The organism is Rhizobium sp. CB3090 (assembly GCF_029714285.1).
Classification (GTDB): Bacteria; Pseudomonadota; Alphaproteobacteria; order Rhizobiales; family Rhizobiaceae; genus Rhizobium.
In genome coordinates this window covers 230,687-346,029 of sequence record NZ_CP121663.1, presented here as the reverse complement: position 1 = coordinate 346,029, position 115,343 = coordinate 230,687, and the positions used below count along the sequence as shown (strand labels likewise).

Annotated in this window: 94 protein-coding genes, 13 pseudogenes and 2 riboswitches (2 of these 109 running past the window's edge); of the genes and pseudogenes, 46 read left to right on the top strand and 61 right to left on the bottom strand. The window is 58.9% G+C overall.

Going from position 1 to position 115,343, the window contains the following annotated elements; translation table 11 throughout:
• From bioB to QA646_RS20305, 6 genes are all read left to right on the top strand, one after another.
• On the top strand, positions 1 to 611 hold the 3' portion of the coding sequence (gene bioB, locus QA646_RS20330) for a biotin synthase BioB (protein ID WP_283060511.1). 370 nt of this gene lie to the left of the window's left edge; 611 of the gene's 981 nt are visible here — the last part of the coding sequence; its start codon lies off the left edge, out of view; it ends in the stop codon at positions 609 to 611.
• Between the two features lie 2 nt (positions 612 to 613).
• Positions 614 to 1,747 carry an 8-amino-7-oxononanoate synthase gene (locus tag QA646_RS20325; protein WP_283060062.1) on the top strand — a complete coding sequence of 378 codons (1,134 nt, stop codon included), beginning with the start codon at positions 614 to 616 and terminating at the stop codon, positions 1,745 to 1,747.
• A complete protein-coding gene (bioD, locus tag QA646_RS20320) occupies positions 1,744 to 2,379 on the top strand; it encodes a dethiobiotin synthase (protein WP_283060060.1) in 636 nt (211 codons plus the stop codon). The genes QA646_RS20325 and bioD overlap by 4 nt, the downstream gene beginning before the upstream one ends.
• A complete protein-coding gene (locus QA646_RS20315; protein WP_283060058.1) occupies positions 2,376 to 3,647 on the top strand; it encodes an adenosylmethionine--8-amino-7-oxononanoate transaminase in 1,272 nt (423 codons plus the stop codon). The genes bioD and QA646_RS20315 overlap by 4 nt, the downstream gene beginning before the upstream one ends.
• A complete protein-coding gene (locus QA646_RS20310) occupies positions 3,644 to 4,630 on the top strand; it encodes a beta-ketoacyl-ACP synthase III (RefSeq protein WP_283060057.1) in 987 nt (328 codons plus the stop codon). Before QA646_RS20315 ends, QA646_RS20310 begins: the two co-directional genes overlap by 4 nt.
• Positions 4,631 to 4,740: 110 nt before the next feature.
• Positions 4,741 to 5,373: a GntR family transcriptional regulator gene (locus tag QA646_RS20305; protein ID WP_283060056.1), complete on the top strand. Its 633-nt coding sequence runs from the start codon at positions 4,741 to 4,743 to the stop codon at positions 5,371 to 5,373.
• A gap of 10 nt (positions 5,374 to 5,383) precedes the next feature.
• Here the strand turns inward: QA646_RS20305 and QA646_RS20300 are convergent, their stop codons facing one another.
• From QA646_RS20300 to thiC, 5 genes are read right to left on the bottom strand one after another with little or no spacing between them, the layout of a single operon-like run.
• Positions 5,384 to 5,989: a thiamine phosphate synthase gene (locus QA646_RS20300; protein WP_283060055.1), complete on the bottom strand. Its 606-nt coding sequence runs from the start codon at positions 5,987 to 5,989 to the stop codon at positions 5,384 to 5,386.
• Positions 5,986 to 6,759, bottom strand: a complete 774-nt coding sequence (locus tag QA646_RS20295) for a thiazole synthase (RefSeq protein WP_283060054.1) — start codon at positions 6,757 to 6,759, stop codon at positions 5,986 to 5,988. The genes QA646_RS20300 and QA646_RS20295 overlap by 4 nt, the downstream gene beginning before the upstream one ends.
• Before the next feature lie 3 nt (positions 6,760 to 6,762).
• On the bottom strand, positions 6,763 to 6,960 hold the full coding sequence (gene thiS / locus QA646_RS20290) for a sulfur carrier protein ThiS (protein WP_283060052.1): 198 nt from the start codon (positions 6,958 to 6,960) through the stop codon (positions 6,763 to 6,765).
• Positions 6,951 to 7,931: a glycine oxidase ThiO gene (thiO, locus tag QA646_RS20285; protein WP_283060051.1), complete on the bottom strand. Its 981-nt coding sequence runs from the start codon at positions 7,929 to 7,931 to the stop codon at positions 6,951 to 6,953. Before thiO ends, thiS begins: the two co-directional genes overlap by 10 nt.
• Before the next feature lies 1 nt (position 7,932).
• Positions 7,933 to 9,759 (bottom strand): phosphomethylpyrimidine synthase ThiC, encoded by a 1,827-nt coding sequence (gene thiC, locus QA646_RS20280; RefSeq protein ID WP_283060050.1) that lies wholly within the window; start codon positions 9,757 to 9,759, stop codon positions 7,933 to 7,935.
• Between the two features lie 90 nt (positions 9,760 to 9,849).
• Positions 9,850 to 9,982: riboswitch (TPP riboswitch) on the bottom strand.
• 339 nt (positions 9,983 to 10,321) lie between these two features.
• Between thiC and QA646_RS20275 the strand changes: the two genes are divergently transcribed.
• Positions 10,322 to 11,296, top strand: coding sequence for a UDP-glucuronic acid decarboxylase family protein (locus QA646_RS20275; RefSeq protein WP_283060049.1), 975 nt, complete (start codon positions 10,322 to 10,324; stop codon positions 11,294 to 11,296).
• Positions 11,293 to 12,267 (top strand): UDP-glucose 4-epimerase GalE, encoded by a 975-nt coding sequence (galE, locus tag QA646_RS20270; RefSeq protein ID WP_283060047.1) that lies wholly within the window; start codon positions 11,293 to 11,295, stop codon positions 12,265 to 12,267. Before QA646_RS20275 ends, galE begins: the two co-directional genes overlap by 4 nt.
• Before the next feature lie 3 nt (positions 12,268 to 12,270).
• On the opposite strand, the gene QA646_RS20265 is transcribed toward galE, so the two are convergent.
• From QA646_RS20265 to QA646_RS20240, 6 genes are read right to left on the bottom strand one after another with little or no spacing between them, the layout of a single operon-like run.
• Positions 12,271 to 13,485 (bottom strand): glycosyltransferase family 4 protein, encoded by a 1,215-nt coding sequence (locus QA646_RS20265; protein ID WP_283060046.1) that lies wholly within the window; start codon positions 13,483 to 13,485, stop codon positions 12,271 to 12,273.
• A gap of 11 nt (positions 13,486 to 13,496) precedes the next feature.
• Complete coding sequence (locus QA646_RS20260; RefSeq protein ID WP_349254269.1) at positions 13,497 to 14,240, bottom strand: class I SAM-dependent methyltransferase; 744 nt, start codon at positions 14,238 to 14,240, stop codon at positions 13,497 to 13,499.
• Positions 14,237 to 15,544: a glycosyltransferase gene (locus QA646_RS20255; protein ID WP_283060045.1), complete on the bottom strand. Its 1,308-nt coding sequence runs from the start codon at positions 15,542 to 15,544 to the stop codon at positions 14,237 to 14,239. The genes QA646_RS20260 and QA646_RS20255 overlap by 4 nt, the downstream gene beginning before the upstream one ends.
• The gene (locus QA646_RS20250; protein ID WP_283060044.1) at positions 15,541 to 16,764 is read right to left on the bottom strand and encodes a glycosyltransferase; all 1,224 of its coding nucleotides are present in this window, start codon (positions 16,762 to 16,764) and stop codon (positions 15,541 to 15,543) included. Before QA646_RS20250 ends, QA646_RS20255 begins: the two co-directional genes overlap by 4 nt.
• The gene (locus tag QA646_RS20245) at positions 16,745 to 18,568 is read right to left on the bottom strand and encodes an ABC transporter ATP-binding protein (protein ID WP_283060043.1); all 1,824 of its coding nucleotides are present in this window, start codon (positions 18,566 to 18,568) and stop codon (positions 16,745 to 16,747) included. Before QA646_RS20245 ends, QA646_RS20250 begins: the two co-directional genes overlap by 20 nt.
• A complete protein-coding gene (locus QA646_RS20240) occupies positions 18,565 to 19,569 on the bottom strand; it encodes a glycosyltransferase family A protein (RefSeq protein WP_283060041.1) in 1,005 nt (334 codons plus the stop codon). Before QA646_RS20240 ends, QA646_RS20245 begins: the two co-directional genes overlap by 4 nt.
• Positions 19,570 to 20,056: 487 nt before the next feature.
• Here QA646_RS20240 and QA646_RS20235 point away from each other — a divergent pair, with 487 nt between their 5' ends.
• Together QA646_RS20235 and QA646_RS20230 are read left to right on the top strand one after the other, a co-directional pair.
• The gene (locus QA646_RS20235; protein WP_283060039.1) at positions 20,057 to 23,026 is read left to right on the top strand and encodes an NAD(P)-dependent oxidoreductase; all 2,970 of its coding nucleotides are present in this window, start codon (positions 20,057 to 20,059) and stop codon (positions 23,024 to 23,026) included.
• Between the two features lie 789 nt (positions 23,027 to 23,815).
• Positions 23,816 to 25,195: an MFS transporter gene (locus QA646_RS20230; protein WP_283060038.1), complete on the top strand. Its 1,380-nt coding sequence runs from the start codon at positions 23,816 to 23,818 to the stop codon at positions 25,193 to 25,195.
• A gap of 261 nt (positions 25,196 to 25,456) precedes the next feature.
• Here the strand turns inward: QA646_RS20230 and QA646_RS20225 are convergent, their stop codons facing one another.
• From QA646_RS20225 to QA646_RS20200, 6 genes are all read right to left on the bottom strand, one after another.
• Positions 25,457 to 26,377 (bottom strand): DMT family transporter, encoded by a 921-nt coding sequence (locus tag QA646_RS20225; protein ID WP_283060037.1) that lies wholly within the window; start codon positions 26,375 to 26,377, stop codon positions 25,457 to 25,459.
• A gap of 191 nt (positions 26,378 to 26,568) precedes the next feature.
• Positions 26,569 to 27,123, bottom strand: a complete 555-nt coding sequence (soxG, locus tag QA646_RS20220; RefSeq protein ID WP_283060036.1) for a sarcosine oxidase subunit gamma family protein — start codon at positions 27,121 to 27,123, stop codon at positions 26,569 to 26,571.
• Positions 27,124 to 27,136: 13 nt separating this feature from the next.
• Positions 27,137 to 30,127, bottom strand: a complete 2,991-nt coding sequence (locus tag QA646_RS20215) for a sarcosine oxidase subunit alpha (RefSeq protein ID WP_283060034.1) — start codon at positions 30,125 to 30,127, stop codon at positions 27,137 to 27,139.
• Positions 30,124 to 30,444 carry a sarcosine oxidase subunit delta gene (locus QA646_RS20210; protein ID WP_283060033.1) on the bottom strand — a complete coding sequence of 107 codons (321 nt, stop codon included), beginning with the start codon at positions 30,442 to 30,444 and terminating at the stop codon, positions 30,124 to 30,126. The genes QA646_RS20215 and QA646_RS20210 overlap by 4 nt, the downstream gene beginning before the upstream one ends.
• A 12-nt stretch (positions 30,445 to 30,456) precedes the next feature.
• Positions 30,457 to 31,710 carry a sarcosine oxidase subunit beta family protein gene (locus tag QA646_RS20205; RefSeq protein WP_283060031.1) on the bottom strand — a complete coding sequence of 418 codons (1,254 nt, stop codon included), beginning with the start codon at positions 31,708 to 31,710 and terminating at the stop codon, positions 30,457 to 30,459.
• 173 nt (positions 31,711 to 31,883) lie between these two features.
• The gene (locus QA646_RS20200) at positions 31,884 to 32,948 is read right to left on the bottom strand and encodes a GlxA family transcriptional regulator (RefSeq protein WP_283060509.1); all 1,065 of its coding nucleotides are present in this window, start codon (positions 32,946 to 32,948) and stop codon (positions 31,884 to 31,886) included.
• Between the two features lie 279 nt (positions 32,949 to 33,227).
• Between QA646_RS20200 and purU the strand changes: the two genes are divergently transcribed.
• The 7 genes from purU to QA646_RS20165 all read left to right on the top strand — a co-directional run bounded on the left by purU (position 33,228) and on the right by QA646_RS20165 (position 43,637).
• Positions 33,228 to 34,112 carry a formyltetrahydrofolate deformylase gene (purU, locus tag QA646_RS20195; RefSeq protein ID WP_283059086.1) on the top strand — a complete coding sequence of 295 codons (885 nt, stop codon included), beginning with the start codon at positions 33,228 to 33,230 and terminating at the stop codon, positions 34,110 to 34,112.
• Between the two features lie 294 nt (positions 34,113 to 34,406).
• On the top strand, positions 34,407 to 36,968 hold the full coding sequence (locus QA646_RS20190) for an FAD-dependent oxidoreductase (protein WP_283060030.1): 2,562 nt from the start codon (positions 34,407 to 34,409) through the stop codon (positions 36,966 to 36,968).
• A gap of 665 nt (positions 36,969 to 37,633) precedes the next feature.
• A complete protein-coding gene (locus QA646_RS20185; protein WP_283060028.1) occupies positions 37,634 to 38,635 on the top strand; it encodes an ABC transporter substrate-binding protein in 1,002 nt (333 codons plus the stop codon).
• Between the two features lie 99 nt (positions 38,636 to 38,734).
• Positions 38,735 to 39,622 carry a proline/glycine betaine ABC transporter permease gene (locus QA646_RS20180; protein WP_283060027.1) on the top strand — a complete coding sequence of 296 codons (888 nt, stop codon included), beginning with the start codon at positions 38,735 to 38,737 and terminating at the stop codon, positions 39,620 to 39,622.
• Entirely contained in the window at positions 39,615 to 40,652 is a 1,038-nt protein-coding gene (locus QA646_RS20175; RefSeq protein ID WP_283060025.1) for a glycine betaine/L-proline ABC transporter ATP-binding protein, read from the top strand. The genes QA646_RS20180 and QA646_RS20175 overlap by 8 nt, the downstream gene beginning before the upstream one ends.
• Before the next feature lie 352 nt (positions 40,653 to 41,004).
• Positions 41,005 to 41,202: riboswitch (cobalamin riboswitch) on the top strand.
• A 91-nt stretch (positions 41,203 to 41,293) separates the two neighbouring features.
• Entirely contained in the window at positions 41,294 to 42,538 is a 1,245-nt protein-coding gene (locus QA646_RS20170) for an aromatic ring-hydroxylating dioxygenase subunit alpha (protein ID WP_283060024.1), read from the top strand.
• A 1-nt stretch (position 42,539) separates the two neighbouring features.
• Positions 42,540 to 43,637 (top strand): hybrid-cluster NAD(P)-dependent oxidoreductase, encoded by a 1,098-nt coding sequence (locus tag QA646_RS20165; RefSeq protein WP_283060023.1) that lies wholly within the window; start codon positions 42,540 to 42,542, stop codon positions 43,635 to 43,637.
• A gap of 216 nt (positions 43,638 to 43,853) precedes the next feature.
• On the opposite strand, the gene QA646_RS20160 is transcribed toward QA646_RS20165, so the two are convergent.
• The 6 genes from QA646_RS20160 to QA646_RS20135 all read right to left on the bottom strand — a co-directional run bounded on the left by QA646_RS20160 (position 43,854) and on the right by QA646_RS20135 (position 48,559).
• The gene (locus tag QA646_RS20160; protein WP_283060022.1) at positions 43,854 to 44,528 is read right to left on the bottom strand and encodes a 4-carboxy-4-hydroxy-2-oxoadipate aldolase/oxaloacetate decarboxylase; all 675 of its coding nucleotides are present in this window, start codon (positions 44,526 to 44,528) and stop codon (positions 43,854 to 43,856) included.
• Positions 44,529 to 44,586: 58 nt separating this feature from the next.
• On the bottom strand, positions 44,587 to 45,423 hold the full coding sequence (locus QA646_RS20155) for an ABC transporter substrate-binding protein (RefSeq protein ID WP_283060020.1): 837 nt from the start codon (positions 45,421 to 45,423) through the stop codon (positions 44,587 to 44,589).
• 133 nt (positions 45,424 to 45,556) lie between these two features.
• Complete coding sequence (locus QA646_RS20150; protein WP_283060019.1) at positions 45,557 to 46,324, bottom strand: amino acid ABC transporter ATP-binding protein; 768 nt, start codon at positions 46,322 to 46,324, stop codon at positions 45,557 to 45,559.
• Complete coding sequence (locus tag QA646_RS20145) at positions 46,321 to 47,079, bottom strand: amino acid ABC transporter permease (RefSeq protein ID WP_283060018.1); 759 nt, start codon at positions 47,077 to 47,079, stop codon at positions 46,321 to 46,323. Before QA646_RS20145 ends, QA646_RS20150 begins: the two co-directional genes overlap by 4 nt.
• Positions 47,076 to 47,783 (bottom strand): amino acid ABC transporter permease, encoded by a 708-nt coding sequence (locus QA646_RS20140; protein ID WP_283060017.1) that lies wholly within the window; start codon positions 47,781 to 47,783, stop codon positions 47,076 to 47,078. The genes QA646_RS20145 and QA646_RS20140 overlap by 4 nt, the downstream gene beginning before the upstream one ends.
• Entirely contained in the window at positions 47,780 to 48,559 is a 780-nt protein-coding gene (locus QA646_RS20135) for an SDR family oxidoreductase (protein WP_283060016.1), read from the bottom strand. Before QA646_RS20135 ends, QA646_RS20140 begins: the two co-directional genes overlap by 4 nt.
• A gap of 241 nt (positions 48,560 to 48,800) precedes the next feature.
• Between QA646_RS20135 and nac the strand changes: the two genes are divergently transcribed.
• The gene (gene nac, locus QA646_RS20130; RefSeq protein ID WP_283060015.1) at positions 48,801 to 49,706 is read left to right on the top strand and encodes a nitrogen assimilation transcriptional regulator NAC; all 906 of its coding nucleotides are present in this window, start codon (positions 48,801 to 48,803) and stop codon (positions 49,704 to 49,706) included.
• 54 nt (positions 49,707 to 49,760) lie between these two features.
• Here nac and QA646_RS20125 read toward each other — a convergent pair whose 3' ends face one another.
• The 12 genes from QA646_RS20125 to QA646_RS20070 form a co-directional block, all read right to left on the bottom strand.
• Positions 49,761 to 50,966 (bottom strand): pyridoxal phosphate-dependent aminotransferase, encoded by a 1,206-nt coding sequence (locus QA646_RS20125; RefSeq protein WP_283060014.1) that lies wholly within the window; start codon positions 50,964 to 50,966, stop codon positions 49,761 to 49,763.
• Between the two features lie 47 nt (positions 50,967 to 51,013).
• Positions 51,014 to 51,781, bottom strand: a complete 768-nt coding sequence (locus QA646_RS20120) for a 5-oxoprolinase subunit PxpA (protein WP_283060013.1) — start codon at positions 51,779 to 51,781, stop codon at positions 51,014 to 51,016.
• Positions 51,782 to 51,812: 31 nt separating this feature from the next.
• A complete protein-coding gene (locus tag QA646_RS20115; protein WP_283060012.1) occupies positions 51,813 to 52,808 on the bottom strand; it encodes a biotin-dependent carboxyltransferase family protein in 996 nt (331 codons plus the stop codon).
• The gene (gene pxpB / locus QA646_RS20110; RefSeq protein ID WP_283060011.1) at positions 52,805 to 53,512 is read right to left on the bottom strand and encodes a 5-oxoprolinase subunit PxpB; all 708 of its coding nucleotides are present in this window, start codon (positions 53,510 to 53,512) and stop codon (positions 52,805 to 52,807) included. Before pxpB ends, QA646_RS20115 begins: the two co-directional genes overlap by 4 nt.
• Positions 53,509 to 53,937: an acetyl-CoA carboxylase gene (locus tag QA646_RS20105; protein ID WP_283060010.1), complete on the bottom strand. Its 429-nt coding sequence runs from the start codon at positions 53,935 to 53,937 to the stop codon at positions 53,509 to 53,511. The genes pxpB and QA646_RS20105 overlap by 4 nt, the downstream gene beginning before the upstream one ends.
• On the bottom strand, positions 53,934 to 55,325 hold the full coding sequence (locus QA646_RS20100; RefSeq protein ID WP_283060009.1) for an acetyl-CoA carboxylase biotin carboxylase subunit: 1,392 nt from the start codon (positions 55,323 to 55,325) through the stop codon (positions 53,934 to 53,936). Before QA646_RS20100 ends, QA646_RS20105 begins: the two co-directional genes overlap by 4 nt.
• Entirely contained in the window at positions 55,325 to 55,765 is a 441-nt protein-coding gene (locus QA646_RS20095; RefSeq protein WP_283060008.1) for an acetyl-CoA carboxylase biotin carboxyl carrier protein subunit, read from the bottom strand. The genes QA646_RS20100 and QA646_RS20095 overlap by 1 nt, the downstream gene beginning before the upstream one ends.
• 235 nt (positions 55,766 to 56,000) lie before the next feature.
• Positions 56,001 to 56,639, bottom strand: a complete 639-nt coding sequence (otnC, locus tag QA646_RS20090; RefSeq protein WP_283060007.1) for a 3-oxo-tetronate 4-phosphate decarboxylase — start codon at positions 56,637 to 56,639, stop codon at positions 56,001 to 56,003.
• A complete protein-coding gene (gene otnK, locus QA646_RS20085) occupies positions 56,636 to 57,898 on the bottom strand; it encodes a 3-oxo-tetronate kinase (RefSeq protein WP_283060006.1) in 1,263 nt (420 codons plus the stop codon). Before otnK ends, otnC begins: the two co-directional genes overlap by 4 nt.
• Positions 57,899 to 57,901: 3 nt before the next feature.
• On the bottom strand, positions 57,902 to 58,678 hold the full coding sequence (gene otnI / locus QA646_RS20080) for a 2-oxo-tetronate isomerase (RefSeq protein ID WP_283060005.1): 777 nt from the start codon (positions 58,676 to 58,678) through the stop codon (positions 57,902 to 57,904).
• 3 nt (positions 58,679 to 58,681) lie between these two features.
• A complete protein-coding gene (gene ltnD, locus QA646_RS20075) occupies positions 58,682 to 59,611 on the bottom strand; it encodes an L-threonate dehydrogenase (RefSeq protein ID WP_283060004.1) in 930 nt (309 codons plus the stop codon).
• A gap of 62 nt (positions 59,612 to 59,673) precedes the next feature.
• Positions 59,674 to 60,990 carry an MFS transporter gene (locus tag QA646_RS20070; protein ID WP_283060508.1) on the bottom strand — a complete coding sequence of 439 codons (1,317 nt, stop codon included), beginning with the start codon at positions 60,988 to 60,990 and terminating at the stop codon, positions 59,674 to 59,676.
• 268 nt (positions 60,991 to 61,258) lie between these two features.
• Here QA646_RS20070 and QA646_RS20065 point away from each other — a divergent pair, with 268 nt between their 5' ends.
• Together QA646_RS20065 and QA646_RS20060 are read left to right on the top strand one after the other, a co-directional pair.
• Positions 61,259 to 62,254, top strand: a complete 996-nt coding sequence (locus tag QA646_RS20065) for a LacI family DNA-binding transcriptional regulator (protein ID WP_283060003.1) — start codon at positions 61,259 to 61,261, stop codon at positions 62,252 to 62,254.
• Positions 62,255 to 62,507: 253 nt separating this feature from the next.
• Positions 62,508 to 64,427 (top strand): HAMP domain-containing methyl-accepting chemotaxis protein, encoded by a 1,920-nt coding sequence (locus QA646_RS20060; RefSeq protein ID WP_283060002.1) that lies wholly within the window; start codon positions 62,508 to 62,510, stop codon positions 64,425 to 64,427.
• A gap of 255 nt (positions 64,428 to 64,682) precedes the next feature.
• Here QA646_RS20060 and QA646_RS20055 read toward each other — a convergent pair whose 3' ends face one another.
• From QA646_RS20055 to QA646_RS20040, 4 genes are all read right to left on the bottom strand, one after another.
• Entirely contained in the window at positions 64,683 to 64,955 is a 273-nt protein-coding gene (locus QA646_RS20055; RefSeq protein WP_283060001.1) for a hypothetical protein, read from the bottom strand.
• Positions 64,956 to 65,246: 291 nt separating this feature from the next.
• Positions 65,247 to 65,465: a hypothetical protein gene (locus QA646_RS20050; RefSeq protein ID WP_283060000.1), complete on the bottom strand. Its 219-nt coding sequence runs from the start codon at positions 65,463 to 65,465 to the stop codon at positions 65,247 to 65,249.
• 204 nt (positions 65,466 to 65,669) lie between these two features.
• A complete protein-coding gene (locus QA646_RS20045) occupies positions 65,670 to 67,346 on the bottom strand; it encodes a globin-coupled sensor protein (protein ID WP_283059999.1) in 1,677 nt (558 codons plus the stop codon).
• Between the two features lie 332 nt (positions 67,347 to 67,678).
• Complete coding sequence (locus QA646_RS20040; RefSeq protein ID WP_283059998.1) at positions 67,679 to 68,401, bottom strand: LuxR C-terminal-related transcriptional regulator; 723 nt, start codon at positions 68,399 to 68,401, stop codon at positions 67,679 to 67,681.
• Between the two features lie 374 nt (positions 68,402 to 68,775).
• Here QA646_RS20040 and QA646_RS20035 point away from each other — a divergent pair, with 374 nt between their 5' ends.
• Positions 68,776 to 69,804 (top strand): AraC family transcriptional regulator, encoded by a 1,029-nt coding sequence (locus QA646_RS20035; protein ID WP_283059997.1) that lies wholly within the window; start codon positions 68,776 to 68,778, stop codon positions 69,802 to 69,804.
• Positions 69,805 to 70,016: 212 nt separating this feature from the next.
• Here the strand turns inward: QA646_RS20035 and QA646_RS20030 are convergent, their stop codons facing one another.
• From QA646_RS20030 to QA646_RS20020, 3 genes are all read right to left on the bottom strand, one after another.
• The gene (locus QA646_RS20030; protein ID WP_283059996.1) at positions 70,017 to 71,255 is read right to left on the bottom strand and encodes an ABC transporter substrate-binding protein; all 1,239 of its coding nucleotides are present in this window, start codon (positions 71,253 to 71,255) and stop codon (positions 70,017 to 70,019) included.
• 70 nt (positions 71,256 to 71,325) lie between these two features.
• Positions 71,326 to 73,401, bottom strand: a complete 2,076-nt coding sequence (locus QA646_RS20025; RefSeq protein ID WP_283060507.1) for an EAL domain-containing protein — start codon at positions 73,399 to 73,401, stop codon at positions 71,326 to 71,328.
• A gap of 404 nt (positions 73,402 to 73,805) precedes the next feature.
• Positions 73,806 to 74,093, bottom strand: coding sequence for an oligopeptide/dipeptide ABC transporter ATP-binding protein (locus QA646_RS20020; protein WP_349254268.1), 288 nt, complete (start codon positions 74,091 to 74,093; stop codon positions 73,806 to 73,808).
• 99 nt (positions 74,094 to 74,192) lie between these two features.
• Between QA646_RS20020 and QA646_RS30600 the strand changes: the two are divergent.
• The 7 genes and pseudogenes from QA646_RS30600 to QA646_RS19985 form a co-directional block, all read left to right on the top strand.
• Positions 74,193 to 74,726: pseudogene (locus tag QA646_RS30600) on the top strand (GGDEF domain-containing protein); the annotation flags it as partial.
• Between the two features lie 541 nt (positions 74,727 to 75,267).
• Entirely contained in the window at positions 75,268 to 75,471 is a 204-nt protein-coding gene (locus QA646_RS20010) for a hypothetical protein (RefSeq protein WP_283059994.1), read from the top strand.
• 129 nt (positions 75,472 to 75,600) lie between these two features.
• Positions 75,601 to 77,556, top strand: coding sequence for a methyl-accepting chemotaxis protein (locus tag QA646_RS20005; RefSeq protein ID WP_283059993.1), 1,956 nt, complete (start codon positions 75,601 to 75,603; stop codon positions 77,554 to 77,556).
• Positions 77,556 to 78,029, top strand: coding sequence for a chemotaxis protein CheW (locus tag QA646_RS20000; protein ID WP_283059991.1), 474 nt, complete (start codon positions 77,556 to 77,558; stop codon positions 78,027 to 78,029). Before QA646_RS20005 ends, QA646_RS20000 begins: the two co-directional genes overlap by 1 nt.
• A 698-nt stretch (positions 78,030 to 78,727) precedes the next feature.
• On the top strand, positions 78,728 to 79,519 hold the full coding sequence (locus QA646_RS19995; protein ID WP_283059989.1) for a helix-turn-helix domain-containing protein: 792 nt from the start codon (positions 78,728 to 78,730) through the stop codon (positions 79,517 to 79,519).
• 428 nt (positions 79,520 to 79,947) lie between these two features.
• Positions 79,948 to 81,978, top strand: a complete 2,031-nt coding sequence (locus QA646_RS19990; protein ID WP_283059988.1) for a methyl-accepting chemotaxis protein — start codon at positions 79,948 to 79,950, stop codon at positions 81,976 to 81,978.
• A gap of 247 nt (positions 81,979 to 82,225) precedes the next feature.
• Entirely contained in the window at positions 82,226 to 83,386 is a 1,161-nt protein-coding gene (locus tag QA646_RS19985) for a M20 aminoacylase family protein (RefSeq protein WP_283059986.1), read from the top strand.
• 56 nt (positions 83,387 to 83,442) lie between these two features.
• On the opposite strand, the gene QA646_RS19980 is transcribed toward QA646_RS19985, so the two are convergent.
• Both QA646_RS19980 and QA646_RS19975 read right to left on the bottom strand, forming a co-directional pair.
• Positions 83,443 to 84,957: a malonyl-CoA synthase gene (locus QA646_RS19980; protein ID WP_283059985.1), complete on the bottom strand. Its 1,515-nt coding sequence runs from the start codon at positions 84,955 to 84,957 to the stop codon at positions 83,443 to 83,445.
• A 142-nt stretch (positions 84,958 to 85,099) separates the two neighbouring features.
• Entirely contained in the window at positions 85,100 to 85,606 is a 507-nt protein-coding gene (locus tag QA646_RS19975; protein WP_283059983.1) for an Lrp/AsnC family transcriptional regulator, read from the bottom strand.
• Between the two features lie 163 nt (positions 85,607 to 85,769).
• Here QA646_RS19975 and QA646_RS19970 point away from each other — a divergent pair, with 163 nt between their 5' ends.
• Both QA646_RS19970 and QA646_RS19965 read left to right on the top strand, forming a co-directional pair.
• Positions 85,770 to 86,981 carry a diaminopropionate ammonia-lyase gene (locus QA646_RS19970; protein ID WP_283059982.1) on the top strand — a complete coding sequence of 404 codons (1,212 nt, stop codon included), beginning with the start codon at positions 85,770 to 85,772 and terminating at the stop codon, positions 86,979 to 86,981.
• Positions 86,978 to 87,899, top strand: a pseudogene (locus QA646_RS19965) (hydantoinase/carbamoylase family amidase). Before QA646_RS19970 ends, QA646_RS19965 begins: the two are co-directional and overlap by 4 nt.
• Before the next feature lie 50 nt (positions 87,900 to 87,949).
• On the opposite strand, the gene QA646_RS19960 reads toward QA646_RS19965, so the two are convergent.
• Positions 87,950 to 89,010 (bottom strand): IS630 family transposase gene (locus QA646_RS19960; RefSeq protein WP_283055739.1). Its coding sequence is split into 2 segments (ribosomal slippage): positions 87,950 to 88,518 and positions 88,518 to 89,010, totalling 1,062 coding nucleotides; the frame shifts between segments, so codons are not numbered across the junction.
• 214 nt (positions 89,011 to 89,224) lie between these two features.
• On the opposite strand from QA646_RS19960, the pseudogene QA646_RS19955 reads away from it, so the two are divergent.
• The 4 genes and pseudogenes from QA646_RS19955 to QA646_RS19940 form a co-directional block, all read left to right on the top strand.
• Positions 89,225 to 89,533, top strand: a pseudogene (locus tag QA646_RS19955) (extracellular solute-binding protein); the annotation flags it as partial.
• Positions 89,532 to 89,996, top strand: a pseudogene (locus QA646_RS19950) (ABC transporter permease subunit); the annotation flags it as partial. The pseudogenes QA646_RS19955 and QA646_RS19950, both read left to right, overlap by 2 nt.
• Positions 89,996 to 90,882 (top strand): annotated as a pseudogene (locus QA646_RS19945) (ATP-binding cassette domain-containing protein). The pseudogenes QA646_RS19950 and QA646_RS19945, both read left to right, overlap by 1 nt.
• 248 nt (positions 90,883 to 91,130) lie before the next feature.
• Complete coding sequence (locus QA646_RS19940; protein WP_283059980.1) at positions 91,131 to 91,523, top strand: HIT domain-containing protein; 393 nt, start codon at positions 91,131 to 91,133, stop codon at positions 91,521 to 91,523.
• Positions 91,524 to 91,622: 99 nt separating this feature from the next.
• On the opposite strand, the gene QA646_RS19935 is transcribed toward QA646_RS19940, so the two are convergent.
• The 3 genes from QA646_RS19935 to QA646_RS19925 form a co-directional block, all read right to left on the bottom strand.
• Entirely contained in the window at positions 91,623 to 95,267 is a 3,645-nt protein-coding gene (locus tag QA646_RS19935; RefSeq protein WP_283059979.1) for a hydantoinase B/oxoprolinase family protein, read from the bottom strand.
• Between the two features lie 92 nt (positions 95,268 to 95,359).
• On the bottom strand, positions 95,360 to 96,634 hold the full coding sequence (locus tag QA646_RS19930; RefSeq protein WP_283059978.1) for an MFS transporter: 1,275 nt from the start codon (positions 96,632 to 96,634) through the stop codon (positions 95,360 to 95,362).
• 77 nt (positions 96,635 to 96,711) lie between these two features.
• A complete protein-coding gene (locus tag QA646_RS19925) occupies positions 96,712 to 97,521 on the bottom strand; it encodes a putative hydro-lyase (protein ID WP_283059977.1) in 810 nt (269 codons plus the stop codon).
• Between the two features lie 107 nt (positions 97,522 to 97,628).
• Between QA646_RS19925 and QA646_RS19920 the strand changes: the two genes are divergently transcribed.
• Positions 97,629 to 98,513, top strand: a complete 885-nt coding sequence (locus QA646_RS19920) for a LysR family transcriptional regulator (RefSeq protein ID WP_283059976.1) — start codon at positions 97,629 to 97,631, stop codon at positions 98,511 to 98,513.
• Between the two features lie 198 nt (positions 98,514 to 98,711).
• On the opposite strand, the gene QA646_RS19915 is transcribed toward QA646_RS19920, so the two are convergent.
• Both QA646_RS19915 and QA646_RS19910 read right to left on the bottom strand, forming a co-directional pair.
• Positions 98,712 to 99,185: a hypothetical protein gene (locus QA646_RS19915; RefSeq protein WP_283059975.1), complete on the bottom strand. Its 474-nt coding sequence runs from the start codon at positions 99,183 to 99,185 to the stop codon at positions 98,712 to 98,714.
• Positions 99,110 to 100,267 (bottom strand): winged helix-turn-helix domain-containing protein, encoded by a 1,158-nt coding sequence (locus QA646_RS19910; RefSeq protein ID WP_283059974.1) that lies wholly within the window; start codon positions 100,265 to 100,267, stop codon positions 99,110 to 99,112. The genes QA646_RS19915 and QA646_RS19910 overlap by 76 nt, the downstream gene beginning before the upstream one ends.
• Before the next feature lie 108 nt (positions 100,268 to 100,375).
• Between QA646_RS19910 and QA646_RS19905 the strand changes: the two genes are divergently transcribed.
• Positions 100,376 to 100,837 (top strand): cupin domain-containing protein, encoded by a 462-nt coding sequence (locus QA646_RS19905; protein WP_283059973.1) that lies wholly within the window; start codon positions 100,376 to 100,378, stop codon positions 100,835 to 100,837.
• 177 nt (positions 100,838 to 101,014) lie between these two features.
• Here QA646_RS19905 and QA646_RS19900 read toward each other — a convergent pair whose 3' ends face one another.
• Entirely contained in the window at positions 101,015 to 101,512 is a 498-nt protein-coding gene (locus QA646_RS19900) for a trypsin-like serine protease (RefSeq protein ID WP_283059972.1), read from the bottom strand.
• Between the two features lie 41 nt (positions 101,513 to 101,553).
• Here QA646_RS19900 and QA646_RS19895 point away from each other — a divergent pair.
• Positions 101,554 to 101,763 (top strand): annotated as a pseudogene (locus QA646_RS19895) (DNA-3-methyladenine glycosylase I); the annotation flags it as partial.
• Here QA646_RS19895 and QA646_RS19890 read toward each other — a convergent pair.
• A complete protein-coding gene (locus tag QA646_RS19890; protein WP_283059971.1) occupies positions 101,764 to 102,300 on the bottom strand; it encodes a peroxiredoxin-like family protein in 537 nt (178 codons plus the stop codon).
• Between the two features lie 60 nt (positions 102,301 to 102,360).
• Here QA646_RS19890 and QA646_RS19885 point away from each other — a divergent pair, with 60 nt between their 5' ends.
• The 4 genes and pseudogenes from QA646_RS19885 to QA646_RS19870 all read left to right on the top strand — a co-directional run.
• Positions 102,361 to 103,146 carry an AraC family transcriptional regulator gene (locus tag QA646_RS19885; protein WP_283059970.1) on the top strand — a complete coding sequence of 262 codons (786 nt, stop codon included), beginning with the start codon at positions 102,361 to 102,363 and terminating at the stop codon, positions 103,144 to 103,146.
• A gap of 83 nt (positions 103,147 to 103,229) precedes the next feature.
• A protein-coding gene (locus QA646_RS19880; protein WP_283055990.1) for an IS5 family transposase occupies positions 103,230 to 103,993 on the top strand; the annotation gives its coding sequence in 2 pieces (ribosomal slippage) (positions 103,230 to 103,560 and positions 103,560 to 103,993; 765 coding nt in all).
• Between the two features lie 85 nt (positions 103,994 to 104,078).
• On the top strand, positions 104,079 to 105,266 hold the full coding sequence (locus QA646_RS19875; protein WP_283059969.1) for an IS701 family transposase: 1,188 nt from the start codon (positions 104,079 to 104,081) through the stop codon (positions 105,264 to 105,266).
• A gap of 267 nt (positions 105,267 to 105,533) precedes the next feature.
• Positions 105,534 to 105,881: pseudogene (locus tag QA646_RS19870) on the top strand (helix-turn-helix domain-containing protein); the annotation flags it as partial.
• A 223-nt stretch (positions 105,882 to 106,104) separates the two neighbouring features.
• Here QA646_RS19870 and QA646_RS19865 read toward each other — a convergent pair.
• The gene (locus QA646_RS19865; protein WP_283059968.1) at positions 106,105 to 107,130 is read right to left on the bottom strand and encodes an IS110 family transposase; all 1,026 of its coding nucleotides are present in this window, start codon (positions 107,128 to 107,130) and stop codon (positions 106,105 to 106,107) included.
• Positions 107,131 to 107,199: 69 nt separating this feature from the next.
• Between QA646_RS19865 and QA646_RS19860 the strand changes: the two are divergent.
• A pseudogene (locus QA646_RS19860) lies at positions 107,200 to 107,364 on the top strand (IS630 family transposase); the annotation flags it as partial.
• Here the strand turns inward: QA646_RS19860 and QA646_RS19855 are convergent.
• The 8 genes and pseudogenes from QA646_RS19855 to tnpB form a co-directional block, all read right to left on the bottom strand.
• On the bottom strand, positions 107,337 to 107,600 hold the full coding sequence (locus QA646_RS19855) for a hypothetical protein (RefSeq protein WP_283059967.1): 264 nt from the start codon (positions 107,598 to 107,600) through the stop codon (positions 107,337 to 107,339). The pseudogene QA646_RS19860 and the gene QA646_RS19855 sit on opposite strands and share 28 nt — an antisense overlap.
• A 14-nt stretch (positions 107,601 to 107,614) precedes the next feature.
• Entirely contained in the window at positions 107,615 to 107,992 is a 378-nt protein-coding gene (locus QA646_RS19850; protein ID WP_283059965.1) for a hypothetical protein, read from the bottom strand.
• 156 nt (positions 107,993 to 108,148) lie between these two features.
• On the bottom strand, positions 108,149 to 108,547 hold the full coding sequence (locus QA646_RS19845) for a hypothetical protein (RefSeq protein ID WP_283059964.1): 399 nt from the start codon (positions 108,545 to 108,547) through the stop codon (positions 108,149 to 108,151).
• Between the two features lie 126 nt (positions 108,548 to 108,673).
• Positions 108,674 to 109,768, bottom strand: coding sequence for a GSU2403 family nucleotidyltransferase fold protein (locus tag QA646_RS19840; protein WP_283059963.1), 1,095 nt, complete (start codon positions 109,766 to 109,768; stop codon positions 108,674 to 108,676).
• Positions 109,755 to 109,946 carry a hypothetical protein gene (locus QA646_RS19835; RefSeq protein ID WP_283059962.1) on the bottom strand — a complete coding sequence of 64 codons (192 nt, stop codon included), beginning with the start codon at positions 109,944 to 109,946 and terminating at the stop codon, positions 109,755 to 109,757. The genes QA646_RS19840 and QA646_RS19835 overlap by 14 nt, the downstream gene beginning before the upstream one ends.
• A 483-nt stretch (positions 109,947 to 110,429) precedes the next feature.
• Positions 110,430 to 110,725: pseudogene (locus QA646_RS19830) on the bottom strand (hypothetical protein).
• Positions 110,725 to 112,348, bottom strand: a pseudogene (locus QA646_RS19825) (IS66 family transposase). The pseudogenes QA646_RS19830 and QA646_RS19825 overlap by 1 nt, the downstream one beginning before the upstream one ends.
• A gap of 63 nt (positions 112,349 to 112,411) precedes the next feature.
• A pseudogene (gene tnpB, locus QA646_RS19820) lies at positions 112,412 to 112,555 on the bottom strand (IS66 family insertion sequence element accessory protein TnpB); the annotation flags it as partial.
• Here tnpB and QA646_RS19815 point away from each other — a divergent pair.
• The 4 genes and pseudogenes from QA646_RS19815 to QA646_RS19800 all read left to right on the top strand — a co-directional run.
• On the top strand, positions 112,528 to 112,860 hold the full coding sequence (locus QA646_RS19815) for a DUF5372 family protein (protein WP_283059961.1): 333 nt from the start codon (positions 112,528 to 112,530) through the stop codon (positions 112,858 to 112,860). The pseudogene tnpB and the gene QA646_RS19815 sit on opposite strands and share 28 nt — an antisense overlap.
• Positions 112,861 to 113,056: 196 nt before the next feature.
• Positions 113,057 to 113,497 (top strand): helix-turn-helix domain-containing protein, encoded by a 441-nt coding sequence (locus QA646_RS19810; RefSeq protein ID WP_283059960.1) that lies wholly within the window; start codon positions 113,057 to 113,059, stop codon positions 113,495 to 113,497.
• A 309-nt stretch (positions 113,498 to 113,806) separates the two neighbouring features.
• Positions 113,807 to 114,588, top strand: a pseudogene (locus QA646_RS19805) (recombinase family protein); the annotation flags it as partial.
• Positions 114,589 to 114,671: 83 nt separating this feature from the next.
• Positions 114,672 to 115,343: pseudogene (locus QA646_RS19800) on the top strand (IS3 family transposase) (it continues 516 nt past the right edge of the window).

Below are 115,343 nucleotides of genomic sequence, written 5' to 3'. Positions count from 1 at the left end.
TCGAGGGCGTGAAGGCGCTCGGCATGGAAACCTGCATGACGCTCGGCATGCTGACGAAGTCTCAAGCGGGCGATCTCGCGGAAGCGGGCCTCGACTATTACAACCACAACATCGACACGTCCGAGCGCTTCTATTCCGAAATCATCACCACCCGAAGCTTCGCAGACCGGCTCGATACGCTGGAAACCGTGCGCATGGCCGGGATCAAGGTATGTGCCGGCGGGATCCTGGGCATGGGCGAGACGGTCGACGACCGGATCTCGATGTTGCTGACGCTCGCGAACCTGCCCGTGCCGCCGGAAAGCGTGCCGATCAACCAACTTATTCCCATTCCGGGTTCCAAGCTGGCGGACGCGGCACCCGTCGATCCAATCGATTTCGTCCGCACGATCGCACTGGCGCGCATCCTGATGCCGACCTCGCATCTGCGCCTTTCGGCCGGACGCACCGAGATGAGCGATGAGATGCAGGCGCTCTGTTTCTTCGCGGGCGCCAACTCCATCTTCGTCGGCGACACGTTGCTGACGGCAGACAATCCGGGCGAGGATCACGATACAACGCTCTTCCGCCGCCTCGGCCTTTCTCCCATGCCACTGGAGCAGACGGAGTAACAATGCTTTCGGATTATGCCGCCACGCTTGAAGGCTTACGACGCAAGGCGCGGCTGCGCAGCCTTGCGCCGCAGCGTGGTGTGGATTTTACCTCCAACGATTTTCTCGCGTTAGCCGGCGCCCCGCGCCTCAAGGCGTCGATCATGGCAGCGATGGAGAGGGGCGTTCCGGCGGGGGCAGGCGGCTCGCGCCTGCTACGCGGCAACCATCCTGAACATGAGGCGCTGGAGGCGGAAGCGGCCGAATTTTTCGGCGTGGAACGCGTGCTCTATTTCGGCAGCGGCTATGCCGCCAATTCCGCGCTTTTCTCGACCCTGCCGCGGCGCGAAGATCTGATCGTCCACGACGCGCTCATCCATGCCAGCGCCCATGAGGGCATTGCAGCCAGCAAGGCGGCGGCCGTCAGCGTCGAGCACAACGATGCGAACGCTTTCGATGAGGCGATCCGAAACTGGCGCAGCAACGGCGGCAGGGGCAGATCCTGGATTGCCGTCGAGAGCCTCTATTCCATGGACGGCGACAGAGCGCCGCTATCCGCCCTCGCCGACATTGCCGACCGGCATGAGGGTTTTCTGGTGATCGATGAGGCCCATGCCACTGGCGTTTTCGGCCCGGGCGGCAGAGGGCTGGCCGCGGGGTTGGAGGGCCGGGACAATGTGCTTGCCCTTCATACCTGCGGCAAGGCGCTGGGCGTTTCCGGAGCCTTGCTCGCAGTCCCCCGCGTGCTCGCCGACTATCTCGTCAATCGTGCCCGCGCTTTCATCTATTCCACCGCGCCCTCGCCTCTCATGGCGGCGGGCGTGCGCGAGGCCTTGCGCATGGTGGGTGACGAGCCTGAACGTCGCGAGGCCCTGGAACGCTTGGTCGCCTTTGTCGGTGACGGATTGAAAAGCCGATTCGACATAGAGCCGAGCGGGTCGCAGATCCAGCCCGTCGTCATCGGCGACAACGCGCGTGCGGTCCGAATTGCGGAAACTCTTCAGGCTCAAGGTTTCGATATCCGTGCGATCCGTCCGCCGACCGTGCCGGAGGGCACCGCGCGCCTGCGGCTGTCGATCACGCTCAACGTCGATTCGGAGCAGATTGCGCACATGCTGGATTGCCTCGCCGCCGCCACGGAGGAACACAGGAGATGATCCGTTTCGTGGTCACCGGCACGGATACCGGTATCGGCAAGACCGTATTTGCAGCGGCACTGGCGGGTGCGCTCAACGCCCGATATTGGAAACCCGTGCAATCCGGACTGGAAGACGAGACGGACAGCGAAGCCGTCGCCCGACTGAGCGGGCTGCCCGCCGACCATATTCTGCCCGAAGCCTATCGCCTTTCCGCCCCGCTCTCACCGCATCTTTCGGCACGTCTCGACGGCGTGGAAATCGACCCCGCCCGGCTTGAGCCGCCAGCCTGCGCCGGTCCGCTGGTTATCGAGGGGGCTGGCGGCATGCTGGTCCCGCTCACGAAAAACACGGTCTTTGCCGACGTCTTCGCCCGGTGGCGCATTCCCCTCATTCTCTGCGCCCGAACATCGCTCGGCACGATCAATCACACACTGCTGTCCATCGAGGCGCTGCGCAGCCGTGATATTCCCCTCCGCGGCGTGGCCTTCATCGGCGCGGAAAATACCGACACCCAGGCGACCATTGCGTCTATCGGACAAGCGAGGGTATTGGGGCGGCTGCCTGTGCTGGAAAGCGTGACAAGGGAAAACCTAAGTCGCGCCTTCCGCGAGAATTTCGACATGGCTTCCCTGATTGAGGCACGCGCGTGACACCCTCCCCCATCTGGCACCCCTTCACGCAGCACGCCCTCGAACCGCCGATGAAGCGCATCGTCGCGACCGAGGGCGCATATCTGTTCGATGAGGATGGCAATCGCATCCTCGACGCAATCTCGTCATGGTGGGTGATCACCCATGGCCATCGCCATGCCGGCATCATGGCGGCGATCCGGGAGGCGACGGAGGCCTACGACCAGATCATCTTCGCCGAATTTACCCATGAACCGGCAGAAGTCCTTGCCGAACGTCTGCTCGCCTTCGCGCCCTCTGGACTGAAACACGTCTTCTATTCGGACAGCGGATCGACGGCGGTCGAGGTGGCGATCAAGATGGCGCTCGGCACCTTCCACAATCGCGGCATCGCGCGTGACCGCATCGTCGTGATGGAACACGGCTATCATGGCGACACGATCGGCACCATGTCCGCGGGAGAGCGTGGCGTGTTCAATGCGGCTTTCGAACCGCTGCTCTTCGGCGTCGACCGCCTTCCCTTCCCCGAACCCGGTCGGGAACAGGAAACGCTCGATGCGTTCGAAGCTATCTGCCACTCGCGAAAGGTCGCCGCCATTCTGATTGAACCGCTGGTGCTCGGCGCGGGCGGCATGAAGTTCTACGACAGCGCGGTGCTTTCCGCTCTCAAGGAAATCGCCGGCCGATATGGCTGCCTGTTCATCGCCGATGAGGTGATGACCGGCTGGGGTCGCACCGGCACACGCTTTGCCTGCGAACAGGCAGGGGTGACGCCTGATATCCTCTGCACCTCGAAGGGTCTGACCGGGGGCGCCTTGCCGCTGGCGGCAACCCTTTGCACGGCAGAGATTTTCGAGGCCCATCTGTCTTCCGACCGGCGCAAGACCTTTTTCCATTCGAGTTCCTATACCGCCAACGCAATCGCCTGCGCGGCAGCCGTCGCCAATCTGCAAATCTGGCAAGACGAACCGGTTGAGGCTCGGATTGCCGAGCTTGCCGCACAGCACAGCCGGCATCTCCAACGCTTCCAGAACGACACCAGGTTTGTAAACGCCAGGCAATCAGGGACGATCGCCGCCCTCGATCTTGCGGTGCCCTCCAGCGGCTACCTCGCCGAAGCAGGCCCACGCATGCGCAAGCTGTTTCGCGAACGCGGGCTGCTTGTGCGCCCGCTCGGAAACGTCATCTACCTGATGCCGCCCTATTGCACGACCGCCGGGGATATCGTCGCCGCCTATGATGCGATCGACGAAGTCGCCTCGATCGTTCTGGAGGAGAGTGCATCTTGACACCCCTCTCCTCCCGCCTTGCCGGCTTCGGTCATGCCGTTCCATCCCGCATCGTCCACAATGCGGAAATCGAAAGCCAGCTCGGCCTCGAGGAGGGCTGGATCGAAAGGCGAACCGGCATCCGATCCCGCCACTGGGCAAGCGAGGGCGACACATTGAGCGGCCTTGCGGCCGAGGCCGGAAAAATGGCGCTTGAGGATGCCGGGATTGCGCCGGGCGAGATCGCTATGACCCTGCTTGCCACCTCGACGCCGGATCATCTCTTGCCGCCCTCAGCACCGCTTCTGGCGCACAAGCTCGGCCTGCGAAATTCCGGAGCCATCGATCTGGCCGGTGCCTGCTCCGGCTTCCTCTATGCACTGACGCTGGCGGATGGCTTCGTGCGTGCACATGGCCGGGCGGTGCTCGTCGTGGCTGCCAATATTCTCAGCCGCCGCATCAACCCGGCGGAACGCGCCAGCGCCGTTCTGTTTGCCGACGGCGCCGGCGCGGTCGTGCTTGCTCAGTGTCGCGATGGTCAAAGTGGTCTCAAGGCAGCCGTGATGGCTTCGGATGGAAGCGGCTACGATCTGATTACCATTCCATCCGGCGGCAGCAACAAGCCTTTTTCTCCGGAGACTGCAGCAGACCAAGTGCTGATGACGATGCGCGATGGGCGCGAGGTCTTCTCGCGTGCCGTCGATCTGATGACACGCACCTCACGCCAGGCGATGGATGAAGCAGTCGTAACGGTCTCCGCTATCGACCGTTTCATTCCGCATCAGGCCAACCTCCGCCTTTGCGACGCCGTCCGGCACAATCTCGAATTGGAAGAAAGCAAGCTTGTCAGCACGATTGCGGAATTCGGCAACTCTTCGGCTGCGACCATTCCGCTGTCCCTTTCCGTCGAAAATCGCCGCAAACCGTTCAAATCCGGGGAGCATCTGCTCATGACTGCAGCCGGTGCGGGCCTCGCGGGTGGGGCGGTCATCCTTGCGGTCTAAACTGGCCCGGTGGAACAGCTACTCTAGGAAGAATATGGAGAATCAACAAAGGGACAGGTAAGCATAGGACATTGAGTCGATGCGCCCCTTCTTAAACCGATGATAATTCAATGAGCGTTGCAAAAGATGATCCTATCGCTGTGCGGATAAGCCGGACACTCGCGGATCGTATTATTTCAGGCGTGATCGAAGCCGGCGCCAAGCTCAGGCAGGACCATATCGCCGAGGAATTCGGCGCCAGCCATGTGCCCGTGCGCGAGGCCTTCCGTCGCCTGGAATCCCAAGGGTTGGTGGTCAGTCAACCGCGCAAGGGCGTTCGCGTGGTCGGCTTTAGCGTCGAAGAGGTGCGCGAAGTGGCTGAGATGCGCGCCGCCCTTGAAGTATTGGCGCTGCGCAACGCCGCACCTCATATGACCAAGGCTATCCTGGACCAGGCCGAAGAGGCGATCCATGCCGGCGACCGCGCGGTTGACGTGCAGGCCTGGGAAGAGGCGAACGGAAGGTTCCACCGTCTCATTCTATCTCCCTGCAACATGCCGCGCCTGCTGAAGACAATCGATGACCTGCACGCCGTCAGCGCACGTTTCCTGTTTTCCGGCTGGCGGGCGGAGTGGGAAGCGCCAACGGACCGCGATCATCGTGCCATTCTGAACGCTTTGCGCGCCGGGAATGTCGACGTTGCCACGGCGGTCCTTTCGCGCCACGTGCAATGGATGGGCCAGAAACCGGGAAGCAGATCGTAGTTTCAACCTTTCAATGAAATGAGCGGGTTGCAGCAATCCATGCCAGGGTCCGTTGTTCCGGATCGGAATTGCGCGTGATGTCGGTCACGACGGCGGCACTATCGGCCTCATTTTCGAACACGCCGGCAATGCGCTCCACCGTCAGCCCGCCAATGGCGACAAGCGGCAGCGGGCCGATGCGGCTCTTCCAGTCGCGCAGACGATCCAGGCCTTGCGGCGCCCAGGGCATCGCCTTGAGAATGGTGGGATAGATCGGACCGAGCGCGATATAGTCCGGGCGCGCCGCAAGCGCGGTTGCCAGCTCCGCCTCGTCATGTGTGGAAAGCCCCAGCTTCAGGCCCGCCTCACGGATGGCGGCAAGATCGGCCGTCGCCAAGTCCTCCTGGCCGAGATGGATGAAATCACAGCCTTCCTCTATGGCAAGCTGCCAATAGTCATTGACGATCAACTGGCAGTCATGCGCCCCACAGACTGCTTTTGCCCGCCGGATGTCTGCGCGTATGTCCGATAGCGCGCGCTCCTTAATGCGCAGTTGCACGAGTTTGACACCAAGCGGAACCAGCCTTTCGATCCAGGCGGCGCTATCGACGATCAGATAGAAAGGATCGAGCTTCACGCGAATACCGCCTTTCCAATCACGGGTGTCGACGGAACTGCCATGTCGCGCGACTCCAGCATGCCGGCGCCGAATGCCTGTCGGCCGGCCGCAATTGCTCCGGCGAAGGCCTCCGCCATTGCGGCGGGGTCTCCCGCGCCGGCAACCGCAGTGTTGAGAAGAACCGCATCGAAACCCAGCTCCATCACGGTCGCTGCGTGCGACGGCCGGCCGATGCCTGCGTCGACGATCAGCGGCACATCCGGAAAATGCGCACGCATGGATCGAAGGGCCGAAAGATTGAGCGGCCCCGCCGCGGTGCCGATCGGGGCGCACCAGGGCATCAGCACCCTGCATCCCGCCTCCAGCAGGCGCTCCGCCACCACCAGGTCGTCGGTCGTATAGGGAAAGACCTCAAAGCCTTCATTGGCGAGAATGCGGGCCGCTTCCACAAGAGCGAAGACATCCGGCTGCAGCGTATCGTGATTGCCGATCACCTCCAGCTTGATCCAATTGGTCTGAAATACCTCGCGCGCCATCTTGGCCGTCAGCACGGCCTCGGATACGCCGTGGCAGCCGGCGGTGTTGGGAAGAACGCGGACGCCGAGCGCCCGGATCATATCGAAGAATGCGCCGCCATTGCGCCCGCCGGCCGTTTCACGTCGTAGCGAGACGGTGACGATTTCCGTCTTTGATCGCTCGACAGCCTCCGCCAGGATGGCCGGCGAAGGATAACGCGCCGTGCCGAGCAAAAGGCGCGATCCAACCTGGGTTCCATAGAGATCAAGCATGGATCAGCCTCCTTGCATGGGTGTCAGGATCTCGATCCTGTCGTTGTCGTTCAAGAGATGGTCGTCGCGATCTTCGCAATGAACGAGTTCGCCGTTAACGGCGGTTGCCAGCCACGCACCTTCATAGTCGAGTGCGGCCAGCAACTGCGAAAGCGTGGTTGCGGATGTTGTCTCGGGTTCGCCGTTTATGATCAGGCGCATCGGGAGCTCCTTTGCTTCGTCTCTCCGGAAAAGACCATATCTGCGGCTTCGGCCGCCATCGCTGGCGCCAACAAAAAACCGTGGCGATAAAGGCCGTTGAGGATGGTGACATTGCCCTCCCGCATCACGCGCGGAAGATTGTCTGGAAAGGCAGGACGGATGCCGGTTCCGGTTTCGACGATGGCGGCGTCGGCAAAAGCAGGGTGCAGCGCATAGGCAGCGTTCAGCAACTCCATCAGCGAACGGGCGGTGATCGGCCCTTGGAAGTCCGTTTCGATCATCGTCGCGCCGACCATGAACAGGCCTCCACCACGCGGCACGATATAGACGGGAAAACGCGGATGCAGCAGACGGACAGGACGCGCAAGCGTGACCTCCTCCGTCCGCAGATAAAGCATTTCGCCCCGCACGCCGCGCAATTCCCCGCTCTGACCGATACGGAACGCGCCCGTGCAATCGACGACTTCGGTGAATTCGCCGTCATCCGCAATTTCATCGGCGAAGGTGATACCCTTTGCCACGAGATCGTCTTTCAACGACTGCAATACCTCGCGGGGATCAAGGTGCGCTTCCTGCGGAAAAAACAGACCTTGCCGGAAACGACCGGCAAGGGAGGGTTCGAGAGTGGCGATTTCGCTTTCCTCCAACCAGCGATAGCCGGTCGTGCGATTGGAAAATCGCTTCAGCTCGTTTTGATCGCGGTTCGGCGTGACGACCAGCGTTCCATTGCGAACGACCTTGCCAGGCAGAATCGCCTCCCATCGGTCGGCTGAATCACGGCCCCGCACGAGAACGGCTTCATCAGCACTTTCGCATTCGCACCAGGGCGCCAGCATGCCGCCGGCGAGCCAGGAGGCGGCTTGGCGGAAATTTTGGCTGGGATCTACGATCGTAACCTCAGCACCGCGCCGAAGCAGTTCATGGGCGGCCGTGCGGCCGGCGACGCCGGCCCCTTTGACGAGAACGCGCATTTCACTCTGCCGGATGTGCGGTGGCATCGACCGGCATGTAGAGGTCGCCGCCTTCCCGATATTTCGCCGCCATCGCTTCCAGCCCTTCCTTCTGCGCCTCGGCGCGGATGTCGTGCGAAATGCGCATGGAGCAGAATTTCGGGCCGCACATCGAGCAGAAATGCGCAACCTTGTGGGCCTCCTTCGGCAAGGTTTCGTCGTGGAAGCTGCGGGCGGTATCGGGATCAAGCGACAAGTTGAACTGATCCTCCCAGCGGAATTCGAAGCGGGCACGCGACAGTGCATCGTCGCGGACTTGGGCGGCCGGATGCCCCTTGGCAAGATCGGCCGCATGGGCGGCGATCTTGTAGGTGATGACGCCGGTCTTAACGTCGTTGCGGTCGGGCAGGCCCAGATGTTCCTTCGGGGTGACGTAGCAGAGCATGGCCGTGCCGAACCAGCCGATCATTGCCGCGCCGATGCCCGAGGTGATGTGATCGTAGCCCGGCGCGATATCGGTCGTCAGCGGCCCGAGCGTGTAGAAAGGCGCCTCGCCGCACACGGCAAGCTGCTTGTCCATGTTCTCCTTGATCTTGTGCATCGGAACATGGCCGGGGCCTTCGATCATCACCTGGCAATCTTTAGCCCAGGCGATCTTCGTCAGTTCGCCCAATGTCTCAAGCTCGGCGAATTGCGCGGCATCGTTGGCATCGGCGATCGAGCCAGGACGCAGGCCGTCGCCGAGTGAGAAGGAGACGTCATAGGCACGGCAAATGTCGCAAATTTCCTCGAAATGCTCGTAGAGGAAGTTTTCCTTGTGATGATGCAGACACCACTTGGCCATGATCGAGCCGCCGCGCGAGACGATACCGGTGACGCGATTGACGGTCAGCGGAATGTAATGCAGCCGCACGCCAGCGTGAATGGTGAAATAGTCGACACCCTGTTCGGCCTGCTCGATCAGCGTGTCGCGATAGACTTCCCAGGTGAGATTTTCGGCGATGCCCTCGACCTTTTCCAGCGCCTGATAGAGCGGCACCGTGCCGATCGGCAGCGGCGAATTGCGGATGATCCATTCGCGGATGTTGTGGATGTTGCGGCCGGTCGAGAGATCCATCACGGTATCAGCACCCCAGCGGGCGGCCCAGACCATCTTTTCGACTTCCTCGGCCATCGAGGAGGTGACGGCGGAATTGCCGATATTGGCGTTGATCTTCACCAGGAAGTTCCGGCCGATGATCATCGGCTCGCTTTCCGGGTGATTGATGTTGGCCGGGATGATCGCGCGGCCGGCGGCGACCTCCTGGCGGACGAATTCCGGGGTCACATGATCCGGAATATGGGCGCCGAAGCTCTCGCCATCACGAACCAGGGCTTCAGCCTTTGCCTTGCGGCCGAGATTTTCGCGGATGGCGATGAATTCCATTTCCGGCGTGATGGTACCGGCGCGTGCATAGGCGAGCTGGGTCACGGCCTTGCCATTCTTGGCCCGTAGCGGCTGGCGCTTGGCCGGGAACTCCGGCGTCAACCGCTCGCCGGTGACGAAGCCATTATCTTCGGGACGCACATGCCGGCCCTCATAGGCCTCGACGTCGCCGCGGGCGAGCACCCAGTCGCGACGGAGCTGCGACAGGCCCTGCTCGATGCGGATATCGGCACCTTCGACGGTATAGGGTCCGGAGGAATCGTAGACGACAACGGGCGGCTCGCCCGCCGTCGGATGGACGCTGATCTCGCGCATCGGTACGCGGATATCGGTGTGTATGTCTCCGGGGATATAGATTTTTTGCGATGCCGGCAGCGGGCCGGTGGTGACGGTCGGGGTGAGGTTCTTTGCGGCAATATTCATGGTTTGAGGCTCCAAGTTGCAGTTGGAGACCCAGTCAATCAGCCGGAATGATGGAAAGACGCCGGCATAGAATCCACGCGGAATCCGAAGCCTCGAGCGCTTGCACCGTCCCTACGCCAGTATGAACTGGATCAGGTTCAACGGGTCACTGCGCCCACAATCGGCAAAGCCGCATTGCCTAGCAGTATCTCAGCCCCTTGCCGGGACCCCCCTGGTGAATGTCGCAAAGACTATGTCCGGGCCTCAGCCCATGTCAACCCTGGAACCACGACTGCGGCGGACCGGGTCGCACAGACTCGCCCGCATCAGACTAAAGTCCTACTCATGACAAGACTTACGTCCGAGGGGACAATCTTTGGTCCGAATGGCATGGATTTGTACCGACCGCTGCTCCAGTTCCCTCGGGCGAAGAAAGCGGCGGGATGTCCGATCGCTTTTGCGAAGAATGCGGAGAAGGTCGATGAACATGAATGGCGTCCCCGGAAACAGCATCCTCGCCCTGGCGCTTGTCGCGGTTTTCGACGGTAGCAGCATCACCGTGTTGGCTGCGGGATAGTCGACCATGCAACAAACAAAGCGAATCCTAGTTACGGGCGGTGCAGGTTTCCTCGGCTCATTCCTGTGCGAACGACTTTTGGAAGAGAAACAAGAGGTTATTTGCGTAGATAATTTCTTTACGGGACGTAAGAGCAACGTCTCCCACCTGCTGGACAACAGGTCTTTCGAAATCGTCCGTCACGACATCACCTTTCCCCTCTATGTAGAGGTCGACGAGATCTACAATCTCGCTTGTCCGGCAAGTCCGGTTCACTACCAGTATGATCCGGTGCAGACGACCAAGACCAGCGTCCATGGTGCGATCAACATGCTGGGCCTCGCCAAGCGGGTCGGCGCAAAAATCCTCCAGGCCTCCACGTCCGAAGTCTATGGCGATCCCGAGATCCATCCTCAACAGGAGGACTATTGGGGAAAAGTGAACCCGATAGGACCGCGATCCTGCTACGACGAGGGCAAGCGCTGCGCCGAGACCCTGTTCTTCGATTACTGGCGCCAGCACCGGCTCCAGATCAAGGTGGCGCGCATCTTCAACACCTACGGTCCAAGAATGAGCCCCGATGACGGCCGTGTCGTTTCCAACTTCATCGTGCAGGCGCTGCAGAACAAGCCGATAACGGTTTATGGCAACGGCCAGCAGACGCGGTCGTTCTGTTATGTCGACGACCTCATTGACGGCCTGGTTCGTCTGATGGGGACAAAGGAAGATGTCACCGGCCCGATTAATCTAGGCAATCCGGTCGAGTTTACGATGTTGGAGCTTGCCACGCTCGTCATAGAACTGACCGGGAGCCGATCGAAGATAAAATATATGCCCTTGCCTGCCGATGATCCCAGACAGCGACGGCCGGACATCGGCCTCGCCACGAGCGAACTCGGCTGGAAACCGAAGGTCCAGTTGCGGAACGGGCTTGCCAGAACGATCGCCTATTTCGACGACTTGCTTTCGTCGGACCGCTCGCATTCGATCGCTGCCGAATGACGACCGTCCTCGTCACAGGTGGGGCCGGTTATATCGGTTCCCATTGCTGCAAGGCTTTCGCCGAGGCGGGATGGTCGGTTGTCACCTATGACAATCTCTCGCGCGGCTGGCGCGACGCCGTGAAATGGGGGCCGCTCGTCGAGGGTGACATTGCCGACGCCGAGACGCTCGCGGCAGCGTTGCGCAAGTACCGCCCCGATGTCGTGGCCCATTTCGCCGCCTACGCCTATATCGGCGAATCCGTCGAATTTCCGGAACTCTACTACCGGAACAACACTTTCGGGACGCTGGTGCTCATCGAGGAAATGCTGAAAGCCGGGATCGACCGCCTGATCTTTTCAAGTACCTGTGCTTCCTATGGCATCCCAGTGCGCACTCCGATCGATGAGACTCATCCACAGTGGCCGGTCAATCCCTATGGTTGGTCGAAGTTCATGGTCGAACGGATGGTGGAAGATTTCTCGCGCGCTCGTGGCCTCAATGTGGTGATGCTGCGCTATTTCAATGCCGCCGGCTGCGACCCTGACGGCGAGATCGGCGAGCGGCACGAGCCAGAGACGCATGTCGTTCCACTCGCCATAGAAGCGGCGATCAAACCGGGTCGGGTCTTTACCATCAACGGCACCGATTTCGACACGCGAGACGGCACCGCCGTCCGCGATTACATCCATGTCACCGATCTGGCGCATGCCCATGTCCTTGGCGGTGAAAAGCTATTGCGGGATCGAGGCGTGCATGTCTACAACCTCGGCACAGGCAACGGAACGACGGTTAAGGAACTGATCGACGCCGTCGGCCGCGTTTCCGGACAGAGTGTTCCCGTTGCCTATGGTCCCCGCAGAGCCGGCGATCCGCCGGCGCTCGTCGCCTCGGCTGCTAAGGCCGAGCGGGAGCTTGGATGGGTGCCCGGGCATTCCGACATCGATGCGATCATCGACACGGCACTTGCTTGGTATCGCAGCCGGATGTGACCCCTACCGACGTGTCGCTGTCAGAAAATCATCGAGAGCGGCGCCGACCGCTTCGATCGAGAATTTTTCCGTTACTCGCTTTCTGCCGGCCGCGCCGAGCCGTGCCCGAAGGACTCTATCGTCTTTCAATCGCGCCAGGGCCTGCGCAATTTCCTCCGGCCGCTCTTGCCCTACCATCAGGCCGCCGGAGGCCTCTCCATTGGCCAGGATATCCGGCAAACCCTGCGCATCCGTGGCTACAACAGGAAGGCGACAGGCCATGGCTTCCAATGGCGCGACAGGCATGCCTTCGACGCGGGAGGCCGTGACATAGGCATCCGCAGCCGAAAGCCAGCGCCGGATCAACGGCCGGTCCGTCGTGTAGCCGGAAAGCCACCGCAAATTCGACAAGCCGCTTTCACGCACGAGCTTTGCGAAGGCCTCGCCGTCCTGGCCCGAGCCAATAATTACCAATTGACTGGATGAATCGTCCGCGAAGTGCGTCCAAGCCTTCAAGAGAACATCGAGGCCCTTGCGTCGGATATCGATGCGCCCGTGATTGAGCACGATGAAGCAATCCCGCGTCAGGCCAAGGCTGTTGCGCGCCTCTATACGATCCATCGCCTGCCATTCCCCGGTATCCAGCGGATTCGGGATGTCAGCGATGTCGAGCGCAATGCGCGGATAGGCTTTGGTGAGGCGCTCGCGTTCCGCCGAGGAAGCGACGATCAGGCCACGGCAAGCGCGCAGAGAAAGCTGTCTCGCCACGGCCTCGGCCCAGGACAATGTACGATCCCCGCCTTGGAAGGTGGCATAGAGGGGAACGTTGATACGGCGCGCCAGCCACGCAAGCGCATCGAAGCGAATATACTCATACTCCTGGGCAAGCAGCAGATCGCATCGGGAGCGCACGAGAATTTGTTGGAAGGCTGAAAGCGGCGTACTGATCCAGCGCCGCAGGCTGTAGGCGGCAGGAGAATTACCTTGCCGGGGGCGCCTTGCCGGGGCGACCCAGATCGGTGTGCCTGTGCCGGAATGCTCGTAGCGCTCAATTCTGGTTACCCGCTCGGATGCGCAGACGATGATCGGCTTGTGGCCTATCGAGCTCAAGGCGGCGGAATAGCCGAACAGCCAACCTCCCGTCATCCGTTCGACGAAATCCCGAAGCTCAAGCCCGATCGGGTCGAGAAATTCCTCGATCACGTCGCCCCATGGAAAGAGGGCTATGACCCGTGGCATACGCTCGCCGATCATTTGCGCCAAGCGAAAGCCGTCTCGGTGCCGCGCGTGGATGGCCGGTGCATGAGATAACCAACCAACGTTACGGGCGCCGCCAGCGCATAGAGTATCTTGCGGCGGCGACGTCCGATGCGTGAGAACGAGACGTCATGAAAGAACGCCGTGACAGGATTGATGAATGTAGCACGTCGTTCCGGCCGCCTGTTGAAAAGGTCGGCCAGTTGCGGGTCGCGGTATCCCCGCCGGACATGTCCCCATTCGCGCATCAACTCGCTCTCATGCGGGCAAAGGGGTTTCATCACGTTAAAATAGGGATAATGCCAATTCATCTCAGGGGTAGAGATGAGGATATAACCGCCGGGCCGCACCACGCGTAACGCCTCCTGCGCGGCGCGGCGATCATCCTCGATGTGCTCCAGCACGTCGAACATGGTGACGACGTCAAAACTGTCATCGTCGAGCGGCAACGAACAGGCGTCTCCGCAAACAAAGATCGATCTCGCCCAGGAAGGCTGATGCTCACCCAGCTCCGGGTCGATATCGAGCGTGATGATCTCCGCTTCCGGATAGAGGATGCTGGCAAGGCCGCTGCGGCCGCCGCCGATTTCCAATACCCTGCCAGAGCCGCCGATCTCGGCCGGAGCGACGCGGTGGATGGCGCGCATCTTTTCGCGATAGAACAGACCGTCTGTCAACCCGTGCGGATAGGGGTTCCTGGATAGAAACTGACCAAGGCGTGCCTTTTTAGTCATCATGTTGTTTCCTCGTCGGCAGTCGCGACGGAGCGCATCGAGGTTCGCCGCGTTCTCCAGCCGACGCGCATGAGAAACTGCAGCCCGGCCAACCAGCCCTGCATTTCGGAGGCCAAAATTCCGAGCCTGCCCGGCGGCCCCTCGAAAAGTGACCTGACGAAAGTCTTCACGAAATAGAGCGGCAGTTGCTTGCCGATGCGCACGATATTTCCGCGATCGCCGAAATTGTCGTATTGCGCCACAAGCGCCGCCACATGGCCCTTCATATAGGCCCTCATCTGCCGCTTGAGCCCAGGCCAGTCGCTTCGGTGATGGTGGAAAACAACGGCACGTGGTTCGTAGAGGCAGACACCACCGGTCGCCAGCAGCCGGTACCAAAGTTCCGAGTCTTCAGAGCATCCCGCCGCCCCTGCCCCGAGGCGCTCGTCGAACATACCAACCCGTTCGAATACGGATCTCTCAAACGCCATGTTGGCACCGGCGCCGATCTTCCAGACATGCGCCCCGCTTGGTCGTGTCTCCTCAAAGAAGCGCCCGCCAAATGTGAGCGGCACGAAGGTGGAGCCAAACCCGCCCATGGTGAACTGAAAACAGCGCTGCGCGGCCGTATCGAGGCGCGCCGGCAGCACAAGGCCTGTGAGCGCCTCGACATTCCGATCGGCAAACGCATGCGCGATCTCTGCTGTCCAGCCTGGATGAGCTTCGACATCATCATCGGTGAAGGCAATAATATTCAGCCGGCTTGCACGAATTCCGGCGTTTCTGGCGCGGCTCAAGCCAGCACGCGGCTCATGGACATAGCGGACGCTGGGGAATTGGCCGCACACATCCTTCGCGTTCCCTTCCCGGGAATTGTCGACGACGATGACCTCTCCCGGAGCACTGCGTTGCGCTGCAATGCTGCCAAGACATTCGGCCAGCGCCGGACCTCGATCGCGGGTGCAGATCACCACGGAGATATCATCCGCCGGAGCCGAAGACGGCATTGCGAACTCATCGAGAGTTTCGACCAGATTTTCCGCTTTAAGCGCGGCATCGAGCAAGAGTGCCGGCTTCGGCCATCCTTCATAGGTGGCTCGCAATGGTGCGCCTAGCCCGGTGCCGCGCGCTTCCAATTGCGCCGCAGCATATTCGGCGGTGAGTTGGCGCAACTGCGAGGTACCGTAGGGCAGTTCGTCTTGCAGAGATGCCCGCGCTCCAAGCGGCAGGTCTTTCCACCAGAAGATCGACAATGCGGGCCTGCCATGGCCGCCGGCATCGCCTGAAGCAAGATCGACATGCCTTACGTCAAAACTGTCCGCGGTCATGGATTACGCTCCCGGATTGCCTGGATGCGAGCGCGCGAGCGATCATATTCGCCGGCAAGGCCGTAGATTCCGCCCCAGAGCTCCGCCACGCCGAAACGCAGGTCGTGGCCGCGAAACCGCCTTGCGGCGCGCGCAAGCGCCTTCAACTGGTCGAAGAACCACCACCGGACCATGGCGCGATGCCGCGCGCGCATTTCATCGTCGGTGCGATAACTTTTGACCAGAAAGGCCATCATGCCGAGACCCCAGGTCCAGTACTGGCGTCTGAGCTGCGGAATGGTTTCGCGATGCTCGTGGTAGACGGCATATTCCGGCTCGTAAATCATGGAACGGCCGGACCGCAGCACGCGGTAGAAAATATCGAGATCGCCGCCACCAGGCAGCGGCGCCCCGGTATCGAGCGCTTCATCGAAGCCGCCAAGCTCGATGAGCAGTGCACGGTCAAAGGCCATGTTGCAGCCGGCACCGAGAACACCGGACCCCACGGGATGGAGCGGATTGTCAAAGCGAGCTTGGTGGAACTCCCTTCGAGCAAAGCCTCGGCCGAAACCTCCTCGCCGCTCGAAAAAGATCTGCGCCTCGGTGTCGAGGCGATACGGCAGCACCAAGCCTGTAAAGCCACCGACGCCGGGATTGTCCCGGCACGCCTTAGCTAGGCCTGCAAGCCAATTGCGATCCACCACGACGTCATCATCTAGATAGGCGATGATATCGCCTTTGGCCGCCTGAAGAGCGGCGTTTCGGGCGAAATCCAGCCCCGCCTTCGGTTCGAAAACATAGCCAATGTCCCTGAACGTGGCGACGGCATCGCGCGTGGTCGTATCTACCGAGGCATTATCGATCACGATGATTTCGACGAACTGGAAGGCGGCTTCCGCCCGGACCCGATCAAGCGAGGCCAACAGGCGGGAAAGGCGCTGCGCCCGGTCCTTGGTGCAGATCGCAATGCTGAGGCTTGGCAGCGCCACAGCCCCCATCGATTGCCGTGTCCTCAGCTCCTCTTCCAGCTTCACGACGAGGATGCGCTCGGCAAAGCGTTCGTCAGCAAGCGCTTTCAGCCTTTCGATCGTCAGCACCGATCCGGCTGGTAGTTCGATCATTTCAAATGCAATCAGCCGGCCCCGCCACCGGGCAATCAAGCCGACGCCGTTCTGTTCGGGCGAAAGTTCGATCGGCGCCAAGGGCTCCGACAACTCGATGTCAGTAAGTTTGTAGCTCATCGCCTAACTCCCGCCCATTGCGGCGACCCTGCTGAAATTCGTGAAGCCTGGAAAAGTGCCCGTGCCGTTTGAAAAGCTCATCCGGCGAACCGGCCTCGACCACCCGTCCCTTTGTCATCACGATGATCTGGTCAGCCGCCTGAACGGTCGACAGCCGGTGAGCGATCACCACGACGGTGCGGTTATGCGAATACTCATCGAGCGCAAGCTGAAACGCCTGTTCGGTTTCGGCGTCGAGCGCGTTGGTGGCCTCGTCCAGGAGCAGAATATCGGGATTGCGAAGTATTGTTCGGGCCAGTGCCACGCGCTGCTTTTGTCCGCCCGACAGACGCATGCCCTGGTCGCCTATCCGTGTCTCGTAGCCGTCCGGAAGCAGTTGTATGAAGTCATCCGCCTTGGCGATTTCGGCGGCTTTGCGTATCTCCGCCTCGCCGGCCCCCAGGTCGCCATAGGCGATGTTGGCCGAAATCGTGTCGTTGAAAAGATGAACCTCCTGCGACATCAATGACAGACGCTTGCGCCAACTCCGAAGATCGAATTCGGGAAGGAGGACGCCATCTGCGAGAATCGCGCCGGACGTGGGGTCCATAAAGCGAAAAAGCAGAGCCATCACCGTCGATTTGCCTGCCCCCGACTCCCCCACGATCGCCGTGGTCTTGCCTGCAGGAATGCTGAAGGAGACCTCTTCCACGGCCAGCGGCTGGCCGGGTGCATAGCGGAACGAGACATTCCGGAATTCGACGGCATTCTCGAACTGAGGCGCCGGCAGATGTCCCTCTGAGAGAAAAGGTCTCTCCGTCGTTTGCAGAAAATCGTCAACATCGTCGATGCTGCCGGCAAGCCCGTCCAGTGCGATTTTCGACTGCAGGAGCTCCCGGGTGGGACCTTGAAGGCGGTACAGTAATGACAGGAAGGCGGCCAATGCAGCGATGCCTAAGCCGACCGACTGAGCGACGAGAACGAGTGCGCCGATCAGGATTGTGATCGAGATTTCCGAGACAGGCCCGGGCGTCGCCCATAACATATCGAGCTTCAGCAGGCGCCGCCGAACATTGTCCGAGGTTTTCAGGAAGCGATTGCGCTCATAGTCTTCCTGGGCGAAAGCGCGGATCAATTGCAGCGCATTGATGCTTTCCCACATCCTCAGACCGAACTGTTTGTTCTCTTCGACAACGGCCTTGCCGGTCTCGTCTGCCTGGCGCGTGGCCAGACGAATGGCCATGGCACCAAGCAGCAGGAACATCATCGAGAAAAAAGTCAGCCGGACGGAAATCAGCAGCATAAGCAGAATGAAGACGACGAACGTGCAGAAGCAGATCATCAATCGGTAGGCGAGGCTCAGTGCCTGACTGACCTTCCAAGTGTTATTGGCAATTGTCGTGATAATGTCCGATCGCTTATTTTCCACTCTGTAATCGATGCACGAGCTTATCGTCTGGTCGAAGACCCTCGCTCTTAGCCGATGCGCAACCAGACCGTCGACATATCGGGTCACCCAGGTGTTGATGAGATGGACCGCATTCTTCAGAAGGATGCTGATGCACAACACCCCGACCAGGAAGGCGGTCAAATGCTGTTGAGGAATGGGCGCCAGAAGGCGGTCGAAAATTCGCTGCCATTCTCCCCCCTGCGCCATTGAAGCGCCAAGGCTCTGAATGAGTGGAATGAAGAGAAAAAGCCCGGCACCTTCGAGGACCGCCGCGGCGAGCCCAAGCCCCACGATGGTCGGTCCAGCCCACGCGGGTGCCCCTGCCAAACGGAAGAGCCGTCGCAATCGCCTGAAGAGGGAGACGCCCGCCGTCACTGGACCGTCTCCGTGTAAAGAGGTCGGAATTCGGCGTTGTTGCTTCGCAACCGCTTCAAGCGAGCCTTGATCCAATTGGGAACCAGCCTCGCCCGGCAATAGACGTCGAGCATGTTCGGCAGGTTCGAAATCGCCAGACGCGGCTCCAAGGCCAAATATCGCCTCAGCAAATCACAGCCATCGAAGAACCGCCCACTGACAAAGGCGCGGATGACGAGCCAATGAATCATGTCGACCAAATGAGCGTCGAGGTCCATGCCGTACTCAGGATATTTTTTGCGATACTCGGCAAGGACGATTTCACACGAACGAAGCATCTGCTTGACGTCGCTCGACATGTTCGTGTTGGTAATGCGATAGCCGACAAGGTGTTGCGGTACGACGCGAAATTCGTAGCTCTCCGCAATTCTGAGACAAATCAGAAGATCCTCGCAGCCCTGGGCTTTCCGTGCCTTTAGTGAGGGGTCGAATTTTCCGGCTTTTTCGAACGCGGTACGACGCATCAGCATAGAGCTGCCATTGCCGACGAAATTATTTCGGCACATATGCTGAAGCACATGTCCTTCGGCGCTCGGCCGGTTATGAAGCGAGAATACGCGGCTATTCTCGTCGATAAGGGCGTACCAGCAATAGGCCAATCCTGCTGACTGGCCGCCCTCCTCAAGGGCTTGCCATTGAAGAGCGATCTTTGAGGGTGCCCATAAATCGTCAGCATCGACAAACGCCAGAAACTCTGCATCGGTCGCAGCCGCACCATTGTTGCGTGCTACGGCGACGCCACTGTTGGTCTGCCGAAGAATCCGAATCCGCCGGTCTTGTTTCGTATAAGCGGCCACGATTGACGTCGAACGATCCGACGAACCATCGTCTACAACGATGACGTCCAACGCCTGATGCGTCTGCTGGCAGATACTTTCCAATGTCGCACCGATCGTTCGCTCGGCGTTGAACATCGGCACCACTACCGCAACTGTGGCACTCCGCTCACTTCTCACAATCATTGCCGCCCTTAGCGGCGAAGTCGTCCAATACAGTGACGACGCCGGAAAACATGGCAAGAGCCGAGGCGAGGATGCCGCTTTCGAGGACGTCGTTCACGTTTATCGACCTTCTCCGCATGCTTCGTAAAAGCGATCGGACGTCCCGCCGCTTTCTTCGCCGGAGGGAACTGGAGCAGCGGCGGTACAATTCCATGCCATTCGGACCAAAGATTGTCCCTTCAGACGTAAGTCCTAATGGGAATGGGACTTTAGCCTGATGGCCAAGGAAAACCATGCTCCCATCGGCTTTAACTGACATCACGACGCGACGAAGACGGAACGAATTGGCGAGACGCCCCCGTTTTTCAGGCTCCACGCCGTATGCGATGTCGCATTTTGGTCCGAATAGGTTCGAATCTGCACGACGCGTTTTCATGATTTCTCCAACACTAGGCGCGGAACGGTCCAGCGCAGACGGCGCTGCCGAATTGGGAGTAGAGGGTTTTACATGATCTCCGACGCAGAATTGCATGCCAATCGGCTTGATGCGCTTGAACTGACAAAGAATGGTGCACCTTCGATACCCTCGAACCCCTTCTTTGGCGTTGGGCCGATAACGGATGCTACGACCGATGAGGTCGACAGTCGGTTGCGGCGCTTTGAATTTGATCGTTGGATCGAAAATACCTACCGAAAGTTGGACGACACCGGAAAAGACATCGGCCCGTTCACGACGGCGGAGCTGGCGCGAAGCATGCATCGCGGCTATCCAGCAGATAAGATCCTGCTGGATATGATGCGGGCCATTCACCGCTACTTTGAGTTTCCCAAGTCCAACCGGATCGCCGTCGGGCTCGGTGGCGGCCATAGCGGCTATACCGTATGCGTCCAGCACTTGTTGAATGCCAACGACGCGAGCCAGCGGGTCTATGTCGACACGCCGCGACCGGAGAGCGGCGGCGCGGGAGCTTCTGGCTTTTTCCGGCAGTCCTGGGCGACTCAGCTTATCGAAATGCACCGCTTTGCCGAAAAGGGCGATGAGAGCCGTATCCATTTCGCGGAAAAAGAAGGCGCAATCCCGTCTGCAAAGCACCTTGCCGAGCTCGGCGTCTCCATCTTCGTCGGCGTAGGCCACGAAACTACCGGCGCGAACTCCTACACCAACGAAGAAATCAACGAACTTTTGGCGTGGCTGGATGGCGATCCCGAAAACCGGCACGCGGTCTTCGATGCCACATCGATGCTTGGCGCAATGCCCTGGTCGCCCGAGACAGTGCGCGCCGTGATGGCGAAGTGCTGCCTGTTCATGCCGTTCCAGAAAGCGATCGGCGGCATCTCCGGCTACTTCATCGCGTCCTTCACGCCGGCTGCTCTGGCGCTGATCGAACGCAACCAGAGCAATCCCTCCTGGGCCATACCGCGTCAGTTGAAAATCGCCCCGCCGCTCGATCCGAAGCAGCCGCTTTCCAGCAAGCGCTCGGTCGATGCCGGCCCGTTCTACGACGCTCAGGAAGACAAGATGCTCGGCGGGGTCATCAACACCTACAGCACTTTGGCATTTGCCGAGACGACCTTCGGTCTGCTGCAGACCGAACGGCGCGTGGGCTCTGTGATCGAGCTCAACAAGCGCTCGGCAGCCAATCGCCTAGTCGTCAACGAGTGGGTGGAAAAGAACCCGTTGTTCAGCCTGGTTGTCAGCGAAGAGGAACGTCGGGGTGCTGCCGTCACGCTCCTGAAGGTCAACGATGGCGCCATCTCGTCGTCCGACCTGCATGCCCGCATCATCGCTCGCTCGAAGCAGATATTGGGCTATGAGGGTATCACCCATCCGAACGGCACTCACGAGACCGGGCTTGACGCGGCGCGATATGTCAACGCCTTCCCTGGAACGCCCGGCGATTACCGGGCATGGATTGGCGGCATTCGCGAACCGTCCGACATCACGGCACTGCTCGAAAATCTAAAATACGCCTATCTCCGGGCCAAGATCGTTGTCCTGGAGGAAGAGCTTGAGCGAAGAGGTCGCCAGGTCGAATATTCCGAAGCGGGAAGCGACTCTGCAGAGAGCGTACGTTCGGGCACTTTCAATGTATTGATCGCAGATGCCATCGGCCTGCGCTTCGGCGCTGAGGGACGCCTCGACCATAGCGAACTCGCCGCCTATATCGTCAAAAAGGGTGGCGTTTTCCATGAAACGTCGATCCAAACCGCAGACGTGGCGAATGACGGCAAGATCCACTTCTTCTATCAGCCCCACCTCAGCAAGGCCGATGAAATCCTGGCCCAAACCGATCGGGGCCAATACGATGCCGTAATCGCCGCTGCGACGTTCATCCCGTCCGACGCCAAGTTCCGTCTTGGCGGTGTGCGCATCGGCACTGGAACCGGCAATATGGGCGCAGCCTCCTGGGGCGGTCCTAACGGCGAAGGCGGCGAGGCGCCGCTCATGAATACACCGGGGATCAATAGCCGGGCGACGGCGCAGATGGCGATCAAGGCATTGCTCAAAGTAACGCCCGATCTTCCGGTCGACGAACTGCATGAGCGTGTCACCAAGGGCGATTTCGACACCGGCAAGAACCTGGCGGAATACCCGACGGAAAAGCTCGAAGGCAAAAGGGTCGCCATTCTCGGCTACGGCAACATCGGACGCGAACTCGCGCGGATCGCCAAGGCGTTTCATATGAGCGTGGTCATTTATGCCCGCCCGAACCATCGCGACAATATTCTGGCTGAAGGCTACGAATATGCAGAAAGCCCGGTCGCCGCAGCCAGCGGAGCCGACGTTCTGTCCGTGCATCTGGGCCTCGGTCGGCAGGATCCGGTCACGAGGGCATTTTCGAACACGGGATTGGTCGATCGAAACGTCTTGTTCGCGCTCAATGACAGGGCCGTTCTGATCAACTACGACCGCGGCGAGCTCGTTGACGTCAATGCGCTTGACGAAGCCTTGGCTTCGGGCAAGGTCCGGCATGCGGCGATCGACGCGGATATCTTCAAAAGCGAAGACGGTCCGACGGGTCCGATGAAACCCTATCTTTCCCTCTTGCCGAAACATGCCGATAAGCTGGAACTCTTGCCGCATGCCGCTGCCGACACCGACCACCCGACGCGCGTCGCCGGCGCCAAGCAAGCCGTGGATCAGATCATCGATGCCATTCGGGACCGGGCGATCACAAATCTCAAGGGCGATCTTCCCGAGGGCTATGTATCGAAGGGAGCGAGAACTGCGCCGGGCATTGGCTATGTAACGCGGGCGGACATCGTCCAAGTCGCCAATGACGTGAATCTATTGACCGACTTGCGCCTGGCAAGCGAGAAGATCGCGTCGATCGTAGGTGCGCTGAACGCGGTCTCCGACGATGCTCACCGGGCGCGCATCATTGATCGCTATCGGTCGCTGCTCGCCGAGAGCGCATTGAAGCAATACAATCTGCTCAAGGAGGCCGGACTGCTTGCTCCGGCAGCCAAAGCCTAGCGATCTCTATTGCTACCGGCCGGGCGCATTAGCCGCCCGGCCGGTAGCAGAGTGTCTGGTTACAGGCCTGAAACGACATCCGCCGTTTCGGCGAGTACGAACTCCACAATCACAAGCGGCCCACTGCCCCTTTGTGCCGCCGAGCACCGGCCCACACCTGAACTGACCGCCCACCGGGTAGGCCGGACCTACCCACCTCTTCCAGCCGCCACCCATCCAGGCCATCCACTGGCCGCACATCAGGCATTCTTTTCTGCCTAAACGAGTGTTGTGCACACATCCCCAGAACGGCAATTTAAGCGCGAGGAACAGTCCGACCGCGGACGCGCTGCATGCATCGGAGGAATCATGCAAGGCTACAACCATCCCTTCATACTCGGCCGCACTCACATTTTCGAGCAGCGAAACTGCCGATGGAAGATATCCGGTACTACCCAGAACTGAAATCTCTGCCGCTCTCCACCGTGAAAAAGCTATTCACGAACCAGGGCAGCCACGCCTCGGCCCGGCATTGATACGACCGGCGTCTGGCGGCCGTATGCTGAGGAGCTGCCCTGTCGTTGGGGCTACGGCCCGACGCCGAAATCACGGTCCACGGCGCCATTCCGACGATCATCTGCGCGTCTCTCGACTGACGACAAGTCCGATCCTGATTTCGAACATCGGATCGACAACGAGCAGAGCGTAACCGCTCGGCCAAGCAGGCGGGAAGAGCAATCTGCTGACTGCCATGAAGCACGATCTGAGCGCTCCCACCCATCCATTCCCAGAGAAAATAGGAGGAACGTTATGTCAATATTGGACAAACCGGCAGCGATTTCGATCGACACCGCCGAGGAGGAAACATCAGCGGCGTTCAAACGACGCTTTATGCTGAGGATGATCATCGTCCTTACCGGCGGCATGTTCTTGGACGGCTATATCCTCGGAATCGTCGGCCCGGTGTCCGGCAAAATGACCGCTGATCTCGCCATTTCGCCATTCTGGGAAGGCCTGATCGCCGCGGGCGCATTGTTCGGCATCCTGATCGGCTCTCCGCTGGGAGGCTGGGCGGGCGACAAATACGGCCGCAAACCGCTATTCATGATGGACATGGCGCTGTTCCTGTTGTCCTCGATCATGCAGCTCTTCGTCGGCACCGTGCAATTTTTCGTGGACTCGCCGATGCAGCTATTCATAGTGCGCCTGCTGATGGGCATCGCGATCGGCGCCGAGTATTCCGTCGGCTGGCCATTGATGTCGGAATTCTCGCCTGCCCGGCTGCGCGGAAGGCTCATGGGCCTCACCCTGATAGCCTGGTATGCCGGGTTCATGATCGCCTTCATCGTGGGTTATTTGCTGAACGAGAATACGGACCTCGGCTGGCGACTGATCCTCGGCACAAGCACGCTGATCTCGGTAGCCTTGTTCCTCGGCCGGCTCGGCATGCCGGAATCGCCACGCTGGCTTTGGAACCAGGGGCGTACCGAACAGGCCCGCGCGATCGCCAACCGATATCTCGAAAGCTCCGCCGACACGGCCGATATGGAGCATGAAGGTAGTCACCAGAAAGGCAGCTTCGGGATGCTGTTTTCCGGCCGATATTGGCGGGCCACGCTTTTCGTATCGGGATTCTGGTTCTGCGCTGTCACGCCGTACTTCGCGATCGCCACATTCGCCGACAGCGTGCTGCAGAAATACGGCCTGGGCGGCGGGCTGGCCGGTGGGGTTGGCCTCTCCGCTGTGGCCTTGGCCGGAAGCGTGACCACGGTTCTGCTGATCGAAAAATTCGGCCGTCGCACGCTGACCGCACCACCACAATGGATTGCCGCTGTCCTGCTTACGGTTCTCGGCCTATGGGCAGGCGCGCCAGCGATGGTCGTGCTAACCCTGTTCCTCACATTCTCCTTCTTCAATGCGGGGTACGGCACGCTGACCAGCATCTACCCGGGCGAGGTCTTCCCGACTGAAATCCGCGGAATCGGCACGGGCTTTGCCGCCGCCGTCAGCCGCGTCGGGGCCGGGCTCGGCACCTTCCTGCTGCCGTGGTCCATGTCCAATCTCGGCACCTCGGCAACAATGCTGATTGCTGCCGGCATCGCCGGCGTCGGAGCCGCCCTGTCGCAATGGCTGGCACCCGAGACGAAGGGCAAGAGCCTCAGCGAGACCGCCGCCGGCTTCTCGCACTAAAGTTTCGCGATCCTGTCGCAAACATCAAAGTCCGACAAGACGCGTCGAACAAGAGTTAGGGCGAAGTGCGTCTGAACGCACTTCGCCCTAATGCATGTCGAGCAAAAGTGTGCAGCGGTTTTGCGAAAACGACATGCACAAACAAGGAGCGAAAGCGTCGGAGCGAATCTGAAAGATCGCGACGAGCTTTAGTCTCGCAATTGCTCAATCTTTTAGACCGTGTTCCAAACAGTGGCAGCCATCGCCGAGGCCCTCCCGTAGCTACGACTTGGTCGCCGCGGGATTGAGCTGTCCGGCTTTCTTTGCGGTGCGTTGCCGGCCGATCTGCAACATCGCGATGCTGGCGAGTACCAGGATGATTGCCGCGATTTCCAAGATGCCGATTTTCTCGCCGGAGAACCAGCCGATCAGGAGTGCGACATTGGGCGTGATGTAGGTCGCACCCGAAGCAGCGACCGCACCCAGTTCTCGCAAAAGATAATAATAGATCAAGAACGCCATTCCGGTTCCCAGAACACCGAGCCCAATCGCGACGCCGGCGGTGGCATGCCAATCGTGCAGGATGTTTGCCATCCCTGTTCGATCGACAAGCGCCAGGAGAACCAACAGGGCAAGCCCGGTCTGCCAGGTCGCAAGCGCCAGCGGCGGCAGGTTGAAGGGCGACAAGAAGCGACGGACGTAGACATAGGAGAGACCGAGGATCGTGGTGGCCGCCAACATCCAGAAAACGCCATGGATGTCGATGGTTCTGTCCGATCCTTCCCAAGGGCGCGCAATCAGGATGATGCCAGCAAAGCCTATGAGCACCCCCGCGATCATCAAGGCATTGGGTTTCTCCGCACGGAGAAACAGAACGGTTGCGACTGTCGTGAAGAGTGAGATCGAACCGCCTAACACACCCGCAATGCCGGATGGAAGCAGTGCCGTGCCCTCCGCGATGGCGAAGTAATAGAAGGCGGTCGCCAGAATCGCCATAACGAGAAAATGCGGCAGATGGCGAACTTGGTCCCGTGTGATCGCGCTTTTTCGCCAAGCTGCGATGGCCAATGGCATAAACCCGAAGAACACCCGCAGGAGCGTGATTTGCGCCGGAGTGATCAGCTCCGCCGCCCATTTCATGTAGATGAAGTTCGATCCCCAGAAGAGACCGAGCAACCCGAATACCAGATACGTCAGCCGCATGAACCAAGCCCTCACAAAGAGAAGCACAATCTGCAAGGGTCACGTTCAACTTTTTCAGAGCAGCGCTGAACCCTCTCGGCAAAATGATGTTTACCGCAATTCCTGCAGAATACGGCGAACCGCAGTCGACAACAGTTTCAGAAATGCTCGGCTCCGGAAAGAGTCGAACATCGCGAGTATGCGTGCAAGGATCAGGCGAGTTCGGCGGCAAGTTCCTTGCAGCCCGTTTCCAGAAGATGGCCGAGATGCGGCGCGAAGCTGTTCCAGATATCCATGCGGAAGCGGTCTATCGCGTCGCGCCAAAGCACCACCGTTGCCCCGTCGAAGACCGTCCTGCGGCTTTCGCCGACGGGGATGGTCTCGATGTCGCGCGGGCAACCAAGGGTCAGAAGCTCCGCAGCCGCCGGTCCTTCGATCAGCAGCGTCACCTCACGGCCGGAAATATCGACCAGGCTGTGCGGATGGTCCTCATAGATTGAAGCGCATGCGGCGATCAGCTTAGCCACTTGTGCCGGGGAGGACAGGATCGTCCATTCGTCAGGACCGAGCCGAACGACCTCTGTTTCGGCATTCCTGGCGCGCCGGCCTATGATGTCGGGCAAGGGCAAACCAAGGGCCGCGCTCAGGGCTCTGAAATCACCGCGGGCGCGCAGTGATAGGCGCCCCTGTTCAGGCAGGATACTGACCCGCGCCGCTCTTGTCTCGACCAGAATGCCGGGGGTGAGGGAAGAAATCTTTACGCTCATCTTCGGCTCCGGATCAGATCTTCAGGCGGATGTTTTCGGGATCGACGAAGACGGTCCCGGTGATTTTCGCGGCGATGGTGCGCTCGGGCATCGGGATATGGACGGTCTCGCCCATTCGATCATGCCCGCCTTCGACCAGCGCCAGCGCAATCGGCCGGCCCGCCGCGTCCGAATGATAGGACGACGTCACATGCCCTACCATCGTCATCGGAATGGGTTGTTTTGCATCGAAAACGATCTGCGCGCCCTCCTCGAGCTTGGAACGGTCCTCCGTCAGCAGCCCCACAAGCTGCTTGCGGCCCTTGGCCACCAGATCGGGCCGGGCGAGACCGCGCTTGCCGACGAAGTCGGGCTTGTTGCTGCCCACCGCCCATGCCATGCCCGCATCATAAGGGGTGACCGTGCCGTCGGTATCCTGACCGACGATGATGTAGCCCTTCTCGGCTCGCAGCACGTGCATGGTCTCCGTCCCATAAGGCGTGATGCCGTATTGCTGACCCGCATCCCACAGGATCTTCCAGAGCTTATGGCCGAGGGGAGCGGGCACGTTCACCTCGAACCCGACCTCGCCGGTGAAGCTGACCCTGAATAGGCGTGCGGGAATGCATGCGACCGTGCATTCCGCACAGGACATATGCGGGAAAGCGGCATCGGTGAGGTCCAGGCCCTCGACCAGCGGGGCAAGCAGCTTCACCGCATTCGGACCGTTGAGGGCGATGGTGGACCATTGCTCGGTGGTGGAGGTCAGCCAGACATTCAGGTCGGGCCATTCGGTCTGAAGGAAATCTTCCATCATGTTCAGGACACGCGCCGCGCCGCCGGTGGTGGTGGTGACATGGAAGCGGTCCTTGGTGATGCGCCCGATGACGCCGTCATCGCGGATGTAGCCGTCGTCGCCGAGAAGCAAACCGTAGCGGCAGCGTCCCGGCGCAAGCTTGGTCCAGGGATTGGTATACATGCAGTTCATGAACTCGACCGCATCCGGGCCGACCACTTCGATCTTGCCGAGAGTGGAAGCGTCGAAGATGCCCACACTTGCACGCACCGCGCGGCACTCGCGGCTGACGGCGGCATCCATATCCTCGCCCTGCTTGGGGAAATACCGGGCGCGGCGCCATTGTCCGACCGGTTCGTAGACCGCCCCATGCGCCTCGGCCCAGGCGTCGATCTGAGTCTTGCGGGTGATCTCGAAATGACCGCCGCGGTGATAGCCTGCAAACGCCCCGAAGGTCGTTGGCGTATAAGGCGGCCGAAACGTTGTCAGACCGACCTCGGGCTGGCGTTTGCCAAGCGCGTCGGCGGCGATGTTCAGGCCGTTGATGTTGGACATTTTGCCCTGATCGGTCGCCATGCCGTTGGTGGTGTAGCGCTTCACGTGCTCGATCGAGCGCATTCCCTCGCGCACCGCCAGGCGCAGGTCCTTGGCCGTCACGTCATTTTGATAGTCGACAAAGGCCTTTGCCTTACCGGGATAGCGATCGGTCGGCAGTTCCGTGTGCGACACGCCGCTCCCCGTGCGATCGGCGGCCACCGTATAGCTGACGGGAGCGCCCGTTTTGGCAAGCGCGGTAGCGACCTCGCGGCCACGCTCGGCGCCGTCCTTCAGTGCCGCCTCGATGCCCCAGAGCCCTCGCCCTGCTCCTGCGATCACGCAGTCTTCGCGTGTCATCGCCGGCAGGAAGGTGGTGCGGTCATCGTCCCACGCGATCTTGCCCTGGGTATGTGAAAAGAGATGCAGCGACGGCGTCCAACCACCCGACATCAGCAGGGCATCGCATTTGATAGCCTGTCCCGCGCCGACGGAACCGCCGCGAACCGGATTCACCCGGACCGAGCTTACGCGCAGTCGCCCCGACGTCGCAGTCACCGTATGGGACAGCTTGACCGGAATACCCAGGGCACGCGCCTGGTTCACCAGATCCTGCCGCACATCGGCGCGGGTATCTACGATCGCTTGAATGCGCGCGCCGGCATCGTGAAGATCGAAAGCGGCATGCCAGGCGCTGTCATGGCTGGTTACGACGACAGGCGCATTGCCGACCTTGACACCGTAACGGTTCAGATAGGTCTGCGCCGCTCCCGCCAGCATCACACCCGGACGGTCGTTGCCGTGAAAGACCAGCGGCTTTTCCAGCGCGCCCTGCGCCAGCACGACCTGTCGTGCCCGCACCCGCCATAGACGCTCGCGCGGCGTATCCTTGGGCAAAACCTCCAGATGATCGGTCAGGCGTTCGCACAGTCCGATCATGTTCTGGTGGTAGTAGCCAATGGCCGTGGTGCGGGTCATGATCCTGACACCCAGCCCCTTCAGCGCCTTCAACTCCGCGGCCAGCCAGTCCCATGCCGGGCGGCCATTGATCTGCACCTGAGGCTCGGACAGCAGCGTGCCTCCCGCCTCGGCATTTTCGTCCACGATGACGACCTTCAGCCCATCGACCGCAGCCGCACGCGCCGCCGCTAAGCCGGCGGCTCCCGCACCAACAATCAGCACGTCGCAATGCATGTTGCGCGAGGCGTAAGTGTCAGGGTCATTCTCGGTCGGAGATACGCCAAGACCGGCTGCCGCCCGAATGAAGGGCTCATAAACCTTGTTCCAGAAGCTCTTCGGCCACATGAACGTCTTGTAGTAGAAGCCGGCCGAAAACAGCATATAGGCCGCATCATTGACCGCACCCACGTCGAATTTCAGGCTGGGGTATCTGTTCTGTGACGTGGTTTCGAGCCCGTTCCAGATCTCATGCACTGTCGCCCGAGTGTTCGGCTCGAACCGGCCAGGCCCGCGGCGCGTGCCGATCAGCGCATTGGGCTCTTCGGATCCCGCTGCCACGGGACCGCGCGGACGGTGGTATTTGAACGACCGCCCCATCAGATGGACGCCATTCGCCAGGAGAGCGGAGGCGACCGTGTCGCCCTTCAAGCCGCGATAGGTCTTGCCGTCAAAGGTGAAGGTGACGGGACGCCCGGGATCGACGCGGCCACGGCCGAAAACACGATATTGGTTCATTTCAGCACCTCAAGATCGGTTTGCACCCCGGGCAGCGGAGCAAGTTCAGGGCGAGGCTTGCCCGCCGGATAGGTTGTCAGGAAGCGGTCGCTGACCGTGTCGCGCACGGCGTTGAAGAACCGGCCACAGCCATGCAGGTGCCGCCAGCGTTCGTAGTGCGGCCCTTTCACGTTGGTTCGAATGAAGAGATACTCCTGCCACTGCGCGTCGGTCTGGGAGGAAGGATCAAGCGGGCGCGCAATGTGCGCTTCGCCGGCATAGGTGAATTCCGCCTCGGGCAAGGTTTCATTGCAATAGGGGCAACGGATCAAAAGCATCGGTAAAGTCCCTCAGTGCGCCACAGCCGCAGCGGCGGCCTCGTCGATCAAGCGGCCGGTACGGAAACGATCAAGCGTGAATGGTGCGTTGATTGGGTGAGGCTCGTTCTTGGCGATGGTCCAGGCGAAAGTGTGCGCCGCGCCCGGCGTCGCTTTGAACCCGCCGGTGCCCCAGCCGCAATTGACATACAGACCTTCGACCGGCGTCTTGCCGAGGATGGCGGAGCGATCGGGGGTCACATCGACGATGCCGCCCCATTTGCGCAGCATCCGCATGCGGTTGAAGATCGGAAAGATTTCGACGATCGCGGCGATCGTATGCTCGATCAGCGGCAGTCCGCCGCGCTGCGAGTAGGACGTGTACTGGTCCGTACCGGAGCCGATGACAAGCTCGCCCTTGTCGGACTGGCTGATATAGGCGTGAACGGCATTCGACATCACCACGCAAGGGAAAATCGGCTTGACCGGTTCGGAAACCAATGCCTGAAGCGGGAAGCTTTCAAGCGGCAACTGCACCCCGGCGGTGTCCATGACGACCGAAGTATGACCAGCCGCCGAAACGGCGACTTTCTTCGCCTTGATGAACCCCTTGACGGTCTCCACGCCTGCGACGGAACCGTCTGCTTTGCGGCGGATAGCGATAACAGGGCAGTTCTGTATGATATCGACACCGCGCGCCGCCGCGCCGCGCGCGTAGCCCCAAGCCACGGCATCGTGACGCGCCGTACCTGCGCGCTCCTGCAAGGCTCCACCCATTATCGGATAGCGCGCATTGGGCGAGAGGCTCAGCGGCGGGCAGAACTCCTTGCATTCTTCCGGGCTGAGCCAGCGATTGTCGACGCCGTTGAGGCGGTTCGCATGGATATGACGCTTGAAGCTTTGCACGTCATGCACCGTATGCGCCAGCATCAAGCAGCCTCGGCGCGAATACATGACGTTGTAGTTGAGTTCCTGGCTCAGTCCTTCCCAGAGGTCGACGGCGTGATCGAAGAGGCGAGCACTTTCGTCGTAGAGATAGTTGGAGCGAATGATGGTCGTGTTGCGGCCGGTATTGCCGCCACCGAGCCAGCCCTTGTCGATCACGGCGACATTGGTAATGCCATGCTGCTTTGCCAGATAATATGCCGCCCCGAGACCATGGCCGCCCGCACCGACGATGACCACATCATATTCGGCCTTCGGTTGGCTGTCGGGCCATTGCTCGGTCCAATGTTTGTGCCCGGTCAGGGCATTCTTGAGGAGAGAAAATGCGCTAAAACGCGTCATGTCGTTAGCCGCCACTTCAAGAGAAATACTGGGCGGCAGTATACTTACATCAGCAAATGCTTCCGGAACTTTCGCGCCAGTTGACTTGAATGAATGCGCCATGCGTACCGATACTTGGCCACCACAAGGTCATTCCGGAGCGCATCTACGGGCGTTGTCGCAGAGGACTTCATTTACGCATATGCGGGTCCGCGCGGCTCATCCGGCAGATCTTCGTGCACCCCCTGCGATCTGCGGATATCAAGCGGCGCGCAATTGAAATGACGACGAAACATGCGGCTGAGATGGGACGAGTCACAGAAGCCGCATTCGACGGCAATGGATGCCACCGATTTCTGCGTGGTTTCGATCAGACGGCGAGCCAACGAAAGCCGCACGCCGAGAAAAACAGTCTGGGGAGAGTTGCCAAGCGCAGCTCGAAAATGCCTCTCCAGTTGTCGCTTGCTGTTTCCCATGCGGCGCGCGATATCGCCGATCGAGAGAGGCGTGTCGATATTCTGCTGCATGATGAGCAACGCGCGTTTCACCATCGGATCTTGCGTCTTCAGATCGATTGGAATCCCCGGCTGCGGTTTTTCCGGATGGAGAGCATCATCTATGATCATGATGTGCAGGCTCTTGCTCGCCTGTGCCCGTCCAACATGTTTTTCGACGAGATGCGCGGCAAGATGAGCGGAGCTTACGCCGCCTGAACATGTGAGGCGATTTCTATCGATGACGAAAATCTGGTCGGAGACCGGCGTTAGACCGTCGAACTGCTCAAGAAAATCCGTGTGGTGGAACCAGCTCACGCAGCATTTATGTCCGTCCATCAAACCGGCACGGTGGAGAATGAATGCCCCGGTACATATGCCGACCAGCGGCACGCCGGCAGCGGCCGCCTTCTGCAAATACTGAATATAGTTTGCGCTGATATTGGGTATCTCGTCGATCAGTCCCCCGATAACGACAATGTAGTCGAATTTGGTCGGATCCCCCAATCTTTCATTTGGCTGCACGGAAACGCCGCAACTCGACTGGACTGCACTCATCGTATCCGAGAGAATTGCCCATTCGCACATTATGGGTCGGCTCCGGTCACCTTCATCGGCGGCGAGCCTCAGCACGTCAACGAAATTGGCGAAGGCGCATAATGTGAATCGCTTGGCGAGGATGAATCCCACAGAAAGGCGTGGTCCATCACCTCTCTTCCTCAAAGCTCTTGAGGCGGCCGCTTGGGGTCGAGGCTCCTGCACCATTTTCAAAGTTGCCCCCGCCTTTTTCTTTCCTTTGGAAGTGTCGTAGTGATAGTCCAAATTTGACGCAAATGTACTGTGCAGCCACGACATTTGTCACAATACTTCCGCCAATTTCGCAGAAAGCGCATACCGACAGAAAGCGGGAAGAAGCGACAGGCTGACTTTTATGTGGCGCGTTCTTGACAGCAGCGCACCGCTGATGCCCAAGGGAGGCAGCGACAAGGTTATGCGTAAGACACTGACATCAACATTCGGCATCAACGGATTGGACCTCTTCCGATGAAACAATATGTTCTACGGGTATCCTGCAAATCGACGCGTGGGATTGTTGCGGCGATAGCGAATTATCTGGCCGACCAAGGCTGCACGCTGCTCGACTCCAGTCAGTTCGACGATCTCGATACCGGCAAGTTCTTCATGCGCGTCTCCTTCATCTCCGAGGAAGGCGTCAACCAGCAGAAGCTGGTCGAAGGCTTCAAGCCGGTCGCCGAAAAATTCGAGATGGATGCCGAGATCTATGACGCGCAGAAGCGCATGAAGGTGCTGTTGATGGTGTCGCGCTTCGGCCATTGCCTCAACGACCTGCTCTATCGCTGGAAGATCGGCGCGCTGCCGATCGACATCGTCGGCGTCGTCTCCAACCATTTCGATTACCAGAAGGTGGTGGTCAACCACGACATCCCCTTCCACCACATCAAGGTGACGAAGGACAACAAGCCGCAGGCCGAAGCCCAGTTGATGGAGCTGGTCGAGCAGACCGGCACGGAGCTCATCGTGCTTGCCCGCTACATGCAGGTGCTGTCGGATGCGCTGTGCAAGAAGATGTCGGGCAAGATCATCAACATCCACCATTCCTTCCTGCCGAGCTTCAAGGGCGCCAATCCCTACAAGCAGGCCTATGAGCGCGGCGTCAAGCTGATCGGCGCGACGGCCCATTACGTCACCGGCGATCTCGACGAAGGTCCGATCATCGAGCAGGACACGGCGCGCATCACGCATGCGCAGTCGGCGGAAGACTATGTGTCGATCGGCCGCGATGTCGAAAGCCAGGTGCTGGCGCGGGCCATCCATGCGCATATCCACTACCGCACCTTCCTCAACGGCAACCGCACCATCGTCTTCCCGGCAAGCCCGGGAAGCTATGCCTCGGAACGCATGGGGTGAGAGACATAAAATCGACGGGAAATCTCATGCTGAAGCTCGGAATGTGCAGAAAATCGATGGCATCCCTGCAATGACAGTGACATTTAGCCTGCAGTGAGCCGTGCTGCAGTACCCGTGAGAAACGGCCGTGCCCGAGAGGTGTATGTAAAGGCGAGACCGGGATCACGCGTAAGCTTCGGATGGCCCGCTTTGAACATCTGCTGTCGGGTTCTGTCACATGGTCAGTCGAAAACATTGCTAGACCCGGCATCATAGAGTGAATTTCAACCTCAATAGAAACGAAGAGGGGTAAAAATGTCAGCGTTTCCCGAAAGAGCGAGGGTAGTCATCGTCGGCCTCGGAGGTATCGTTGGTGCATCAATCGCGCATCATCTGATCGAACGCGGTTGGGACAACATCGTTGGCATCGATAAGTCGGGCATCCCTACTGACATCGGGTCCACGGCGCATGCCTCGGATTTTTGCTACACCACAAGCCATGACTATCTCTCGGTCTGGACGACCCAGTACTCGATCGATTTCTTCGAAAAGATGGGCCACTATGCCCGCATCGGCGGTCTCGAAGTCGCTCGTACCGGCGACGATACCTGGATGGAAGAAATCAAGCGCAAGGTGACGTCCGCCAAATCCTTTGGCACCCGCGCCCATCTCGTGACGCCCTCCGAGATCAAGAAGATGTTCCCGCTGATCGAGGAAGATCAGGTCATGGGCGGCATGTTCGATCCGGATGCCGGGCTCGTCGTTCCGCGCTCGCAGACCGTTGCAGGCAAGTTGGTCGATGCCGCGGAGAAATCCGGCAAGCTTCAAGTATTTGGCAACACACCGGCCAAGTCGCTGATCGTCGAAGGCGGCCGCATCAAGGGCGTCGTCACACATCGCGGCACCATCATGGCTGACCATGTCGTCGTCTGCGCCGGCCTGTGGGGCCGCCTGATCGCCGAAATGGTCGGCGAAGATCTGCCCGTCATGCCGGTCGACCACCCCCTCACCTTCTTCGGCCCCTACAACGAATTCGAAGGCACGGGCAAGGAAATCGGCTATCCACTGCTGCGCGATCAGGGCAACTCCGCCTATATGCGCGACACCGGCGACCCGAAGACCACGGAAGGCGGTCAGATCGAATGGGGTTACTACGAGAAGGACAATCCGCGCATGTGCCATCCGCGCGAATTGCTCGAAAAACACGAGGCGCGCCTCTCGCCCTCGCAGCGCGATCTGGACATGGAGCAGATTCTCGAACCGCTCGAGCGCGCCATGGAGCTGACGCCAATTCTCGGCGAGCTCGGCTATAACGAGGGCCACTCGTTCAACGGTCTCCTGCAGGTATCCGCCGCCGGCGGCCCGTCGTGTGGCGAGAGCCAGAAGGTGCGCGGCCTCTGGTACTGTGTCGCCATCTGGGTCAAGGACGGTCCCGGTTACGGCAAGTTGATTGCCGACTGGATGACCGATGGTCGCACCGAGATCGACCACGCCAGCATCGACTATTCGCGCTTCTACCCGCACCAGCTCGAAGAGAAATTTATCGAAGGCCGCTGCTACGAAGCCGCGCAGAAGATCTATTTCCCGGCGGTCCACACGCGCGAACCTTATGCCTCGGGCCGCAACGTCAAGCGCTCGCCTTTCTACGAGCGCGAAAAGGAGCTTGGCGGCTATTTCATGGAGCTGGGCGGTTGGGAGCGTGCTCACGGCTACGCCGCCAACGAACATCTGCTGGAGAAGTATGGCGACCGGGTTCCGGTTCGCGAAAACGAATGGGACAATCGCCACTTCTGGCGCGTCTCCAATGCCGAGCATCTGGCGATGAGCGAGGACTGCGGCATCGTCAATCTCAGCCATTTCTACATGTTCGACGTCGAAGGGCCTGACCATGTCGAACTTATGGAATGGGTCTGCGCCGCAAAGATCGGCGGCGACGCCAATATCGGCAAGGGCATCTATACCCACTTCCTCGACGACGAGGGCATGGTGCGCGCCGACTTGACGGTCATTCGCATGGCCGATCGTTGCCGCGTGATCGACGGAGCCGACGCTGGTCCGCGCGATTTCCACTACATAAAACGTATTGCCGAGGATAAGGGCTTCGACGTCACCGTCACGGACGTCTCCGAGAAGTTCGTCACCATCGGCATCTGGGGTCCGAACGCCCGCGCCACGCTGAAGAAGGTCGTTGCCGATCCGGCGGGGCTCGACCCCGAGAACTTCGCCTTTGCAGCGATCAAGCCTATCGAGATCGCGGGCAAGCGGGTCACTGCCTTCCGCATCTCTTATGTCGGCGAGCAGGGCTGGGAACTGCACATGGCATACGAGGATGGCCTTGCCGTCTGGGATGCGCTCCGTGCAACGGGTGTCATGGCCTTCGGCGTCGAAACATATGCAAACTCGCGCCGCATGGAAAAAAGCCTGCGCCTGCAGAACGCAGATCTTCTGACCCAGTACAACCTGCTCGAATGCGACCTCGCCCGCCCGAAGGTCAAGGAAGCCGACTTCCGCGGCAAGGCGAAACATCTGGAGTACAAGGCGCGCGACCATCAGCCGGCCGTGCTCTGCACCCTCGTCATGACCGACAATGTCGACAGCAAGGGTATCGCCCGCTATCCGCTCGGCAACCTCCCGGTCATGGACCCGGAGACCGGCGAGGTGCTGGTGGACGAACTCGGCCGCCGCTCCTACACGACCTCGATCGCTTTTGGCCCAACCATCGGTAAGAATATTGCGCTCGCCTATCTGCCGTGGAGCTATTGCCAGGAAGGTCGCAAGCTGAACATCGAATATTTCGCCGAGACCTATCCGGTCGAGGTGGTCGGTGTTGGTTACAAGCCGATCTATGATCCTGAAAGCCTGAAGCCGAAAAGCTAAGCGCTTGATCTGAAACAGTGCATAAGTACCGTCACTTTGACGGCATTCATCGAAGCAATTGCTTGGCGCAGCCACATCTCGGCAGCGCCAAGCGATGCTGGTGTCTCCGAATAATTCTTGTTGCTTGTTTTGCTGTCACTGTCTCGAAATAACCACCCGATCGTCGCAAACATCCTATTTGTTTCAAACACAGAGTATATATGACTGGCATGAGCGGTGATCCACATTCGTCGACGTGCGAAAGGTCAGTTACCCTTTCAATGATGGCCAGCATAGAGTGCCCAGCTTTCGAGCAACCTGATGCCCTTTGCGGGCTGGTTGAGCATTTGTCCCTAACAGCAGCATCAATCCAGCAGGTCTTGGCACGCGACAACGAGGGTGACCCGACTTCCAATATAATTCAGTCCGGCGAACACCAGTATAGTCTCGAGGCTTGCTGCCGTTCACCGGCGCATCAGGAGCTTTAGAGCAATTCCAGGAAAAGTGCGAAGCGGTTTTCCGTCCGGAATTGCGTAAAAACAAGGAGATAGAGCGGGAAAGCGATTCCGTGAAACGCTGGACCGCTCTAGACTAGCGCAGGAGGAGGAGCTCCTGCTAGCCGTTGAAGCGGGTTTACGCGGCGCAACCCGCTCGTCCAAGACATGCCGCAAAATGAGGGAGCGATAATGAAAAAACTACTTGCGTCCACATGCCTGATGTTTGGCCTGCTCGGCGGAGCTTCGATTGCAAGCGCCGCAGAATGCGGGAGCGTCACCATCGCCAGCATGAACTGGCAAAGCGCGGAGGTTCTCTCGAACCTCGACAAGATCATTCTAAATGAAGGATATGGCTGCAGCGCCGAGATCACCGTCGGCGACACGGTCCCGACGATCACCTCCATGGCTGAAAAGGGCCAGCCGGATATCGCGCCGGAAGCCTGGATCGATCTTCTTCCCGAAGTCGTCAAGAAGGGCACGGAAGAAGGCAAGCTGGTTGTCGCCGGCACGTCCCTCCCCGACGGCGGTGTACAGGGATGGTGGATCCCGAAATATGTCGCCGACGCTCATCCGGACATCAAGACAATCCCGGACATGCTGAAGCATCCCGAACTCTTCCCCGATCCGGAAGACGCCAAGAAGGGTGCCATTTTCAACGGCCCGCAGGGCTGGGGCGGCACGATCGTCACCTCGCAATATTATAAGGCCTTCAATGCGGAAAAGGCTGGCTTCACGCTGGTCGACACCGGTTCTGCGGCGGGCCTCGACGGCTCGATCGCCAAGGCCTATGAGCGCAAGGAAGGCTGGGTGGGCTACTATTGGGCACCGACCGCTCTTCTCGGCAAATATGCGATGGTGAAGCTCGATGCGGGCGTGCCTGCCGATGCGGCCGAATGGAAGCGCTGCAACACCGTGGCTGACTGCCCCGACCCGAAGCCGAATGCATGGCCGGTCGATCACGTCGTAACTCTGGTTGCGAAGTCCTTCTCCGAAAAGGCCGGCCCGGATGTGCTCGACTACCTCAAGAAGCGCTCCTGGAGCAATGACACCGTCAACAAGCTGATGGCCTGGATGACCGACAATCAGGCAACGGGCGAAGACGGTGCCAAGCACTTCCTGAAGGAAAACAAGGACGTCTGGACGAAGTGGGTTTCGCCGGAAGCGGCAAAGAAAATCGAAGCTTCGTTGTAATCGCAAAATCATGCGGTGCGCAAAAAGCGCACCGCTTCCTAGCTGCCGATAAAATCAAAAAGACTTGCCACGGCTTCTTTTTTAAAAAAGGGGAACCGAATGGAATGGTTTTACCAATTTCCACACATGAACGATGAAACACTCGCCAGCCTGAAGAAGGGTATCGACGAAGCGTTTCGAACATTCACCCGCGGCTATGGCGACGCGATCGAAAGCTTTTTCTCTCCGCTGCAGCACTTTCTGATCGCGGCCGATCGTTTCATGACGCAAACGCCGTGGCCGATCATCACCCTGATCATTCTTGCGGTCGCCTGGGCAGCAAGCCGAAGCATGAAAATCGTCGTCGGCTGTCTCGTGACGCTCCTGCTGATCGGCTATTTCGACATGTGGGACGACACCATGCGGACGGTCTCCATGATCTTCGTGTGCACCCTGCTGTCGATCGCCATCGGCATTCCGATGGGCATCATCATGTCCCGCTCCGATCGCATACAGAAGGTGGTCAACCCCATCCTCGACGTCATGCAGACGATGCCGAGTTTCGTCTATCTCATCCCCGTGGTCATGTTGCTCGGGATCGGCAAAGTGCCGGGCCTCATCGCCGTGGTCATCTATGCCATTCCGCCGATGATCAGACTTACTGACCTTGGCATTCGCCTTGTCGACAAGGACGTTCTCGAGGCCGCCGATGCTTTTGGATCGTCCAACTGGCAGAAGCTTTTCAAGGTGCAATTGCCGCTCGCCCTCCCCACCATCATGGCCGGTATCAACCAGACGATCATGATGGCTTTGGCGATGGTCGTCATTGCCTCGATGATCGGCGTTCAGGGACTCGGTCAGCCGGTTCTGAAGGCCATTGCCAACCAGTATTTCACGCTCGGTATTTTCAATGGCCTCGCGATCGTCGGCATTGCCATCATCTTCGACCGTGTGAGCCAGGCCTATGGCAAGAGAATCCAGAAACACCGGGAGACCGTCCATGGCTGATCATCATTTCGGCGGCATCAAGGTCCGCCATCTCTACAAGATCTTTGGACCCAATCCCAAAGCCCATATCGAGGCCGTTCAGAACGGCCTGACCAAAGCGGATCTCAATGAGAAGCATGGCCACGTTCTGGGGCTGAAGGACATCAACCTCGAAATTCCTTCGGGATGCATCCAGGTCATCATGGGGCTTTCCGGCTCGGGCAAGTCCACCTTGATCCGGCATATCAATCGCCTCATCGACCCAACGGCCGGTGAAATGCTGGTGGACGGCGTCGACATCGTGAAGATGAATGCGGATAAGCTTCGGCAATTCCGCAGGCATCAGACAGCAATGGTGTTCCAGAAGTTCGCGCTCCTTCCTCATCGCAATGTGCTCGACAACACCGTTTACGGCCTCGAAGTGCAGGGCATGGACCGGGCGAAGAGCGTTGTCATTGCCATGAATTGGCTGGAGCGCGTCGGCCTCAAGGGATTTGAGAAAAAATATCCCAACCAGCTTTCGGGCGGCATGCAGCAGCGCGTCGGCCTCGCCCGAGCGCTTGCCAACGACGCCCCCGTTCTTCTGATGGACGAGGCCTATTCGGCTCTCGATCCGCTGATCCGCATGGACATGCAGACGGTTCTTCTGGATCTGCAGAAGGAGATCAAGAAAACCATCGTCTTCATCACCCATGACCTCGACGAGGCGCTTCGTCTCGGCGATCAGATCGCGATCCTGCGCGACGGCGAAGTCATCCAGCAGGGTACCAGCCAGGATATCGTCCTGCGGCCGGCCGACGAATACGTCGCCAATTTCGTAAAAGAGGTCAACAGAGGGCGCGTCGTTCAGGTCGAGGCTATCATGATGCCACTACCATCGGCAGCCCCGACTGGCAGGCCAACGATCGCAGCAGGCACCACAGTTGAAGAAGCGGTGCGCTTGTTATGCTCTTCCCCTGACGGAGAGGTTCATGTCGTCGCACCAACGGGTCAACCGCTTGGAGTCGTGAATTTTCGCCAGCTGGCGACGGCCATGGTCAATTCGCACTAACGACCAAGTCTGGGCGCAGGCGGATTGTAGTTTCGCCTGTAGCCACCTGGTTAGCCATATTGGCTTGAACCCTTAAATAAGGCGGATAGGTGAGCAAGCGCACCATCTGCGAAACGTCGTTGGCCGAGACGCGACCAAATTCCGACTGTTTGAATATCGGAAAAATAACCGGCCCTTTCCGAAGAGATCCAGCTTGCCAACCATTCTGAAAGTAGCATCAGCGTCTTTCGTGCAGCCGACGAGTTGCGCTTAAAAACCGCACCAAGCGGGCGCTCTTTTTAAATCTATGCGCCATATTCAATCTGCGACACAAATGTCGCGATGCACGCTTGGGCGCGTTAAGCGATGCGTTATGTTCAAGCCGTTCTCGGGTGCGGCATCGAACGGTGATGCGGATAATTGGAAAGCCGGCGACCTTCGCCGCCGCCCTCGTAACGGTAGCAGAGCGAATATCGACAAAGTTCCACTGGCTGTTTGCCTCGGAAGGCCTGTCGAAGTCCGAACGGACAGTTCTGAAGCCCGGAAGCCAGTTCGAGACGAAAAATGAAACGACTGATTGCGATGGGCGATCAGGCGGGGGTACCGCTTTGCGGTATCGATGCCGACGATGCCATCCAACAGTCCCTTTGGGGATCAAGAGAATGGATACTGCCAGCGACGTGCTCCGCAAGCTCAAGAACCGGCGCCAAGGTTACAGCCTCGAGCAGGCTTTTTACACCGATCCCGACTATTACAAGCTCGACTTGGAGACCATCTGGTATCGCGACTGGCTGTTCATCGGTCACGACTGCGAAATCCCCAAGGCCGGCAATTATTTCACGGCGCAGGTCGGCGACTATTCCGTCGTTGTCACCCGCGACCGGAATGGAACAATCCACGCGCTGCACAATTCCTGTCGCCATCGCGGCTCGCGCGTCTGTGCGCAAGACAGGGGCTCGTCGGCGAAACTTGTTTGTCCCTATCACCAGTGGACCTATGAGCTGGATGGCAGCCTGCTGTTCGCCCGCCATATGGCCGAGGATTTCGACAAGAGCCAACATGGCCTGAAGCCGATCCATTGCCAGACCGTCGGCGGATACATCTTCATCTGCCTTGCCGACCAGGCACCGGATTTCGCGCCCTTCCGAGATACCGTCGAGCCCTACCTTGCACGACATCGTCTCGGCGAAACGAAGGTCGCTTTCGAAAGCACGATCATCGAGAAAGGCAATTGGAAGCTCGTCTGGGAAAACAATCGCGAGTGCTATCACTGCGCCGCCAATCACCCGGAACTTTGCCGCACTTATCCGGAGGCGCCAAGTGCTACCGGCGTGCAGGGTGCCAAGGATGATCCGGTCATCGCCGAGCACTGGGCTAAGTGCGAGGCAGCGGGACTTCCGAGCGAATTCCGCATCTCGCCGACCGGCCAATTCCGTGCCGCACGCATGCCGCTCATCCAAAACGCCGAGAGCTATACCATGTCAGGTGCCCGTGCAGTGCAGCGTCCGCTCGCCAACGACATGCTGGAAAGCGGTATCGGCACGCTCCTGCTCTTCCACTATCCTACCACCTGGAACCACGTGCTCGCAGACCACGCGGTCACCTTCCGCGTTTTGCCGCTCGGGCCGGAACGGACGCAGGTCACGACCAAATGGCTCGTCAACAAGGATGCGGTCGAAGGCGTCGACTACCGCCTTGATGAGCTTACGCATGTCTGGACCGAGACGAACGATCAGGACCGTCGGATTGTTGAAGAAAATGCCTTCGGCATCCGCTCGCCCGCTTACGAACCCGGCCCCTACTCGCCGGAAGACGAAAATGGCGTCATGCAGTTCGTTGAATGGTATTCCAACTTCATGATCGATCGACTCGACGGCGTGAAGAAGCCTCTGTTGCAGGTGGCATGATATGACGACCGTCAGCACATTTCGCCACTTCGACGAACTGCAGCCGTGGAATGACCGCCACGACCTGTTGGAGTGCATCGCCGCCACGGAGGAGACGGCGGACGTAATGACCTTCACGTTCCGCTCCGACCGAGACAATTGGTTCCGATATTTGCCGGGCCAATTTGTGACCCTGGAGTTACCCGTTTCCGAGAACGAGCCGGTATTCCGCACCTATACGCTGTCGTCGACGCCCTCACGACCCTTTTCCGTCTCCGTGACGGTGAAGGCCCAGGCGACGAGCATCGGTACGCGCTGGATGTTCGACAATCTGAGGCCAGGTATGAAGCTGAAGGCCTTCGGGCCGCTCGGCGACTTCTCATTCGTGCGCCATCCCGGCGAAAAATATCTCTTCATCTCCGGCGGCTCCGGCATCACACCGATGATGTCGATGATCCGCTGGATGGCAGACTGCACGCCGCAGGCGGACGTTGCCTTCATCTCCTGCGCCCGCACACCGGACGACCTGCTCTTCAAGACGGAACTTGAATGTCTCGCGGCGCAGATGCCGAAGCTTTCGCTCGGCTTCATCGTCAAGAACCACAATCCGCGTGACGGCTGGCATGGGCTGCGTGGCCGCATCGATGCGGCTCGTCTTTCATTGCTCACCCCCGACTTCCGCGAGCGCACGGTGTTTTGTTGCGGTCCCGAGCCCTTCATGCGCGGCGTGCGCGACATGTTGAAGGTCTGCGGCTTCAACATGGACCGTTACCATGAGGAAAGCTTCCAGCCGGCGGCAGCACCCGCCGCCGAGGAACTTGCGGTGCGCGCCGGCCCGGGCGAGACCGATGCCGATGCGGTTGCGACGGTCACCTTCACCATGGCCGGCAAGGACGCAAAATGCCCGCCTGGCCAGACGATCCTGCAGACGGCCCGCGCCATCGGCGTACGCATCGGTGCTGCCTGCGAGGGTGGCCTATGCGGCACTTGCCGTATCATGAAGGTTTCCGGCGAAGTCGATATGCGTCACAACGGCGGCATTCTCGATGAGGAAATCGAGGAAGGCTACATCCTGGCCTGCTGCTCGCAGCCAATCGGAGATGTGTCGATCGAGGCGTGAGATGGAGCGCGCCCACAGATATCGGTGGCGTCGCTTTCCTGAAGGCGCCGTATCCTGCGGGTGCGGTCTTTGCCGGAAACCGCTGAAATTGCGGTGGCCGTGGTCGGTCTTACATTGGCTCTCGCACTAAAAGTTGAGCTTCGGTTCGCTCGCCAGGAGTAGAATGCGAGCGAACCGAGAGCTATCCGCTTGGGAGGGGATGGCTCAAAGATACCGTCAGATATCGACGATGAGACCCTTGGCTTTCAGCACTGGTTCAAGCTTGCTGACTTCGATGACCGATTTGCCTTGCTTGTAGGCTTCGATATAGCCTGCCTCGGCATCCTCACGCGCCTGCGAAAGCCGCGCTGCCTCTTGCGCGTCTCCTCTACGAACGACAACGAGACCGTCCGCGTCGCCGACGACGATATCGCCGGGATTGATGATCTCTCCGCCGACGATGACAGGATCGTTGACCGCTGCGATCGTCTCCTTGACCGTGCCTTTGATGCAGACGCTGAGCGAGAAGACCGGAAATCCGAGTTGCCGCAACTGAAGCGTATCGCGCACGCCAGTATCGGTCACCAATCCGCCGATGCCCTTGGCGAGGCAGGCATTGGCCAGAACATCGCCGAAGGAGCCCGCTTCCTCATATTCGCCCGCGGAGACGACGATGATGTCGCCCGGCCTTGCGTAGTTGATCGCAAGCTGCAGCATGATGTTGTCGCGCGGCGCGCACTTCACCGTGAAGGCCGGGCCGCAAAGCTTCATGCGATAGTCCACGGGCTTCAAGCGTGAGGACAGTGCGCCGCGGCGGCCCTGGGCCTCATGGATCGTTGCGGGCGAAAATTTGGAGAGCGCCTCGATGTCTGCTTTGCTCGGTCGTTCGGCGATATCTTTGATGTGGGTCATGGAAACTTCTCATGGTTAGGCCGGCGGCAGGCATTGCCGCCGGCGATCGACAACGGCGTTAGGGGATCGGGTCGAACTTCAATTCGGAGATCGGTACGACCTTCTCGTTGCGGGTCATCTTGTATTCGGTGTTCGGGCCAAGCCATTTGTCCCAGATCTTGTTGATCTCGCCGGAGTCGTCGAGCTTGTGCAGGATTGCGTTGATCTTTGCGGTTAGCGCAGGCTGGTCCTTCTGCATGCCGACACCGACCGGCTCCAACAGCATCGGCTCGTCGATCATGCGCATTTTCTTGCCCTTGGTCTGCGACTGGTTGACCAGCAGCGTCGTCGTCATGGTGTTCGCCACCATGCCGCGCGCCTTGCCCTGCTGAACGGCGAGGTAGGCAGATCCCGTATCCTGGAAGGTGAGCGGGTCGGATTTGTTGAGCTTGATCGCCAGTTCCGAGGTCGAGCCCTTGGTCGAGGCAAGACGCTGGCCTTCGTAATCGGCCTTCTTCTTGCCGGCGTCATCGGCGGGAACAATGAGCATTTCCTTGGCAACATAATAGGGATCGCTGAACTGGATCTGCTCGGCGCGGCTCAGCGTGTAGGCAAGGTTGGCGACCGTGATGTCGACGCGGCCAAGCTTGACTTCAGGGACGCGCGCCTCGACCGAAATCGGCTTGATCTCGGCTTTCACGCCGAGTTCGTTTGCGATCGCCTTGCACAGATCGACGTCGAACCCAACCATTTCGCGGGTCTTGGGATCAGGAGAGGAAAACGGCGGGACATCCGCATAGGTCGCGCAGCGCAGTGTCTTTGCCGACATGATCGTGTCGAGTTGATCGGCCTTGGCCGGCATGGCGACTGCGATGCCCGCGACTGCCAGCGGTATAGTGAAGCATTTCCAGTTCATTGCTGTTCTCCTTGTTATGATTTGTGATGCCCAGAGCGGTTCAGCTTTTCACGGAATCTTGGAACCGCTCTATCTCTTTGTTTTTTCACAATTCCGGACGGAAAGCGGCTCATGCACTTTTCCTGGAATTGCTCTAGTGGCGCAGATCGGAAAGAAAGCGCTGAGCTCTGGGATGGCGGGGATTTTTAAAGAACTCTTCCGGCGGAGCGGTCTCCAGGATCTCACCAGCATCGATGAACCAAATGCGGTCGGCCACATCGCGGGCAAAGCCCATTTCATGCGTGACGCAGAGCATGGTCATTCCTTCGGCCGCCAGGCTTTTCATGACGCTCAGCACCTCGCCCACCATCTCCGGATCGAGCGCGCTCGTCGGTTCATCAAAGAGCATGACAGGCGGCTCCATCGCGAGCGCGCGGGCGATGGCCACACGCTGCTGCTGACCACCCGAAAGCTGACCGGGATAGGCATTTGCCTTGTCGGCAAGGCCGACGCGATGAAGCAGCGCAACGGCCTTGTCGCGCGCGACGTTCGCCGGCACGCCCTTCACCCGGATTGGCGACATGGAAATGTTGTCGATGACAGACAAATGGGGAAACAGGTTGAAATTCTGAAAAACGAAACCGATCCGGCTACGTAGCCGGTTTAGCTCAGAACCGCTCATCGGAGCATGAATATTCTTGCCTTCGAAATCTATCGAACCGCTGTTGATCTCCTCCAGCCTGTTGACCGTACGGATCAGGGTGGACTTGCCGGAACCGGACGGCCCACAAATGACGACGACCTCGCCGCGGCTGACATCGGCGTTGATGTTCTTCAACACCTGGTAATGACCGTAGCTCTTGCAGACCTCGTGAAGACGGATCTCCTGAGGGTCCTGCGGCCCGGGAACTGGGATGCTCATAGCTGCTCCCTAAATGTTTTGAGAGGAACGACATCGGTGCGAAGGCGAGCTTTGCTCGGCCCCGCGCGTCGGCGAGTAATTCGCTTTTCCACGCTGTTGGCGATTTGGGTAAGGCTCCAGCAAAGGAGATAGTAGACCGCGGCGAGGATGAAGAAGACCTGGAAGGGCTGCGAGAGAAGTTGGTTGTTCACCTGGCTTGCCGCGAACGTGAGATCCGGCACGTTGATGACATAACCAAGCGTCGTGTCCTTGATCGTCGAGACGAACGTCGAAATCATGCTCGGGATCATATTGTAGAGCGCCTGCGGCAGGATCACGAAGCGCATCGCTCCGATATAACTATGGCCGAGGGCCCTGGCGGCGTCCATTTGCCCTTGGCCCAGTGAAACAATGCCGGCCCGCACGACCTCGCTCAAGAACGCGCCTTCGTAGATGACAAGCGTTACCAGCATGATCAGGAAACTTGGCACGTCGGCGCCGGTCCATAACGGAACGAGGAAATAGGACCAAAGGATCAGCATCAGCAGCGGAACGCCGCGTGTGATGTAGACCAGACCGGTCACCGGCCATCTGAGGACCGCCCATTTGGAAAGGCGCGCCATTGCAAGCAGGATGCTGACCGGGAATGCGAGCGCGATGGCGAGTGCGGAAAGGATAAGCGTATTGGCAAGACCGCCCAGCGGGCCGTTGGGATACTGGCCGATCAGCAGCAGAAGCCAATAGTCATGGATGATATTGATGACGTCCTGGATCATGCCCGCGCCCTCCGCACCGGATCGGATCGCATGGAGAGATATGCACCCAACGCCATGATGATGAGGGAGAAGAACAGATAGATTACGGTGCCGATCAGGTAGATCTCAAAGGTGCGGAAACTGACGTTGTCGATCTCCTTGATCGCATGCGTAAGCTCAGACGCACCGACGACGATAGCGAGACTGCTGTTTTTGAAAAGGGATACACTGTGATTGATCAGTGGCGGCAGTGCATTACGCAGGCCCTGGGGCATGATCACGAAACGCATTGCGGAGAGGTAGCCATGCCCGAGAGCTTTGGCGGCCTCCATCTGCCCTGGACCGACGGAACGAAGGCCGGAACGCAAGTCCTCACTGAAATAGGCCGCTTGACACAAACCCAGCCCGATGACTGCGAATATGGCCTCGGCATTATGGTTGGCGAGCCAGTCGGTCGCGCCTTGTGGCATCAGCGAATAGATCCCGAAATACCACAGCATGAGCTGCACAAGGGTCGGAACATTGCGGTGATAGGAGACGTAGGCTTTTACGACGGGGTCACCAATACGAAGTGGCGACATGCGGAACGCAAAAAGCAGAATGGCGAGCGTCATGGCAAGCAGCCAGGAGCCGATGTAGATGACGAAAGTCATCTCGATGCCCTGCAGGAGCATCGTCAGATAGTCCGGATTGCTCAGGATGGCCGAGAGATCGAACCCGCTCACCGCTTGGCACCTTCCGCGTCGGATTTGGCGGCTGGGGTCTCTGGCTTTGCCGTCTGAAGGCCGCCCATCACCTGCAATGTCGGGGTGATTTCCATGTGGCCGATATTGACCGCGACCGGCGCGGCGATAGCAAAGGCGATCGCCTCTGCGATATCGACGGCTTGCGGCAGCTCGAAACCGTCGATGAAACGTTCGCGCACACTCGGGTCGCTGCCATGGACGTGATTGAAAATATCGGTCGCGACGCGGCCGGGGCAGATTTCGGTCACGCGGACGCGCTTGCCGAACGCATCGATACGCAACTGGTTCGACAGCATGGCGACGCCCGCTTTGACGGCATGATAGGTGGAGTTGCCGCCGAAATTATAGTTGCCGGCAATCGAGGAGACGTTGACGACATGGCCGCGGTCGCGCGCCACCATTCCCGGCACGATCAGACGGCAGATATGCAGGACGGCGCGGAGATTGACGTCGACGAGGAGGTCTATGTCCTCTTCGTCGGCTTGAAGGAATTTTTTCGGCCGGTCGACGCCGGCATTGTTGATCAGAATGTCGAACTGAACGCGGTTCGCGAGTTCGGCAATGGCCGCGCGATCTGTCACATCGATGACGTGTGCAACGCATCCCGTGCGTTCCGCCAGTTCCTTCAGCGGACCGGCGCTGCGAGCAATCGCATGCACTTCGATGTTCTCGCGGCGAAGCCGCTCTACGACGGCTGCGCCGATGCCGGAGGAAGCGCCAGTGACCAACGCGGTCTTGTAATCGGAGAATGGCATTCTGATCCCCTTTTTGTTGCCATGGAGATTAGCGGAGCTTTAACTGCTTGCCTAAGACCGATTACTTTTGGAGTAATAAGTAACTTTTATGGAGACTGGCCGGCCACGGGCGAGCGGGTCGCGGGCGCGGGCAATTGCCTCTTTTTGCCGGAGCCCGCATGGCTTTCCCGCATCAGTCCGCGTTGCAAAACGGATGCGCGTCTGCAAACATGCCCGCAAAGACAGAATAGCACCCAATGCCATGGATATTAGACGTTTCAAATCCTTCATCGCCATCGTGGACAGCGGCAGCATCACGCGGGCTGCCGATATCCTGCACCTCGCCCAGCCGGCACTCAGCCAGCAGTTGGCGGCGCTCGAGGAGCATTTCGGCCAGAAACTCCTGATCCGAAGCCAGCAGGGCGTCAGCATGACCGATGCCGGACATGCGGTCTACCGGCATGCGCAGATCATTCTCCGCCAGATGGAACAGGCACAGACGGATGCAGCCGCCGCCGGCAATTCGCTTGCGGGGCGGGTTTCTGTCGGCCTCGTGCCTTTCAGCAGTGCCGCCACTCTTTCGGTCGATCTTCTGGCGGAAACAAGAAAGAGGCACCCCGGGATTCTGCTGCATCTGACGGAGAGTGTCGGTCAGACCTACAGTCAGATGATCATGAACGGTCGGCTGGAAATGGCGTTGATCCACGGCGTCGGGCCGATCAAGGGCGTACGGTTCGAACCGATCCTCAGAGAGGAATTCTATTTCGTTGCCCACCGCAATTTCGCGATCGATTCAGACCCGAAGCCCGTGCCGGTCAGCGCGCTGGATGGAATGCCGATGCTGTTGCCGCCGGCTTACAATTTCGTACGCCGGGCCGTCGATGCCGCCTTCACGCGCAGCCGGATCAATCTCAAAGTCGTCGCCGAAGTCGAAATCGTTAGAACCCTGGCGCGCGCAGTTGGCACCGGCCTTGGCGCGACCATCATGCCAAAGGCGATCGCCGACCGCATCGTGTCGGAATCGAGCGAGCCTCTCGTCTGCCGGCTGGTCACGCCTCGCATCGAGGAAACGCTGTCGCTTTGCACATCCGATCAGAGTTCCCTGTCGGAGCCGGCCTTCGCCGTCAAGGACATCCTCGTCGAGCTGACCGAACACCTGAAGCTCTGAAGCCTGACAGCAGGCGTTGGCGGATTTCGACCCGAAAACCGGCCCGATCATCTATCAGCGCATATCGCGGCAGAACTGGGCGATACGGGCGCAGCCTTCGCCAAGCATTTCCATGCTTGTCGCATAGGAGATGCGGAAATAGGGGCTCATGCCATAGGCAGCGCCCTGCACCGTCGCGACGTGGTGCTCATCCACAAGTGCCATGACGAAATCGACATCCGTCTCGATCTTGCGTCCGCCCTTGGTGGTCTTGCCGATCAGACCGGACATGTTGGGATAGATGTAGAAGGCGCCCTCGGGCTTGTGGCAGCGCAGTCCCTCGATCTTCGACAGTTGATCGAGAACAAAATCGCGCCTTTCCCTGTAGATGGCCGCGCGCTCCTTGAGGAGGTCTTGAGGCCCGTCGAGTGCCGCAATGGCCGCCGCTTGTGTGACGGTGGTCGTGCCGCCGCTGTTCTGACCGTTGACGTTGCTGATCGCCGCAATCAATTCCTTCGATCCGCTGGCGCAATATCCCAATCGCCAGCCGGTCATGGCATAGGCCTTGGAGACACCGTTCATCGTCAGGACGCGATCATAAAGCTTGGGCTCCGCATCGGCGATCGTGCAGAATTCGAAGCCGCCATAAACCAGATGCTCGTAGATATCGTCAGTCAGGATCCAGACGTTCGGATGGCGCAACATGACTTCGGCAATGGCAGCCATTTCCGCGCGCGAGCAGGCAGCACCCGTCGGATTGTTCGGGAAGTTCAGGATAAGCCATTTCGTACGCGGTGTGATCGCGGCCTCAAGATCCTCCGGACGCAGCTTAAAGCCAGCCTGTTCGAAGCAAGGCACGGCGACCGGGACACCGCCGGCAAACTTGACGATATCGGCGTAGCTGACCCAAGACGGGGTCGGAATGACGACCTCGTCGCCGGGATTGCAGGTGGCAAGCATCGCGTTGAAGATCACCTGCTTGCCGCCGCCGGACACGACGATCTGGCTGGCATCGTAGTCGAGATTGTTGTCGCGCTTGAACTTTCTGCTGATCGCGGCCTTCAGCGCCGGCGTGCCGTCCATCGGCGGATATTTCGTATCGCCGCGCAGCGCTGCGGCATGCGCTGCCTCGATCGCGTGGGCAGGCGTTGGAAAGTCCGGCTCCCCGGATGAAAGACTGACGACTTTGATGCCCTTGGCGGCCAGTTCCCTGGCGCGCTGAGTCATGGCAGCAGAAGCGGATATGGAGACGTTCTTGAGGCGATCGGCTATGGAAGGCATCGACGTGATCTTTCGCTGAGATGGAAAACTTGGTTGCTGGAAGCAAATCAGGATGCAAGCTCGGCCGCAGGCGCGAGCGTGGCGCCGGAAGCCTCGATTTCGCTGCGGACGATACGGGCGAGCTCCAGCGAGCCGGGCGTATCGCTGTGCACGAGGATCGATCTCGCCGGCATCTGGATTGTGGTGCCATCGATGGCCTCGACGGTTCCGTCCGCCAGAAAACGGCGCACCCGCGCCCGAACAGAAGCCTCGTCCTTGACCAATGCCCCCGGCAGGCCGCGGGCAACGAGCGCGCCGCGGGCATCATAGGCGCGATCGGCCAGAAACAGCGCTAACGTCTTGAGTTTCGCGCGTTTTGCCGCCTTTTCGATTACACTGTCAGGTGTCACGAACACAACAAGACGCGGATCCACGGTGGCAATGGCATCCATCATCAGATCGGCGAGCGCGGCATTACGATTGACCATATTGCCCATGGCGGCATGAAAGCTGAAATGGCCGACGGTCACGCCTTCGCTTTTGGCGATCGCGATCAATGCGCCAAGCTGATAGAGCATCTGCTGTCGAAGCTCGTCCGGCTGGAACGGCAGCTCGCGCCGGCCGAAACCAGACCGATCCGGCAGGCCCGGATGTGCGCCGATGCCGACGCCGTTTTCTTTCGCCAGACGCACCATGCGCGCCATCGTGTCCGGATCGCCGCCATGAAAACCACAGGCGATATTGGCCGACGAAACGATCTTCATCATCGCCTCGTCATCACATAGCCGATAAGGACCGAAACCCTCGCCCATGTCGGAATTCAGATCGATTTTCATCGTTTCCTCCCTTTGATCCTTGCGATTGCCGTCAGCCCATCGCCTTCAAAGCGCGCTTGACCATCTGCGAGGTCTGCCTGACATCCGCGACATACCGGGCAATGGCCTGCTCAACCGTGCGTGCCTCTGCATGCGTCGAGCGCACGAACCGCAGCCGACTCCCGATCCGCGCTTGCCCGAGACGCCAAAGATCGCATTCGATGACGCCTGCAATCTTGGGATAGCCCCCTGCAGTATTGGCGTCGCTCATCTGAATGATCGGCTCGCCGCCGGGCGGAACCTGGATCACGCCGGGCACGATGCCATGGGAGCGCATCTCGACCGTTGCCGTCGGTTTGATCGGTTCGCCGGAGAGGCGATAACCGGTGCGGTCGCTGCTCGACGATATCCTCCAGGTCTGGCTCCAGAAGGCCTCGCCATCGGCGGCGAAGAGTTCATGCTCCCCGGCGGCTATCGCACGGATCGGCAGCACGCCGTCAATCATAGCCGGAAAGACATCGCGTAAGGCCACAGCCGGCTCGACCACGGCAATGCCGCTTGGTGGCAGAGGCAGCGCATCTGAAGACGTGCCGAATCCAATCCTGTCGCCTTTGACGAGCGGGCGACCGGCATTTCCGCCAAAGCCGCCGCGCAGCGAAGTGCTCCGCGAACCCATGAGGACCGGCACATCCAGCCCTCCACGGAACACGATATAGGCGCGGGCCAATTTCGGCGGCTGCTTTAGCTCCAGAATCTGACCCGGCTCGGCGATATGTGTACACCAGGCAAGCAGCTCCCGACCGTCCAGCATCGGACGGCCGTCCGCACCCGTGACGGCAAAGACACCGCCGGCCTCGAACCGCAGCTTGAACGGAAAGGTCTGAACCTCTATCGCGGCAACATTGTCTTCATTGCCCACGAGAATATTGCCGATCCTCACGGCCAGAGGATCCATTGCGCCGCAGGCCGAAACCCCGATATCGCGATAGCCAGGTCGGCCAAGATCCTGGACGGTGTTGAAGGGACCGGCCTCGACGATCTCGATCATAGCTCGATCCTCACCGGTAAGAAGCGTACGGTATCGCCAGGCGCCAGCAGGGCTGGTGTCGCAGAGGTCGGATCGAACATCTGGAGCTCTGCGTGGCCAAGGGAGTTCCAGCCGTTCGGGCCTGTCAGCATCGCAACGCCTGTCTGCATTCCCCCGATCGTTACGCTGCCTTTCTCCATCCTCAATGACGGAACGGTCTTGCGCGGCATGTAAATGCGCGGATCGAGGCCATGCAGGTAGCCGAAACCGGGGGCACTTCCCAAGGCAAAGACGCGGTAGCTCGCCTCGTAGTGAATGCGCACCACCTCGCGATCACTCAATCCGCAGAAGTCGCAGATAGCGGGAAGATCGATTGCGTAAGAGCCGCCGTAATGAACGGGGATTTCGATGACCTTCCCCGCCAGATCGAGGCTCTCGGCGTTGTTCCATGCATCGAGAAGACGCGTCGCAATGATGTCGGGATCTTCGGGCGTCTCCTTGAAGATCGCCAGCAGATTGGTCATGCCGGGGATCACTTCCGCAATATCAGCCCAGCCCTTTACCGTTTGCGCCAGGGACCAGATCCATCTTTGTGCGGGCAGATCGAATTCGCCCGGCGCTTCAAGGAGGAAAGATCGAGTGCCAATACAGGAAACCCGCGCTCGGCCTTTGATGGCGGGGATGATTTCGTGCAATGGCTTAAGAGTGTTCGAAGTAGCAATCATGATATCGGCTCGATTTCGAACAGGGGGTCACCAAATCCGACCAGGGCGTCGGGCTCTACCAATTGCTTGGTCAGCAAACCGGATCGGCCAGCGGGGATCGGAAGCAATACGGAACCGATGCGGATGAAGCCGATTACGTCTTGGTCGGCAACAGTACGAGGCAGACACTCACCTCCTTCGGAATCCGAGGGATGCAGCGCATAGAACTGACCTGCCATCGGCGCTTTGACTGTCGCCGCCGGTATCGCGGCGAAGCCTGGCTGCGCGTCTCCCGTCAGGCTGACTTGGGCGCCTGACTCTTTGGAAACCACGATGCGCAGATTGCCGCCGGGTCTCGATATTTCCAGACCGTCTAACCCCGCTGTGGTCAATGCATCGGTAAGCGCCGCGATGGTTGAGGGATCGCTGAAGTCGATCGCGCTCATGCCGCCCTCCGATGCTGGAGCCATTGCTGCAGGTAGTGGATATCCGTCCCGCCGCGAGCGAAGCCTTCGTCATCGAACAATGCGCGAAGCAATGGCAGGTTGGTAGAAATCCCTTCTATTCGAGTGGCGGCAAGCGCCTCGCGCATTTTCACCATCGCTTCCGCCCGATTGGGCGCGTGGACGATCAGCTTGGCGATCAGCGAGTCATAATAGGGCGAAATTCGATAGCCGGCATGGATATGGGTATCGACCCGGATGCCCAGCCCTTCCGGCAGGGCAAGATCGGAGATCGTGCCTGCCGAAGGCAGGAAGCTTTCAGGATCCTCGGCATTGATGCGGCATTCGAAGGAATGGCCGATACAGGTTACATCGTCCTGGGCCGTTTCCAGGCGAAACCCTTGGGCGACCTCTATCTGCGCGCGAACAATATCGACCCCGCTCGTCATTTCGGTGACGGGATGCTCGACCTGCAGGCGCGTGTTCATTTCGATGAAATAGAACGCATCATTCTCGTAAAGGAACTCGAAGGTCCCGACGCCGCGATAGCCGATCTGCCGGCACGCTTCGACGCAGGCCATGCCGACGGGCTTAATTATCTCCGGTGAAATCCCCAGTGCCGGCGCCTCTTCCACGACCTTCTGGTGCCGACGCTGCATCGAGCAATCGCGATGTCCGAGCCAGATGGCATTGCCATAGATATCGCAGAGCACCTGAATCTCGATATGGCGCGGATGTTGGAGAAACTTCTCCATGTAGAGCGCCGGAGAACCGAAGGCCTGTCGCGCTTCCTCACGCGTCAGAGCAATGGCCTCGTGCAGCGAGCCGGCTTCGGGAACCACCCGCATGCCTCTTCCGCCCCCGCCGCCGGCGGCCTTTATGATCACGGGATAGCCGATTTCCAGCGCGATGCGCTCGATGGAAGCCGGATCATCCGGAAGTGCCGTGTCGGGACCGGGCACGCAAGGCACACCGGCAAGGATCATCGCCCGCTTTGCCGATATCTTGTCACCCATGGTTGCGATTGAGGAAGCCTCGGGACCGATAAAGACGAGACCGGCCTTCTCGACAGCTTCAGAGAAAGCAGCGTTTTCGGACAGAAAACCGTAACCGGGATGGATGGCGCCGGCCCCGGTCAGACGCGCGGCAAGCAGGATCGCATCCTGATTGAGGTAACTCCGAGCCGCACTCGAAGGACCGATGCACAGGAGGCGGTCGGCCATCTTGCCATAGGTTGCCTGCCTGTCCGCTTCGGAGCAGATCGCTACCATCTTCAGACCAAGTTCGCGACAAGCGCGCTGAATTCGCACTGCAATCTCGCCTCGATTGGCGATGAGAACCGTGTCGAAACGTCGCTCCGCTAGACCGACCTTATCGAAAGGCGCTGCCATCACGCAATCTCCGCCAGCACGTCGCCGGTTTCGACTTCACTGCCATCGATATCCGTCAGGCGCAGAATGCGGCCGGCATGCGGCGCGACGATTTTGTTGAAGACCTTCATTGCTTCAATGATGAAAAGGGTCTGCCCCTCCTCCACTGTGTCGCCAACCCTGACGAAAGGCTCCTCCTTCGGTGCCGGTGCGCGGTGCAGCACGCCAAAGAGAGGCGCCTTCACGGTGATGGCCGAGGCCGGTGCATTTGCCGAAACATGGCTGCTGGATGCGACGGGACTAGCCGCTGCTTTCTCGGGAACCTGCGCGGGAGCAGCGGAGGCCGCCCGATCCGGTGTCCGGAATATCCGAACCGTGACGTCCTTTTCCGTTACCGTCAGCTCGGAAATGTTCGATCGTCCGACAAAATCGATCAGCGTCTTTATTTTCGACAGGTCCATCAGAGTACTCGGTATTTCGGAGTGCCTCTTCGCGGCCCATACTATGAGAACCGCTTTCGGCTGACTTCCTCCGTACACGATGGGCCGAACGATGGGGTCAGAAGAACTTTCAATGACCAGCGGTCACAGACGATGGGAGATCTCACACGATCAACTCGCCAGGGCAAAACCGTCTCGCCTGTGCGCTCGACTGATCCGAGCACTTTACTGAGTTTAAAACGTGCGACGGTCGGTCCTAACACTTGACGGGGAAGCGCCGCTGCAGCTCGGTCGTTTCGTCGCAACTCAAGGGCCTGGTTTTCTCGCCGCGCAACAGCAGGAACAGCTTGGCCGTTTCTTCGAGTTCCTCAATGGAATAAACCGCGTCGGAAAGATCGGTACCGGCGACGATCGGGCCATGATTGGCGAGAAGCACCGCATGGCTCTTGGTAGTCCGCTCCGCAACGGCCTGTGCCAGGGCTTCGTCGCCAGGAGGATAGTAGGGCACGAGAGGTAGACGGCCGACGCGCATGACATAATAGGCGGTAAGCGGTGGCAGCACATCATCGTGGTCAAGGCCGCAGAGGCAACTGACTGCGACGGAATGTGTCGAATGCAGATGAACGACTGCCCGCGCGCGCGGCCGCTTCTCGTACATGACGCGATGAAGAAACGCTTCCTTGGTGGGCGCGTCACCCGAAACGTGTCGCCCCGCCTCATCCAGCTTGGCGATGCGGGATGGATCGATGGCTCCCATGGACGATCCGGTCGGAGTCATCAGCCATCCATCATCGATGCGGACGCTGATGTTGCCGGTCGATCCAGCCGTTAAGCCACGATCGAACAGCGATTTTGCATAGCCGGCGATCTGATCGCGAATCCGTGTCTCGCTCATGCGGAAATGTCCAGGGCACGTTCAAAGAAATCGAGACCACCAAAATTGCCGCTTTTGAGCGCCACCTGCAATGGCCGATCCGAAAGCGTCGTCGTCCACGGCACTCCGGGCGCAATTTCGGTGCCGATGGAAAGTCCCTGAACCTTGAGCGCCGAAATCACCGCACCGGACGTCTCTCCCCCGGCCACGAGCAATCGACTGACGCCGTTCGCCACGAGTCCTTCCGCGATCGCGGCGAGCGTATGTTCCATCATGGCACCCGCCTGCTGGGACCCGTATTTCGCCTGGTTCTCTTCCACCTCGGCCGGATCGGCGGAACCGTAGATCACAACGGGTTGATCGGCCGGTTGGCTTTGCGCCCAGGAAAGGGTCTCTTCGACGACGGGCTGCTGATTGGCTATAGCGTCCAGGTCGATCCTGCGGCTCGGCCAAAGCGCCCTGGCCCTGGCAAGCTGCTGGCGCGTGGCTGCGGAGCAACTGCCCGCAAGGATGGCCGTTCGCGGCGACGCCGAAGATGTGGATGTGCGTTCCGCCGGCTTGCGTGGCGAAATGCCGAAATTGGCGGGCAGGCCCATGGCGAGCGCCGAACCGCCGGTTACGAGCTTATGGCCTCGCACGGCACGTCCGATCGCCCGGAGATGATCATCATGGATCGCGTCGGTGACGACGTAACGTTGTCCAGCCTCTGCGCTCCTGGCAAAAGCTTCCGTGATCGCCCCTTCACCCGCAGAGACGACCTCATGAGGAACGAGGCCGACGCCGTGGACGGACTGTTCGGCCATCAGCGCGACCAAGTCGGAACGCCGCATTGGCGTCAACGGATGGTCCTTCATCGGCGAATCCTGTAGCAGTTGCCTGCCGACGAAAAGATGCCCGTTGAACACCGTCCGCCCGTTCTTGGGGAAAGCGGGACATACAACCGCAACCTTCGCATCGAGCGCATCGCTCAAAGCATCTGCGACCGGGCCGATATTCCCCTTGGCGGTGGAGTCGAATGTCGAGCAGTATTTAAAGAAAATCTGCTCGGCGCCGTGCGTCCGTAGCCACGTCAATGCATCGAGCGATTGCGTGACAGCGTCCGTTGCCGATGTGGTACGGGATTTTAGCGCAACGACGACAGCATCCGCGTCGCGAACGTCGAATGCCGGCGTGGGAAGGCCGATCGACATGACGGTCCGCATGCCTTCGCGGACGAGAATGCTGGCGATGTCGGTTGCGCCGGTGAAGTCATCAGCTATGACGCCAAGAAGAATACCCATCGATCATCCCCGCTTGTAAGGTTCGAACCAGCCCAAACCGTCCGTCGTTCGACCGCGAGGATGATACTCGCAGCCGACATATCCCGTGTAGCCGAGCCGATCGAGCTCGGAAAACAGGAATGGATAGTTGAGTTCTTCGCTGTCGGGCTCCTGACGCGACGGCACGCTGGCGATCTGCACATGCCCGCTGATCGGCATCAGCTCCCGCAGGCGTGTCGTCACGTCCCCATGTATGATTTGGCAATGATAGATATCAAACTGCAGCTTTACATTGGTAAGGCCGAACTCACCGATCATCTGCGCGGCCGCATGGAAATCATTGAGGAAATAACCGGGCATGTTACGCCCGTTGATGGGCTCCAGCAGAAGATTGAGCCCTTTTTCGGCGAGGCGTTCAGCAGCATGCTCCACCGCATGACGATAGTTTACTTGCGCCTGCGGATCGCTGCGGTCGCCCAATCCAGCCATCAGGTGAATGTTCTTTACACCGGTGGCCTCGGCGTAGACGAGCGCGCGGGTGACACCGTCGGCTACATCATCGAAGCGGCCCGACAGGGATGCCAGCCCTCGCATGCCTGCGGCCCAATCACCCGGAGGCATGTTGAAAAGTGCCTGGGTCAAGTCGTTGCGGAGAAGCCGCTCCTGGATATCTTCCGGTTTGAAATCATAGGGAAACAGGTATTCGACAGCGGAGAATCCTGCCTCTGCGGCAGCATCGAAACGATCGAGGAACGACCATTCGTTGAACATCATTGTCAGGTTCGCGGCGAAAGCAGGCATGGCTCACCTCGTCTTTTCTGGGAGCGAAGCGCCGGAAAGCTGCGCATAAAGGCGCGCGAGCGAAGAATCGTCGTCGCGTCCCATGCCGGCGCCGGAGGCTGCGAGATACATTTGCAATGCCGCAGCACTAAGCGGCACCGGATAGCGTTCGGACCGCGCCATATCCTGAATGATGCCGAGATCCTTGACGAAAATCTCGATGGCGCTGAGCGGTGTGTAATCGCCGGCGAGCACATGGGGGATGCGGTTTTCGAACATCCACGAATTGCCGGCGGATGCGGTAATCACCTCATAGACCTTGTCGAGGTCGAGCCCCAGTTTCGCGGCAAGCGAGATCGCCTCGCAGGCGGCGGCGATGTGAACGCCGGCGAGCAACTGGTTGATCATCTTGAAGGCCGCGCCGGCGCCGGCGGTATCACCAAGCTCATAGACTTTGGCGGCCATGGCATCCAGCGCACGGCGCGCGGCACTGAACGCAGCCTTCGTGCCTGAGGCCATGACCGTCAGCTCTCCATTGGCGGCGCGCGCCGCTCCCCCCGAAATGGGTGCGTCGAGATAGTGGACGGCCCTTGTCTCGAGCTGCGAGGCAAGCTTGCCGGCCACGGCGGGATCCATCGTTGCCGACGAGATAAATACGGAACCGGGACGCATGAGGTCTGCAATACCATCCGTACCGAACAGGACATTTTCCGTCTGCGCCGCGTTGACAACCACCGAAACGACGATGTCGGCTTCTTTTGCCGCTTCTGCGATGCTGGAAGCGGTGCGGCCTCCTGCCTGCACGAAGCGGGAAACGGCATCTGCGGAAATATCGACACCGATCACATCGAAGCCGGCCGTCTTGAGCGAGAGGGCCATGCCCATGCCCATGGCTCCAAGACCAATTACCACCGCCACCTGGGACGTTTCCGCATTTTCCTGAAGGGTAGTCATATGATGATCCTTAATGATGCAACGGGTGGCTCCCCGACGCCTGATGCCGGGGAGGCGCTCATTCAGCGGTTTACCGTCTTTGCTGGCACCGAAAGCGTTGCCATGCAACCGACGACCAATGCTGCCGCCAGGAAGTACATACCGATGGAATTACTGCCTGTAGTGTCCTTGAGATAACCGATAATGAAGGGTCCCAGGAAACCTGCAAGATTGCCGACCGAATTGATCCACGCAATGCCTGCGGCTGCGCCAGTGCCGGCCAGAAAGGCCGTTGGCAGGGACCAGAACAGCGGCGCGCAGGTAATCGCACCGGCAGCGGCCAGGGAGAGTGCCGCGATGGCAATTCCGGTGCTCGATGCCATGGTTGCGGCGATGAAGCCAAAGCAAGCGACCATGGCTGGGACAACGAGATGCCAGCGACGTTCGCGGAAGTGGTCAGACGAGCGTCCGAGAACAAGCATGGTGACGAATGTGCAGATGTAGGGAATTGCCGAAACCAGGCCGACATGGAAATTGCCGACAACGCCGGAAGCCTTGACAAGGGTCGGCATCCAAAAGTTCAAGCCGTATTGGCCGAGCACGAAGCAGAAGTAAATGAGGCTCATCAGCCACACCCGGCGGTCGCTCAGGGTAGCGCCGAGGCTGCTGGGGCTCCCCGTCTTGATCCGGTTCTCAGCTTCCATGTTGGCGCGCAGAACATCTTTCTCCTGTTGGTTCAGCCATTTTGCATCTTCGATACGGTTGTCGAGGTAGAAGAGAACGACAAAACCAAGCAGGACAGCGGGAATGGCCTCGATCAGGAACATCCATTGCCATCCGGACATACCGTGGAAAGTGTGAAGACTGTCCATGATCCAGCCCGAAAGCGGGTTCCCGAAGATGGCGGAAACCGGGATGGCCGACATGAAGGTCGCAATGATCTTAGCGCGCCGATGGGACGGATACCAAGATGCCATATAAAGAATAATCCCTGGAAAAAAGCCGGCTTCCGCCAGACCGAGCAGGAAACGCAGAATGTAGAACATCGTTTCCGAACTCGTGAATGCGAAAGCAGCGGAAACGATACCCCAGGTGATCATGACACGGGCGATCCAAATCCGTGCCCCGACCTTGTTCATCAGCAAATTGCTCGGCACTTCGAAAAGGAAGTAGCCGATAAAGAAAATGCCGGCGCCTGCCCCATAGGCGGCCTCCGAAAGGCCCAGCTCGCTGGACATCTGTAATTTGGCAAAGCCGACATTGACGCGGTCGAGATATGCAACCACGTAGCAGAACATCAGTAAGGGGATAATCCTCCAAAACACTTTCCTGTAAGCAGTATTTTCTAAAGCTTCGGACACGCCCGCTTGGGCGGCCGATGCCTGATCCAGCACCGTCATTGCTCTCCTCCTCCGATGAAAAGCGGTTCGTCTTGCCTCCCGCGCCCCATAATTGGCAGCGCTGCCATTCTTTATAAAGAATTTTGGCAGCGCTGCCAAGCATTTTTTGGCAGCGCTGCCATTGAATAAATAAGTCCATTCCGAATATGCTTGTGAAGACCGCCTTTTTCGGAGAGCCCAGGGGCTTGCGAATATCTTGTTTGATAAGGTGAAATCGGTGAGGCATTCGCAGGAGCATTTCGCGAAAAACTCGCGCCGGGGAAGGAAAATGGACCTGAAAAATACTCCGATCACACTGGCCGAGGTTGCGGACGCTGCGGGCGTTGGCGAAAGCACGGTCTCGCGCGTGCTGCGCAATCATGGGTCCTTTTCCGAGAAAACCCGCGCGCGCGTCATGGCGGCGGTCGAAAAGCTTGGCTATGTTCCGAACAAGATCGCCGGAGCCTTGGCATCGACGGGCACGCCTTTGGTGGCGATCATCGTGCCTTCGCTTTCGAATATCGTTTTCGCCGATGTCTTGAGCGGTATTACCCGGGCGCTTGAAGTGCGGCAGAAGCAGGCCGTCTTCGCCGTTACCGAATATGATCCGGTACGGGAGGAGGCGCTTGTCGCGGCCGTTCTGGCGTGGCGACCGGAAGCGGTCATGCTTGTCGGCCTGGAACATACCCAGGGAACGCGGAAGCTGCTTCGCGCCGCCGGATGCCGTGTTCTGGAATTGCTGGATATCGATGGAGAGCCGATCGATATCGCTGTCGGTTTCTCTCACCGATCGGCCGGCAGGGCTACAGCCGCTCATCTCATTGAAAAAGGCTATACACGTATCGCTTATGTCGGACACGACATCGAACGCGACACCCGCAGCGCCAAACGCTTCGAAGGGTTTGTCGATCAGCTCGACCGGGCGGGGCTTACATTAAGAGATCGGGAAATCCGGAATGCCCCTTCCTCTGTCAGCGAGGGAAAGGCGGGATTGGCAAGTGTTTTAAGCCGATCGCCTGACGTTGATGCCGTATATTTCTCCAATGATGACATGGCGCTTGGAGGCTACTTCCATTGCCTGTCCGAGGGAATTCCCGTGCCGGACCGGCTCGCGATCATCGGCTTTAACGCTCTCGATATCTGCCGCCACACCCCGCAGCCCATCGCCAGCATTCTTACGCGGCGTGTGGAAATAGGAAGGCTGGCAGCAGAACTCCTTTTGGAGGATGCGCCAGCTCAGACGGTCGATGTCGGATTCCTACTCGTGCCGGGCGAGACGGCTTAACATCGTCACCGAGTCACGGTCGGGAAGATGATTCGTGATTCTTCTCTTATTACGTGTGAAAAATCGACGAGAGATCTTGGGCGATATCCCAAGACTATCCGTTATGCGCACGCATGTACAAATAGCGAAGCGCTTTGGAACTCGCGGCTCGATTGCGGCGTATTTTAACTAAAAATTACAACCGCAACTGCGATGTCCACTGTGCGGGTAATACTTTGAGTCCATTGATCTATAGGAACGCGCGAGCAGTGTTATGCACATCAATATTAGAATGACGCTATTCGGACTTTTCGGAGCTCTTGCCACCATTGTCGGCGTTCAGGGCATAATTTCTATGCAGTCGCTATCGGTCATCGGCGGAGCGACTCGCTCGATTGCGGAAGATACAGTTCCCTCAATGGTCATCCTTGGCCAGCTTAATGCCGACTATGGCGATCTCCGCGTCAAACAACTGGCATACATGCTGACCAACGGTGCGAACCAACAAAAAATCCTCGCAGAAATGCAGCAGGCACAATCGGAAATCGCCAAGGACATCGCGGCCTACCAGCCGATCATCAACACCGATGAGGAGCGAGCGATATTCCAACAATATACTACCGCGTCTGCGGAGTATGAGCAGATTTGGCAGCGTGCCAAAGCGCTGAAGGATGCAGGTCGGGATAGCGACGCCGTTACATTGATTATGGAAGACGGCAAGACGGCCTACTCCAAGGCCGGGGATGCGATCCAGAAGGGTGTCGACAAGAATGTTGCCGACAACAAATCCAACCTGGATGGTGCCGACAGCGCAATTGGCACCAGCAAGGCAACGACATTGTCGGCTCTCGGAATTGCGATGCTCGTCGCTCTCGGGGCCGTCATCTTGAGCCTGCTGCGCGTGATCAAGCCGCTTTCGCGCATGACCGCATACATGCAACGTTTGAGCACGGGTGACACCAATGCTGAAGTGCCCGATCGCCACCGCCGCGACGAGATCGGTGCGATGGCGGCCGCAGTCGATGTGTTCCGGCAGGCAGCGCTCACCAACGACCGCCTCGAACGCGAGGCGCACGCGACCCGCGAGCAGCAGGATGCCGAGCGGGCGGCGGTGCAGAGACGCACCGAGAAGGAAGCCGAAGAACTGCGTTTTGCCTCCGAACGCCTTGGTGTCGGTCTCAAGCACTTGGCCGCCGGCGATCTGGCATTTCAATTGACGGAAGCGTTTGCGGAAAACTTCGAACCCTTGCGCAACGACTTCAACCAGTCTGTCCGCCAGCTCGGCACGGCACTCTCGGCGATCGCCGACAGCATCGCCACAATCGACAACGGCACCCGCGAAATCGCCTCCGGTGCCCAGGACCTCGCCAAGCGGACGGAGCAGCAGGCATCTTCGCTGGAAGAAACGGCCGCGGCTCTGGAACAGATCACCGCCAATGTCGGCTCCTCGACGAAGCTGACGGATGAGGCTCGCGGGGTCGCCTCCCAGGCCAATTCGAGCGCTCGCAACTCGGCGGAGGTCGTCTCGCAGGCCGAAGAGGCCATGCGGCGGATCGAAGAAAGCTCGCAGCAGATCTCCAACATCATCGGCGTTATCGACGAAATTGCCTTTCAGACCAATCTTCTGGCACTCAATGCCGGCGTCGAAGCGGCACGCGCCGGTGATGCGGGCAAGGGCTTCGCGGTCGTTGCGCAAGAGGTGCGTGAACTGGCACAACGTTCAGCCCAGGCGGCAAGGGAGATCAAGAGCCTGATCCAAAATTCGTCGACGGAAGTGGAAAGTGGCGTCAAGCTGGTGCACAGCACCGGCGAGGCATTGAATGTCATCGGCGGCTTTATCGGCCAGATCAACAGCCATATGAGCTCGATTGCCGCTTCTGCGAAGGAGCAATCCACCGGACTCGTCGAGATCAACACGGCGGTCAATTCGATGGATCAGAGCACGCAGCAGAACGCAGCCATGGTGGAGGAATCGACGGCCGCCGCATCGAGCCTCGCGCAAGAGGCGGCAAGGCTTCGTGACCTCATCGCTCGGTTCAAGCTCGACAACACCGTCTCCGCGCCTCGGGCTGCAGGCCATAACAGCAGGCCCGTGGCCTCGCCCGCCCGTGTGCTTGGCCGGAAGCTCGCCGGCGCCTTCGGTGGCCGCAGCGCTGCAACGGCCGCCGCCGCGAAGGAATGGGAAGAATTCTGATGGACGACCTGCTGCTATTTCCGATCGATCGGCCCGCTCCCAAAGACGGTTGAGGCTTCGAACGAGTAACCTGCCGCAAATATCGCCCTGGTGCCTTCACCGGGGCGATTTTATTTGCGTCGACCCAGCGGCGCTCGTCGCAAGTCTGACGATTCCATGAGGATTGAGCTTGAACTCGTCCACCTCATACGGTGAATCGACGGAGAGGCTGCCGCGGCTTTCAATGAGCGCCGGCTCCAGAGCCCAACCGCATTCTCACATCTGACTGTCGTTCGACAGCAGCTCAACCTCGACGGCCGTTCCGTCGATCAGATCGGCTCTCTCGATTCCCGTCAAAAGATACCCCTCGTAGGCAACCGACCTTGGATATGGCCAATCCTTATACGCGGTCGTTTCGATAATTGCCCGACCCGGAATACGGATTGCGGCACGAAGCTTTTTACCTATGGGAAGGTTTGACCTCCCCTCCAGGATCACGGTTGCACCATGACGGCTGCCGATAGAAAATGCACCCAGAACCGTTCGCATATCATCCCCGAGGAATTCACAAACTAATTTTTTGAGGCTTTATCGTCTTTCGAAGTACGGTCTTGCAAAGACGATTCTTAACGCGAAAACCTTCAACAACGCTTGCGCGAAAACCGAGCATTTGAATCAATCGGCTTTGACTGTCGACATCTGGAAGCGATCAAGAGAAGTTCTTCCACTCTACGCACCTGCTCACGCAGGTTCGGACGCCGCCCCCCGGCGAACTTCGCAATCGCTTGAAGGCACGTTCCGACAGCCAGCATGCATCGAACGTGCCTTCGATATTCAGACCTAAGCCGTCCCTCCCGCGCTGCGCTTGGCCTCGGAGGAATTACCGGTTTCCTCGGCCGCTAGCGCTGCTATTCCATTGTGAATTGCGGTCAATCGATTGAGGATATCCTCGATTTCCGTACGGGCATCTAGCATTTTTTGCAGTGCGCCGACCTCGTCGCGGGAAAGCCTCAAAGCATCCGAAGCGTTGTTAAGAGGAAAGGGGACAACAGTACTCATTGAAACTCCATGAATTGAGACGCACCGGCATGCTGCCTCAGAATTACTGGCCAGAGCCAGCTAGAGCATGACGATTTTCTCCGAATCGTCATGCTCTAGCTCTTTGATTTTGCATGATCTTATCCAAAAGCCGCTACGCAGTTTTTGGGATCATGCTTCAGGCTCCGGCGGTATTTTGGGATCGAAAGCAGATTGTATGAGGGGTCAAAACTCTTCCCAGCTATCGTTGGCAATCGCGGCATTGCCGTGCGTCGAGTAGGCCTTGGCGATTTTGGATCTGAGCTCGCGCACGGGCGAAGGGGACGCCTGCGACTCGGTTTTCCTGTGCCGCGACTGCACATCAGAGGTCCGGCCGTTGCCTATGTTGAACTCACTCAATAACTGCGTGATGCGACCGACCTCCCGAACGAGGGCGTGGCTGGCCGCAGTTGACTCCTCAACCATCGCGGCATTCTGCTGCGTGCTTTGATCCATTGTATTGACGGCCGTGTTGATTTCTTGCAGTGCGGTCGATTGTTCGCGAGCTGCTTCGACGATCGCGCCGATATGGTGGTCGATTTCCTTCACCTCATCGACGATGACCGTGAGGGCAGAGCCGGTCTCGCCAACCAATCCGACGCCGGACTTGACCTGCTCCCCGGAATTGTTGATCAGCTCCTTGATTTCCTTTGCGGCCTTGGCGGAGCGCTGGGCAAGCTCTCGCACTTCTTGCGCCACGACCGCAAAGCCCTTGCCCGCGTCCCCTGCCCGCGCCGCTTCGACACCGGCATTCAATGCAAGCAAGTTCGTCTGGAAAGCAATCTCGTCAATCACACCGATGATGTTCGAGATCTCGCGAGACGAATTGTCGATCGCCCCCATGGCGGCGACAGCCTGACGGACAATCTCACCTGATTTCTCTGCGCCGATACGCGCTTTAGCGACAAGCTGGCCCGCTTCTTCTGCCCGTCGAGCGGAATCCTTGACCGTTGTCGTGATCTCTTCCAATGCGGCAGCCGTCTGCTCGATCGAAGATGCCTGTTGCTCGGTCCGCCTCGCAAGATCATCCGCTGCGGAACGTATCTCCTGCGATCCGCCGTGAATCTGCGACGCGGCACCCTCGATCTGCCCTATCGTGCCGGCCAACTGTGCAAGCGCATTGTTGAAATCGTCGCGCAGCCCGTGATAGGCGTCCGGCAGATCGTCATTGATGCGATAGCTTACGTCTTTGCGGACGATGGCTGCCATCGCCTTGCCGAAGCAATCACATACCAGCTTCTGTTCCGCGGCAATCGCCTCTGCCTGCGCCTTCTGTTTGGCGGCCTCGGCCTCATCGATATAGACGGAGATGGCGAGGTCCATATCCAGCATGACCGCCTTTACCAAGCTCGCAAGCGCCCTGCCGAATTCGCCAGGTTTCATCGGTCCTTTCGAGAATAGTCCGCCCTTCGGAAACATCTCCTCGACAGCACTGCCGATCAGATGATCGAGAATGATGGCGTAGCCGCCGATGTACCATTGTGGTTCGAGTCCGATCCGAGCGTGAACTGTGCCGATCGTGCGCACCTTTCCGACGTAGTCCTCATTGAAATTGCCGTCGGAAATGTTCACCCAATGCCCCACTTGCGCGCCCTTCGCGCGCGCAATGTGCTCGTCGGACGAAAAGAACCGCTTGACTTCGGGGCTTTTGCGAAGCTCGGCGTAGAACTTGTCCAGGCCACGCGGTAGCTCGCGTTCGATCAGAGCCTTCAGCGAGCGAATGCTGGTACGGGCCTCCGCGTCCAAGCCCATGAATTCCAGGCGGCGCTCGATATTCTGATTTTTCGACGATGCTCCACTCGGCCCAATGGCCGAACCGTGATGTTTATGATGATCGGCATGTGCATGAGAATGGTTCGACATTGCTCCCCCAAAAAAGTCGGGTTTCGAATTTGATGACGCGCGATATGCGCTCCGAAACCCGCCTTCATGGCGGTAAGAGGTACAAACCGAACCTCATCGGATGACCCAGGATTTGGGGTCATATGGTTAACGATGTGTAAACGTCTCAGCCGATCAAGACTTACGCCGCGCGCATCGGATAACCGTGCGTTTTTCGGCCATTGATCAGAACCTGCCGTTTTGGGGCTGGAAAGGGAAGCAGAGGATGCCGGTTGCGACCGCCGCGAGGTCGGTCAACTAAGCGGGCGACGCCTATGCTGATAGGTTCATGAGACATCAAACGCGCGCGGGAATCAATCGATCAGATGCCTTCTTATCGCCGCGGCGACTGCCTGAACGCGATTGGATGCTCCAAGCTTCCGGGTCGCCGATTTGAGATAGCTGTTGATCGTTTCCGGTGTGTAGCAGGATTGATCGGCAATCTCCTCGCTCGTCAAACCGCGACTGGCAAGTTTCAAGCAAAGCAGTTCGCCACCGGTCAGGCGAAGATGATTGGCGGCAAATCTGTCCATGATGGGTTTGGTAACGGCACCATGCAGCGGTTCGGCCATCATGGATAGGAAGTCACGCTCGTCTTGCGTAAACGGCCGTGCATTTGTGAAACATACCGCGCCATAAACGACATCGTTCCTGCACAAGGGGAACAATATCCTGTTTCGCACGCCATGCACGCGCGAAAGATAAAGTAGCCTCTGCGGTGGGGGCACCAAATCGAAGGCTTCTTCTTCCGTGTAGACCGTCTTCCTTGTCTTGCCGGCCATGACCAACGGATCTCTGGGACTCATCTTTTCGGCAAAGTAGGTGTCCATGTAGAGCGGCGGTATATCGGTGTCGATCGACTGGCTGCAGCCGAATTCATAGCCTTCCAGATCCAGGCCGCCAATCGCCACGTACTCGAACGAAATGGCCTTCCGCAGCCTCTCGAGGAGCACGTTTTTATGCAGCCTGCGGACAGCCGGAACAGACGAAAGGTCAACGTAGCCTGTAAAGTCGCCCGTGCGATCAGCGGAGGCCATCGCAATCCCCTTTTTGAAAAACCAAACGATTCCCGATTCTGGCGGCGAAGAACTAACAGATTAACTGTCGTGAGAGGAGGATGTTATAACAGTGATCCACTGGCGCGCTGCGCGACAGCGGGAAAGCGCAGACTTCAACGGCTCTCACCAGACGCTAAGCACACTGTCAGGCGGCGAGTTCGGCACCAGAACTGTGGATATGATTAAATTTAATCATACTTGTCGTTATTCTTAACGAATCATTCATTTACTCGTCCCAATTTGGGGATATCCACGAGGCTCTGTCAGCGCCGGTTATGATCCGGAACGCCGCCTTGAGGCGAAATTTGAGGTACGTACTTATAAAGATAAAGTACATTCTTTCGAGGTTGTGAATGTCGTCGAATTTTCGTACCCGTGCCGGTGGAGGTTCCATCCAAGGTCCGGCGACGGGCGGCATTGGAGGTGTCTCGTTTGGTACGGAAACCGTGTTCAGCGGTACTGATCCGGATGAACTCTCGGAAATATTGTCGACGCCAAGATCGCCGATCAAGGTTGCCGCACTGGACAACAGTCCCATTTCGTTCCGCTGCAACTTTCTTTCTGCAGGGGCGGTAGCCGTAGCCGATTGCGCCTACGAAGGGACGCTTTCCGTCAAGCGGGAGGTGCCCAGCGACAAGATGATCATTTTTTTGCCAAGGCAGGGACATGCGATTTTCGACCATCCACGGAACTCGATAGAGTCGGCTCCTGGACACGGCACCATTCTCGAAGGCGACCCCGGCGAAGGCCGCCTGTTCGGACCGCGTCATCATCTGGGTCTATTCATCGACAAGGCGAAGATCGCCGGCCACCTGAGCCATATGCTTGACCGGACAATCAGCGGCAGGATCGATATCCATCCGCATTTCGATTTGACGTCGGATGCGGGGCTTGCATTGGTGCATCTGGTCGAGCAGCTTCATCGCGGCCTTCGCGAGGATGGCCCCCTGCGGCAGTCGCCCTTGGCTCTGGCCTCTTTTTGCGACGCCGTGACTTATCTCATTCTCGAGAACTGTCCGCATCGCTATTCGAACGAACTGGGACGCCCTACCCCGGCCCCGACCCCACGCCACGTCAAATGGGCCATCGACTTCATGCAGGAGCATATTGCTGCGCCGATATCGCTCAACGATATTGCGGCCGCCGCAAAGGTCAGCGTTCGAACCCTGCAACAGGGCTTCAGGCAGTTCAGGAATACCAGCCCCATGGCCTATCTGCATGAAATGCGCATGGCGGCCGCTCATAATGATTTGCTCGCTTCCGACCCAAAACAGACCGTTGCAGATGTTGCCGCCAAATGGGGATTTTCGCATCTCGGCCGATTTGCAGCCGAATACAAGAAGCGCTTTGGGTACCTGCCATCACAAACATTGAAGGCTTAAAGCAATTCCACGCTTGTCTTTCAAAGCGGATTTCCCAATCGCCTTCGTCCACGAACAAGATCGATATCGCGAAGCTGATTTCGGCCTGGCGAACTCAGCTTCGCGGCATCCCCTAAAGCTCGTCGCGATCTTTCAGATTCGCTCCGACGCTTTAGCGCTTTGTTTTGCATGTCGTTCTCGCAAAACCGCCGCACACTTTTGCGCGACATGCATTAATGCTGCGTCAAGATATCATAAAGCCGCTTCTGCGCCTCGCTGGGAGACATATTTTTATCATTGAAAAAATCCCCAACCACGCCGATCCAGCCTTCTGACATCTGGCTCGGCATTGCCTGGGACTGAGCGCTCACCTCGCCCTTCTTCGCCCTGATCATCTCCAACCCTAGCTGGCCGCAACGGTCGAGACCGGCCGGGTCGACGTCCGTGCGAACAGGAAGAGACCCCTTGATCCGGCTGAAGGCGACCTGGTTGTCCCGATCCAGGATCATGCGTGCGAACGCTTTTTGGGCATCTGCCGTGCCATCACGATTCGTCAGCGGAAAGGCGAAGGCATCGATCACCATAAAATAGGCGATGGAGGTGCCAGGAACGAGGGAGCAGTCGAAGTCCTTATCGGCGAAATAGCCGCGCGCCACAAGCTCGCCCTTTGCCCAGTCTCCCATGAACTGCATGCCGGCTTCGCCAGCGCCAACTGCGGCCGTGGCATCTGCCCAGGTCTTGTCTTTCCGCTTGGCGAACGGTTCAACATAGTCCGACAAACGCGAAAGCATTCCCAAGGCCTCGATCATACGTGGGTCTTGGACCAATGCCGCATCGCCGCTCATAAGACGTGCATATCCCTCCGGTCCGAATTCGTGATAGATGATGTCGTTGAATATGAGGGACACTTCCCACCGTGTACCGCCAAGTGCAATCGGAACATGCCCGGCGGCTTTAATCTTCTCGGCGAAGGTGAAGATATCATCCCAGGAGGTCGGCATCTTCAAGCCGGCATCGGCAAATATCTTCCTGCTTGTCCATAGCCAGTTTTCCGCATGGATATTGGTCGGCGCGAAATACACCTTTCCCTGATAGGATATCCGGTCAAGGACCGTGGCAGGCATGACATCCCGCCAGTGATCCGCCTCGGCGACGTCATCTATATCCTGGACGATCCCCATCTGCGGCAGTTCCCGCGATCCGTCATTGGCGTTCCACTGCATCACCGCCGGCGGATAGCCATTGGCGATACGGTCGCTGACGGCGCGCTGAACGGCAACCTTGTTCGCGGCGGGCATGTCGGTCCATCGATTGCCGGCCGCCACCCAGGCTTTCCGAAACACATCGAGCGCGGCGGACTCGCTTTTCGATATCCAGAAATGCACGACATCCACCGACATCCCATCGCCGGCGAGCGCCGGCGTCGATGGACCGGTGACGGCCAAAGCAACCGCAAGCAATGCCCGCTTCATTCCATTCATCCCCTCTTCCCTCATCGATAACTTTCCCCGATCCGCCGAATGCGGAAATCCTCTTTGAATGTCAGCCCGCGATGCGCATCGTTCGTCGTGATGCGACGCGCATGTCGCGCTTCGAGACCGTCAGACGCTCGACCGCGGCCGAGGCCGGTTCAGGCTTGGCAAACAAATAGCCTTGGCCGATCTCGCATCCTGCGTGCAGCAGGAAATCCTGCTGAGTCTTGCTTTCGATACCTTCAGCAACGCAGCGTTTGCCCAGATTGCGAGCCAGATTGATCATCGCTCCCACGATCTGCTCCGACCGGATGTCGCTGCCCAGATCGGCAACGAAGCTGCGGTCGATTTTGAGCTCATCGAACGGAAAATCGCGCAGGTGCACAAGTGATGCGAAACCCGTGCCGAAATCATCCAGCGAGACCGACATGCCCCGCTCCCTGAAGCGCGTTATGGTCTCCAATATCTGAGTGGCGCCGCGATTGAGAAAAACGTCTTCTGTCACTTCGACGGCAAAGTCGCTCCATTCAAGCTCATTGGCCCTGATCGCCGCAGCAATGATATCGTAGCCGTCCCGACCGACCAGCAGGACCTCCGGCAGGTTGATGGCTACCGATCCGGGGCGCAGTCCAGCAGCCTTCCATGCCCTGAGATCACGTGCCGCTGTGTTGACGACACAGCGCGTCATACTGCTGATCAAATGGGATCCTTCGACGAGCGGCAAGAAGCGGCCTGGCGGCAAGATGCCAAGCCGGGGATGATTCCAGCGCACCAAGGCTTCGAAGCCCAGATGCGCCCCAGTTTGAAGATTGACCTTCTGCTGATAGTAAACGACGAACTCGTCACGGTCGGCGGCGAAAGCCAGAGCCGCTGCCAATTGGTTCTCCTCAAGGCGCCGTGCGAGCGAGGCTTCGTCAAAGATCACGACGGTATTGCGCTTGGCCTTCGCAGCATAAAGCGCGAGATCGGCCACACGCATGAGCGCGGTCTCTTCTGTCGCATGCTGGGGCGCAATCGCTCCGCCTATGCTGGCTGAGATCGGTAAACCACGACCGTCAAAATAAAATTCCGTTCCAATCGCTGCAACTGCGCGCCCGGCGAGCGCTTCCAGCATTGCTATATCGGCAAGGCCAGGAAGCAGAACGGCAAATTCGTCGCCGCCGAGTCTCGCCACGATATCCGTGGAGCGAAAGGTTCCTTGAAGTATGCGGGCAACGTGACGAAGAACCGCATCCCCCGCCGGGTGCCCCAAACTGTCGTTGATGCCCTTGAAATGATCGAGGTCGACCAGCAGCATCGAAAAGCCTGTGCCGCTCCGATCGAGCGACAGGAAAAACGCGCTCAAAGCATCATTGAAGGACGAGCGATTGCCGAGGCTGGTGAGCGCATCGGTATGCGCCTGATGGGTCAACTTGGACTCAAAATCGATCGTTCGCCGGTGCTCGTTGCGAAGCTTTCTTAGGAGCGGCATGAAAAGAATTGAGGTCGCCAGAATAAGCGCGGTCGCTGTCAGACCAAGAAGCACGGCGCTGATCAGGCGCGCATGATCTATGCTGCCGTCGCTGCGATCATGTGCGCTGTCGATCAACGCACTGAATTGGCGCATGAGCATGCTGTCCGAAGAAGCGGCAAAATCGATCGGGCCCCAAAAAGAATAACGCTGACGTCGATCTTCCAGTTTTGCCGACACCACCCTATCGGCCCGCTTGAGAAAATCCTCGAGTCGCCCGGCGAGTTCAAGGCGCATTTCTTCGGATGCGACGTCGCGCGGATTGAGCTTTTCAAGAAGATTCCGTTCCAATTTACCGTGCAGTTCGTTCAGTTGTCCGCTCATGGCTCGGATGTCACCGATTGCCTTGCGAGCATCCTCGACCATCGGCTTGATGATATATTCCGGCATGTCCGGATTGGCCGAGGCGCTCATGATGGCGCGCGTCTGATTGGTAAGCTGTTGGAAACGGATGAATTGGCGCCCCGTGAGATAGCTGATGTCCTGCTGCAGCGAATGGCGATCGAGCGCGATCTCGACGGTCTGGTAGGTCGCGCCAATGAGCATCGTCATGACGATGACCGCGGCGACATAGTGCCGCCCAATGGATCTGATGTATCCCTCCAAAGAGGAATGACGTTGGTCCGACGGAGCCATCTGCTCGATTTGCGCCGCATCGATCGGCCGCAGGCTTGTTCGAACAGCCGGCTGGCCTGCGATGAATGCGCCACAGGATGCCTTGCGCGAAAACGAAGGCAGCTTCATGGATATCCTCCTGGCTGCAGCGGTGACCAGAAGGTCATCCATCCGGTCGATTCTCATTGAGGAAAGCCGCACAAGTCATTCGGGCGGAGTCAACAGCCCTCGCAGCGCCATCGACATCAGAAGGCCGGTGCTAAAAAGCTAAAGACGATTAGCGTTTGAGAAGTTTAATAAAATGCTGAGCACATCCTTGCGAGCCGCCTTCGCTGCGCAATACGGATGAGATAACGCAATACGGATATTCTGCGCTATCGGTCTCACCATCACCGAGTTGTTCCTCGCGAGGCGCCTTGCCGCCGTTACGCAAACGGAAAGTGACAGGTGACGCTGCGGCCGCCCGCCTCGCCAGTTAGCGGCGGCCTTACCTCGTGGCAAAGCGGCTTGGCGCATGGGCAGCGGGTCGAGAATTTGCAGCCCCTGGGCGGGTTGAGCGGGCTCGGTATCTCAGCATCCAGCAGGATGCGCTCCCGCTTGCCGCGGTCGTGCGGCTGCGGAACGGCCGAAAGCAGCGCCCGCGTATAGGGATGGCGTGGCGCGCCATAGAGCGCATCCGTCTCGCCGATCTCGACGATCGATCCAAGATACATGACTGCCACCCGGCTCGACACCTGCCGGACCACCGCCAGGTCGTGGGCGATGAACACGTAGGTAAGATTGAGCAGCTGCCGCAGATCGGCGAACAGGTTCAGCGCGCCGACACGCTGGAGGCCTCCTATCAGAAACTGCAGAAGGAAACCGATATCCTCGCCAATGCCGTTTATCTGGACGCGCTGACCGGGCTCTATAACCGCAAATATCTCGACAGCCGCTTTAAGGAACTGACATCTGACAAGCGTCCATATTCCATCGCGATGCTGGATGTCGATCATTTCAAGTCGATCAACGACAACTTCTCCCACATGATCGGCGACCAGGTTCTGAGCGCCATTGGAACCATATTGCGCAACCAGTTGCGGATTACCGACCAGGCAATTCGCTTTGGCGGCGAGGAGTTCGTCGTCCTGCTGGCCGGCCCGCCGCGTGGTGCGGCCGATGTCTGCGAGCGGCAGCGTTCTGCTGTTGAACATTGGGACTGGTCGACTATCTGCAACGGGTTGCACGTCACGATCAGCATAGGTGTCGCCGGTACCCTGTCCGCCAATTTACCCAACGAAATTCTGGAGATCGCCGACCAGAATCTTTATGCGGCAAAGAGGGGCGGGCGAAACCAGGTCGTTGCGCAACAGGTATTTCGCAGCTCCCAGCATAGGCACCAGTATCGCCAAATCGAGGCGGACCATGCTCCGCATCCGGTCGCGGATTCGTCGGCTGACGGGCAACATGTGTGCTCACAATATATCCTCTCCTATCAAATTCTGTGCTGCAGCATCGCACCCGATGCACGATTGGCTCGCATGGCTGGATGCAGCTTGCTCGGGCAAGAATTTAAATTGAAATGGAGTTATGCAGGAATGGACGCGGGGCATGCTTCCGCAAATACCGTCCGCTATTGGCCCAGCCCGTTTATCCAGCTTTCATCACGATATCCAGAGAGCGCAGCAAAGTTCCTTCGCAAGAGTGATGGTCACAGCAAACCGGCAAAAATCCAACCTTTGTTAATAGTTGGCGTCAATTCGTCCAACATAGGCGCCATTGCTGCGATGTCCTGTGTCGCGGTCGAAAGCCTACTCACGCTGCACAAATGATTTGAGGCGGCTTTTTCCACCAATCCCCAAAGAGCCCAATGACGGTGGCGCCTCTGTTTTCATTTCTGGAATGCCCATGCCGAATCTTGTTCCGTTTCCATCCCAAAAGCGCAAGCAACCGGATGTCTATGCCCTGGATATTCCGGTGGCATCCGAGGAACTGGAACTTCTGCATTTATTGACGAAAAGACATCAGCTTCTCATCAACGCGACGAACTACCTGGAAGCGCTCTGTACATCGCTAAAGCACACGCCGGCACCATGCCGCATCATCCAATGAACGTAGACGGGCGATCGGTGCAAACCGCGTAAAGGCTCACTGCCTCTTTTATCTCTAACGAAAAACAGTTCAACGCGTCCGGCTGCAGGGGGGAGGCTGCCGGCGCTCAAACATAAAGGAATTTTGATTATGTCCTTCTTGGCAAACCTCAAGATCGGCACCAAGCTTGCAATTTCATCCGGTATCGGCATCGTCCTGATCGCAGCTATTCTCATCAATCAGCAGATAGCCAGCAGCGAAATCAGTTCCGCGAACGCGGCCGCGTCGCGTGAGCAAACGATTCTCAATGGCATTCAGGCCGCCGCCGTATCTCTCGCGGAAATGCGGACGGCCTCTAACGAAATCAGCTCCGGCACGTCCGTTCCGGATGTTGAGGCAGCGCTGAACCAGGCCAAATCACGCAGTCAACAGGCATGGGATGACCTTGAGCAGCCCATCAACATCGCTCTGAAACCGGATGCCTTGAAAGATATCCGCAATGGCATGCGCGAGTATGAGGGCCTCATAGCGAAACGTGCCTCCGCTCTGACCGCAGCTATCGCGAAAAAGAACGGCGCTCCCTTGAGTCAGGCGGAGACCGATGCAGCATTGGCTGTCGTGGCTAAAACGGACATCGATCAGGTCATGGAGCGCACGCGCACTGCAACAGAAGCCTCTATCAAGAACGCTCGCCAGTTTACCGAGGAAGCGAAAACGGCTTTGGCGGCTGCCGTTTCAAGCGCCGAAACCGTCTCGTTGGTCATTGGCGTAAGCGTCATCGTCGTCCTGTTCGTATCGGCGATCGTATTGATGCTCGGGGTTGCCAAGCCCATCAAGACGATGACCGCCGTGATGCGGCGACTTGCCGACGGCGATACGAATGTCGATATCGACCTCAAAATGCGCCACGATGAAATAGGCGCCATGTATGAGGCCGTTAAGGTCTTCCAACAGAATGCAGTCGCCAACACGCGCCTCGAGGAGGAAGCCGCCGCTTCCCGCAGCGTTCAAGAAGCCGAGCGTGCCGAGGTGCAGCGTCGCACCGAGCAGGAAGCCGCACAGTTGCGCTTTGCATCCGAAAACCTTGCAGCTGGTCTGAAGCGGCTCGCCGCCGGCGATCTCGCCTTCCAGATCAACGAGACCTTCGCGGCGGACTTCGAGCCGCTTCGCCAGGATTTCAACCGATCCGTCCGCCAGCTCGGCGCAGCACTATCGACGATCGCCGAAAGTGTCGACGCGATGGACCACGGCACGCGCGAGATTTCGTCAGGCGCGCAGGATCTTTCCAAGCGCACGGAGCAGCAGGCTTCCTCGCTCGAGGAAACCGCCGCCGCACTCGATCAGATCGTCGCCAATGTCGGCTCGTCGACGAAGCTGACCGAAGAGGCCCGCACGGTCGCCACCCAGGCCAACCAGAGCGCTCAGAAATCTGCCGAAGTCGTCTCCCATGCCGAGGAGGCAATGCGGCGCATCGAGGAAAGCTCGCAGCAGATTTCCAATATCATCGGCGTCATCGACGAGATCGCCTTCCAGACCAATCTTCTGGCCCTCAACGCAGGCGTCGAAGCGGCGCGCGCCGGTGAAGCCGGTAAGGGCTTTGCCGTCGTTGCCCAGGAAGTCCGCGAACTCGCTCAACGCTCGGCGCAGGCGGCCAAGGAAATCAAGGGGTTGATCCAGACCTCGACAGCCGAAGTCGAAAGCGGCGTGAAGCTGGTGCGCGATACTGGCGAAGCGCTGAACGTCATCGGCGGCTTCATCGGCCAGGTCAACAGTCACATGAACGCCATCGCCGTCTCGGCGAAAGAACAATCGACGGGTCTTGCCGAGATCAACACGGCGGTCAATTCGATGGATCAGACGACCCAGCAGAACGCCGCCATGGTGGAACAATCGACCGCCGCCGCCTCTAGCCTTGCCCAGGAGGCGGTGAAGCTGCGCAGTCTCATCGCCGGCTTCCAGTTGGACGGTGCCGCCGGCCCGCGAGTCGCCCGCGAAACGGCAAAGCCGGTTGCCTCTCCCGCCCGCGCCCTCGGCAACAAGCTCGCCCGCGCCTTCGGCGGCAAGGCGGCGACGGCGGCAGCAACCAAGGAATGGGAGGACTTCTGATGGAGGCGGCAGCTTCAATCCAAGGTCAGGCAACAACGCTGGAAATCATTGCCTTCCACCTCGGTGACCAGCAGTTCTGCATCAAGACGACATCGATCCGGGAAATCCGGGCATGGGCAGCGGCAACGCCGCTGCCCCACGCGCCACCCCATGTTCTCGGCATGATGAACCTCAGGGGCTCGGTTATCCCGATCATCAATCTTGCAGCCAAGCTCGGCGTGCACAGCTCCGTGCACACCAGCCGCAGCGCCATCGTCGTTGCAGAGGTCGGAGAAAACACGACCGGCCTGGTGGTCGATCGCGTCTCGGACATCCTGTCGATCGGCAATGAACAAATCCAGCCGGTGCCGGACTTCGGCACCGAGTTCGACCCGACCTTCTCGTATGGAATTATCCCACTCGACCAAGGCATGGTCTGCTTCCTCAACCTCGATCAAATGTTCGCCAATATCGAGCGGGCATCGGCGGCATAGCGGTTCGCCTGAAACATTACCCGCTTCAAATACAAGCTCGCCGACGCTTTCCGTCATAGAACCTGCAGTGGCGGATATTCTGACAACTCGCTTCGGCCGGAATCAACTTCCAGCCGAAGCAAGAACATAAAGACAACCATTGGCTTAAATAAACTACATGAATGGGCGGCCGTTGGCCGAACCCCACCCGCACCATCCTCAGAGAGAGATGATGCCGGTGCTTGTTTTCAATTCCACCGAACCCGACGCACGCGTGTCTGGTTTTGCCGACGTGGCGGAAGCAAATTTTCCTGTTCGCAACCGGCCGATGTGCAGGCCGATGATCTGCCAAGAGGAAAATGCTGCAACTGCGAGAAGATTATTTTGCGCTTAGCGGATACCCGATGCGCAGTGCGTATATCGGATTGCTGTACGGACGGCACTCAGTCCGACATATCCGAAGCCGGATTCGCTGACGCGTAATCCTCTATCCCGTGGATAGGCCTTGATAATTTCCAATGCCGCAAGCAGAATTGAGATACGCAGATCATGCCGGTTACAGAGTTAAATTCGACAAAGGGTCCAAGCTCTGTGCATGGTGCGTGACGCCCTTCATGATGAAAGCGTCACGCCGAGATATGCCGATCTCCCTTGAAGACCGGTATTGCCACGTCGGGCACTACAGAATCTGGAATGGAAGACGCCATTCCGAAATAATAATGAAACTTTCAGACGGACCGGACGTCTTTGTGCTCTACGTTCCATTTTTGGATACGAGAGCAATAGGAACCAGCGACAGACAGGGTACTCCGAAGCCGCCAACCGTCCTATTGGGCGACATGTCAAGCTTTCAAACGCTGACACCTCATGTAGACCTCGGCCACGTTGGCATAGCGTTCGAAAAGTCCGCGATGATCCGACAATTGAGCACCTTGCTGGACGCGCCCGTTGTCAACGACATCAGCTTTACAGGCAAAATTAATCTGGCTACCGCAAAAGGGTCCCAGATAGCGATGCTGGGAACCCTCGTTTGGAGTTGTCTCGACACAAGCCTGTTTGACCGTTCCCCGTCGACGCTCATCGAACATCTATTGAATGCAATGATGATCATGTTGCTGGAAACGGTCCCGAATAATTATTCAGGGCGGCTCGCAAAATTGGCGTCCCCGGCGATACCCAAGCATTTGAAGAGAGCAATCGAGTATATGCACGCGAACGTCGCATCGCCGATGAATACTGCCGATATCGCGGAGGCAGCCGGCACAAGCATTCGATCGCTGCAAGCTGCCTTTCAGCAATTCAAAGGTACGACGCCTCTCAATTATTTACGGACAATCCGTTTGGAGGGCGCTCGCAACGCGCTGATGGATCCGACCACATCTCTATCAATTGCGAAGATCGCGCAGAGTTGGGGGTTCTCCCATATGGGGCGCTTTGCAGCACTTTATCGCAGGTCCTTCGGCGAAATGCCGTCCAATGCCACAAAGCAGCGCAGACCCGTCAACGAGTAACACAGTCGCCGTCGAGGAATAGCGACTTATAGACCAACCTGTTATCCCGCATTTTGCTCTCCGGCTCTCGCAGCAATGCGCGCCGTGAGCAATGCTGCGCTGGAAGCGGCCGATATTTCCGTATCCAGCGCACAACCGCACGGGCGAACGGTATAAACAGGATTCATGCTCCTCAACTCGGCAGCGTTGCAACTTATGCCTGAATGGCCACTTTGCGCAATATTGGCCAATTTGCGCAAGAACCTTATGGGTCGCGAGTCATAAATGGCGAATGTTTACTTTTAGGTCAGTTACTTATTCGATTTCTTGTGGCGGAACAGCCTTTCTACGCCGCACAATATTGGCACATCGCATGCATGATGCAGGACGATATTCTAGCTTCTGCGAGCCCTATGACGGCATCTCGCAAGCGATTGAGAGTATTACGAATGCTATCATCCATTTCGTCCCGCATCGGTGCCAAATTGGCCGCGCTTTCCGCGATCAGCATCTTCATGGTCGCGGCTATGCTTTTGATTGTGCTCTACGGCGGTCGGGCGATTGAAGAACGCTCGGCCTATCTGAAAAGCCAGTTGATTGTCTCCCGCGATCTCGTCGATGCAAAGGCATCGTTGCGTGGCATGCTGATCGGCGCGCGCGATCTGCGCCTTGCGTCCTCGGAGCAGGAACTCACCAGTGCCATCGACTACATAGCCGCTCGGCATCACTCAGTTGTGAAATATCTGGATGACGCCGAAAGCAATCTGACACTGCAGGTCAACAGCGATCGGATAGAACGGCTCAAAGCCCTGACCGAGAGCCTTTTTACTGCGACGAACGACATGGTCTCAGTCATGAAAGCAAAGTCGCAGATCAAAAACGACGATCCCGCTATCAATGGAAAAGCGGCGGAACTCCAGACAAAGCAGACAACTATTGCGGATGAGGCGTCCAAACTGTTCGATGAGGGTGTTGACACGGCAAAGACGATGGCGGCACAGGCCGACGATGAGGCAAATGCGGCCGCCAGCCTCCTTTTGTTACTCAATCTCGGCGTCGGCCTCCTGGTTATAGCAACATTGATTGCGGCCGCCGTTTTCGGGGCCAAAAGCATCGCTCGGCCGATCAATAAGCTGACCGGCAGTATGGATCTGCTGGCCGACGGAGATCTTGCCGCAAGCATCCCCTACGTCGGCCGCAGCGACGAAATCGGTGCAATGGCGCGTGCTGTAGAGGTGTTCAAGCAGAACGGCATTAAAGTGCGGGAATTGAATGCCCAGGAAGCGGCGCTGCATGCAAAAAGCGCCGATCTGCAGCTAAGCATCGGAGCAGTCGTATCGGCAGCGGTCGCCGGCGATTTCACGCAGCGCATCACCAAGATCTATGACAATGCCGATCTCGACCGCTTTGCCACGAGCGTCAACGAGCTTGTCACCTCGGTCGACCAAGGTGTCGCCGAGACCCGTCGCGTCGTCGCCGCACTGGCCGAAGGCGATCTGACGGGGACAATGCGTGGCGAATTCCAGGGCGCTTTCGGCGAACTGAAGAATAACGTCAACACGACGATGGGCAATTTGCGCTCCGTACTCGGCGAGGTCCGCGCTGCAATCGAGGCGATCAGCGGCAGTTCCGGCGAGATGCGGCTGGCATCCGGCGATCTTTCAAAACGAACGGAGCAGCAGGCAGCCGCGCTGGAGGAAACCTCTTCGGCGCTTGAGGAAATCACGGTCGCCGTGAAGAACTCGACCGAACGGGCGCTCGAAGCAAGCCATATGGTCGACGAAGCGCGCAGGAGCACTGAACAGTCAAGCGCCATCGTCAAGCAGGCGGTTTCAGCCATGGGCCGGATCGAGCAAGCCTCCGGCGAGATCGGCCAGATTATCAACGTCATCGACGAGATCGCCTTCCAGACCAATCTGCTTGCTTTAAATGCCGGCGTCGAGGCTGCACGTGCCGGTGAAGCTGGGAAGGGTTTTGCCGTTGTTGCGCAAGAAGTGCGGGAATTGGCACAGCGATCGGCAAACGCCGCCAAGGATATCAAGGCGCTGGTCAACCGGTCGGGCGAAGAGGTGAACTCCGGCGTCAAGCTGGTGACGGCAACCGGCACGGCGCTCACATCGATCCAGGATCATGTGGTGAAGATCAATGATCACGTACATTCGATCGCAACTGCCGCCAAGGAACAATCGACGGGCCTTTCGGAGGTCAGCACCGCCGTCAATCAGATGGACCAGGTCACACAGCAGAACGCGGCCATGGTGGAGGAATCCACCGCCGCTACCAACAGCCTGGCAGACGAGGCGGTGAAACTTCGCGATCTCGTTGCTCGTTTCAAACTGGAGGCAGGAATGGCACCGCGCGCAATCGCTGAGACCACCAAGCCGGTCGCATCACCAGCGCGAGCACTCGGCCGCAAACTCGCAAGCGCCTTCTCCGGCAATGCAGCCTTGGCCAGCAAGGCCGATTGGGAGCAGTTTTGATGTCGAGAGGCGTGCTCAAGGACCCTTGAGCGCGCCGCCAGTGGCCCAGAGAAGCGTCCGCCTCTCGTTTTTCGGCAGCGCAACCGAGTTTTTGTTTCAAAACGGCGACTAAAATACAGCGGTTAAATCATCGGGAATGCGCTACTCGTTGAAAGAGCCGTCGCAGCCGGAACCTGCCAGCATGTTCCTCGACCAAGCAGAGTTTCGGGTGCCGGATGGCGTATCAACGTCTTACGCGAGGAAACGAATGGGTTTCGAGATGCAGCAACTGCACGGGGAAATGACTGCCTGGCGCCGTCATCTGCACACCCATCCAGAATTCGGTTTCGAGGAAAAAGGAACGGCCGCGTTCGTCGCTGCGAAACTGCGCGAGTTCGGACTGGACGACGTCGTCGAGGGCGTCGGCGGGACGGGAGTCGTGGGTACTCTGACGCGGGGAACGGGTAATCGTTCGATCGCCCTCAGAGCGGATATGGACGCGCTAAAAATCCCCGAGAACAACAGCTTCAGCTACAAATCGCAGAGGCCGGGCCTCATGCATGCGTGCGGGCATGACGGCCACACCGCTATGCTTCTCGGCGCGGCCAAGATGCTCGTCGAAGATGATAATTTCGACGGGACCGTCCGGTTCATATTCCAGCCCGCCGAGGAATGGGGAAAAGGCGCTCTTGCCATGTTGTCGGACGGGCTTCTCGAACGCTTTCCATTCGAGGAAATATTCGGCATCCACAACATGCCGGGAATGCCCGTCGGTACCTTCGAGACCAAGGTCGGCCCGATCATGTCGGCCGAAGACAATTTCGAGATCATTCTGCGCGGGGTCGGAGGTCACGCCTCCAAACCGCAGGCAGGAAGCGAAGTTCTCGTTGCGGCGTGCGCCCTTGTCACCAATCTGCAGACGATCGTCTCGCGACGGCTAAGCCCCGGCGACATCGCGGTCGTCTCGGTAACGGAGCTTTTGACGGACGGAACGCGAAATGCGCTTCCCGGCCTTGCCCGAATATTGGGCGATGCACGGAGCTTCCGCCCGGAGGTGAGCAGCGACATTGAAAAGCAGATGCGCATCATCGCCGAAGGAACGGCTCTCGCCTACAACCTGGCGGTCGAGATCAACTACACCAGGGAATTCGTTCCCACCTCGAACGACGAGGAACTCGTGAATGCGTCTTTCGCCGCAGCCCGCAAGGTTCTAGGCGATGATAGGGTCCGCATTGCCCGCGAGCCGATGACAGCTTCCGAAGACTTCGCACGTTTCCTGGACCATGTTCCCGGCTGCTTCGTGTTCATGGGAAACGGGGAGGATTCCGCTCCGCTCCATAATCCGAACTTCGACTTCAACGATGCGCTCCTGCCTTTGGGAGCGAGCCTGCACTGCGCGTTCGTACGCGAACGTCTTCGCATCGACTGAGAACTTTTCTCGCTCTCGGCTGCTCCTTGGAGAATGCCAAGCTCGGGGTTCCAGTATCAACCATCCGCGAAGAGACCGGCGTACTGCTCGCGCAGCACATTTTTCTGGACCTTTCCCATTGTGTTCCGTGGAAGTTCGTCGACGAACATCACCCGCTTCGGCTGCTTGTAGCGTGCAAGACGGTGAGCGAGAGCCTTTAGCACTGCGGCTTCGTCGACCAATGCACCCGGCCTGCGCACGACGACAGCCGTTACGCCCTCGCCAAGGTCTGGATGCGGGACGCCGACGACGGCGCTTTCGAGCACGCCCTCGATCTGATCGATCTCCCCTTCGACCTCCTTCGGATAGATATTGTATCCGCCGGAGATCACCAGGTCCTTGCCGCGCCCGACAATGTGGACATAACCCCTCTCGTCGATCTTTCCGAGGTCGCCGGTAATGAAGAAGCCGTCCGAAGTGAACTCGGCGGCCGTCTTTTCCGGCATGCGCCAATAGCCCTTGAACACGTTCGGCCCCTTGATCTCGATCATACCCGTCTCGTCCACAGGCAATGGCTCCCCGGTAGCCGTGTCGAAGACACGGACGGTCACGCCGGGCAACGGCAAACCGACCGTGCCGGCGATACGCTCGCCATCATAGGGGTTCGACGTGTTCATGTTCGTTTCGGTCATGCCATAACGCTCAAGGATTGCATGACCGGTACGGCGGCGGAAATCGACGTGGGTTTCGGCAAGCAGCGGGGCGGAGCCCGATACGAAAAGACGCATGTTTGCGGCTGCGTCCCTGTCGAGACGCGGGTTTTGCAGGAGGCGCGTATAGAACGTCGGAACCCCCATGAGTACCGTCGATCGCGGCATAAGCGAAAGGACTTCATCCGGATCGAACTTCGGAAGCAGGAACATCGAGGCGCCCGCCAGCAGCGCCACATTCGTCGCGACGAACAGTCCGTGAGTATGGAAGATCGGCAAAGCATGTATGAGCCGGTCGGCCGATGTGAACCGCCAATAGTCACGCAAGGTCAATGCATTGGAGAGCAGGTTTCCATGCGTGAGCATCGCACCCTTCGAACGACCGGTGGTTCCGGATGTGTAGAGGATTGCCGCGAGGTCGTCCGCGCCACGATAAATCTCCGCAAAATCCTCCGTCTTGGCGTTGGCGATTTCGATCAACGATCCGCCGCCGTCGGCATCCATTGTCTCGACGATAGCGCCGTGAACCGCCGCTATCGCGGAGACGGCCCCCTTCGCCGCAGGCGCGACGATCACCAGCCGAGGCTCGGCGTCACTGATGAAATACTCCAGTTCCGCCAGCGTATAGGCGGTGTTGAGCGGAAGGTAGACGGCACCGCACCGAACACAGGCAAGGTAAAGAATAAGGGCTTCGGGACTCTTTTCGACCTGCACGGCTACCCTGTCCCCTGCCTGCACGCCGAGCGACGAAATCGCGTGCGCCAGGCGAGCAGAAAAGGACAGGACCTGCCGGTAGGTCCATGTCCGTCTATTGGCAAGCTCCATGAAAACCGAGTCGCCGCGTCCCGCATTGCGGATCGCATCCAACAAGTGATTGCTCATGATTTCCTCCCCATATCGTTCAGGATCGCGCCGGCGCCTCGTCGTTCGCGACTATATCGTCGAGTTTGCAAGGGTGCATTCACCGTCGTTCTTTTTGACCAGCTTTCCAGCAGGCATCGAGACAACCACCACGAGCCGCCCCTCAGATGCGGTCTCGCCGAGTATCCAGAGGAACGTTCAGGCCTACTTTCACCCTGTCCATCGCGACGAAGCTGCGGAAGCGCTTGACGTTGTTGTTGGCGAAGAACAAGCGTCTGGTCATGGCCTCGTAGTCCGCCATCGTCCGGACGACGACCAAGAGAATAAAGTCCACCTCCCCGGTGACGTAGTAGCACTGCTGCACCTCGGGCGCTTCGCCAAAGGCCTTCTTGGCCTGGTCGTGCATGTCCTGATACTCGTTATTCATCTCCACTTCGACGAACACCGTGATCTCTTGGCGAACGTGTGAAGGGTTGACGACCGCGACATTGGCCATGATCGTCCCGGTCTCCTCCATCCGTTTCACACGCCGCTGGATCGCCGGGGCGGAAAGGCCGATCAGCTCCGCGATCAACCGCTGCGGCGTTTTGTTGTCGCGCTGCAGAATTTCGAGGATCGCGAGATCGAAGCGATCGAGCTCGATCATGTCGGCAGGCACCTTTTTCGGCATGTTCCGTTCCTCGGTGGACTCTGGGATTTCATCTTCACGGGCAATTCAAGCTTCGCCGCCATAGCGAGCGAATGTTGCATAAGTGGCCCCAAAATGGAGCGCTTTTCTCAGTCGAGATGAAGTAATTGTTATTCACTGTCAACTCGAAGAGGACGCTTCGACAATGTTCATCCTGAATGACCAAGCCGATCATCGTACGCCCTTGCAGGCCGCAGACGCCGACATTCTGAGTGTCCATGCAGCAAACGAAGTCGAGCGCTTCCTGAAACATCGCGAAAACCACAAGGTCACTCCCCTGGTATCCCTGCCGGCACTCGCGCGCGAAATCGGCGTTGGGTCGGTTCTCATCAAGGACGAAGGTCATCGGCTCGGCCTTGGAAGCTTCAAGGCGCTTGGCGGCTCCTATGCCGTAATCCGGCTTGTGCTTGAGGAAGCCTCGAAGGCGCTTGGTCGAGAAGTTGACGTTTCCGAGCTGCCCAAGGGCGACGTGAAGGCCGTGGCCGCCAAGATGACATTCGCCTGCGCAACCGACGGAAACCATGGCCGCTCGGTGGCCATGGGCGCGCAACTCGTCGGCGCGAAATGCTCGATCTTCGTCCACTCGGGCGTCAGCGCACAACGCGTTGCCGCAATCGCACGCTACGGGGCCGACATGATCCGCGTGAGCGGCAACTACGACGACTCGGTTCGCGAGGCCGCCCGTGTTGCCGAAGAAAAGGGCTGGATCACCGTCTCGGACACGTCCTGGCCCGGCTACGAACGCATCCCCGGCTTCGTCATGCAAGGATACACCGCCCTTCTCAGCGAAGCACTTCGGCAGATGCCGGAGCCACCGACCCATGTGTTCGTTCAGGCAGGTGTCGGCGGCATCGCTGCGACGGTGGCCGGCCATTTCTCCATCCTCTTCGGTGACGCTCGCCCCTACTTCGTCGTCGTTGATCCGTCTCGCGCAGCCTGCCTTTTCGAGACCGCTCGTGCCGGTCATCCAGTCAAGATCGAGCATGGCGAAGCAACGGTGATGGCGATGCTTGAATGCTACGAGCCGTCCTTGGTCGCCTGGCGCATCCTTTCGCATGCCGCCGATGCATTCATGACCGTCGAAGATTCCGAGGCGATCGCGGCCATGAAGCTCCTGGCCAATCCCAGAGGCTCCGACCCCGCGGTGGTCGCGGGCGAAAGCGGCGGCGTCGGGCTCGCTGCCCTTCTGAACCTGGCCGCCGACAAGGCACTGCGCGACAAGATCGGTCTCAGCCAGCAGTCGCGCATATTCCTGATCAACACCGAAGGCGCGACGGATCCGAACCTTTACGAAAAGATCGTCGGAGCGACGCCATCAGACGTGCTGTCGAAGAATGCAGAGGAGGTCGTGGGATGAGCGACAACTCCATCAACCCCGAACGGCTGCTTGGCCGTCTCGCGGAACTCGGAAACGTCGGCCGCGATGGCACTGGTCAACTCGTCCGTCTCGCCGCTACGGACTCCGCGGGCGAGCTCGATGTCGAGATCGCGCTGGCGACGGTCGGCACGGACGACAGCGTCCTTGGCAGCGAACTGGAACGCATCGGCTATAATGGAGAGCATGAACCGGGCTTCATGCGTCCGTATGCCTATATCGAGCTGCACATCGAGCAGGGTCCGGTGCTTGAACGCGAAGGCGTCCAGATCGGTGCCGTCGAAAACCTGAAGGGCATATCCTGGCAAAAGGTGACGATCGAGGGCGACGCGAACCACGCCGATCTCGAGGAGACGCGACGCTGGCTATGTCGCCGCAAGAGTCATTACCTTCCTTTGGGATCGGGCGAAGAACTCGAATACCCCGACCGTCGCTATGGTCGGATGCATGGAGTTCCAGCCAAACGCCATCAACGTCATCCCGTCACGGGCTGTTTTCACCGTCGATCTGCGGGATCCGGACGAGAGCCGCCTGCAGCAGGAAGAGGCCGCGCTGGCTGCCTTTCTGGAGGAGCTTGAACAGCAGGGAGGCGTCTCGATCAAAGTCGAACGTCTGGCTCGTTTCGAGCCGGTGCGGTTCGATCGCAATATCGTCGAGATGATCGAATGCGCTGCGAAGAGTCGCGGCCGCCCCTGCCGGCGCATGACCTCCGGTGCCGGGCATGATGCCCAGATGATCGCGAGGATCGCGCCCGCTGCGATGATCTTCGTCCCCAGCATTGGCGGTATCAGCCACAATCCGAAGGAAAGTACACCCGATGCGGACTTGATTGCGGGGGCCAACATGCTCCTGGATGTTGGCCGGAAGCTCACGGTAAAGGCACACCGATCGCAGCGTTAGCCGTGGAGGCTTCTCCTCTCCGGACGCCCTGTGATACCAACGCTCAATGATTAGAACTCATCGGCCCATTTTCTGTGGCCGATTGACATGACGCGCCAAGGCTGGCGTTGGAGCTTGTGCCAAGCATCGCAGCAGTGATCGACGATGTCCTCGTAAGATTTGAAGACGCGGTTGGAGAGCCAGTTTTCGCGCATGAACTGCCAGAGGTTTTCAACCGGGTTGAGTTCGGGCGACTTTGGCGGCAGCGGCAAGATGGTGACGTTTTCGGGCACGGTGAGATTGTTGGACATGTGCCAGCCCGCCTGATCCATGATGAGGATAGCGTGGGCGTCTTCGGCGACATGGCGGGAGATTTCCATCAGATGCTGGTTCATGGCATAGGTGTCGCACCACGGCATGACGAGTGCGGCGGCCTTGCCGAGCTTCGGGCAAATCGCACCGAAGATATAGGCCGATCTCGTGCGCTGGTCGTGCGGCGCTGAGGGCCGTGTTCCGCGCTTGGCCCAGCGACGGGTGATCTTGTTCTTCTGGCCGATGCGGGCTTCGTCCTGGAACCAGATTTCTATTCGTTTTCCTTTAGCGGCTCCGGCAGCGATTTCCGCCACTGCGGCGGGGAAGTTTTTTTAAATTCCTCGATCGCTTGCGGGTCTTGTGCATGGTGCTTGGGACGTGCGGTGAGTTTGCGATAGCCCATGGCATTCAACTCGCGCCCCAGCGTCTGGCGGCTCACCAAGACACGATGCTCCTGCCAAAGCCATTGCACCAGATCAACGAGCCTCCAGCGCACGACGCCATCGAGATAGGGAACAGGACCTTTCTCGACCGCCTCGGCAAGCGCCTTGCGCTGCTTGTCATCGAGCAAGGGCTCCCGCCCCGTCGCCTTGCCTGTCTTCAGACCATCAGGACCGTGCAGATTGAAACGCTCAACCCAATCGCGGATGATCTGCAAACCCACCCCGCCAATCGACGCCGCCTGGCTCCGCGAACCGCCCTCGTAAATGACCGACAAGGCAAGCAACCGGCGGGACCAATCTGCATCCCGGCTCTGCCTCGCCAGCCGACGCAATTCATCAGCCGTATAGTCCTCGCGGATCTTCAGTGCTGTTCCCATGGCGAAATCTCCTTCCGCCATGTTGAATCATGATTTGACCAAAAACGGAATCCGTTGAGTCAACATCATTGAGCCTCGGTATGAGATATCAACAGGAACAGCGCAACTCCCGCCTGAACCAGGAAACGACAGAAAATCCGATGAGTTCCTGATTCCTTGCGAACGCGGTTCGTCCAAGGGGTCGCTGATAGGTCGCCGGCCATCCTACAGGTCCTTCGACGCCGGCAGCGGCGTGATGATGGGCGCCGAGGGTGCAATCATGCCCGCGGCCGATGTGCTGAAGAAGGGTGGCTACGCGTTCGACAAATCACAATATTTGCCGGGCATAGTCTCCTACTATTCCAAGGCCGACGGCACGATGCTGTCGTTCCCCTATAATTCCTCGTCGCCGATCCTCTACTACAACAAGGACACCTTCAAGAAAGCGGGACTCGATCCGCAGAATCCGCCAAAAACCTGGCCGGAAGTCTTCGACGCCGCCAAGAAGATCAAGTCGAGCGGAGCGTCGTCCTGTGGCTTCACGCATCCTGCCGACCTACAAGGTCATCGTCGATCTCGGCATGATCGACACCTATGCCGGCCTGACACTGCCGCTGATGGCGTCAGCAACGGCGACCTTCCTGTTCCGGCAATTCTTTCTGACGGTGCCGGGTGAATTGCTGGAGGCCGCCCGCATCGACAATGCCGGTCCCTTCCGCTTCATGCGCGATATTCTGCTGCCACTGTCGAAGACCAATATCGCCGCCCTGTTCGTGATCCTCTTCATCTATGGCTGGACGCAATATTTGTGGCCGCTCCTCGTCACCAATGACGCGAAGATGTCGACGATCATCATCGGGCTCAGGAAAATGGTGGATTTCGCAGACGCGGCGACGCCCTGGAATTTCGTGATGGTGACGGCGATCCTGGCGATCATCCCGCCCATTCTCGTCGTGGTGCTGATGCAGCGCTGGTTCGTCAAAGGTCTGGTGGAAACGGAGAAGTAATGGCTGGGATTACCCTCAAGGATGTCCGCAAAAGCTATGGCGGCAACGTCGATGCAATCAAGGGCGTGTCGCTCGATATCGCCGATGGCGAACTTGTCGTGCTGGTCGGACCTTCCGGATGCGGCAAGTCCACGCTCTTGCGTATGATCGCGGGCCTGGAAGCCATCACATCCGGCGAAATCAACATAGGCGGTCGCGTCGTCAATCATCTGGAACCCTCAGAGCGCGACATTGCCATGGTCTTCCAGAACTACGCGCTTTATCCGCATATGACCGTCCGCCAGAATCTGGCATATGGCCTAAAGAACAGGAATGTCCCAACAGCCGAGATAGAGCAGCGCATCCAATCAGCAGCTCGCTCGCTCGAGATCGAACCCTTCCTTGAGCGCAAACCACGTCAGCTCTCCGGCGGTCAGCGGCAGCGTGTGGCGATGGGCCGCGCCATCGTCCGCGAGCCGGCTGCTTTTTTGTTCGACGAGCCACTGTCAAATCTCGATGCGAAGTTGCGCGTGCAGATGCGCGTTGAGATCAAGCGCCTGCAGCGATCGCTGGCGACCACAGGATCACGGAAAAAAGCGGTGCCGTCCTGACCTCAGCCGGAAGCCAGAATGCCTGCGATGTGACAATCGGAATCCGGCCGGAGGACTTTCGCCTCGCCGATAAGATACGTGACGCTGCCTTCAGTGCCCCTGCTCGCGTCCAGGCAGTGGAGTTGGTGGGCGCGGAAAGTTACGTCTATGGCAGCCTGCATGACGGCCAGACCGTTGTCTTTCGTGTCCCTGGTCGCTCCCGGTTAGCGATCGATTCCGAGCTGGTCATCGCGGCGTCTGCCGAGAACCTGCATTTCTTTGACCGCGAGGGAAACAGACAAGATCGGCGTTGGTGACGGACTTGCACGTGTGTGCGCAACGTTCGGGTTTGATCCAGCCGTCATAGCTGGCGCTCAATTTCTGGCTGCGGTTGCGAGGTTGCTGAGGCGGCGCTCGGGCATGGCACCGGTCTCAGCCGCCCCTATCTAGCATGTGCAAGAAATCAAACCAAGGTCGTGCCATTTGCGGCCATTGCGGCATCGTGTCTTCACAAACTCTTCGCCTCTATGCTCAGGTCTGCCGTAAGCTATCCTGGAGTCCAAGCATGATCTCACGGTGTCCCTTTTGTCTTTCCAATCGTTCTGGCAAGCAGGCTACTTTGCTGGAAAACCGCAGCGCATATTTCCTACGCAGCCTTGATCCGGTGCTGCGATGCTCGGGAATGATCATTCCCTTTCGGCACGTCGCTGCGGTCTTCGACTTAACTCAAAACGAGTGGCTCGACACATTCGATCTTGTCAACAGAGCCAAGCTGCTCCTCGATGTGGAGGGGCCGCAAGGCTACAACGTCGGATGGAACATCGGACAGGTTGCGGGGCAGACCGTCCCCCATGTCCATCTTCACATCATCGGACGGTTTTCGGATGAGCCTTTCGCAGGACAAGGAATACGCCATCATCTCAAACATGAAGAGAATCGTAGAAGGACACGACGATAAGTCTTCATGTTTGCAATGGGCGGACTGCGGGAACGCCATTGGCGGCGGCGCCTGGTATCATCCCCCGCGACGAGTGTCTCGCAGGCAGATGCGGGCAACTTATTCCACGGGGGATCCGTAGCCACCGCTGGTCGGCGTGATGATCGTGATCGCCTCGCCCGCCTCGACGACAGTTTGCACGCAGCCGAGCAGGGTCTCCGTACGCCCATTCACGCGCCGGATCAGATTTTTCCCCACCTCTCCGGGTTCACCGCCTGCAAGCCCGAACGGCTGAATCCGACGATGACCCGAAAGGATCGCGCACTGCATCGAACGGCGGAAACGGATGGTGCGGCTCGTCCCATCCCCGCCCTTCCATTTGCCGTTGCCTCCAGAACCGGATCGGATATGGAAATCCTCGAGCACGACCGGAAACCGCAATTCGAGAATTTCAGGATCTGTGAGCCGCGAATTTGTCATGTGGGTGTGGACGCCCGCTACCCCACCGAAACCGGCGCCTGCGGGTGCACCGGAGCACAGGGTTTCATAATATTGGTGTTCAGCATCCCCAAAGGTCAGGTTATTCATCGTGCCTTGCGACGCGGTTAATGTTCCCAGAGCACCGAACAGGCAGTTCGTCACCGCTTGACTGACCTCCACATTGCCCGCGACAACGGCAGCAGGGTGGCGAGGCGCAAGCATCGATCCTTCTGGAACAATGATTTTTATAGGTCGCAGACAGCCGGCGTTCATCGGGACCTGGTCCTCCAGCATGACACGAAAGACATACAGAACCGCGGCACGGGTGATCGGTTCGGGTGCGTTGAAATTGTCTGGCTGCTGCGGGGACGTGCCGGAAAAATCGACGGTGGCTTGACGTCGTTCGCGATCGATAGCGATGCGAACCTTGATCTCGCAACCTTGATCCATGGGATAGGTGAATTCACAATCGTGCAAACGAGCAATCAAACGTCGCACGTTCTCGGCGGCATTGTCCTGCACATGTGACATATAGGCCTGCACGGTGTCGATACCATATTGTGCTGCCATTTTCTTGAGTTCGTCGGCGCCCTTCTGATTGGCGGCGATTTGCGCCTTCAGATCGGCGATGTTTTGGACGACGTTTCGAACTGGATAGCGGGCGCTGGTCAGCAACTCGATCAATTCCTCAGTCCTGAACCGTCCCTGGTCGACGAGTTTGAAGTTGTCGATATAGACGCCCTCCTCCTCAATAGTACGTGCCTCAGGCGACATAGATCCCGGCGCAGTTCCACCGATATCGGCATGATGGCCTCGTGAGGCCACCCAAAACCGAATATTGCTGCCAAGTTCGTCGAAGATCGGCGTGCAGACGGTAATGTCCGGCAAGTGCGTCCCGCCGTTATATGGCGCATTGATGGCGAAAACGTCGCCCGGACGGATCATGGTGTTGCCGGCAATGATCGCCTCGACAGAGCGATCCATTGACCCAAGATGCACCGGAACGTGTGGGGCGTTGGCGACGAGAGCGCCGTTGCAATCAAAGATCGCACAAGAAAAATCGAGGCGTTCTTTTATGTTGACGGAGGAGGCCGTGTTTTGAAGCGTAAATCCCATTTGCTCGGCAATCGACATGAAGAGATTGCTGAAAATCTCGAGCATGACGGGATCGGCCGTAGTGCCGAGAGCCATGGGCTTGGCCCCAGTAGCAGTACGTTCGAGGACAATGTGATCCTTTGCCGTCAGCGTGGCGGTCCAACCCTCTTCCACGACCACGGTCTGGTTTGGTTCGATCAGCAAGGCCGGTCCTTTGATGACGTGGCCGGCTGATAGCCTTTCGCGGCGGTAGACCGAAGCGTTCTGCCATTTCCCATCCGAGAAAAAACGGGTTTGCGTTGTCGGCTCCGGTTGCGCATCAGCACTGACCAGCGTCGGTTCATGGTTGATCTCGCGATTGCCGCCGACGGCCTCAACGGAAAGCGTTTCGAGGATCAGAGACTTGGTCTGGTCCAGAAAGCCGAACCGCGCTTTGTGAGCCGCCTCAAACGCGGTGCGCAAGACCTCTAGGTCGAACAGATGTGCACCAATTGCCTCGGCCGATGGGCTCATTCGCCCGACGCCGATCTCAAGTGTGGTGTCGGCGTCGGCATATCGGAGGTGCAAGCGAACATGAACGGCAATGTCCGTAGTGGCGATACCCTGTGCCGATACCTCCCGACTTGCCTCGTCGCATAGCGATCGCGCTGCCTTGACCATAGCTTCGACGTTTCCGGCAGAGAGCGGCATATCGAGAGAGGCTTGCCGCATCGCGCGAACGTCCGCAAGCCCCATGCCATAGGCCGACAAAAGACCTGAAAAGGGATGAATAAGCACATTTGTCATGCCCAATGCGTCGGCCACGAGGCAGGCATGCTGACCGCTGGCTCCGCCGAAGGCGTTGAGTGCATAGCCGCTGACATCATAGCCGCGGGCGATGGAAATTTTCTTAACCGCCTCCGCCATATTGGCGACTGCTATTTTTAGGAACCCGTCTGCGACCGCTTCTCCGCTTCGACCGTCACCGATCTCTTCGGCGAGGCTCTCGAAGGCCGTTTTGACGGACTCATAATCGAGAAGTTGGTCCTGATTCTCACCAAAGATCGCTGGGAACATCTCGGGCATCAGCTTTCCGACCATAATATTGGCGTCCGTGACGGCCAAGGGGCCTCCCTTGCGGTAGCCTTTGGGACCAGGATTGGCGCCAGCCGAATCCGGCCCGACGCGGAACCGGGATCCGTCATATTGAAGCAGCGAGCCTCCACCAGCGGCGACCGTATGGATTTGCATCATGGGGGCACGCATGCGCACTCCGGCAACTTCAGTTTCGAAAGCGCGCTCGTATTCTCCGTCATAGTGCGCGACGTCCGTCGAGGTGCCGCCCATATCGAAGCCGATAACTTTCGAAAAACCGGCATCCGCGGCCGTCTGTGCAAGCGCGACAACGCCTCCTGCCGGACCGGAGAGAATTGCATCCTTGCCTTGGAAGAGGTCGGCAGCGGTTAAGCCGCCCGATGAGGCCATGAACGTCAACCGAACACCGGTTCGATCGATATCAAGCTCATCAGCAACTTGGGCGACGTAGCGGCGGAGGACCGGTGAGAGATAGGCATCCACGACCGTTGTATCGCCGCGTCCGACGAACTTCACGAGTGGCGAAACTTCGTGACTTACGGAAACTTGGGCAAAGCCAATCTCGCGTGCGATCCGGGCCACTGTTTGCTCATGGCCCGGAAAACGATAGGCGTGCATCAAAACAATTGCGACCGCATGAAATTGTCGCGCCCGGATGTCTTCGAGGATTGCGCGAACTTCGCCCTCGTCTAGCTCCTTGTCGACCGTGCCGTCCGAGAGCACGCGCTCGTCGAGCTCGGCAACGAAGCCGTATAGGAGCTCGGGTTTCACGATGCGCTTGGCGAAAATATCAGATCGGGCCTGATATCCGATTTCAAGAGCATCGCGAAAGCCGCGGGTCGTAACGAGTGCCGTCGGTTCTCCCTTGCGCTCGAGCAAGGCGTTGGTTGCGACCGTGGTGCCCATCCTTACCTCCCCGATCGCCCCGCTCGGGATCGGCTCTCCGTCGCAAAGCCCCAGTAGAACACGAATCCCGGCCACGGCAGCATCGCGATAGGCGCCGGGATTTTCAGACAACATCTTACGCGCATGCAGCCGTCCATGAGGATCGCGCCCGATGACGTCCGTAAACGTGCCGCCACGGTCGATCCAAAAGTCCCAGTGTGTTTTAGTCATGGTTCATCCTTCCGCGCCGCGCGCGGTTCTTTGGTCATAATGAAGAGAAAGAAACGAGGATTGATGGACTGAAAGCAGTTCGCCGTTTGAAATCAGTCCGTCGGCAAATCCTGACCGTGCGTCTCGGGGAGAGCGAGTACGGCGAGGATGACAAGCGCATAGGCAACCACCGCAAAGATGGCGATTGCCTTGCCAAGCGGCATGACCGCGGTCGCCAAACCTACCAGCGTTGGATTCATCGCCGCGACTCCACGACCGAAATTATAGGTGAAGCCCTGGCCGGCCGCACGTGTCCGTGTGGCGAAATTCTCGCTCAGAAAGGCACCCATGCCCGCGAAAATGCCCGAGGCGAAGAAGCCGAGTGGAAAACCCAGGAAGAGCATCAAACTGTTGCTGATCGGCAGATATGTATAGGTGATGACCGTCAATATCGCGCCTACGGCAAAAACAATAAACTTTCTCCGGCGGCCGATAACATCGGAAAGATAGGCACCCACGACATAGCCGAAGAAGGACCCCAGAATAATGACGACGAGGTAACCACCGCTACCGATCACACTCAATTGCTTTTCCGATTTAAGAAAGCTCGGCAGCCATGTCGCGATGGCATAATAGCCACCCTGGGCGCCGGTCGTCATCAGCGACAGAAGCATGGTGCGGCCGATCAGAGGCCGCGAGAAAATCTCCGCGACCTTTGCGACCCCTCCGCTCGCCGCAATCTGAGTGCGAGATGCAACATAGACCTCCGGTTCATGAACGAACCGTCGCACGATGATCGCCACGATCGCTGGGGCAATGCCAGCCCAGAAAAGCATGCGCCAGGCTTCATCCTGCGACAACAGGCTGAAGAAGACAGTGGACAGCAGCACGGCGACACCCCAGCCAACCGACCAGGCACTCTGCACCATCCCGACGGCTTTGCCACGGTGGCGCGTGGCAATGACTTCTGCCATCAAAACGGCGCCTGCCGACCATTCGCCGCCAAAACCCAGGCCCATTAAAGCCCGACAAACCAGCAGTTGCTCAAAATTTTGCGCAAAGCCGCTCAGAAAAGTAAAAAAAGCAAACCAGACAACGGTAACTTGAAGCGTGCGCACACGACCGAAACGATCCGCCAGAATGCCGGCGAACCATCCCCCAAATGCGGACGCCAGAAGCGTGACGGTCGCGATGACGCCGACATCCGTGTTCGTGAGCGATAAACTAGCGACGATTGCCGGTATGGCGAGGCTGTAGATCTGGACGTCGAAGGCGTCGAGTGCATACCCCAGGAAGCAGGCCCAGAACGTTCGCTTACCAGAAGGCGTGAGTTCGCCATACCAGCTTAGCCTCTGGGTGGACGTTGCGACTGCTGAATTGTGTGCCATTTTGTTCCCCTTGTTGAGATCATTCTGTTTTTATGTTCCGCTTCTTTGACTCTGCCGTCGGTCGGCATTTTTATCCATTAGAATGCGGTGAGTTCCGAGTTCGACTTGTCCGTCACGAGCATGCATCCTGGCGCGTGCGTGATCGCGAAGTTGGGACGCGCCGTTTGGATGACCGATTGTGGCGTGACGCCGCATGCCCAAAAGACCGGAAGTTCATCCGGCATCACCTTCACCGGATCGCCATAGTCCGGCTGTTCAATGTCGCCGATGCCAATGGCGGACGGCAACCCGATGTGTATGGGGGCGCCATGGACGGCTGGCATGCGCGATGTGATCTGGACAGCTCGAATGGCATCGGCCGGCTTGAGTGGACGCATGGAAACGATCATCGGTCCAGAGAATGGCCCAACGGGTGTGCACATGATGTTGGTCCGGTACATCGCTACGTTGCGCTGTTCATTGACATGACGAAGGGCGATTCCTTCAGCCACTAGCGCTTCTTCGAAAGAGAAAGAACAGCCAATCGCAAATGTGACAAGGTCATCGTTCCACCATGCACTGATGTCATTCGGCTCAGCAACGAGTTTCCCGTCCTCCCAGATGCGATACTGCGGCGCGTCCGTTCGGATGTCGAGGTCGATGCCGAGATCTGGAAGATGCGGAGACCCTTTATCGGAAACGCCAACTAGCGGACATGATTTCTGGTTACGCACGCAGAAGCGCAGGAAGTCATCCGCGAGCGCGCTCGGCAGAATGACGAGGTTGGCCTGGACATAGCCAGGCGCCATGCCACTTGTTTCCTTGGACCAACTCCCGCTCCGACAGGCAGAGCGCACCGCTTGCGGAGTCAAAAGAACATTGAATGCAAAATGAGGTCGCGCTGTCATCGAAATCCCCTTGATTGGCATGCAAGAGGATTGTTTAAATTTCTGATGATTTCAAATTGTCATTTTTGATCACGTTTGATAAATTTTATTTATAGGTTGGGTCAGTTATGGTCGACTTCAAAGCACTTGAAACGGTAGTTTGGATTGCGCGCCTTCAAAGTTTCAGAGCCGCCGCTGACAAACTGAACACGACCCAGCCGGCCATTTCTGTTCGAGTGGCGCAATTGGAGGAAGAGCTTGGGACACAACTCTTTGATCGCTCGAGCAGAGCCCTTTGCATGACACCTCCGGGCAGGGAAGTCCTCGATTATGCGGAGCGCCTTCTTCGCCTACGAGCGGAGATGCTGAATGCCGTCGCCGATCGCTCGAGCCTACATGGCATTTTCAAGCTTGGCGTGGCCGAAACCATAGTTCACACGTGGCTCCCCGCCTTTCTTGAACAGGTCAGCATGACATACCCGAAGCTTGCGCTGGAAATAGAGGTGGATATTTCGACAAACCTGCGCGAGAGACTGTTGCAGCAAAAGATTGACCTAGCCTTTTTGGTGGGCCCGCTGAGTGCGCCGTCTGTCATTCAGCAGCCTTTGTGTCGCTTTCCGCTTTGCTTTGTAGCCAGCCCACGCATCAGCGCCGATTTGGGCGGTGGATCTCTTTCGGATCTGGCTCGATGGCCGATACTAACCTTCGCACGGAACACGCAACCCTACGTGCAGGTCGTTGAGCTGTTTTCCAATCCAAATCTTCCGACACCGCGAATTTACGCGAGTTCATCGCTTTCCACGCTGGTGCGCATGGCGCTCGATAGTATTGGCATTGCAGTTATTCCATCCGAGATTGTTCATGAGGAGCTTGCCTCCGGTTCACTCATAGAACTAGATATCTCTGCTAACCTCCCCGATCTCCATTTTGTCGCCGGATGGCTCGGTACACCGGACCGAGTAACGCTCGAGGAGGTTGTCGCGATGGCAATGAGAGTCGTTGCAGATCGATGACGGCGGTTTCAATTGGTATCATTAGCAGACTGATCCAAGATATGGATCGTCACGTAGATCTTGATTTTGGACCCGCCGGCTATTTGGATGTCCGATCCGACATGGGTAAAGACCATCGATGCGGCGCAGGCGGATGAGATGCTTGATAAAGTCTGCCTGGCCTTCCGTGCGGTCCCGTTAGGCTTGCCTGACGCGACGCTATTCCAGCAATCTGGCGGTACGCAGGGCGTCGCCGAGTATTGAGGCGAGCTCTGGGGAACAGTTAACCCCAGCAAACTGCCGACCGTAGCGAAAGAACGGTTGGAGCTCAAGCACGCGCGCCGCCGCCGCCCTTGCTTCGTCCAGCCGACCAAGTTTGGCCAGCGCGGCAGCCAGCTGCACATAAGTGATGCTGTGTGCGGGATTGGCTTGGACGGACTTGTAGGCGCGACAGCTATCCTCATAGCGACCGCGCAGCAGATGACTCATTGCCTGCGCGTCAAACGCCGCCCACACCCAGGAATCAAACAGGCTTAGCCGCACGCCTCGTTCACTCCATTCTATTGCCCGCTCGGCCTCGCCACTCCAGCCGAGAACGACGCTGCCGAGAATATAGGTCAGTGCCGACGACGGGCTGATTGCCAGCGCTGCCTCCAACGCCGCGAAAGCAGCGGCGGGATCGTGCGCATCCATACGATCGAAAACCCTGCCCATGTTAGAGCCAGTGCATCGTCTTGGCCATTGGCGATAGCCAATCGGGCATGGTGAATTGAGGCGATGCGATTGACCTCCTGCAGGCCAGCGCGGAGAAACAAACAATGATGACACATCGCGGCATTGCCGTGCGCCAATGCGTACGCAGGCTCGAGCGCAATAGCCCGCTCAAGAAGCGTCAGCGCTCTTGTCACCTGCTCCAGCATCCCTGAATCAACGTCAGGCTGGGCCTGGAGCATGAGATCGTAGGCATCAAGGCTTTCGGGCCGTTTCCGCCTGACACGTTCAATCTCTGCTTTTCGCACGCTCGGCGCGATTGCACCCACTACGGAGAGCGCAATCTCGTCCTGAAGCGCAAAAATATCCGCGGAATTGCGGTCATAGCGTTCGGCCCATACATGGGCTCCAGTCGACGTATCGATCATCTGGCCGATCACTCGCACGCTGCCGCCAGATCTGCGCACGCTGCCTTCCAGCACATAGCGCACCCCAAGCTCCCGGCCGACCTGTCTTACGTCCGCAATTCGCCCCTTATAGGCGAAGCTAGAATTTCGCGCGATGACGAACAGCCACTTAATGCGTGCAAGGCCGGTGATAATGTAGTCGACCATCCCATCGGCGAAATATTCCTGCTCCGGATCGCCGCTCAGGTTCGAAAATGGCAGAACAGCAACCGAGTGCTTCTCGGGAAGTGCCAGTACTGGCGCGGCGCGGTAGGCGATTGGCGCATCCCGAACATTTGCGACAACTGCCGGCCCGACATATCGATAGCCATTCCGCGGTATCGTCTCGACCCACCTCTTGGCATCCTCTTTCGCCAGCACTCTGCGCAAGGCTGCGATTTGGACCGTTAAGTTGTTGTCAGCGACCGCCAATTCGCCCCAACCGGCTTCGACCAGCGCGTCTTTCGACACCGGTGTTCCGGCGTTATCGAGCAGCCGCCGCATCAGCGCGACGGCGTGACGCCCAAGCATAGTTGGCTCGTCCCCTCGATACAAAATGCCTGCCGCCGGGTCGAGGCGGAACGGGCCAAACTGGTAGATGTCGCTCCCAATCATCATTCAGCACTTTTAGCAGATTTTTAGGAACGGATTCACGACTTTCCGGCACCGGGCGCCGACCTTGTGCCGATATTCGCAGCAGCAAACACATTGTCAATGGAGGCCAAAATGAGCGCCGAAGCCATCATCCGCATGCCCGATGAGAAGAACGGAGTGATACTGCGCGGTCATCCGATGCACTTTCTCGTCACCGGCGAAAATACTAAGCACACGAGCATGTTCGATTGGACGATTCCCCCGGGGTTCGCCACTGGGTACTATGTTCATCGGCTGCAAGAAAAAACCTTCTACTTGCTCGAGGGCGAATGTGAGTGGCACGTCGGCGACAGGAGCGTCCGTGCGGCGCCCGGAACTTATTTGTTCATCCCTCCGGGCGTGCCGCACAACATTACCAATGTCAGTGAGAAACCAGCCCGGGTGTTGATGACAGTCTCACCGCCCGGCCATGAGCATTACTTCGAGGAGCTCGCGAAGCTTGCCGCACACGGCGCCCCCGATCCAGAAGTCCTCGCCGATCTGCGAAGCCGCTACGACACCGATCAGCTCTCAACCTTAACCACACGCACTTGAGCTTAGGTTTTAGTCGCGATGAGTTAGGGGGACGTGAAGCCCCCCGATAACCAGGTTAGCGCCGCGAGCACATCAGCGGTAGATTGCAGTTGAAGGGATCAGAACTGACCACCCTACATTTCCAAAAAACTTCGCATCGCAAACCTGCCCATTCAGTTCAAGCACCAAGCTCGGGACCTAGTCTCCAGCAAGTTTGTGCACGGCCTTGATCAGTTCGGGCCCCAAATCCGCAGCAAACGGATAGCAGCGCGTGCGACTAAACTTTCGGCATGAACTAGTGCCGGACGTCGTGATGCCGATGGCTTCCAACCCTCCGGGTCCTTCGCGAAGCAATGGACTGCCCGATGATCCCTTGTCAGCAGAACAATCAGTGCGAAGACCACTAGCAATGATACCGTCCGTATTTTCGACCGATCGGACACGGCAATCGCCCAGAACACGCTCGTTCCAATCATCGGGCAAGAAGTCGCCCTGCCGAATGGAGGCTGTCGTGATCTTATCGCCCACTGAGACAGGTCTCGAAGGCAAAAGATACGGTTCGAATTCGGTTACAGGTTCGGACAGGCGCATCACCACCCAATCGAATGGATCGTCCCAGGATTCGGGGCTCTCGTCAGGATGAACGAAAGATTGGACATCGACTTTGTGCCAAGCCGATCCCTTGCCGTCGCTCACCTCGAACGCACATCGAGCCGAAAGCAAACGGGCTGGTGGCACCACAGACGGCGTCTGTCTCGGCCGCGTCCATCACCATGTCGAAAGACCTCAAGAAGCGCGGTTGATCCTCCGTCGGCCCCACCACCGTCTACGCGTTCATGCAGGCTATAGGCCTGGTCAATGATCACGCCGAAGGCTGCGTCGTCCGGGACAAGGTGATCGTAGCCAGGGCCGTCTTCCGGCGACCGGCTGCGACCAACCCGAGTTAATTAGGCCTCACCCGTATATTCGCCTCTCGCCGGGTAGTCGTTTTTGATCACGAAATCCAATGCCTGCACCATCTCGGCGAAATTCGGCCGCGCGAACGGCATGGATTGCAACGAGAGCCAGTAAACGGTCTGATCCGGCCTGATCAAGAACACGCCTGGTTCCGAGAAGAGCGCAGGCTCCTCGATGGCGATCGAAGTCTTTCCGCGCGAGGCGGAAATATAGAGTCCCCATTGCCGAGCCAGGCCCAAGGACAGGCCATAACCGATGCGCAGGTGTTCGGCACCCACCTTGTCAGCCATTTGTCGGGCGCGTTCCTCCCCGTCGGAGCTTATGGCAATTGTGCTCACCCCACGCTCTTCGAAGGCGGGCGTCAGCCGCTCCAACTCTTTGAGATAGTTTCCGCAGACGGGGCAGTGAAGGCCACGGTAGAAGCACACGAGCGTCATGACCGACGGATTTTCGCGTGTTAGATCGAACTTTCCGTGCCGAAGCGTCTTGACGGTCAAGTTGGGGGCCAGTGCTCTCGGGACCAACATCGATCAACTCCTTTAGATAAATCGTCCGACGCAGTGTTGACGTCATGACCTGACCATCCCATGATTATGATCATCATTGGTCCGAAAATCATGATCGAAAATCCGAATATCCTCCCAAAAGTCGATCGCTTAACTGCCTTCTTTGACGCCTTCGAACTAGAGGCGTCGCTCGCCCCCACACCGATGAGCAATGGCCGTGCCCGGCTGTTCGTGGTCGGTGAACCAGGCGGCTCAGCCGAAAAGATTATCCTTCAGCCACGGGGAGACACGCCTCCCGATGGGTTGGCCTTGATAACCGCGGCGGTCGATTTCGAGGGAGTGCATAACCCGCTGATGAACGCGTTGCCGGACCAGGTGGTCGTCGACGTCAACAACATTCCAACCCTTCGCGACACCACGGCCGCCTTCATGGCAGAAGCGTTGGAATCCCGCTGCGGACGCAGTGCCGCCCTTAACCGGCTTTGCGAAGTCATCGTTCTGCTTATCCTAAGGTCGGCGATCGACCGTGGCGCGACCGAACCCGGCCTGCTGGCGGGCCTGTCTCATCCCTCGTTACACCGGGCGTTGGTGGCAATGCACGATGCGCCGACGCGAGCCTGGAACAGTGACGATCTTGCCGCGACGGCGGCGATGTCACGAAGCCATTTTATGGCGGTGTTTCGCAACGTCGTCGGTACTACGCCGCAGGCTTATTTGACCGGATGGCGCTTGGTGCTGGCTCGGCGAAAGCTCGCGAAAGGGGCGAAGGTGAAGACGGTAGCACGTCAGGTCGGGTTCGGCAGTACGGCTGCGTTCTCTCGCGCTTTCTTCCGGAAATTTGGGAACTGGCCGTCAGCCCGACCGTAGGCTAGGCTGTAGTGACGAATTAAGGAATTGGGGTTCCGTTTTGGGAGCAAATCAGATTCAACGCTGACTTTTGGAGGTCGGCGATGGATGGTGAAATTCTTCGAGATGATCAGTGGGAGCGTCTGAAGCCGTTCGTTCCCGGCGGGCGCAAAGGTCGACGCGGCCCCCGCAGCGACGGGCGCCGGTTCTTCGATGCGATCTTGTGGCTGGCCCGATCCGGTGCACGTTGGCGTGACTTGCCTGAAGATCGTTTCGGCCCCTATCAGACGGTCAAACGACGTTACTATCGCTGGATCGAACAGGGCGTATTCGACCGGATTTTCGAAGCGGTGACAGCCGCTCCGGACATGGAGTGGCTGTCGATCGATGCCACGGTGATCCGGGCGCAGGCACAAGCGGCTGGCGGGCGCCGTAAAAGGGGGGAACGAAAGCCCAGGCTCTCGGTCGTTCCCGTGGCGGATTTGGTAGCAAAATCCATGCAGTAGTGGATGCACTCGGGCTACCGGTTCGTTTCCACCTTGGCCCAGGCCAGCAGAACGATATGGCGCCGGCCTGTGATCTCGTGCGGGGATTGCCTGCCAACCAGGTGCTCGCTGACCGCGCCTACGATGCCGACAGCCTGCACGACATCATCCTTGACCAAGGCGGCGAGCCGGTCATCCCGCCGCGTCGTCATCGCAAGTATCAGCATGGCTATGATCGCATTGCTTATAAACAGCGATGGGGCATCGAGAGCTTCTTTGCCAAGCTCAAACAGTGGCGTCGCATCGCAACGCGATACGACAAACTCGCCGCCAACTTCCTCGGCTTCATCAAGATCGCAAGCATCATGATCTGGCTTAAATAGTTAAATCGTCACCACAGCCTAGTACTACAGTTGCGTTTGATTTGAAATCATGATTCATTTCCCGCATTTGACGGGAGGGAATCGAATGTCGGTAGCGGGTTGGTCCGGGTCCATGCTGGCGTGGCAGCGTGAGCTCGATGCCTTGAAGGTGCGGTTGGGTCCGGTGTTTGGTCGCCGCGAATTGCGCGTATCGTGTGGTGCCTTTCTGGATGGGTTATTGTCGGGAGCAGAGCGCAAGACCGGCTGGTTGATGGCTGAACAGGCAGGACTGGATCGCCCTTATCGGATGCAGTCGCTGCTGGGGCGCAGCCATTGGGATGCTGACGCATTGCGCGATGCGGTGCGCGCTTATGCAATGGAGTCTCTAGGTGACGCGGACGGCGTTCTTGTGGTCGATGAGACCGGCTTCCTGAAGAAAGGCGTTCATTCGGTGGGTGTCGCGCGACAATATTCCGGCACGGCCGGCCGGATTGAGAACTGTCAGGTCGGTGTTTTCCTTGCCTATGCAAGCCGCTACGGTCAGACCCTGATCGATCGGCAGCTTTATCTGCCGAAGGGGTGGGCTGAAGATGAAGCGCGCCGTACTTCGGCTCACGTCCCCCAGTCCCAGACCTTCGCGACCAAACCGACCATCGCTGCCAAGCTCATAGCCGATGCGCTGGATGCCGGCGTGCCTTGTGCCTGGGTATTGGCCGATGCGCTCTATGGTTCGGATTCGAAGCTACGCCGGATGCTGGAAAGCCGTGGCCAGCCTTATGTTCTAGCAGTTCGCTCCAACCATTGCCTGCGCTTCGTGCGCGAGCAATGCTTCGAGCAAACTGATCCGGAGACGATGGCCGCGGAATTAGAGGCGGAGGCCTGGTCAAGTCATCCAGCAGGCGAAGGCGCCAAAGGCCTTCGGCTTTATGATTGGGCCCGTATTCCTCTCAGCTCTCGTCCTGATGCACAATGGGAGCGCTGGCTTCTGATCCGCCGCAGCCGACGCGAACCCGATGCGCGCGCCTATTATTTTGTCTTTGCGCCTGCCGGTACGGAACTGAGCGAGTTGGCTGGCGCTGCCGGGCTGCGTTGGACGGTAGAAGAATGCTTCCAGCGTGCGAAGGACGACCTCGGCCTGGATCATTGCGAGGCGCGATCCTGGCATGCCTGGAACCGGCACATGACGCTCGTCATGGCGGCCGCTGCATTCCTCGCCAAGCTCGGCGCCGACCTACGCCGTACCGCTGCTGGCAAACCGAACGAAACGAGTCCAAACCCGCCAATCGCCGCCTGACCAACACCCTGGCGCTCCTGCCTAGCGTCGCAGAGATCCGCTATATGATCAAACGGCTCTTACTGCCGCCCCCAATCAGAGTTCGCCTGATCTTGGCATGGTCGCTCTGGCGACGCATGCATCAAGCGTCCGCAACCCTCGCTCACTACAGAGCCAGGAATCAAACGCAACTGTAGTACTAGAGCGTTTCTGATTTTATTTGAATCGCGGATTCCCTTTTGTTGTCGAATGTGATTCAAGATGCTGGCTGAGAGGAGGTCAGCATCGATGGTCGCACCTCTTTCGAATGATCTGCGTGAACGTGTTGTGGGCGCTGCTGCGGCGGGAGAGAGCTGCCGCTCAGTGGCGGCGCGGTTTGGTGTCTCAGTCTCATCTGTCGTGAAGTGGTCGCAGCGCTATCGCCGCAGCGGCTCCATCGCGCCCGGTCAGATGGGCGGGCATCGCAAACGTCTTTTAGAACCGCATCGCGCTTTCATTGCCGAGCGGATTGCGCAGAGCCCGCAGATCAGCCTGCACGGCCTCAAGGACGAACTAGCGGCAAGAGGCGTCATCGTCTCGCATGACGCCATCTGGCAGTTCATGCGCCGCGAGGGGCTGCGCTTCAAAAAACGTATGGCTCGCCCGTCTGCAAGTGGTCTGAAAGAGCCTGATCAATCTGCACCAACGTATCCGGTCTCAAGGCATGCCTTGGCCAAGATGGAGCTCCGCACGCCTTGATCCTCATAAACGCTCCGGCGAGGTCCGCCATCTTTTTGATCGGGTTTTCAAGGCGTCGTCTAACTGTCAGGCCATCTTCCTCATTCCACCCGCAGATACTCGCGAGGCAGCAACGCCTCGACTACGACACGGCGGCTGTGTGTTCGAACATCACACGTTTCTGCAACACTGCCCAAATGATGCGCGCCATCTTTGCCGCCAATGCGACGATAACGATGTTTGGATGAGCGCGCGCGATCAGTCCTCGTAGCCACGCTCCAGTTGCGGTCTGGGTTCGTGCAAGATGCGGCATGGCGGCCCTGGCCCCATGGATCAGCATGCGACGCAGGTACCCGTTCCCACGTTTGGTGATGCCCAAAAGCTTGGGTCTGCCTCCTGTCGTCATCTGCCGCGGTACCAGCCCGAGCCAGGCCGCAAGATCTCGGCCACGAGCGAAGGCTTGCGCCTGGTCGATCGCAGCCACAAAAGCAGTTGCGTTCAACGATCCTATGCCGGGGATCGATTCCAGTCTCTGACATGAGGCATCATTGCGAGAAAAGGCAGTGAACTCATCATCAAATGATGAGATGCTCTCGGAGAGACCGCGAAGATCCCGCCACATCTCTTCGAGCAAACGGCGAATTCGATCACTCAACAGATCGCCGCTGCTTTCGATCACCTGCGGTAGGATGCTCTCAAGCTTCTTGCGCCCCTGCGGAACGGTGATGCCGCGCTCCAGGAGAATTGCACGCAGTTGATTGATGAGGGCGGTTCGCTCGCCAACCAAACGATCTCTGGCGCGATGAAGGCTCTGCAGGTCGAGTTGCTCCTCGGTCTTGAGTTCGACGAGCCGCATGGTTGGTCGGGTCGCCGCTTCAGCAATTGCCTCAGCGTCACGGTCGTCATTCTTCTGCGCCTTCACATAGGGGCGCACGTATTCTGGCGACATGAGACGAACAATATGCCCTTGCTTTCGCAGCACGCGGCCGAGATGATGAGCGCCGCAGCACGCTTCCATAGCGACGATGCACCGAGGAAACTTTGCAGCCAGTTTTGCAATGCTGTCGCGGTGAAGTCGCCGGCGCAGAAGGACCTGACCGGCCGCATCGATCCCTGCCACGCTGCAGCTATTCTTACCGAGGTCGATTCCCAATAATGCGATCTGCATGACCCTGTCCCTTTCTCGATTGATCCCGCGCCATTGTGCAGGAGGCTGAGTGGGCGAGCCATTCCATAAACGATGTTTGCCCTTGAGCAGGCGCGCGCTGACATCGTCCGTCGACGCAAGCGCTGGCAGTCATGGCAGACGCGACTTGATCCTCAAAGGCTCGTGTTCATCGACGAAACCTGGATTAAGACCAACATGGCGCCGCTCTACGGCTGGGGTGTTAAGGGCTCGCGGACGGTTTCCCATAGGTATGCACCAAGAGCTTCGGCCGCGGAGGCTGACGCCTTTGCGCGGCAGGCGTCGGCATCTTCGGTTTTGAAGGAGGCGGTGAAGAAGGCTATCTGGTAGATAAGAGAGCGTGCGTCGCCATACGGGATGAAGCGCAGATTATGCAGGACGATTTCCACCCTCGCCGATCTTTCGGCTTCGAAGCGCTCCGGCGAGAACAGACTACCGAGGCCAACGGTCACGGATGGTCCCTACCCTATTTGCGGCCGATCTCCGGGCCGGAATATCCATGGATGTCGGTGTCATGCAACTCCTCGACAGCCCACGGATCGGAGATGTTCTGGTTCATGACGGCGGCGAACCAGCGAAAGTCCTCGAACAGGATCTCGTGCGCTGGTCGGATCCATGAAACGAGCGCGCCGCCGGCCGCGAGAGATTCTGGTTGCTTGTGTTCCGGCTTGTGGCGTTCGCCTTTCAGCAGGGCGATGAGGTCGCTGTGATCCTTTGGGAGGACCACCCTCGCCTCAAGGGCTTGGAGCCTATTGTCGATGTTGTAGGAGGTGGCGATGCCGGCGATGGCCAGGGTGCCCAGCCACATCGCGTAGTCGGGAATTGCGTAGACCTCTTCAGCCACCAAGCTGCCCCCCGTGCCGCCCCCATGGCGACGTAGATTCCCGTCCGCTTTAACATCCCTGCCCCCGTGTTCACCCTCCACTGTCGTAAAGGTTGTCGCAGGGACTGTCCATACGACCTGTCAGCCGAACATCCGCTTGAAGAAGCCGCGCTGCCCCTACTGCGCTTGTTGTCGCCATGCATCGCGGTCAGCCTCGGCCGCGTCGGCTCGCCTGCCTTCTGCTTCAGCCCGCTTGCTCTCGGCGTCTGCCCGGAGGCCTTCGGTGTCCGCACGACGCCTCTCTGCCTCGACGAGATCCTTCAGGCCGTCGATCTGGGTCTCCAGCGCCTTCATAAGCAGTTCCGGAGCCAGCCTGTCCTCAGGACCGTCCGAGATATCGTCGCTACGACCGTCCAGGGACATCTGCAGAAACTCGACGGGCACCTGGATTCTGACGGTGCCATCGTTGCCGGTCACGCGCTGCCAGCGTTTCCGCTGGACCTGCTTCCGGGCGGATTCGATCTTCACGCCAAGCCGGTCAGCCAGCTCCTTGTATGTGAGGCTTTCATAGTCCATGGACGGTCTCCGGTACGGTCGTATGGACAGAATATAGCCCGAGCGTGGTTAACGAGCGTTTACCATGCTGGAACAGCCGGCCACTTCTCCACGGTCCGGAGACATGTCCTAAGACCGTCCTGCCCCCTATTCCCTGGACGGAAGCTCGATCTGCTCCCGGATTTTCTTCGCACCATCGGCGAGCACTCTGGCGAACCGTTCGAACTCCTCTTCAGAAAACATGCGGGTCCCTGCGTCGATGCCCTCTTGCCATGCAGGACCACGCTCCCATGCTTCCTTGAAAGCGATCGCCAGGTCTGCGGATCGCCGCGTCTGTTCGAGGGCTTCGAACAGTAGCGCAGCTTGTCGGATGTCCTTCTCGCGCTTAGCCGGCCCCTGCCCGTCGTTATGACGGCGGCTGGCGACTATCAGCTTGTGGATCGCGTACCGGGACGGATCAGGGACAGTCACGGGGACGCCGCTCTTGTGAAGGAGGATTGTCCGAACGGGATCCCTGATCAGGAAGTCGAGGAATCGGAGCGGATCCGCGCTGGCGCCGCCCAGCGCCGGCATCTTGGACGGCTGGTCGATGTAATCGTCGGAGCCGCGGTTCGAAGTCAGGAATTCGACCCGGTAGCCGCTGTCCGTCACGAACGCGGACGACGCCGCGCCACCCGATCGATGGGGCACCGGGCGGAACGTCGGATCGACTTCCCGCAGCAGCACGACGATCGGAGGCAGGCTGTCTTGGACCTCATGGCTGATGGCGTAATCCTGAGCGACATCTGCATCACCCGTGATGATGGCCGCCATAGGGAGGCGGACGCCGAGAAGGCCGCTATAGGTCTGGAAAGCGAGCCTGCCGATGAGGACACCGCGGAGCCGAAAGAGGCCGGCGTCCGCCAGAGCCTCGACGACGTCACCCGACATGGCGTCGGGCGCGATCAGGCCGCCCTCGCGGGTGAGCGAAGACACCATGCGCCTGCGGGCGCGAAGGTCATCCTTCTCCCGCTTGTGGTCGGCGACCCGCTGCGCGATGTCCGGATCGTCGGCGGGACCGACGTAGCGACGTGTCGTCCCCCCATGGCCATCCGGGATATCGAAATACCAGTATTTGCGACCCTTGATGTTTGCGGGCGTGAACCGACCCTCTGGAGGAAAGTCGGCCGTCCATGCGGCGTCGAGCGAGCGCTGGCCCAGCTCGGCAAGCATGGTCTGGTACATGAGGTCAATGGTCTTCAAGGATCTTGACCTCGTGCTCGGGTTCCTGCCAGTGTTCGATCTTCTCGCAGGCGAGGCAGAGCGCGCGATCAGGCGCGTAGGCTGTCCGACCATCCTTGCGGACATGCATGCCGATCTTCAGCACGATCTCAGCAGGCTTCTGCTGGCATCTCTGGCAGATTCCGAGGCCGTCATCCATGGCGCTACTCCGTCGTTAAACTGTTTTACAAAAACAGTATAACCAGCGATTGGGGGTAGAGCAACGCGACAGCACAGAAGACCAACTATCTTCTGGCTGGCAAGGTATACTGGAAGCAGGCGATTGCCGCTAAGGTTGAGACCGACAGTTCCGCAGATGGCCGCACGAAAACGGTCAAGTATGACTATGACGGCGACGGCACCTATGAGGTCGCCATACAGTCACAGCATCAGGCGGATGGCTCGACAGTTGCAACTGTGACCGAGACCAATGCCAGCGGCGCCGTTGTCGCCAAGGGCACGATCACGACCAGCACCGAAAAAATTGGCGACGCAAGCGCTATCGATCGACGGCAACCAAGATCCCCAGTGGGGAAGGTTAGTCATATTTTAGTAGGTTATGTTATAACATTTGTAGCGTAATAGAAATTATGCAACTAACCTATTGAAATTATTAATAATTTAAATGGTAACGGCCCGATTGCTACCGCGGGGAATATGTCTTGACGCGTGCGGCGATCTCTTCGTCGAAGACAAAGCAATCGAGGAACTCCTGCCATTTTCCGGCTGACCGACGCGCCTCAGTCAGCATCTGCCTAAGTTGGTCAATGCCATCGTCTGTCAGAGCGGGTGTGCTCTCGTCATCTCCGTCACGACGCTGATGATATTCCCATAGGTCAGGTTGTCATCATTGCTGATGATCTCCCTGAGGAGGTCGACGTCCTCATCGAGGATTTCGGCGATATAGTCGATGGTGAAGACGAAGCTGACCGTTGCCATCAAGCGGCCTCGGCGCAGATGATTGCCGCTGTCGGCTTCCAGTTCCATGGAAGCAGCTCCGCGAGGCGATTGATCTTGTGATCCTGAATGCGGTCGAGCACGTCAGCCAGATAGGCCTGCGGATCAAGGCCATTCATCTTGGCCGTCTCGATGATCGTCATGGCCCGTGCCAGGGTCTCTGCTCCTGTATCGGCCCCTGCGAAGAGCCAGTTGCGTCTTCCAACGCCTATCGGACGCAACGCCCGCTCGGCGGCATTGTTATCGATTGCGACACGGCCGTCTTCCAGGAACAGGCAGAATGAAGACCACCTGCTCAAGCCGTACCGGAAAGCGCCCGCCAGATCGCTCTTGCCGGGGATACGGGTCAGTTGCGCTTCGGCCCAGACGCGGAATGCTTCGACCTTTGCCTTGCTGTGCTTCTGGCGCGCGGCAAGACGGATATCGGCAGACTTGCCTGCAACCTCGCGCTCGATGTCGTAAGCGCGCCGATACGGTCGAGAGCTTCGCGGGCTATCTCGGATTTGTTCGAGGTCCAGATATCGTGGAAGTCGCGCCGCCAATGCGCCCAGCATGAAGTCTCCCGGAAGCGGCGTTTCCCGTCCGGTCCGGCCTCATATAACTTCGCATAGCCTTTGTAGCCGTCGGCCTGAAGGATGCCGCTCGCTTGGTCTAGGTGACGGTGAACGTGCTCTTCCTTCCAGTCGGGAGCAAAATAATAGACCGCACCGGGCGGAGCTATGCCCGCCCATGGACGTTGGTCCCGGACATAGGTCCAGAGCCGGCCCTTCTTTACCCCTTTCCCCAGCCCCTTGTCGCGCAAAGAACGATCCAGAACCCGGATCGGCGTGTCGTCGGCGTGGAGAAGGTCGCTGCTCATGATCGCCGCCTCGACCAACTCGATCAGCGGCAGGAGCACCCGCATGGCGCGGCCACACCAATCGACCAGCGTGCTGTCGGGGATATCAACGCCCATGCGGGCGAAGATTTCGTTCAGGCGATAGAGCGGCAGGTGGTCGTCAAACTTCGAGACCAGGATGTAGGCGAGCAGTCCAGCGCCCGCCATGCTGCCCGGTATCGGACGGCTGGGCAAGGGCAACTGCACCATCTTCTCGCAGCAGCGGCAGGACTTCTTCAGCCGGGCGATCTCGATGACCTTCATCTGTGCGGCGATCACGTCGAGGATTTCGCTGACGTCTTCACCGACACGCCGCAGTTCGCCACCGCAATCGGGGCAGTGCGTCCCAGGATCGAGTTCCCTGCGCTCGCGAGCGGCCTTGTCCGACACGCGCGGACGGCGGCGCATGGTCTTTTCGGGCGTGCTTGCCACTGGCTCGGTAGGCTCAGCTTCTTCGACCTCGTCGAGCGGCTCGATGCTGCTTTCCGAGGCGGCAATCATCAGGTCCTCCAGCGCCAGTTCCAACTGCTGGATTTCCCGTTCGATCTTTTCCGACGATTTGCCGAAGCCATGTTTCTTCAGCCTGGCGATGCGCAGCCGCAAGGACTGGATCAACTGATCATGCGCCTGCAAGGTCGCAGACATCTTCGCGTTCTTCGCCTCAAGCGAGGCGATCATCGCCTTCAGGAAGGCCGATCATCGGGAAGATTTTGGCTCGCGTTTGACATGAACCTGACTACCACAGGTCAGGGTCAATATCCATAAAAACACGCAGATTCAGTGAGATAAAGTCAACCGACACGGGCCGGAGGAACGCCCCAGTCGGGCCGTCGCCAATCAATCCCTTCCCACAGCATTGCCAGTTGAGCAGACGTCAACCGGGCTGCTCCATCTGCTGCCAAGGGCCATGGAAACCGCCCTTTCTGCAAGATTTTGTACCTCACAAGGGAATGCAGCCGCGGCCGGCGCAGATCAGCAGTTAGTGCGGGTCACGCATCCGTTTCATCCTTTATTCGCACAGCAGTTGCCGTGCGTCGGCAAGCGCTACAATCGGCATGGTGAACGGCTCTTGCTGCAGACGGAAGATGCTTCCGTTTGGTCGCTTCCCCCCCAATGGACTGATCTTGTCAGTGCGGATCCGGAGGTGGTCATGGGCAATGGACGGGCGCTTGTGCGGTTCGCCGATTTGATGGAACTCGCGGATCTGGTCGATCGCCTTTCCAGCAAATCGGCGGCGTGACCACGGGGCGATCTATAAAGGCAATTATGCCGCGCGTGTAAAGCGAATTACGCCGCACGAGGAACTTGCATGATCAATAATGCGCGCTTTAATGGCAATATTGCAGACATCAAGCCTGAATGCAGTCTTGACGCAGCCACACATAGCGGCGTAATTTTACTTACGTTAATGCCGATTCGCGCGGTCGGAGCCAGCGATGTCTGCCAAGCACGACAGCAAGCGATCCAAGACAGACGTCCTTATCGAAGAGGGCACCTTCAATCCAACCCCGGACAAGGTGCGCGATCCGAAGTTCCAAGGCAGCGAGTTCTTCGATCCGCTCGACGTTGTGCAGGTCAAATACGAGATGCTGCGTCGCGTCTCGATCGACAAGGTGTCGGTGACGGAGGCCTCCGACGAATATGGGGTCTCCAGGCCGACCTACTATCAGGCCGAGGCGAACTTCGACCTGGCCGGGATTGCCGGACTGGTGCCGGCAAAGACGGGGCCGCGCGGCCCCCACAAGATCGATGCAGTCCTGGCATTCCTGCAAGCACGGCTGGTCCCAGGCGAACCCGTTCGTGCCCGGGAACTGGCGAAGCTGGTACGCCGCGAGCTCGCTATCGAGCTTCATCCAGAACGATCGAGCGGGTACTAAAAAAAACCGGCAGATAAACATTGCCGTGACGTCAGCATGCTCGATCTTGCCGTCGACCATTGCGGCTCAGTACGAGGTGCTGCGTGGCGCAGCTCTCGGCGAAGTGCTGCCGTTCAAGGCCCGCGGTGGCCTCATGCTTTTTCGGCGCCGGGGCATGTGGGGATGGGTCCAGGCGCTGACCGCAATCGCAAGCTCCCCCCACGCGAAGATTGATCCGCCGACAGCCGTCAGCTCAGCGCACGGCGGACACAGCGCCGTCGTTCATGTCCTTGCAACAATCGCCACGAGCATTCACCTGCGGAGATTACTATGAATGCACATCTCAAAGTTCAGTCTCATCACCTTGAACGTAGCGCCTATCTGTACATCCGCCAGTCTTCAATGCGCCAGGTCGTCGAGAACGCCGAGAGTACCCGGCGGCAGTATGCGCTTCGGGGGCGCGCTGTCGCTCTCGTTGGCACGACGAGCAGATTGTCGTCATCGACAATGATCAGGGCGAATCCGGCGCATCGGCGGCATGGCGCGAGGGGTTTCAGCGGCTGGTCAGCGACGTCGGCATAGGGCATGCCGGGATCGTCATGGGCCTGGAGGTCTCCCGTCTGGCCCGCAACAATGCCGATTGGCAGCGGCTGCTCGAGATTTGCGCTCTTGCCGACACTCTGATCCTCGACGAAGATGGCGTCTACGATCCGGCAAGCTTCAACGATCGCCTCTTGTTGGGCCTGAAGGGAACAATGAGTGAGGCCGAACTGCATGTGATCAAGGCAAGATTGCGCGGCGGCATCCTCAACAAGGTGAGGCGCGGCGAGTTCCGTTGTCCCCTGCCGACCGGGCTGGTCTATGACCCGTCCGGCAATGTGATGCTTGATCCGGACCTGCAAGTCAGAGAGACGATCGTTCATTTCTTTGAGACGTTCTCTCGCGTCGGATCCGCCTCCCAGACCGTCAAGGTCTTTCGCAAGGAAGGCCTTCTGTTCCCATCGCGCCTGCACAACAGTCAGACGGTGTTTCGGCCGCTGACCGCATCGACGGCGATGCGTGTCCTGAACAATCCGCGCTACGCCGGCGCCTATAGTTATGGCCGGCGACAATTTCGACGCACCGTCGATGGTGACCTGCCACGGGTAATTTCCTCCAGATTGCATTAGAGTCCGGCCCATCAAAGGACGGACGAATGAAGAAGCAGAGATTTACTGAAGAGCAGATTATTGCGGTGCTGAAGGAGCAGGAGGCTGGCGCGAAGGTGGCCGACCTCTGCCGCAAGCATGGGATTTCGGACGCGACATTTTACAATTGGAAAGCCAAATACGGCGGCATGGAGATTTCCGAGGCGAAGCGCCTGAAGGCTCTCGAAGAAGAGAACGCCAAGCTGAAGAAGTTGCTCGCCGAGCAGATGCTGGATGCTGCTGCACTCCGCGAGCTTCTTGCAAAAAATGGTAGGGCCCGCCGCCAAGCGTGAAGCCGTCGCGCATCTGAAGGCCGTCATGGGCCTCTCGGAGCGGCGGGCCTGCCAGATCATATCGGCTGACCGGAAGATGGTGCGGTATCGGTCACGCCGTCCGTCAGAGGCCGAACTGCGGACAAGACTGCGCGACCTCGCCAACGAGCGGCGGCGTTTCGGCTACCGGCGACTGTTTGTCCTGCTCAGGCGGGAGGGAGAGCCGTCCGGTGTCAACCGCGTCTACCGGCTATACCGAGAGGAAGGCCTGTCGGTTCGCAAGAGGAAGGCCAGGCGGCGTGCCGTCGGAACGCGTGCGCCGATACTCGTCGAAGCCAAGGCCAATGCCCGTTGGTCGCTGGATTTCGTGCACGATCAGTTCGCCTGCGGAAGAAGATTTCGTGTGCT

Coding starts and splice junctions, on each gene's coding strand:
- QA646_RS19935 (WP_283059979.1), bottom strand. CDS start 95,267: ATGACTAAAACACACTGGGACTTTTGGATCGACCGTGGCGGCACGTTT.
- bioD (WP_283060060.1), top strand. CDS start 1,744: ATGATCCGTTTCGTGGTCACCGGCACGGATACCGGTATCGGCAAGACC.
- galE (WP_283060047.1), top strand. CDS start 11,293: ATGACGACCGTCCTCGTCACAGGTGGGGCCGGTTATATCGGTTCCCAT.
- QA646_RS20135 (WP_283060016.1), bottom strand. CDS start 48,559: ATGCCATTCTCCGATTACAAGACCGCGTTGGTCACTGGCGCTTCCTCC.
- QA646_RS19920 (WP_283059976.1), top strand. CDS start 97,629: ATGGTCGACTTCAAAGCACTTGAAACGGTAGTTTGGATTGCGCGCCTT.
- QA646_RS19890 (WP_283059971.1), bottom strand. CDS start 102,300: ATGTTGGTCCCGAGAGCACTGGCCCCCAACTTGACCGTCAAGACGCTT.
- QA646_RS20250 (WP_283060044.1), bottom strand. CDS start 16,764: ATGAGCTACAAACTTACTGACATCGAGTTGTCGGAGCCCTTGGCGCCG.
- QA646_RS19915 (WP_283059975.1), bottom strand. CDS start 99,185: ATGGATGCGCACGATCCCGCCGCTGCTTTCGCGGCGTTGGAGGCAGCG.
- QA646_RS20005 (WP_283059993.1), top strand. CDS start 75,601: ATGTCCTTCTTGGCAAACCTCAAGATCGGCACCAAGCTTGCAATTTCA.
- QA646_RS19905 (WP_283059973.1), top strand. CDS start 100,376: ATGAGCGCCGAAGCCATCATCCGCATGCCCGATGAGAAGAACGGAGTG.
- QA646_RS20205 (WP_283060031.1), bottom strand. CDS start 31,710: ATGACGCGTTTTAGCGCATTTTCTCTCCTCAAGAATGCCCTGACCGGG.
- QA646_RS20175 (WP_283060025.1), top strand. CDS start 39,615: ATGGCTGATCATCATTTCGGCGGCATCAAGGTCCGCCATCTCTACAAG.
- QA646_RS19970 (WP_283059982.1), top strand. CDS start 85,770: ATGTTCATCCTGAATGACCAAGCCGATCATCGTACGCCCTTGCAGGCC.
- QA646_RS19885 (WP_283059970.1), top strand. CDS start 102,361: ATGATTATGATCATCATTGGTCCGAAAATCATGATCGAAAATCCGAAT.
- QA646_RS19835 (WP_283059962.1), bottom strand. CDS start 109,946: ATGGATGACGGCCTCGGAATCTGCCAGAGATGCCAGCAGAAGCCTGCT.
- QA646_RS20180 (WP_283060027.1), top strand. CDS start 38,735: ATGGAATGGTTTTACCAATTTCCACACATGAACGATGAAACACTCGCC.
- QA646_RS20025 (WP_283060507.1), bottom strand. CDS start 73,401: ATGGCTCCGTCGGACCAACGTCATTCCTCTTTGGAGGGATACATCAGA.
- QA646_RS20010 (WP_283059994.1), top strand. CDS start 75,268: ATGCCGAATCTTGTTCCGTTTCCATCCCAAAAGCGCAAGCAACCGGAT.
- thiC (WP_283060050.1), bottom strand. CDS start 9,759: ATGAATATTGCCGCAAAGAACCTCACCCCGACCGTCACCACCGGCCCG.
- QA646_RS20120 (WP_283060013.1), bottom strand. CDS start 51,781: ATGAAAATCGATCTGAATTCCGACATGGGCGAGGGTTTCGGTCCTTAT.
- QA646_RS19925 (WP_283059977.1), bottom strand. CDS start 97,521: ATGACAGCGCGACCTCATTTTGCATTCAATGTTCTTTTGACTCCGCAA.
- QA646_RS19995 (WP_283059989.1), top strand. CDS start 78,728: ATGAAACTTTCAGACGGACCGGACGTCTTTGTGCTCTACGTTCCATTT.
- QA646_RS20065 (WP_283060003.1), top strand. CDS start 61,259: ATGGACCTGAAAAATACTCCGATCACACTGGCCGAGGTTGCGGACGCT.
- QA646_RS20200 (WP_283060509.1), bottom strand. CDS start 32,948: ATGGTGCAGGAGCCTCGACCCCAAGCGGCCGCCTCAAGAGCTTTGAGG.
- QA646_RS19810 (WP_283059960.1), top strand. CDS start 113,057: ATGTCTGCCAAGCACGACAGCAAGCGATCCAAGACAGACGTCCTTATC.
- QA646_RS20095 (WP_283060008.1), bottom strand. CDS start 55,765: ATGGACCTGTCGAAAATAAAGACGCTGATCGATTTTGTCGGACGATCG.
- QA646_RS19975 (WP_283059983.1), bottom strand. CDS start 85,606: ATGCCGAAAAAGGTGCCTGCCGACATGATCGAGCTCGATCGCTTCGAT.
- QA646_RS20000 (WP_283059991.1), top strand. CDS start 77,556: ATGGAGGCGGCAGCTTCAATCCAAGGTCAGGCAACAACGCTGGAAATC.
- QA646_RS20060 (WP_283060002.1), top strand. CDS start 62,508: ATGCACATCAATATTAGAATGACGCTATTCGGACTTTTCGGAGCTCTT.
- QA646_RS20150 (WP_283060019.1), bottom strand. CDS start 46,324: ATGAGCATCCCAGTTCCCGGGCCGCAGGACCCTCAGGAGATCCGTCTT.
- purU (WP_283059086.1), top strand. CDS start 33,228: ATGAAACAATATGTTCTACGGGTATCCTGCAAATCGACGCGTGGGATT.
- QA646_RS20240 (WP_283060041.1), bottom strand. CDS start 19,569: ATGATTGTGAGAAGTGAGCGGAGTGCCACAGTTGCGGTAGTGGTGCCG.
- otnI (WP_283060005.1), bottom strand. CDS start 58,678: ATGCCTGCTTTCGCCGCGAACCTGACAATGATGTTCAACGAATGGTCG.
- QA646_RS20070 (WP_283060508.1), bottom strand. CDS start 60,990: ATGACGGTGCTGGATCAGGCATCGGCCGCCCAAGCGGGCGTGTCCGAA.
- QA646_RS20230 (WP_283060038.1), top strand. CDS start 23,816: ATGTCAATATTGGACAAACCGGCAGCGATTTCGATCGACACCGCCGAG.
- QA646_RS20210 (WP_283060033.1), bottom strand. CDS start 30,444: ATGCTTTTGATCCGTTGCCCCTATTGCAATGAAACCTTGCCCGAGGCG.
- QA646_RS20235 (WP_283060039.1), top strand. CDS start 20,057: ATGATCTCCGACGCAGAATTGCATGCCAATCGGCTTGATGCGCTTGAA.
- QA646_RS19815 (WP_283059961.1), top strand. CDS start 112,528: ATGGAAACCGCCCTTTCTGCAAGATTTTGTACCTCACAAGGGAATGCA.
- QA646_RS19930 (WP_283059978.1), bottom strand. CDS start 96,634: ATGGCACACAATTCAGCAGTCGCAACGTCCACCCAGAGGCTAAGCTGG.
- thiS (WP_283060052.1), bottom strand. CDS start 6,960: ATGCGCCTGATCATAAACGGCGAACCCGAGACAACATCCGCAACCACG.
- QA646_RS20160 (WP_283060022.1), bottom strand. CDS start 44,528: ATGACCCACATCAAAGATATCGCCGAACGACCGAGCAAAGCAGACATC.
- QA646_RS19845 (WP_283059964.1), bottom strand. CDS start 108,547: ATGGACTATGAAAGCCTCACATACAAGGAGCTGGCTGACCGGCTTGGC.
- QA646_RS20050 (WP_283060000.1), bottom strand. CDS start 65,465: ATGAGTACTGTTGTCCCCTTTCCTCTTAACAACGCTTCGGATGCTTTG.
- otnC (WP_283060007.1), bottom strand. CDS start 56,639: ATGAGCGAGACACGGATTCGCGATCAGATCGCCGGCTATGCAAAATCG.
- QA646_RS19940 (WP_283059980.1), top strand. CDS start 91,131: ATGATCTCACGGTGTCCCTTTTGTCTTTCCAATCGTTCTGGCAAGCAG.
- QA646_RS20055 (WP_283060001.1), bottom strand. CDS start 64,955: ATGCGAACGGTTCTGGGTGCATTTTCTATCGGCAGCCGTCATGGTGCA.
- QA646_RS19875 (WP_283059969.1), top strand. CDS start 104,079: ATGTCGGTAGCGGGTTGGTCCGGGTCCATGCTGGCGTGGCAGCGTGAG.
- QA646_RS19985 (WP_283059986.1), top strand. CDS start 82,226: ATGGGTTTCGAGATGCAGCAACTGCACGGGGAAATGACTGCCTGGCGC.
- QA646_RS20115 (WP_283060012.1), bottom strand. CDS start 52,808: ATGATCGAGATCGTCGAGGCCGGTCCCTTCAACACCGTCCAGGATCTT.
- QA646_RS20035 (WP_283059997.1), top strand. CDS start 68,776: ATGTCGTCGAATTTTCGTACCCGTGCCGGTGGAGGTTCCATCCAAGGT.
- QA646_RS20145 (WP_283060018.1), bottom strand. CDS start 47,079: ATGATCCAGGACGTCATCAATATCATCCATGACTATTGGCTTCTGCTG.
- otnK (WP_283060006.1), bottom strand. CDS start 57,898: ATGGGTATTCTTCTTGGCGTCATAGCTGATGACTTCACCGGCGCAACC.
- QA646_RS20020 (WP_349254268.1), bottom strand. CDS start 74,093: ATGTATCTTGGATCGATCGTCGAGATCGGCGAGACGGATGCGCTCTAT.
- pxpB (WP_283060011.1), bottom strand. CDS start 53,512: ATGATTGCTACTTCGAACACTCTTAAGCCATTGCACGAAATCATCCCC.
- QA646_RS20030 (WP_283059996.1), bottom strand. CDS start 71,255: ATGAAGCGGGCATTGCTTGCGGTTGCTTTGGCCGTCACCGGTCCATCG.
- QA646_RS20190 (WP_283060030.1), top strand. CDS start 34,407: ATGTCAGCGTTTCCCGAAAGAGCGAGGGTAGTCATCGTCGGCCTCGGA.
- QA646_RS20225 (WP_283060037.1), bottom strand. CDS start 26,377: ATGCGGCTGACGTATCTGGTATTCGGGTTGCTCGGTCTCTTCTGGGGA.
- QA646_RS20100 (WP_283060009.1), bottom strand. CDS start 55,325: ATGGCAGCGCCTTTCGATAAGGTCGGTCTAGCGGAGCGACGTTTCGAC.
- QA646_RS19910 (WP_283059974.1), bottom strand. CDS start 100,267: ATGATGATTGGGAGCGACATCTACCAGTTTGGCCCGTTCCGCCTCGAC.
- QA646_RS20265 (WP_283060046.1), bottom strand. CDS start 13,485: ATGCCACGGGTCATAGCCCTCTTTCCATGGGGCGACGTGATCGAGGAA.
- QA646_RS19990 (WP_283059988.1), top strand. CDS start 79,948: ATGCTATCATCCATTTCGTCCCGCATCGGTGCCAAATTGGCCGCGCTT.
- QA646_RS20275 (WP_283060049.1), top strand. CDS start 10,322: ATGCAACAAACAAAGCGAATCCTAGTTACGGGCGGTGCAGGTTTCCTC.
- thiO (WP_283060051.1), bottom strand. CDS start 7,931: ATGCGCGTTCTCGTCAAAGGGGCCGGCGTCGCCGGCCGCACGGCCGCC.
- QA646_RS20155 (WP_283060020.1), bottom strand. CDS start 45,423: ATGAACTGGAAATGCTTCACTATACCGCTGGCAGTCGCGGGCATCGCA.
- QA646_RS20170 (WP_283060024.1), top strand. CDS start 41,294: ATGGATACTGCCAGCGACGTGCTCCGCAAGCTCAAGAACCGGCGCCAA.
- QA646_RS20105 (WP_283060010.1), bottom strand. CDS start 53,937: ATGAGCGCGATCGACTTCAGCGATCCCTCAACCATCGCGGCGCTTACC.
- QA646_RS20305 (WP_283060056.1), top strand. CDS start 4,741: ATGAGCGTTGCAAAAGATGATCCTATCGCTGTGCGGATAAGCCGGACA.
- QA646_RS20260 (WP_349254269.1), bottom strand. CDS start 14,240: ATGATGACTAAAAAGGCACGCCTTGGTCAGTTTCTATCCAGGAACCCC.
- QA646_RS20215 (WP_283060034.1), bottom strand. CDS start 30,127: ATGAACCAATATCGTGTTTTCGGCCGTGGCCGCGTCGATCCCGGGCGT.
- QA646_RS20295 (WP_283060054.1), bottom strand. CDS start 6,759: ATGCTTGATCTCTATGGAACCCAGGTTGGATCGCGCCTTTTGCTCGGC.
- QA646_RS20165 (WP_283060023.1), top strand. CDS start 42,540: ATGACGACCGTCAGCACATTTCGCCACTTCGACGAACTGCAGCCGTGG.
- QA646_RS20185 (WP_283060028.1), top strand. CDS start 37,634: ATGAAAAAACTACTTGCGTCCACATGCCTGATGTTTGGCCTGCTCGGC.
- QA646_RS20045 (WP_283059999.1), bottom strand. CDS start 67,346: ATGTCGAACCATTCTCATGCACATGCCGATCATCATAAACATCACGGT.
- QA646_RS20040 (WP_283059998.1), bottom strand. CDS start 68,401: ATGGCCTCCGCTGATCGCACGGGCGACTTTACAGGCTACGTTGACCTT.
- nac (WP_283060015.1), top strand. CDS start 48,801: ATGGATATTAGACGTTTCAAATCCTTCATCGCCATCGTGGACAGCGGC.
- QA646_RS19980 (WP_283059985.1), bottom strand. CDS start 84,957: ATGAGCAATCACTTGTTGGATGCGATCCGCAATGCGGGACGCGGCGAC.
- ltnD (WP_283060004.1), bottom strand. CDS start 59,611: ATGACTACCCTTCAGGAAAATGCGGAAACGTCCCAGGTGGCGGTGGTA.
- QA646_RS19865 (WP_283059968.1), bottom strand. CDS start 107,130: ATGCAGATCGCATTATTGGGAATCGACCTCGGTAAGAATAGCTGCAGC.
- QA646_RS20125 (WP_283060014.1), bottom strand. CDS start 50,966: ATGCCTTCCATAGCCGATCGCCTCAAGAACGTCTCCATATCCGCTTCT.
- QA646_RS20325 (WP_283060062.1), top strand. CDS start 614: ATGCTTTCGGATTATGCCGCCACGCTTGAAGGCTTACGACGCAAGGCG.
- QA646_RS20255 (WP_283060045.1), bottom strand. CDS start 15,544: ATGACCGCGGACAGTTTTGACGTAAGGCATGTCGATCTTGCTTCAGGC.
- soxG (WP_283060036.1), bottom strand. CDS start 27,123: ATGAGCGTAAAGATTTCTTCCCTCACCCCCGGCATTCTGGTCGAGACA.